General features: G+C 69.7%; 85 protein-coding genes. 48 read left to right on the forward strand and 37 right to left on the reverse strand.

Features of this window, described 5'->3' with window-relative positions; genetic code table 11:
* From FFK22_RS43050 to FFK22_RS17595, 6 genes are all read left to right on the forward strand, one after another.
* The coding region (locus FFK22_RS43050; RefSeq protein WP_221938664.1) for a hypothetical protein at positions 1 to 248 on the forward strand (248 nt) is incomplete at its 5' end.
* Positions 245 to 2,122 carry an ABC transporter ATP-binding protein gene (locus FFK22_RS17575; protein ID WP_306770124.1) on the forward strand — a complete coding sequence of 626 codons (1,878 nt, stop codon included), beginning with the start codon at positions 245 to 247 and terminating at the stop codon, positions 2,120 to 2,122. The genes FFK22_RS43050 and FFK22_RS17575, both read left to right, overlap by 4 nt.
* Before the next feature lie 29 nt (positions 2,123 to 2,151).
* Complete coding sequence (locus tag FFK22_RS17580) at positions 2,152 to 3,681, forward strand: ABC transporter substrate-binding protein (RefSeq protein WP_138888709.1); 1,530 nt, start codon at positions 2,152 to 2,154, stop codon at positions 3,679 to 3,681.
* Positions 3,682 to 3,901: 220 nt separating this feature from the next.
* Positions 3,902 to 4,825, forward strand: coding sequence for an ABC transporter permease (locus FFK22_RS17585; RefSeq protein WP_138888708.1), 924 nt, complete (start codon positions 3,902 to 3,904; stop codon positions 4,823 to 4,825).
* A 3-nt stretch (positions 4,826 to 4,828) separates the two neighbouring features.
* On the forward strand, positions 4,829 to 5,680 hold the full coding sequence (locus FFK22_RS17590; RefSeq protein ID WP_138888707.1) for an ABC transporter permease: 852 nt from the start codon (positions 4,829 to 4,831) through the stop codon (positions 5,678 to 5,680).
* Positions 5,681 to 5,682: 2 nt separating this feature from the next.
* A complete protein-coding gene (locus FFK22_RS17595; RefSeq protein ID WP_138888706.1) occupies positions 5,683 to 7,416 on the forward strand; it encodes a M14 family zinc carboxypeptidase in 1,734 nt (577 codons plus the stop codon).
* Between the two features lie 222 nt (positions 7,417 to 7,638).
* Here the strand turns inward: FFK22_RS17595 and FFK22_RS17600 are convergent, their stop codons facing one another.
* Positions 7,639 to 8,403, reverse strand: a complete 765-nt coding sequence (locus FFK22_RS17600) for an SDR family oxidoreductase (protein WP_138888705.1) — start codon at positions 8,401 to 8,403, stop codon at positions 7,639 to 7,641.
* Positions 8,404 to 8,535: 132 nt separating this feature from the next.
* On the opposite strand from FFK22_RS17600, the gene FFK22_RS17605 reads away from it, so the two are divergent.
* Complete coding sequence (locus FFK22_RS17605; protein ID WP_138888704.1) at positions 8,536 to 9,456, forward strand: S1/P1 nuclease; 921 nt, start codon at positions 8,536 to 8,538, stop codon at positions 9,454 to 9,456.
* A gap of 13 nt (positions 9,457 to 9,469) precedes the next feature.
* Here FFK22_RS17605 and FFK22_RS17610 read toward each other — a convergent pair whose 3' ends face one another.
* The gene (locus tag FFK22_RS17610; protein WP_138888703.1) at positions 9,470 to 10,039 is read right to left on the reverse strand and encodes a GNAT family N-acetyltransferase; all 570 of its coding nucleotides are present in this window, start codon (positions 10,037 to 10,039) and stop codon (positions 9,470 to 9,472) included.
* Between the two features lie 52 nt (positions 10,040 to 10,091).
* Positions 10,092 to 10,706: an NAD(P)H-dependent oxidoreductase gene (locus tag FFK22_RS17615; protein WP_138888702.1), complete on the reverse strand. Its 615-nt coding sequence runs from the start codon at positions 10,704 to 10,706 to the stop codon at positions 10,092 to 10,094.
* A gap of 156 nt (positions 10,707 to 10,862) precedes the next feature.
* Here FFK22_RS17615 and FFK22_RS17620 point away from each other — a divergent pair, with 156 nt between their 5' ends.
* The gene (locus FFK22_RS17620) at positions 10,863 to 11,399 is read left to right on the forward strand and encodes a TetR/AcrR family transcriptional regulator (RefSeq protein WP_306770125.1); all 537 of its coding nucleotides are present in this window, start codon (positions 10,863 to 10,865) and stop codon (positions 11,397 to 11,399) included.
* Between the two features lie 40 nt (positions 11,400 to 11,439).
* Entirely contained in the window at positions 11,440 to 12,603 is a 1,164-nt protein-coding gene (locus tag FFK22_RS17625) for a mandelate racemase/muconate lactonizing enzyme family protein (RefSeq protein ID WP_138888700.1), read from the forward strand.
* A 43-nt stretch (positions 12,604 to 12,646) separates the two neighbouring features.
* Here FFK22_RS17625 and FFK22_RS17630 read toward each other — a convergent pair whose 3' ends face one another.
* From FFK22_RS17630 to FFK22_RS17690, 13 genes are all read right to left on the reverse strand, one after another.
* On the reverse strand, positions 12,647 to 14,452 hold the full coding sequence (locus FFK22_RS17630) for a gamma-glutamyltransferase family protein (protein ID WP_138888699.1): 1,806 nt from the start codon (positions 14,450 to 14,452) through the stop codon (positions 12,647 to 12,649).
* 9 nt (positions 14,453 to 14,461) lie between these two features.
* Positions 14,462 to 15,334, reverse strand: a complete 873-nt coding sequence (locus FFK22_RS17635; RefSeq protein ID WP_138888698.1) for an ABC transporter permease — start codon at positions 15,332 to 15,334, stop codon at positions 14,462 to 14,464.
* Positions 15,331 to 16,278: an ABC transporter permease gene (locus FFK22_RS17640; protein WP_138888697.1), complete on the reverse strand. Its 948-nt coding sequence runs from the start codon at positions 16,276 to 16,278 to the stop codon at positions 15,331 to 15,333. Before FFK22_RS17640 ends, FFK22_RS17635 begins: the two co-directional genes overlap by 4 nt.
* 115 nt (positions 16,279 to 16,393) lie before the next feature.
* Entirely contained in the window at positions 16,394 to 17,896 is a 1,503-nt protein-coding gene (locus FFK22_RS17645) for an ABC transporter substrate-binding protein (protein WP_138888696.1), read from the reverse strand.
* 24 nt (positions 17,897 to 17,920) lie between these two features.
* Positions 17,921 to 18,994: an ABC transporter ATP-binding protein gene (locus tag FFK22_RS17650; protein WP_138888695.1), complete on the reverse strand. Its 1,074-nt coding sequence runs from the start codon at positions 18,992 to 18,994 to the stop codon at positions 17,921 to 17,923.
* The gene (locus FFK22_RS17655; protein ID WP_138888694.1) at positions 18,991 to 20,031 is read right to left on the reverse strand and encodes an ABC transporter ATP-binding protein; all 1,041 of its coding nucleotides are present in this window, start codon (positions 20,029 to 20,031) and stop codon (positions 18,991 to 18,993) included. The genes FFK22_RS17650 and FFK22_RS17655 overlap by 4 nt, the downstream gene beginning before the upstream one ends.
* A complete protein-coding gene (locus FFK22_RS17660) occupies positions 20,015 to 20,758 on the reverse strand; it encodes a FadR/GntR family transcriptional regulator (protein ID WP_221938665.1) in 744 nt (247 codons plus the stop codon). Before FFK22_RS17660 ends, FFK22_RS17655 begins: the two co-directional genes overlap by 17 nt.
* A gap of 266 nt (positions 20,759 to 21,024) precedes the next feature.
* Positions 21,025 to 21,447 carry a hypothetical protein gene (locus FFK22_RS17665; protein ID WP_138888692.1) on the reverse strand — a complete coding sequence of 141 codons (423 nt, stop codon included), beginning with the start codon at positions 21,445 to 21,447 and terminating at the stop codon, positions 21,025 to 21,027.
* A gap of 188 nt (positions 21,448 to 21,635) precedes the next feature.
* On the reverse strand, positions 21,636 to 22,562 hold the full coding sequence (locus tag FFK22_RS17670) for an aldo/keto reductase (protein WP_138888691.1): 927 nt from the start codon (positions 22,560 to 22,562) through the stop codon (positions 21,636 to 21,638).
* A 12-nt stretch (positions 22,563 to 22,574) separates the two neighbouring features.
* On the reverse strand, positions 22,575 to 24,515 hold the full coding sequence (locus FFK22_RS17675; protein WP_138888690.1) for a beta-galactosidase: 1,941 nt from the start codon (positions 24,513 to 24,515) through the stop codon (positions 22,575 to 22,577).
* A gap of 33 nt (positions 24,516 to 24,548) precedes the next feature.
* Positions 24,549 to 25,388, reverse strand: a complete 840-nt coding sequence (locus FFK22_RS17680) for a carbohydrate ABC transporter permease (RefSeq protein ID WP_221938666.1) — start codon at positions 25,386 to 25,388, stop codon at positions 24,549 to 24,551.
* A gap of 11 nt (positions 25,389 to 25,399) precedes the next feature.
* Positions 25,400 to 26,353: a carbohydrate ABC transporter permease gene (locus tag FFK22_RS17685; RefSeq protein ID WP_138888688.1), complete on the reverse strand. Its 954-nt coding sequence runs from the start codon at positions 26,351 to 26,353 to the stop codon at positions 25,400 to 25,402.
* The gene (locus tag FFK22_RS17690; protein WP_221938667.1) at positions 26,353 to 27,585 is read right to left on the reverse strand and encodes an ABC transporter substrate-binding protein; all 1,233 of its coding nucleotides are present in this window, start codon (positions 27,583 to 27,585) and stop codon (positions 26,353 to 26,355) included. Before FFK22_RS17690 ends, FFK22_RS17685 begins: the two co-directional genes overlap by 1 nt.
* Before the next feature lie 249 nt (positions 27,586 to 27,834).
* Between FFK22_RS17690 and FFK22_RS17695 the strand changes: the two genes are divergently transcribed.
* Entirely contained in the window at positions 27,835 to 28,695 is an 861-nt protein-coding gene (locus FFK22_RS17695) for a helix-turn-helix domain-containing protein (RefSeq protein WP_138888687.1), read from the forward strand.
* A 31-nt stretch (positions 28,696 to 28,726) separates the two neighbouring features.
* Here FFK22_RS17695 and FFK22_RS17700 read toward each other — a convergent pair whose 3' ends face one another.
* Positions 28,727 to 29,491 (reverse strand): SDR family oxidoreductase, encoded by a 765-nt coding sequence (locus FFK22_RS17700; RefSeq protein ID WP_138888686.1) that lies wholly within the window; start codon positions 29,489 to 29,491, stop codon positions 28,727 to 28,729.
* A 127-nt stretch (positions 29,492 to 29,618) separates the two neighbouring features.
* Between FFK22_RS17700 and FFK22_RS17705 the strand changes: the two genes are divergently transcribed.
* Complete coding sequence (locus tag FFK22_RS17705; protein ID WP_138888685.1) at positions 29,619 to 30,530, forward strand: LysR family transcriptional regulator; 912 nt, start codon at positions 29,619 to 29,621, stop codon at positions 30,528 to 30,530.
* On the opposite strand, the gene FFK22_RS17710 is transcribed toward FFK22_RS17705, so the two are convergent.
* On the reverse strand, positions 30,531 to 31,430 hold the full coding sequence (locus FFK22_RS17710; RefSeq protein WP_138888684.1) for a phytanoyl-CoA dioxygenase family protein: 900 nt from the start codon (positions 31,428 to 31,430) through the stop codon (positions 30,531 to 30,533).
* A gap of 189 nt (positions 31,431 to 31,619) precedes the next feature.
* Here FFK22_RS17710 and FFK22_RS17715 point away from each other — a divergent pair, with 189 nt between their 5' ends.
* A complete protein-coding gene (locus FFK22_RS17715; protein ID WP_138888683.1) occupies positions 31,620 to 32,513 on the forward strand; it encodes a cation diffusion facilitator family transporter in 894 nt (297 codons plus the stop codon).
* A 9-nt stretch (positions 32,514 to 32,522) separates the two neighbouring features.
* Here the strand turns inward: FFK22_RS17715 and FFK22_RS17720 are convergent, their stop codons facing one another.
* On the reverse strand, positions 32,523 to 33,317 hold the full coding sequence (locus tag FFK22_RS17720; protein ID WP_186002524.1) for a 2-keto-4-pentenoate hydratase: 795 nt from the start codon (positions 33,315 to 33,317) through the stop codon (positions 32,523 to 32,525).
* Between the two features lie 84 nt (positions 33,318 to 33,401).
* Here FFK22_RS17720 and FFK22_RS17725 point away from each other — a divergent pair, with 84 nt between their 5' ends.
* The 6 genes from FFK22_RS17725 to FFK22_RS17750 all read left to right on the forward strand — a co-directional run bounded on the left by FFK22_RS17725 (position 33,402) and on the right by FFK22_RS17750 (position 37,488).
* Entirely contained in the window at positions 33,402 to 34,103 is a 702-nt protein-coding gene (locus FFK22_RS17725) for a GntR family transcriptional regulator (protein WP_221938668.1), read from the forward strand.
* A 16-nt stretch (positions 34,104 to 34,119) separates the two neighbouring features.
* The gene (gene kduI, locus FFK22_RS17730; protein ID WP_138888680.1) at positions 34,120 to 34,974 is read left to right on the forward strand and encodes a 5-dehydro-4-deoxy-D-glucuronate isomerase; all 855 of its coding nucleotides are present in this window, start codon (positions 34,120 to 34,122) and stop codon (positions 34,972 to 34,974) included.
* Complete coding sequence (gene kduD, locus FFK22_RS17735) at positions 34,971 to 35,726, forward strand: 2-dehydro-3-deoxy-D-gluconate 5-dehydrogenase KduD (RefSeq protein WP_221938669.1); 756 nt, start codon at positions 34,971 to 34,973, stop codon at positions 35,724 to 35,726. The genes kduI and kduD overlap by 4 nt, the downstream gene beginning before the upstream one ends.
* A 180-nt stretch (positions 35,727 to 35,906) precedes the next feature.
* Positions 35,907 to 36,497, forward strand: coding sequence for a phage tail protein (locus tag FFK22_RS17740; protein ID WP_138888679.1), 591 nt, complete (start codon positions 35,907 to 35,909; stop codon positions 36,495 to 36,497).
* 67 nt (positions 36,498 to 36,564) lie between these two features.
* Positions 36,565 to 37,155, forward strand: a complete 591-nt coding sequence (locus FFK22_RS17745) for a phage tail protein (RefSeq protein ID WP_138888678.1) — start codon at positions 36,565 to 36,567, stop codon at positions 37,153 to 37,155.
* Positions 37,156 to 37,164: 9 nt separating this feature from the next.
* Positions 37,165 to 37,488 (forward strand): hypothetical protein, encoded by a 324-nt coding sequence (locus tag FFK22_RS17750; RefSeq protein WP_138888677.1) that lies wholly within the window; start codon positions 37,165 to 37,167, stop codon positions 37,486 to 37,488.
* A gap of 66 nt (positions 37,489 to 37,554) precedes the next feature.
* Here FFK22_RS17750 and FFK22_RS17755 read toward each other — a convergent pair whose 3' ends face one another.
* Positions 37,555 to 38,373 carry a 6-phosphogluconolactonase gene (locus tag FFK22_RS17755; RefSeq protein WP_221938670.1) on the reverse strand — a complete coding sequence of 273 codons (819 nt, stop codon included), beginning with the start codon at positions 38,371 to 38,373 and terminating at the stop codon, positions 37,555 to 37,557.
* Positions 38,374 to 38,546: 173 nt separating this feature from the next.
* Between FFK22_RS17755 and FFK22_RS17760 the strand changes: the two genes are divergently transcribed.
* On the forward strand, positions 38,547 to 39,596 hold the full coding sequence (locus FFK22_RS17760; protein ID WP_138888676.1) for an aldo/keto reductase: 1,050 nt from the start codon (positions 38,547 to 38,549) through the stop codon (positions 39,594 to 39,596).
* 61 nt (positions 39,597 to 39,657) lie between these two features.
* Here the strand turns inward: FFK22_RS17760 and FFK22_RS17765 are convergent, their stop codons facing one another.
* Entirely contained in the window at positions 39,658 to 40,869 is a 1,212-nt protein-coding gene (locus FFK22_RS17765) for an MFS transporter (protein WP_138888675.1), read from the reverse strand.
* A 112-nt stretch (positions 40,870 to 40,981) separates the two neighbouring features.
* On the opposite strand from FFK22_RS17765, the gene FFK22_RS17770 reads away from it, so the two are divergent.
* Both FFK22_RS17770 and FFK22_RS17775 read left to right on the forward strand, forming a co-directional pair.
* Complete coding sequence (locus FFK22_RS17770; RefSeq protein ID WP_221938671.1) at positions 40,982 to 41,572, forward strand: TetR/AcrR family transcriptional regulator; 591 nt, start codon at positions 40,982 to 40,984, stop codon at positions 41,570 to 41,572.
* A 68-nt stretch (positions 41,573 to 41,640) separates the two neighbouring features.
* Complete coding sequence (locus FFK22_RS17775; protein ID WP_221938672.1) at positions 41,641 to 42,072, forward strand: GFA family protein; 432 nt, start codon at positions 41,641 to 41,643, stop codon at positions 42,070 to 42,072.
* A 3-nt stretch (positions 42,073 to 42,075) separates the two neighbouring features.
* Here the strand turns inward: FFK22_RS17775 and FFK22_RS17780 are convergent, their stop codons facing one another.
* Both FFK22_RS17780 and FFK22_RS17785 read right to left on the reverse strand, forming a co-directional pair.
* Positions 42,076 to 42,429 carry a DUF1428 domain-containing protein gene (locus FFK22_RS17780; protein ID WP_138888674.1) on the reverse strand — a complete coding sequence of 118 codons (354 nt, stop codon included), beginning with the start codon at positions 42,427 to 42,429 and terminating at the stop codon, positions 42,076 to 42,078.
* An 86-nt stretch (positions 42,430 to 42,515) separates the two neighbouring features.
* Positions 42,516 to 43,463: a LysR family transcriptional regulator gene (locus FFK22_RS17785; RefSeq protein WP_138888673.1), complete on the reverse strand. Its 948-nt coding sequence runs from the start codon at positions 43,461 to 43,463 to the stop codon at positions 42,516 to 42,518.
* Positions 43,464 to 43,689: 226 nt separating this feature from the next.
* Here FFK22_RS17785 and FFK22_RS17790 point away from each other — a divergent pair, with 226 nt between their 5' ends.
* Positions 43,690 to 44,955: a VTT domain-containing protein gene (locus FFK22_RS17790; protein ID WP_186002525.1), complete on the forward strand. Its 1,266-nt coding sequence runs from the start codon at positions 43,690 to 43,692 to the stop codon at positions 44,953 to 44,955.
* On the opposite strand, the gene FFK22_RS17795 is transcribed toward FFK22_RS17790, so the two are convergent.
* The gene (locus FFK22_RS17795) at positions 44,924 to 45,514 is read right to left on the reverse strand and encodes a TetR/AcrR family transcriptional regulator (protein ID WP_306770126.1); all 591 of its coding nucleotides are present in this window, start codon (positions 45,512 to 45,514) and stop codon (positions 44,924 to 44,926) included. The genes FFK22_RS17790 and FFK22_RS17795 overlap by 32 nt on opposite strands.
* A gap of 147 nt (positions 45,515 to 45,661) precedes the next feature.
* Between FFK22_RS17795 and FFK22_RS17800 the strand changes: the two genes are divergently transcribed.
* Positions 45,662 to 46,402 carry an SDR family oxidoreductase gene (locus FFK22_RS17800; RefSeq protein WP_138888670.1) on the forward strand — a complete coding sequence of 247 codons (741 nt, stop codon included), beginning with the start codon at positions 45,662 to 45,664 and terminating at the stop codon, positions 46,400 to 46,402.
* A 17-nt stretch (positions 46,403 to 46,419) separates the two neighbouring features.
* Entirely contained in the window at positions 46,420 to 47,952 is a 1,533-nt protein-coding gene (locus FFK22_RS17805; protein ID WP_138888669.1) for an MFS transporter, read from the forward strand.
* Positions 47,953 to 48,122: 170 nt separating this feature from the next.
* Here FFK22_RS17805 and FFK22_RS17810 read toward each other — a convergent pair whose 3' ends face one another.
* Complete coding sequence (locus FFK22_RS17810) at positions 48,123 to 48,683, reverse strand: hypothetical protein (RefSeq protein ID WP_138892143.1); 561 nt, start codon at positions 48,681 to 48,683, stop codon at positions 48,123 to 48,125.
* A gap of 253 nt (positions 48,684 to 48,936) precedes the next feature.
* On the opposite strand from FFK22_RS17810, the gene FFK22_RS17815 reads away from it, so the two are divergent.
* The 14 genes from FFK22_RS17815 to FFK22_RS17880 all read left to right on the forward strand — a co-directional run bounded on the left by FFK22_RS17815 (position 48,937) and on the right by FFK22_RS17880 (position 61,050).
* A complete protein-coding gene (locus FFK22_RS17815) occupies positions 48,937 to 49,698 on the forward strand; it encodes a GntR family transcriptional regulator (protein ID WP_221938673.1) in 762 nt (253 codons plus the stop codon).
* Positions 49,699 to 49,742: 44 nt separating this feature from the next.
* Entirely contained in the window at positions 49,743 to 50,426 is a 684-nt protein-coding gene (locus FFK22_RS17820; RefSeq protein WP_138892142.1) for an amino acid ABC transporter permease, read from the forward strand.
* A 10-nt stretch (positions 50,427 to 50,436) separates the two neighbouring features.
* Positions 50,437 to 51,099, forward strand: a complete 663-nt coding sequence (locus FFK22_RS17825) for an amino acid ABC transporter permease (protein ID WP_138892141.1) — start codon at positions 50,437 to 50,439, stop codon at positions 51,097 to 51,099.
* Complete coding sequence (locus FFK22_RS17830) at positions 51,074 to 51,802, forward strand: amino acid ABC transporter ATP-binding protein (RefSeq protein ID WP_138892140.1); 729 nt, start codon at positions 51,074 to 51,076, stop codon at positions 51,800 to 51,802. Before FFK22_RS17825 ends, FFK22_RS17830 begins: the two co-directional genes overlap by 26 nt.
* A gap of 52 nt (positions 51,803 to 51,854) precedes the next feature.
* On the forward strand, positions 51,855 to 52,646 hold the full coding sequence (locus FFK22_RS17835; RefSeq protein WP_138892139.1) for a transporter substrate-binding domain-containing protein: 792 nt from the start codon (positions 51,855 to 51,857) through the stop codon (positions 52,644 to 52,646).
* Between the two features lie 195 nt (positions 52,647 to 52,841).
* Positions 52,842 to 53,615, forward strand: a complete 774-nt coding sequence (locus tag FFK22_RS17840; RefSeq protein ID WP_138892138.1) for an SDR family NAD(P)-dependent oxidoreductase — start codon at positions 52,842 to 52,844, stop codon at positions 53,613 to 53,615.
* 7 nt (positions 53,616 to 53,622) lie between these two features.
* Positions 53,623 to 54,453 (forward strand): enoyl-CoA hydratase family protein, encoded by an 831-nt coding sequence (locus tag FFK22_RS17845; RefSeq protein ID WP_138892137.1) that lies wholly within the window; start codon positions 53,623 to 53,625, stop codon positions 54,451 to 54,453.
* Between the two features lie 3 nt (positions 54,454 to 54,456).
* Positions 54,457 to 55,626: an acyl-CoA dehydrogenase family protein gene (locus FFK22_RS17850; RefSeq protein ID WP_138892136.1), complete on the forward strand. Its 1,170-nt coding sequence runs from the start codon at positions 54,457 to 54,459 to the stop codon at positions 55,624 to 55,626.
* A 158-nt stretch (positions 55,627 to 55,784) separates the two neighbouring features.
* The gene (locus tag FFK22_RS17855; protein ID WP_138892135.1) at positions 55,785 to 57,431 is read left to right on the forward strand and encodes a benzoate-CoA ligase family protein; all 1,647 of its coding nucleotides are present in this window, start codon (positions 55,785 to 55,787) and stop codon (positions 57,429 to 57,431) included.
* Positions 57,428 to 57,895 (forward strand): thioesterase family protein, encoded by a 468-nt coding sequence (locus FFK22_RS17860; protein WP_138892134.1) that lies wholly within the window; start codon positions 57,428 to 57,430, stop codon positions 57,893 to 57,895. Before FFK22_RS17855 ends, FFK22_RS17860 begins: the two co-directional genes overlap by 4 nt.
* 2 nt (positions 57,896 to 57,897) lie before the next feature.
* Positions 57,898 to 58,320 carry a RidA family protein gene (locus tag FFK22_RS17865; RefSeq protein ID WP_306770127.1) on the forward strand — a complete coding sequence of 141 codons (423 nt, stop codon included), beginning with the start codon at positions 57,898 to 57,900 and terminating at the stop codon, positions 58,318 to 58,320.
* 148 nt (positions 58,321 to 58,468) lie between these two features.
* Entirely contained in the window at positions 58,469 to 59,317 is an 849-nt protein-coding gene (locus tag FFK22_RS17870; RefSeq protein ID WP_186002526.1) for an alpha/beta hydrolase, read from the forward strand.
* On the forward strand, positions 59,314 to 60,546 hold the full coding sequence (kynU, locus tag FFK22_RS17875; protein ID WP_138892131.1) for a kynureninase: 1,233 nt from the start codon (positions 59,314 to 59,316) through the stop codon (positions 60,544 to 60,546). The genes FFK22_RS17870 and kynU overlap by 4 nt, the downstream gene beginning before the upstream one ends.
* Before the next feature lie 99 nt (positions 60,547 to 60,645).
* Entirely contained in the window at positions 60,646 to 61,050 is a 405-nt protein-coding gene (locus FFK22_RS17880; RefSeq protein ID WP_138892130.1) for a VOC family protein, read from the forward strand.
* Positions 61,051 to 61,088: 38 nt separating this feature from the next.
* Here FFK22_RS17880 and FFK22_RS17885 read toward each other — a convergent pair whose 3' ends face one another.
* Both FFK22_RS17885 and FFK22_RS17890 read right to left on the reverse strand, forming a co-directional pair.
* A complete protein-coding gene (locus FFK22_RS17885; RefSeq protein ID WP_138892129.1) occupies positions 61,089 to 62,768 on the reverse strand; it encodes an SDR family oxidoreductase in 1,680 nt (559 codons plus the stop codon).
* Positions 62,765 to 63,220 (reverse strand): thiol-disulfide oxidoreductase DCC family protein, encoded by a 456-nt coding sequence (locus FFK22_RS17890; RefSeq protein WP_138892128.1) that lies wholly within the window; start codon positions 63,218 to 63,220, stop codon positions 62,765 to 62,767. Before FFK22_RS17890 ends, FFK22_RS17885 begins: the two co-directional genes overlap by 4 nt.
* Positions 63,221 to 63,390: 170 nt before the next feature.
* Here FFK22_RS17890 and FFK22_RS17895 point away from each other — a divergent pair, with 170 nt between their 5' ends.
* Complete coding sequence (locus FFK22_RS17895; RefSeq protein ID WP_138892127.1) at positions 63,391 to 63,936, forward strand: DinB family protein; 546 nt, start codon at positions 63,391 to 63,393, stop codon at positions 63,934 to 63,936.
* Between the two features lie 6 nt (positions 63,937 to 63,942).
* On the opposite strand, the gene FFK22_RS17900 is transcribed toward FFK22_RS17895, so the two are convergent.
* The gene (locus FFK22_RS17900; protein WP_138892126.1) at positions 63,943 to 64,560 is read right to left on the reverse strand and encodes a TetR/AcrR family transcriptional regulator; all 618 of its coding nucleotides are present in this window, start codon (positions 64,558 to 64,560) and stop codon (positions 63,943 to 63,945) included.
* Between the two features lie 119 nt (positions 64,561 to 64,679).
* On the opposite strand from FFK22_RS17900, the gene FFK22_RS17905 reads away from it, so the two are divergent.
* From FFK22_RS17905 to FFK22_RS17915, 3 genes are all read left to right on the forward strand, one after another.
* Complete coding sequence (locus tag FFK22_RS17905) at positions 64,680 to 65,969, forward strand: MFS transporter (RefSeq protein WP_138892125.1); 1,290 nt, start codon at positions 64,680 to 64,682, stop codon at positions 65,967 to 65,969.
* Positions 65,970 to 66,080: 111 nt separating this feature from the next.
* Positions 66,081 to 67,655, forward strand: coding sequence for a 5-guanidino-2-oxopentanoate decarboxylase (locus tag FFK22_RS17910; protein WP_138892124.1), 1,575 nt, complete (start codon positions 66,081 to 66,083; stop codon positions 67,653 to 67,655).
* Positions 67,656 to 67,739: 84 nt separating this feature from the next.
* Entirely contained in the window at positions 67,740 to 68,306 is a 567-nt protein-coding gene (locus tag FFK22_RS17915; RefSeq protein WP_138892123.1) for a type 1 glutamine amidotransferase domain-containing protein, read from the forward strand.
* Positions 68,307 to 68,309: 3 nt separating this feature from the next.
* On the opposite strand, the gene malQ is transcribed toward FFK22_RS17915, so the two are convergent.
* The gene (gene malQ, locus FFK22_RS17920; protein WP_221938674.1) at positions 68,310 to 70,322 is read right to left on the reverse strand and encodes a 4-alpha-glucanotransferase; all 2,013 of its coding nucleotides are present in this window, start codon (positions 70,320 to 70,322) and stop codon (positions 68,310 to 68,312) included.
* A gap of 207 nt (positions 70,323 to 70,529) precedes the next feature.
* Entirely contained in the window at positions 70,530 to 70,832 is a 303-nt protein-coding gene (locus tag FFK22_RS17925) for a hypothetical protein (protein ID WP_138892121.1), read from the reverse strand.
* A 325-nt stretch (positions 70,833 to 71,157) separates the two neighbouring features.
* Between FFK22_RS17925 and FFK22_RS17930 the strand changes: the two genes are divergently transcribed.
* Entirely contained in the window at positions 71,158 to 72,069 is a 912-nt protein-coding gene (locus tag FFK22_RS17930) for a dihydrodipicolinate synthase family protein (RefSeq protein ID WP_138892120.1), read from the forward strand.
* Positions 72,070 to 72,170: 101 nt separating this feature from the next.
* Here FFK22_RS17930 and FFK22_RS17935 read toward each other — a convergent pair whose 3' ends face one another.
* From FFK22_RS17935 to FFK22_RS17950, 4 genes are all read right to left on the reverse strand, one after another.
* On the reverse strand, positions 72,171 to 73,259 hold the full coding sequence (locus tag FFK22_RS17935; RefSeq protein WP_138892119.1) for an ABC transporter ATP-binding protein: 1,089 nt from the start codon (positions 73,257 to 73,259) through the stop codon (positions 72,171 to 72,173).
* A 38-nt stretch (positions 73,260 to 73,297) separates the two neighbouring features.
* On the reverse strand, positions 73,298 to 74,089 hold the full coding sequence (locus FFK22_RS17940; RefSeq protein ID WP_138892118.1) for an ABC transporter permease: 792 nt from the start codon (positions 74,087 to 74,089) through the stop codon (positions 73,298 to 73,300).
* A complete protein-coding gene (locus tag FFK22_RS17945; RefSeq protein ID WP_138892117.1) occupies positions 74,086 to 74,991 on the reverse strand; it encodes an ABC transporter permease subunit in 906 nt (301 codons plus the stop codon). The genes FFK22_RS17940 and FFK22_RS17945 overlap by 4 nt, the downstream gene beginning before the upstream one ends.
* Before the next feature lie 113 nt (positions 74,992 to 75,104).
* Positions 75,105 to 76,199 (reverse strand): ABC transporter substrate-binding protein, encoded by a 1,095-nt coding sequence (locus tag FFK22_RS17950; RefSeq protein ID WP_138892116.1) that lies wholly within the window; start codon positions 76,197 to 76,199, stop codon positions 75,105 to 75,107.
* 422 nt (positions 76,200 to 76,621) lie between these two features.
* Between FFK22_RS17950 and FFK22_RS17955 the strand changes: the two genes are divergently transcribed.
* Positions 76,622 to 77,089, forward strand: a complete 468-nt coding sequence (locus tag FFK22_RS17955; protein ID WP_138892115.1) for a RidA family protein — start codon at positions 76,622 to 76,624, stop codon at positions 77,087 to 77,089.
* 24 nt (positions 77,090 to 77,113) lie between these two features.
* Entirely contained in the window at positions 77,114 to 77,878 is a 765-nt protein-coding gene (locus tag FFK22_RS17960) for an RNA methyltransferase (protein ID WP_138892114.1), read from the forward strand.
* A 168-nt stretch (positions 77,879 to 78,046) separates the two neighbouring features.
* Here FFK22_RS17960 and FFK22_RS17965 read toward each other — a convergent pair whose 3' ends face one another.
* Together FFK22_RS17965 and FFK22_RS17970 are read right to left on the reverse strand one after the other, a co-directional pair.
* Entirely contained in the window at positions 78,047 to 78,574 is a 528-nt protein-coding gene (locus FFK22_RS17965; RefSeq protein WP_138893555.1) for a GNAT family N-acetyltransferase, read from the reverse strand.
* Between the two features lie 26 nt (positions 78,575 to 78,600).
* A complete protein-coding gene (locus FFK22_RS17970; protein ID WP_138893556.1) occupies positions 78,601 to 79,731 on the reverse strand; it encodes a type III PLP-dependent enzyme in 1,131 nt (376 codons plus the stop codon).
* A gap of 634 nt (positions 79,732 to 80,365) precedes the next feature.
* Between FFK22_RS17970 and FFK22_RS17975 the strand changes: the two genes are divergently transcribed.
* Together FFK22_RS17975 and FFK22_RS17980 are read left to right on the forward strand one after the other, a co-directional pair.
* Entirely contained in the window at positions 80,366 to 82,345 is a 1,980-nt protein-coding gene (locus FFK22_RS17975; protein WP_186002527.1) for a transglycosylase domain-containing protein, read from the forward strand.
* 274 nt (positions 82,346 to 82,619) lie between these two features.
* On the forward strand, positions 82,620 to 83,399 hold the full coding sequence (locus tag FFK22_RS17980) for a universal stress protein (protein ID WP_186002528.1): 780 nt from the start codon (positions 82,620 to 82,622) through the stop codon (positions 83,397 to 83,399).
* Positions 83,400 to 83,527: 128 nt separating this feature from the next.
* Here the strand turns inward: FFK22_RS17980 and FFK22_RS17985 are convergent, their stop codons facing one another.
* On the reverse strand, positions 83,528 to 84,151 hold the full coding sequence (locus FFK22_RS17985; protein WP_138893645.1) for a hypothetical protein: 624 nt from the start codon (positions 84,149 to 84,151) through the stop codon (positions 83,528 to 83,530).
* A 297-nt stretch (positions 84,152 to 84,448) separates the two neighbouring features.
* On the opposite strand from FFK22_RS17985, the gene FFK22_RS17990 reads away from it, so the two are divergent.
* On the forward strand, positions 84,449 to 84,925 hold the full coding sequence (locus FFK22_RS17990) for a hypothetical protein (RefSeq protein WP_138893646.1): 477 nt from the start codon (positions 84,449 to 84,451) through the stop codon (positions 84,923 to 84,925).
* Positions 84,926 to 85,086: the final 161 nt, after the last annotated feature.

Consider the following 85,086-nt stretch of genomic DNA (forward strand, 5'->3'; position numbering starts at 1 on the left):
AAGCGCAGCGTGCCGACCAGCTCGCCGGCCTCGTCGCCACCGGCCGAGCGGGCAAGGAGAAGCTGATCCGCATCACCGATGCCGGCCGCGCCGCCTGCGACCGCTACGCCGAGATCCGCGAGCGGCTCCTGGTCCGCGCCACCACCTCGACCGGCCCGGCGGAGGAGCTGCTGTCGCAGATGGGGGCGCAACTGCGCGCCCTCTCGGGTTATTACGAGCAGGCCGCCCGCGCGGCGACCACCCTGTGACCGGCGTCGAAACCATCGACGCGCCGCACCCCGACGCGGCGGCCGACGGCGCCCTGCTGTCGGCACGCGATCTCAGCGTCAGCTTCGACACGCCCACAGGCCCCTTCGCCGCGGTGCAGTCGCTCGGCTTCGACCTCGCCCCCGGCCGGACGCTCGCCATCGTCGGCGAATCTGGCTCCGGCAAGTCGGTCACGGCGCTGTCGGTGATGCGGCTGGTGCGGCATGTCGGCGGCGCCATCACCGGCGGGTCGATCCGGTTCCGGCCGGAGGAGGGGGCACCGGTCGACCTGGTGCAGGCGCCGGAGGACCGGCTGCGCCAGATCCGCGGCAACGACATCGCGATGATCTTCCAGGAGCCGATGACGTCGCTGAACCCGGTCTTCACCATCGGCAACCAGATCGTCGAGGCGCTGGTGCTGCACCAGCGCCTCAGCCTGCGCGAGGCGCGGCGGGAGGCGGAGGCGCTGCTGCGCCGGGTGCGGCTGCCGGATGCCGGGGCGATGCTGGACCGCTACCCGCACCAGCTGTCGGGCGGCATGCGCCAGCGGGTAATGATCGCGATGGCGCTGTGCTGCCGGCCGCGCCTGCTGATCGCCGATGAGCCGACCACGGCGCTGGACGTCACCATCCAGGCCCAGATCCTGACCCTGATCCGCGAGCTGCAGCGCGACCTCGGCATGGCCGTGCTGTTCATCACCCACGACATGGGCGTGGTGGCGGAGATGGCGGACGAGGTGCTGGTGATGTGGCGCGGCCGCAAGGTCGAGCAGGCGCCGGTCCGCGACATCTTCCGGGCGCCACAGCACCCCTACACCAAGGCGCTGCTGTCGGCGGTGCCGCGGCTGGGCAGCCTCGCCGGCGAGGACCTGCCGAAGCGCACGCCGCTGATCGTGCTGGACGGCGACACGCCGCGCAGCATCGGCGAGACCCGGGTGCAGGACACCGCCGACACCTCCACGCCGCTGCTGTCGGTCGACCGGCTGACCACGCGTTTTGACGTGAAGAAGACCGTCTTCGGCCGCGTCACCCACCGCGTCCATGCGGTGGAGGAGGTCAGCTTCGAGCTCTATCCCGGCGAAACGCTGGCGCTGGTCGGCGAATCCGGCAGTGGCAAGTCGACCATCGGCAAGACCCTGCAGCAGCTGGTGAAACCGACCTCGGGCGCCATCCGCTTCGAGGGGCAGGACGTGCTGGCGATGGGCGCGGCGGAGCGGCGGCGACTGCGCCAGAAGATCCAGTACGTGTTCCAGGACCCCTTCGCCGCGCTCGACCCGCGCAAGAAGGTCGGGTTCTCGATCGCCGAGCCGATCGTCACCCACCGGCTGGCGACGGACCGCCCGGCGGTGACGCGGCGGGTGCATGAGCTGATGGAGAGGGTGGGCCTGCCGGCGGCCCGGGCCGGCCGCTATCCGCATGAGTTCTCGGGCGGCCAGCGCCAGCGCATCTGCATCGCCCGGGCGCTGGCCAGCGACCCGACGCTGATCATCGCCGATGAATCCGTCTCGGCTCTCGACGTCTCGATCCAGGCCCAGATCGTCGACCTGTTGATGGAGCTGCAGGCGCGGCAGCGCCTGTCCTACCTGTTCATCACCCATGACATGGCGGTGGTGGAGAAGATCAGCCATCGCGTCGCGGTGATGTATCTCGGCCAGATCGTCGAGATCGGGCCGCGCCGGGCGGTGTTCGAGGCACCGCGGCACCCCTACACCAAACGGCTGCTGGCGGCGGTGCCGGTGGCCGACCCCGGGCGGGCGGCGCAGCGCCCGGCGCTGGAGGGCGAGATCCCGAGCCCGGTGCGCGCGGTCGGCGACGAGCCGGCGATCCACCGGCTGCATCCGGTCGGGCCCCATCATTTCGCGGCGGTCGAGTCATGAGCCGCCATCACAACAGGACAGGGAAGGCGATGATGAGAAACACCGTCGGCAAGCATGCTCTCGGACTGGCCCTGGCGGCGGCTTTGCTGCCGGCCGCGGTCTCCCAGGCCCAGGCGGCGGGGACGCTGACCGTCGCGCTGCGGCAGGACCCCGGCAGCTGGGACCCGATCGACACCTTCCTGGTGGCCTGGGGGTCGGTCGGCAGCCAGATCTTCGACGGGCTGGTGATGCGCGGTCCGGACCTCAAGCTGGTGCCCGGCCTGGCGACGAGCTGGGAGTTCCTGGACGACGCCAACCGCATCCGCTTCCATCTGCGCGAGGGCGTGACCTTCCAGAACGGCGAGGCGTTCGACGCCGCGGCGGTGAAATTCACCTTCGATCGGCTGCTCGGTGCCGAGGGCGCCAAGGGGCCGCAGCAGTCGAACTACAACGCCATCGACCATGTCGCGGTGGTCGACGACCATACGGTCGATTTCGTGATGAAGCGGCCGGACCCGGTGCTGCTGACCAAGCTGGCCGGCTACGGCGCCATGATCGTGCCGCCGAAATACATCGCCGAGAAGGGCGACGACGCCTTCAACGCCGCGCCGATCGGCACCGGCCCGTTCAAGGTCGTGGCCTATGAGCCGAAGGTCAGCCTGACGCTGGAGGCCAACCCGAATTACTGGGGCGGGGCGCCGAAGATCGACAAGCTGGTCTACCGCTTCATCGCCGAATCCTCGACCCGGGTGGCCGAGCTGCAGGCCGGCCGCGTCGACGTCGCGACCCAGATCGAGGTCGCCCAGGTGCCGGTGATCGAGCAGGACCAGAAGCTGCAGATCGTCAGCGTGCCGGGCCCGACCGTCTACGCCATGCGCTTCAACCCCAAGGACCCGCTGACAGCGAAGGAGGACGTGCGCAAGGCGATCATCATGGCGGTGGACCGCGACACCATCGTCAAGACCGTGCTGGCCGGCCAGGCCGAGCCGATCGTCAGCTTCCAGAGCCGGCTGTCCTTCGGCTATCCGCCCGAGCTGAAGCCGCTGCCCTTCGACCCGGCCGGCGCCAAGGCGCTGCTGGCCCAGGCCGGGGTGAAGCCGGGCACGCCGCTGCAGCTCGACTTCCGCGGCGACAACGCCACCCTGCGCGAGGTGCTGCAGGCGGTGGCCGGCTATCTGCAGATGGTCGGCTTCAAGGCGACGCTGAAGCCCTATGAGAGCAATGTCTTCCTCAACGATATCGTGCCGAACGGCAAGACCGGCGCGCTGTTCCAGGAAGGCTGGGGCGGTTGGACCTTCGACTACGACAACACCGCCTATCTGATGTACCACACGGGTGAGAAGTGGAACCCGTATGACAGCATCCCGGAACTGGATGCGATGCTGGAGGTGCAGCGCAAGACCTACGACCCGGCCGAGCGCGAGAAGACCCTGCAGGCGATCGCCGGCTATGTCGCCGACAAGGCGATGGAGCTGCCGCTGTACAACCAGAACACCATCTACGGCGTCAGCAAGCGGGTGCAGAACGCCCAGCTGCCCTCCGACGAGCGGATGCGCTTCGTCGAGGCGACGGTCGAATGATGGCTTGGGCTTCCAGGAAGTGGCTCCCTCTCTTAGTCCCCCCTCCCCCTGCGGGAGGGGGGCAGGGGGAGGGGGTTCGCGCCGCAAGGGCGGTCGCCGCGAGTTACATGAGTGATGCGGCTTGTAGGACCGCGCGCCGGTTCCCTTCGATCGACAACCCCCTCCCCCTAACCCCCTCCCGCGAGGGGAGGGGGGACTCGGTTTTGCTGGTGCGTCGCCCATGATCGGCTTCGTCGCCAAGCGGGTGGCGCTCGCGGTGTTCGTGGTGCTGGTGGTGACGCTGCTGGTCTCCTGGGCGATCCGCCTGACCGGCGATCCGGCGATCATGCTGGCCCAGGGCGCCGGCAGCGTGACCGAGGAGGATCTGCAGCGGATCCGCATCGCCCTCGGCCTCGACCGGCCGTTCCTGGTCCAGTATCTCGGCTTCCTGCAGGGTCTGCTGACCGGGGATCTCGGCCGCAGCTTCCTCGGGGGCACCCCGGTCACCCTGCTGGTCGGCCGGGCGCTGCCGGCGACGCTGCTGCTGGCCTTCGTCTCGCTGCTGGCCTCGATCGTCCTGTCGATCCCGCTCGGCATCCACGCCGCCGTGCACAAGGGACGGGCGGTCGACCAGGGGATCCGCATCCTGTCGCTGGTCGGGCTGTCCTTCCCGAACTTCTGGCTCGCCATGATGATGGTGCTGGTCTTCTCCATCGCCCTGGGCTGGCTGCCGCCGAGCGGGATGGAAGGCGCCGCCAGCCTGGTGATGCCGGCCGCCACCATGGCGATCATCCTCACGGCCACCAATGTCCGGCTGGTGCGCACCGCGATGCTGGAGACGCTGTCGGCGCAATACGTCATGGTCGCCCGCAGCAAGGGCCTGCGCGAGCGGGTGGTGCTGTACAAGCACGCGCTGCGCAACTGCGCCATCCCGCTGATCACCTATATCGGGCTGCAGTTCGGCGGGCTGGTCGGCGGCATCGTGGTGGTCGAGCAGGTCTTCGCCTGGCCCGGCATGGGGTCGCTGGCCTTCGACGCCATCGCCGCCCGCGACTATCCGGTGCTGCAGGCGGTGATCACCGTGCTGGCGATCCTGATCGTCGTCATCAACCTCGCGGTCGACATCGCCTATGGGCTGGTCGATCCGCGCATCCGCACCGAGTGAGCGATGGCGATCGTCGAAGACAGCCGGCCCTGGTCACGCCGCCTGCGCAACCTCGAGTTCATCCTTGGTGCTGTGCTGACCGGCATCATGGTGCTGGCGGTGCTGTGCGCCGGCCTCCTGTTTCCGGACGGCGGCGAGGGCTTCGACCTGACCGCCCGGCTGCTGCCGCCGTTCCAGTCCTGGACGCATCCGCTCGGCACCGACCCGGTTGGCCGCGACGTGCTGGCCCGGGTGGTGACGGGCGGCGGCATCTCGCTGACCGTCGGCTTCGCCTCGGTCGCCGGCGCGGTGGTGCTGGGCACGCTGGCCGGCCTGGTCGCCGGCTACTATCGCGGCATCTGGGACTTGGTGCTGATGCGCTGCGCCGACGTGCAGCAGGCGCTGCCCTTCATCCTGATCGCGCTGACCTTCATCGCCATCCTCGGCGGCGGGCTCGATCGGGTGATCTTCTTCATGATCGTCTCGCAATGGGTGCAGTACGCCCGGCTCGTCCGCGGCTCGGTGCTGTCGCTGCGCGAACGCGAATTCGTGCAGGCCGCCGCGGCGATCGGCGTGCGCGACCACCGCATCATCCTCGACCACCTGCTGCCCAACGTGCTGGGCCCGATCGTCATCCTGATGACGCTGAACGTGGCCAACAACATCTTGCTGGAGAGCAGCCTGACCTTCCTCGGCCTCGGCGTCGACCCGCTGATCCCCAGCTGGGGCGGCATGCTGGCCGACGGCCGCACCTATGTGCAGACGGCCTGGTGGATCAGCGTCTTCCCCGGCCTCGCCATCATGCTCACCGTGCTCGGCCTGAACCTCCTGGGCGACTGGCTGCGCGACGTCCTCGACCCGACCGGAAAGCTCTGACCATGACCCTTCTCCTGGACCGCGAGGCGCCGCGGACCCTCGACGCCCTGCTGCGCGACCTGTCCGACGGCCACCACGGCGCGGCGGTGGAGGCCTGGCTGTTCGAGGACGAGGCGGCGCGCCGCGAGACCGAGACCACCCTGGCCTCGGCCGGCGTCTCGGCCCGGCTGCGCAGCGCCTACAAGCCGCTGCTGCATGCGTTCCTGGAGGAAATCGAGACCGAGGGGCTGGCCAAGGCCGTCATCTGCTACCCGGTGCATCCCGCGGCCGTGCCCGACCGCTTCCTGCTCGAGGCCTACCCGCTGAAGCCGCTGCTGGACGGGGTCGAGCTGCGCTTCAAGCCGGGCGACGAGAGGCTGTGCTACCGGGTGGCCCTGACCTATCGGGACGGGCGGAACTCGACGACGGAGGTCTTCGCCCCGAACCATCTGGACACCGACCATCTCGACGCCCCGTGCCTGTCGCCGACCGGCTGGCTGCGCGTCACCGGCCGGCCCGAGGGCGAGCCCGACCTCGACGAGCGGATGGAGACTGAGGTCGAAGGCCTGTTCCGTGCCGTGGTCGAGACCGTGAAGGCCCATCCCTGGGGCACGGACGAACCCTATTTCGAGCGGCTGGCGATCACGGTCGAGGCGCCGGCGATCGAGCGGGCGCTGCCCTTCCACGAGGAAGCCGTCAGCCTGCACGAGGCGCTGCACGAGGACCTGTACTTCACGCTGCTCGAGGTGTTCCAGCGCCACTCCGGCCGCCCGGCCGGCGACCGCCGGCTGCAGCCGGGCCAGATCGTGCCGGAGATCCGGGCCGGCGCGCCGCGGGTGCGGGTCGAGACCGTGCCGTTCGACGTGTCCGGCGAACCCGGCGACTGGCTGGCGCAGGCGGTGGAGACGGCGGAGGCGCCGCTGTCGATCGAGCAGGTGCATCGCGAACTGGCCGCGCTGGGTGGGCAGCCGATCCTGGCTCGGTCGCGGCAGGGGCGGGCGGTGCCGGGGCTGATCCGGCCGGGGTCGCGCCCGGCCGTCGTGGTCACCGGCGGCCAGCACGCCAACGAGACCACCGGCCCCGTGGGCGCCCTGCGCGCCGCGCAGCTGCTGCTGCAGGACCCGGAGCACCATCTCGCTTTGATCCCGCTGGAGAATCCGGACGGCTACGCCCTGCACCGGCGGCTGTGCCGGGACAATCCGCGGCACATGCATCACGCCGCGCGCTACACCGCGCTGGGCGACGATCTCGAATACCGCAGCGGTGACGGGCTCTTCGAGCGCGCGGCGCGCAGCGAGGCGATCGCGCGCACCGGGGCACAGCTGCATGTCAACCTGCACGGCTATCCGGCGCATGAATGGACCCGGCCCTTCACCGGCTACCTGCCGCGCGGCTTCGAGATGTGGACCATCCCGAAGGGCTTCTTCCTGGTGCTGCGCCACCATGCGGGCTGGGAGGAGCCGGGAATGGCGCTGATCGAGGCGGTGACCCGCCGCCTGGCCCGGATCGAGCCGCTGCTGGAGCTGAACCGGATGCAGCTCGCCGCCTATGGCGCCCATGCCGGGGCGGGGCCGTTCACCGTGATCAACGGCATCCCCTGCCTGATCGGCCCGGATGAGCGCCACGTGCCGCCGCTGACCCTGATCACCGAGTACCCTGACGAGACCATCTATGGCGACCGCTTCTCCCTGGGCCACCAGGTGCAGATGGAGACAGTGCTGGCCGCGGCGGAGCACCATGCGGGGGTGGTGGCCTAGGGCCAGCGGTCGGACGCCTCTCTTTGCGTTGCCTCTCCTGCCACGCGAGACTTTTCAGAATACCAAACACCGTCATTGCGAGCGCAGCGAAGCAATCCAGGGGCCAGTGCGAACCGGCCCCTGGATTGCTTCGTCGGCCTCGCCTCCTCGCAATGACGGCGAGGGATGAGCGTTGTGAAAAGGTCCGGTCAGCGGGAGAGGCGACGTGAAACGATGCGCTGCCTATGTCCTGGTGATCGACACCCCGCCATCGACCAGCAGCCCCGTCCCGGTGGTGAAGCTGGAGGCGTCGGAGGCGAGGTAGAGCGCCGACCGCGCCATCTCCTCCGGGCTGGCCAGGCGCTTCATCGGGTACAGGCCGGTGATGAAGTCGCGCTCCGCCTGGGTCTTGGCGAACTCCCGGTACATCGGCGTCTCGGTGCCGCCCGGCAGCAGCGCGTTGACGCGGATGCCGCGGCCGCCGAACTCGACCGCAAGCGCCTGCACCAGCCCGATCAGCCCGGACTTGCTGGCGGCATAGGCGGCCACGCCCGGGAAGCCGACCGTGTAGCCGACGAAGGTCGAGGTGAAGATCAGCGATCCGCCGCCGCGCCGCAGCATCGCCGGGATCTGGTGCCGCGCCGCCAGGAAGCCGCTGGTCAGGTTGGCCTCGACCGTCTCGCGCCAGGCCGCGGGCGTCACCTCCGGTGTCGGCGCCATCGGCCCGACCATGCCGGCATTGTTGAAGGCGATGTCGACGCCGCCGAACCGCTCCTCGGCCAGCGCCACCAGCGCCGGGGCATAGGCTTCGTCGGTGACGTCGCCCGCCAGCGCCGCGGCCCGGCCGCCGGCCTCCGCGATCTCCCCGACCAGCGCGTCGAGCTCCGCTTGCCGGCGGGCTCCCGCGACAACAGCCGCGCCTTCGCGTGCGAACAGCACCGCCGCGGCCCGGCCGATGCCGGAGCTGGCCCCGGCGACGATCGCCACCTTGCCTGCCAATGCACCCATCTCGTCTCTCCTTCCGTCATTCGCTGTAGGAGGAACATGGCGAGGGGCCGACCCGACCTCACTCCGGTTCTTGCCGTGCAATCGAGGCAGGCCAAATAGGTCGGGATAGGCTTCCCGATCCCGGAGGTGCGGATGCGAGCTCTCCATCTCACGCGCTGCTGGAGAACACTCGGCGCGGTGCTGATGCTGGTGCTGATCGTGCCGCACCAGGCGTCGGCCTGGGTGCGCGAAGGCCACATGGCCACTGGCGCGCTGGCCTATGACATCCTCGAGCAGCGCGACCCGGAGGCGATCGCGGCCATCCTCCGGCTGATGCAGGCGCATCCGGACCGGGCGCGCTTCGATTCCCAGCTCGGCGGCCTGACCGGCCGTGAGGGCGAGCGCCGGATGTTCGAGCTGATGGCGATCTGGCCGGATGCCGTGCGGGGCACCCCCTATGCTCATCCGGTCTGGCATACGAGCCAGCGGATCGTGTCCTCGGCCCGCAGCGCGATCCCCTTCGCCTTCGGCAGCGCCCAGTTCGAATTCGGGCGCAATCTCGCGGTCGCGCATGACGCCGCGGCATCCGACGCGGACCGGGCGGTCGCGCTGTGCTGGGTGATGCACATCGTCGGCGACATGCACCAGCCGCTGCACACGGCGATGTGGATGTCGTGGCGGTTCCCGATCACCGATGCCGGCGGGCAATGGGCCTGGGTCCGCCCCTCGCCGGATGCCGAGCCCGAGCGCCTGCACCGGTTCTGGGATTCGGCGGGCCATCCGGCCGGGCTCGTCCTCGCGCCGTCGGGATCGCTCGAGGCCAAGCTGGAGCAGGATCCGCCGGCCGAGACGCTGTCGCCGGACCCGGAGACCGCCTTTGCCCATTGGGTGGCCCATACGCGTGAGCTTGCCTATGAGGTCGCCTATGCGCGCGGGAGGCTGAGGGCAGGCAACTCGCCGGGCTCCGCCCGGGTTCTTTCGCCAGACTATGTCGAACAGGTGCGGGTGGTCAGCCGCGCCCAGCTCACCGCCGCCGGGCGCCGGATCGGGGCGCTGCTCTCGGGCCTGCGCTGACGAGCCAGGCGGCTCAGGTGAGGGTCTTCGCGACGATCCAGCGGTCCTTGCCGATGCGGCGGGTGCGCTCGAAGCCCGCGCGCTCGAACATCGACACCGTCCCGTTGTGCAGGAAGGACGAGGAGACCGACCGGCCGTCGGCATTCTCGGGATAGCTCTCGACCGTACCGCCGCCCAGCCGGGCGATCTCCTGCAGGGCGCCGGCGAGCGCGGCCGCGGCGACTCCCTTGCCGCGATAGGCTTTGTCGACGAAGAAGCAGGTGATCCGCCAATCCGGCAAGGCGGTCAGCCCGTCGCGATAGGCGCGCTGGTGCTTGATCCGCGGCAACTCCTCCGTCGGTCCGAACTGGCACCAGCCGACGCAGGTCGCGCCGTCATACACCAGGGCGGCATGGGCATGGCCGTCCCGGACCCGACGCTCCTTCTCCGACCGATTCTGCGCCGGCGGCTTGGAGCGGCTGACGCCTTCCGGGTGGAAGGACATGCACCAGCAGCCGCCCCAGACGCCGTTGTGCCGTTCGACCAAGCCGGCGAAATCCGGCCATGTGGTTTCGTCCAGAGGCTTTACGTCGAAACCGGCCATTGCCCTTCCAGTTCAGGAGCTGGTGTGTCGGACAAAGCTCAGTGTAGCGCGGTCAGGCGGCATCGGCCGCGTCACTTCGTTCGGCAGCCTGGAACAGCCGGCCGCCGATGGCATAGACGGTTTCCAGATGGGCGCCCGGATCCTGAATATCCGAGGGCAACAGAAACTCCGATGTGACGACGCGGGCGCCGCAATAGTCGAAGATGCCGTGGTCGATCTGCGTCTTCATGGCGCCGGAATAGCCGTGCCGCTCATAGGTCTGCTGGCCGGCGCCGCCGAGGGCGACGAGATGGACCGGCAGGCGGCCCAGCTTCTTCTCCAGCTTGCCGCCGGGGATCTCGTCATAGGCCCAGCCATTGATGAAGACCCGGTCGATCCAGCCCTTGAGCAGCCCGGGCATCGACCACCAATAGACCGGATAGACCAGCACCAGCGTGTCGGCGCGGTCGATCCGCGCCTGCTCGGCGAGGATTTCGGCGGAGGGCGCCGCCTGCTTGAGATGGACGGCGTGGTCGGTCGCGGTGAAGCGAGGGTCGAAGCCTTCCGCCATGAGATCGGCGATCTGGGCGGAATGGCCGGACTTGCTCACGCCCTCGGCGAGTCGGGCGGCGACGGCATGGGTCAGCGATCCGGGATCGGGATGCGCGACGACGATGAGCGCGTGCATGCCGGCAACTCCTGCAGGTGATTGCGGGGAAGGGGAAGAGGTTATATACTTTTAGTAAGTTACGTTTGGTATATAGCCATGTCAAGCATCGAACCGAGAGAAATCGACCCACGGCCGCGCCGCCGCCTGTCGCGGGAGGAGCGGCATCGCCAGCTCATGGACACTGCCTGGCGGCTGGTGCGGGAGGAGGGGACGGACGCTCTGACGCTCGGCCGGCTGGCCGAGCAGGCCGGCATCACCAAGCCGGTGGTCTACGACCATTTCGGCACGCGCACCGGGCTGCTGATCGCGTTGTACCGCGAGTTCGACGACCGCCAGACGGCCCTGCTGCAGGCCGCGCTGCAGACCGGCGAGCCGACCCTGGCCGGCCGGGCCGCGGTGATCGCCTCCGCCTATCTCGACTGCGTGCTGGCCCAGGGCCGTGAGATCCCCGGCGTGGTCGCGGCGCTGACCAGCTCGCCGGAACTGGAGAAGGTCAAGCGCGCGTGCGACGCGGCGTTCCGGGAAACCTGCCGCGGCGCGCTCGCTCCCTTCGCCAAGGCCGGCGCCATCGCCCCCGCCGGCCTCTGGGCAGTGCTCGGCGCCGCCGAAGCCCTGTCCGCCGCCGCAGCGAACGGCGAATTGACTGCCGCGGAGGCAGAGGCGGAATTGGCCGAGACCATCGTCGCGATGGTTGCTAGGATTCGGGGCTGACGCCGCGGCGTCTTCCGCACGAAAACACAGGCCAGCCAGCATGCGTATTGTCGATGTCGTGGAGGTGACGAAGCCGATCGCCTCCCCGATCCGCAACGCCTATATCGACTTCTCCAAGATGACCGCCAGCCTGGTGGCGGTGGTGACCGACGTGGTGCGCGACGGCCGCCGGGTCGTCGGCTACGGCTTCAACTCGAACGGGCGCTACGGCCAGGGCGGGCTGATCCGCGAGCGCTTCCGCGACCGGATCCTGGCGGCGGACCCGGCCAGCCTGCTCGACGATGAAGGCGCCAATCTCGACCCGCACCGGATCTGGGCGGCGATGATGGCGAATGAGAAGCCGGGCGGCCACGGCGAGCGCTCGGTCGCCGTCGGCACCATCGACATGGCGGTGTGGGACGCAGTCGCCAAGATCGCCGGCCAGCCGCTGTTCCGCCTGCTGGCGCAGCGGAAGGGGCGCGAGGCCAACCTGCGCGTCTTCGTCTACGCCGCGGGCGGTTATTACTACCCCGGCAAGGACAATTCGGCGCTGCGGGCGGAGATGCGCGGCCATCTCGACCGCGGCTACACCGTGGTGAAGATGAAGATCGGCGGCGCCCCGATCGCCGAGGACCGCGGCCGCATCGAGGCCGTGCTGGCGGAGATCGGCAGCGCGGCGCGGCTGGCGGTCGACGCCAATGGCCGCTTCGATCTCGAGACCGCCATCGCCTATGCCCGCATGCTGCGGGAGTACCCGCTGTTCTGGTACGAGGAGGCGGGCGACCCGCTGGACTACGCGCTGCAGGCGGCCCTGTCCGAGTTCTATCCCGGGCCGATGGCGACCGGCGAGAACCTGTTCTCGCACCAGGACGCGAGAAACCTGCTGCGCTATGGCGGGATGCGTCCGGACCGCGACTGGCTGCAATTCGACTGCGCCCTGTCCTACGGGCTGGTGGAGTATCTGCGCACCCTCGACGTCCTGGCGCAACTCGGCTGGTCGCCGTCGCGCTGCATCCCGCATGGCGGGCACCAGATGTCGCTGAACATCGCCGCCGGTCTCGGACTCGGCGGCAATGAGAGCTACCCGGACCTGTTCCAGCCCTATGGCGGCTTCCCGGACGGGGTGCGGGTCGAGGCCGGCCACATCGTCATGCCCGACCTGCCGGGCATCGGCTTCGAAGGCAAGTCCGACCTGATCAAGGTGATGCGCGAGCTGGCGGAGTAGGGCCGCCTCCTCCCCCGTCCTGCGGGGGAGGAGGGGCTGATCCTCAGCGCCCCGCCGCGTAGGCCTGCATCAGCCGCGGGGTGGCGGCGGCGTGCAGCAGGCCGTCGGGGTCGCGGGATGCGGCGACCAGGCGGCCGACGGTCCAGGCCGGCGCTTCCTCCAGCGCATGGCCGCGGCGGCGCAGCTCCGCCAGAACCTCGGGCCCGAAATTCTCCTCCGCCAGCAGATGGCCGGGCTTGCGCTCGCGCGGGTAGAAGGAGCTCGGGAAATGCGCCGTGTGGAACATCGGCTGCTCGATCGCTTCCTGCAGGGTCAGCCCGTGATGGACATGGCGCAGGAACAGCTGCAGCTGCCACTGCTCCTGCTGGTCGCCGCCGGGCGAGCCGAACACCATGTAGGGCCGGCCGTCACGCAGGGCGAGGGAGGGGGTCAAAGTGGTGCGCGGCCGTTTGCCCGGCGCCAGGCTGGCCGGCAGGCCCGGCTCCAGCCAGAACATCTGGGCCCGGGAGTTCAGCATGAAGCCGAGCCCCGGGACCACCGGCGAGGATTGCAGCCAGCCGCCCGACGGCATCGCCGCCACCATGTTGCCCCAGCGGTCGACCGCGTCGATATGCACCGTGTCGCCGCGCCGGGCCGACAGCATGTCGGCCATGGTCGGCTCGCTCGCCGCCAGCGTCTCCAGGCTGGTGCCGCTGACCTTGGACAGCCGCTCCAGCACCGCCATCACCCGGTCGACCTGGGCCTCGTAGCCCGGCACCCGGCCGGGCCGCAGCTCGCGCGAGGCGGTGGCGCCGATCAGGCCGCGGCGGGCGTCGCTGTAGCCGTCGGACAACAGCGCCTCGACCGGCACATCGCCGAAGCGGGGGTCGCCGTAATAGGCCTCGCGGTCGGCGAAGGCGAGCTTCATCGCCTCCGTCACGGTGTGCACGAAATCGGCGCTGGCCGGGCCCATCGACGCCAGGTCGATGTCCTTCAGCAGGGCCAGCGTCTGCAGGAACACCGGACCTTGGCCCCAAGGCCCGATCTTGGCCAGGGTGTGGCCGTGATAATCATAGGTCAGCGGCGCCTCGTAGCTTGGCCCCCAGCCGGCGAGGTCGTCGCCGGTGATGACGCCGCGATGGCGCTGGCCGCTCTCGTCCATCACCTCGGTGGTGCGGGCGAACCGGTGGATCGCCTCGGCCACGAAGCCGCGGTAGAAGGCGGCGTAGGCCGCGTCGGCCTGGCGCTCGCGATCGCCGCCCGCCGCCTCGGCCTCGCGGATGATCCGCTTCCAGGTCTCGGCCAGATCCGGGTTTCGGAACAGCTGCTTGGCCTTCGGCGCCGACCCGCCCGGCAGGAACACGGCGGCGGAGCTCGGCCACTCGGTCTCGAAGAAGTCCTTCAGGCCGGCGATGGTGTCGGCGACGCGCGGCAGCACCGGGTGGCCGCCCTCGAGATAGTGGATCGCCGGCTCCAGCACGTCGCGCACGGTCAGCGTGCCGTAGTCGCGCAGCAGCACCATCCAGGCGCCGAAGGAGCCGGGGATGACGGTGGCGAGCAGGCCGTTGCCGGGGATCAGCTCCAGCCCCTCGCTCTTGTAATGCGCGATGGTGGCGCCGGCCGGGGCCGGGCCCTGGCCGCACAGCACCTGGGTCTTGCCGGTGGCGGCCGAGTGGAACACCACCGGCACGTCGCCGCCGGGGCCGACCAGGTGCGGCTCCACCACCTGCAGCACGAAGGCGGTGGCGACGCAGGCGTCGAAGGCGTTGCCGCCGCGCTCCAGCATGGCCATGCCGGCGGCGCTGCCGAGCCAGTGGGTCGAGGTGACCATGCCGAAGGTGCCGAGCAGCTCGGGTCGGGTGGTGAACATGCTTGTCTCTCAGCTTTCGCGGGGGTCCAGGGCGTCGCGCAATCCGTCGCCCAGCAGGTTGAAGCCCAGCACGACCAGGAAGATCGCGCCGCCCGGGAAGACCGACATCCAGGGCGCCTGGCTCATGAAGTTCTTGGCGGTGTTCAGCATCGAGCCCCAGGACGGGCTCGGCGGCTGCTGGCCGAGGCCGAGGAAGGACAGGCTGGCCTCGGCGATGATGGCGGTGGCGATGGTCAGCGTCGCCTGCACGATCAACGGCGGCAGCACGTTCGGCAGGATGTAGCGGATGATGATCCAGCGATGGGGCAGGCCGATCGAATGGGCGCCCTCGACATAATCCTCGGTCTTCACGCTCAGCACCTGGCCGCGGGTCAGGCGGATGAAGATCGGCATCGCCGACAGGCCGATCGCGATCATCGCGTTGGACAGGCTGGGGCCGAGGAAGGCGGCCAGCGCGATCGCCAGGATCAGGAAGGGGATGGCCAGCATCGCCTCGGTGGCGCGCGAGATGGCGCCGTCGACCAGCCCGCCGTAATAGCCGGCCACGAGCCCGAAAGGCACGCCGACGGCCAGCGCGATGGCGACCGAGATCACCCCGGCCATCAACGAGGCGCGGGCGCCATAGGCGAGGCGGGTGTAGATGTCCCGGCCGAGATCGTCGGTGCCCAGCCAATGCGCGGCCGACGGTGCCTTGCGAATGGCCGTGAAGCTGGTCTGCAGCGGGTCCTGCGGCGTCACCAGCGGCGCCAGCACGGCGAGCAGCACGAAGGCCAGCACCAGCACGGCGCCGACCACCGCGCTCCTGTTGCGCAGGAATTTCTGCAGGCCGCGGCTGCGCCGATTCCGGGCGGGGGCTTCGGTGCCCAGGGCCGTCGCGGTCATGACGGGTACCTCAGCCGCGGGTTGATCAGGATGTACAGCACGTCGGCCAAGAGGTTCATGGCGATGAAGCCGATGGCGGTGCACAGCACCACGCCCTGGACCACGGCGTAGTCGCGGTTGAACACGGCGTCGACGATCAGCTTGCCGAAGCCCGGGATGGTGAAGACCTGCTCGGTCAGCACCGCGCCGGCCAGGAGCTCGCCGAACAGCAGCGTCACCAGGGTGACGATCGGCACCAGCGCGTTGCGGAAGGCGTGCTTCAGCACCACGGCGGGGCCCAGCAGGCCCTTGGCCCGGGCGGTGCGGATATAGTCCGACCGCAGCACGCCGAGCATGGCCGACCGGGTGTGCCGCATCAGCGTGGCCGCCAGCGCATTGCCCAGCACGAAGGACGGCATCAGCATGGTCTTGAAGCTGAGCCACAGGTCCTGCGACGGCGACACGTAGCCCGAGGCGGGCAGCAGCCGCCACTCCACCGAGACCAGCAGGATCAGCATGATGCCGAGCCAGAAGTTCGGGATCGACAGGCCGGACAGGGCGAAGACGTTGGCGGCGTAGTCGACCGTGGTGCCCTTGCGCACCGCGGCGATGATGCCGGCCGGGATGCCGATCAGGAGGGCGAAGACCATGGCCATGGCGGCCAGCTGGATGGTCACCGGCAGCTTCTGGGCGATCAGCTCGGTCACCGGCGCGTCGGTGCGCAGCGAGATGCCGAAATCGCCCTGCACCACCCGACCGATCCAGGCGAAGTACTGCACCGGGATCGGATCGTTCAGCCGGTACTTGTCGCGCAGGTATTCCAGGACCGCGGGGTCGCGCTCCTCCCCCGCCATGGCCAGTACCGGGTCGCCCGGCAGCAGCTTCTGCAGGGCGAAGACCAGCATCGACACCAGAATGATGGTCGGCACGGCCACCATCAGCCGGCGCAGGATGATCCGGGTCATGGGTGCAGGACCTCCACCACAAGCCCCTCAGAGTCCCCCCTCCCCCTGGCCCCCTCCCGCGAGGGGACGGGGGACTCGATTGGAAGCGGTCGGGCGGGAGCGAGCACCAGCATCCTCAGCCCTCGATGCTCATGCCCTTCAGGCGGATCATGCCGTCGGGATAGGCGGTGAAACCCTTCACCTTCTTCGACAGCACGAACGGCCAGGGCTGGTAGTAGGTGTAGATGATCGGCAGCTCGTCCTCGAGGATGGCCTGGGCCTGGTCGTACAGCTCCTTGCGCTTGGCCTGGTCTGGCGTCTGCCGGGCGGCGTTCAGCAGCTTGTCGACCTCCTCGTTGCAGTACTTGCCGTCGTTCAGGTTGCCCTTGCAGGTGACGAAGGCGTGGATGTTGCCGTCGGGGTCGACGCGGCCGGACCAGCCGACCTGCTCGGCCTCGAAATTGCCCGATGCCGCCTCCTTCATCATCGCCGCGAACTCGGTGGCGCGCAGCTTGATGTCGAAGCCGGCCTCCGACGCCATCGCCTGGATCAGCTCGGCGATCTGCTGCGCCGTGGTGCCGGTGCCGAACACCATCTCGAACGACACCCGCTCATGCCCGGCCTCCTTCAAGAGCTGCTTGGCCTTCTCCAGGTTGCGGGCGCGCACCGGGAACTTGTCGCTGAAATAGGGGCTGGCCTGGGGGAAGGGCTGCTGCGCCGGCGGGTAGATGCCGGCCCCGACCACCTGGTTGATCGCGTCGCGGTCGATCGCCAGCTCCAGCGCCTGGCGCACGCGCTTGTCCTGGCCCAGCGGGTTCTTGGCGCGGTCGCCATTGCCGGTGTTGATGGTGATGCCCTGGTAGCCGATGCCGGTGACCGGCGCGAACACCAGCTCCGGATCGGCCTTCACCGCCTCGACGTCGGACGGGGCTAGCCGCTCCAGCATGTCGAGGTCGCCGGCCTTGAGGTTGGCCAGGCGCACCGTGGTGTCCGGGATCGGCTGGAACACCACCTTGTCGATCTTGTAGTTCGCGGCGTCCCAGTAGCCCGCGTATTTCTGCAGCACGATGCGGTCGTTCTGCACCCGCTCGACGAAGCTGTAGGGGCCGGAGCAGACCGGCTTCTGGCCGAAATTGTCGCCGGCGAAGGCCTTCGGCGCCAGCATCATGCCGGCGCGGTCGGACAGCTGGGCCAGCAGGGTGGCGTCGGGGCGCGACAGCTTGATCGCCACCGTCTTCGGGTCGACCGCGACGACATCGGCGACCGAGGCCAGCTCGCTCTTGCGCAGGCTGTCGGGCAGGGTGCGGGCGCGGTCGAGATTGGCCTTCACCGCGGTGGCGTCGATCGGCTCGCCGTCCTGGAAGGTGGCGCCCTCGCGCAGGGTGAAGGTCAGGGTCAGGTTGTCGTCGCTCCAGGACCAGCTGGTCGCCAGCTTCGGCACGAAGCCGAGCTCGGGGTTGATGTCGATCAGCTTGTCGCAGAGCGAGGCGAAGACGATGCGGCCGACGAAGGTGCGGGCCCGGTGTGGATCCAGCACGTCGGGGTCCTCGTTCAGCCCGACCCTCAGCGTGGTCTGGCCATAGGCCGTGCCGCTGAGCAACAGGCCGGCGAGCATGAGGAGAATGGGGCGTGCGCGCATGAAATGAGCCTCCTGTTCGGTTTCTTATGGATGGGCCGCTGCCTGGCGGGCGCGGTAGAGCGACAGCCTCGCGGCGAGGCGGGGCGGCGTCGGCGGCGCGGCCAGGGCGCCGGCCCCGGCATCCTGGATCTCGCGCCAGAAATGGCAGGCGACGCTGCGCCCGGGCTCGGCCTCCTCGGCGGGCGGCCGGACCTCGGAGCAGATCGGCTTGGCGTGCGGGCAGCGGGTGTGGAAGCGGCAGCCGGGTGGCGGCGCGGTCGGGCTGGGCACGTCGCCCTGCAGCAGCGACTTCGCCTGTCGCCCGCTCGGGCTGGGCACCGGGATCGCCTTCATCAGCGCCTGGGTGTAGGGATGCAGCGGCGCGTCGAACAGCGCGTCGACCGGCGCCTGTTCGACGATCTCGCCGAGATACATCACCGCCACCCGGTCGCTCATATGCCGGATCACGGCCAGGTCGTGGGCGACGATCACCAGCGTCAGGCCGAAGCGCTCCTTCAACTCCTCCAGCAGGTTGATCACCTGCGCCTGGATCGAGACGTCTAGCGCCGAGACCGGCTCGTCGCCGACGATCAGCACCGGCTGGCCGGCCAGCGCCCGGGCGATGCCGATGCGCTGGCGCTGGCCGCCGGAGAATTCATGCGGATAGCGGCCGGCATGGTCCGGCAGCAGGCCGACGATGCGCAGCAGCTCCGCCACCCGGTCGCGCCGCTCCGCCCCGCCGCCCAGGCCGTGCAGCCAGATCGGCTCGCCGATGATGTCGCCGACGGTCATGCGCGGGTTGAGCGAGGCATAGGGGTCCTGGAAGATGATCTGCAGCTCGCGCCGCAGCGCCCGCATCTCCTTCGGCGGCAGGGCGGTCAGCTCGCGGCCGCGATAGATCACCTGGCCGGCGGTCGGTTCGATCAGCCGCAGCAGCAGACGGCCGAGGGTCGACTTGCCGCAGCCGGATTCGCCGACCACGGCGAAGGTCTCGCCCGGCTGGATCGCGAGCGATACGCCGTCGACCGCATGCACCAGCGGCGAGCCGCCGAACAGGCTGCGGCCGCCGCCGAAGCGCTTGACCAGGCCCTTGCCTTCGAGAAGCGCGGCGTCGCTCATGCGGCGCCTCCGGCATGCTGTTCCAGCGGCGCGAACCAGCAGGCGGCGTGGTGGTCCGGGCCGACCAGCCTGGCCGGCGGTGCCTCGGCGGTGCAGCGCGGCTCGGCGAAGGGGCAGCGCGGGGCGAAGCGGCAGCCCGACGGCATGCGGTCGGCCGGCGGCACCGTGCCCGGGATGGTGGCCAGGCGCCCCTCGCGCCGGCCCAGCGACGGCACCGACCCCATCAGCCCGATGGTGTAGGGGTGCTGCGGATCCTCGAAGATGGCGTCGACCGGGCCGGATTCGACGATGCGGCCGGCGTACATCACCGCGACATGGTCGGCGACCTCCGCCACCACGCCGAGGTCGTGGGTGATCAGGATCATGGCGGTGCCGGTCTCGTCCTGCAGCCGCCGCACCAGCGCCAGGATCTGGGCCTGGATGGTGACGTCCAGTGCCGTGGTCGGCTCGTCGGCGATCAGCAGCTGCGGGTCGTTGGCCAGGGCCATGGCGATCATGGCGCGCTGGCGCATGCCGCCCGACAGCTGGTGCGGATAGGCGTCCAGCCGCTTCTCCGGCGCCGGGATGCGCACCCGGCGCAGCATCTCCAGCGCCCGGCCGCGCGCCTCGGCCTTGCCCATCGCCTTGTGCCGGCGGATGCCCTCGGCGATCTGGTCGCCGATGGTGAAGGCAGGGTTCAGGCTGGTCATCGGCTCCTGGAAGATCATCGCCATCCGGCTGCCGCGCAGGTCGGCGCGCTGCCGGTCGGTCAGCTGGAACAGGTCGCGGCCCTCGAACCGGGCGGTGCCGGAGGTGATGCTCGCCACCGGCGGCAGCAGGCCCATCAGCCCCAGCGCGGTGATGCTCTTGCCGCAGCCGGATTCGCCGACGATGCACAAAGTCTCGCCGCGGGCGACGGAGAAGGAGACGCCCTCCACCAGGTTGTTGCCGAGCGACAGCGACAGGGCGAAATCCTGCACTTCCAGCACCGTCTCGCGCGCCGGCTCCGGTGCAGTGGTGGGGGCGCGGGCGATGCGGGCGTCAGAGACCGAGGCCATCGGCCGCCTCCGTGCTGTCGCCAAGGCGGGCGGTGCGGTCCTGCGGCGCCGGCTCGCCATGCATCGCCGCCTCGAGATTGGCCTGCAGCGCCAGCAGGTGGCGGCGCATCGCCGCCTCGGCCCCGGCGCCATCGTGCCGGGCGATGGCGGCGACGATCTCGCCATGCTGGCTGGTATAGGCGCGCAGGCGGATGCGGTTGCGTGCCGTCTCGCGCAGCCGGCGCCAGGACGGCGACTGGCGGATCCGGTCGATGCAGTCGAACAGGGCCAGCAGCAGGCCGTTGCCGGCGGTCTCGGCGATGTGGCGGTGGAAGGCGCTGTCCCACAGCTCGTGGCCATCGCTGTCCGTGCTGGCCGCGGTCTTGCGCTCGATCCGGCGCAGCGCGGCCACACTCTCGGGCGACGCTTTCAGGGCGGCCAGCCGGGCCAGCGCCGGCTCGATGTTCAGCCGCGCCTCCATCACCTCCAGCGGGCTGGTGCGGTCGGCCAGGGACGCGATCAGATGCGGCTGCACCGGCGGCTGTTGGCCGGCGAAGGTGCCCTTGCCCTGGCGGCGCCAGATCCGGCCCTCGGCCTCCAGCACCTCCAGCGCCCGCCTGACGGCGCGGCGACCGACGCCGATCCGGGCGGCCAAGTCGCGCTCGGTCGGCAGCTGCCATTCGGCACGGTCGCCCTCGGCGTCCAAGAGCGCGCGCAGCCGCTCCAGCGCCACGCTGGAGTTCGACACGCCTGTCGACGTGGATATGGGGGATTCGGATGAAACCACTTCAGCCATTGGTCTCTCAAAGGCTGCGTCCGCCGGTCCGGCTCCGAGCCATCTGCCATTCCCTGTTGGGCTTGAGAACGCCCGGCCAGCCGACCCTGAGGATCGATCATGGCGCGCGGCGCCGCTTTGTCTTGCCGAACAGCCAAGCGCAAAGGGAACCAATTTGCAAATGGTTTCCTGGGTGGTCGCGTCGGTTGATGACGAGGATGCTACGACTCGCCGCAGGCTTAGTCCCGGCCGTCCAGGTAGTCCGCCAATGGGCGGTCGTGGTCCACGATGTGATCGCTCAGATCGAAGACGTCCTTGAGTCGGGGGTGACGCAGAGCCTCTTCCCTGGCGAGAATGCGGCCCAGGACTCCCGAGGACCAAATCGTCTGCTCCGACCCGACGATGCCGACATTGTATTGGCTATCATCGGACCAGAGCTGGAATGCGAAAGCGACACGATCCTCGGGGGATGCGGCTTCGTTCCAGTCTCCCAAGCCGACGATCATCTCCGCTCGTGGGTGCCGTGGGCCGCGCGTCAGCATCGCGCGATAGATCGCGAAGGCTTCGCCATCGCGGGACACGAGGCGGACCAGTCGGGTGCTGGGCAGGCCGCAGCAATCGCAAGAGGTGAGAATCGGTTCGGCGAATTCGATCTCGTACACGACGTCCCCCGCGCCATCGGCCAAACATCGCTCGTTGCGGCCGATGGCGCGAGTCCCATCGTGTAGTGCTGTTGCCCTCCGCTAGACCTCCCAAAATGTCATGCCCGGGCGTGACCCGGGCATCCGGTAGGTCTCGACGTTTTCTGGATTGCCGGGTCGCGCCCGGCAATGACAGGTGGGGCAGGGGGCTACGGCGTGTCCCGCTTCAGGTCCAGCCAGTCGCGCTCGGTCTCGGTCAGGGTGACCGACAGGCCTTCGATGTTGCGGCGGCTCTCGTCGAGCGTGCGCGGGCCGGAGAGAGCGAAGGTGGCGAAGGGCTGCGACAGCACCCAGGCCATGGCGATCTGCACCGGGCTGGTGCTCTTGGCCTCGGCCAAAGCGATGGCGCGGCGGCGCCGCTCGAAATTGTCCTCGGCGTGCCAGGACTTCGCGATCTCCGCCTCCTCGGCCGCCCGGGACGGGTCGCCGCGCTCGGTGAAGAAGCCGCGCGCGGTCGAGGACCAGGCGAACAGCGCCGTGCCGCTCTCCTCCAGGTGGCGCAGCCACTCCGGGTCGCGGGCCGAGACGCAGCCGGCCCAGACCGGCTCGACCATCCGGGCCAGGGCCAGGTTGTTGCTCAGCACCGTGAAGCCGGTCTTGCCGGTGCGCCTGGCGTAGTCGTTGGCCGCCCGGAACCGCTCCAGGCTCCAGTTCGAGCCGCCGAACACGCCGATCCGGCCCTCGCGGTGCAGCGCGTCGAGCACGTCGACGAACTCGCCGACCGGCACTTGCGGGTTGTCGCGGTGCAGGAAGTAGATGTCGACGCGGTCGGTGCGCAGCGCCTCCAGGCTCTGCTCCAGCTGGCCGCGCGCCGCCTCCGGCGTGCAGTTCGGGGTGTGCGCGCCCTTGCCGATCAGGACGATGCTGTCGCGGACACCGCTGTTCGCCAGGTATTCGCCGAACAGCGCCTCGCAACCGCCGCGCATATAGATCCGGGCGGTGTCGAAGCAGTTGCCGCCGCGCTCGACATAGTCGTCGAACAGCGGCGCCGCCTTCGCCAGGTCGTCCTGGTTGTCGACGCCCATCACCATCCGGGCCACCGGCTTCGCGACGCCGGGGATCGTGCCGTAGATCATCTCTCGCTTCCCTTATTCCGTCCGCCAGCAGGCCACGCCCTGCGGCGGCACCACGGGCCCACCCAGCAGGTAGCGGCCGGCATCCTTCACCGGCGCAGCCCAGTCGGCCTCGCCATAGTTGAAGGCGAAGGTCAGCCCGCCGCGGCGGCGCAGCCGCACCGCCTCCGGCAGCTCGATCAGGTCCAGCCCGGCGCGGCCCAAGAGGTCGGCGATGACGCCGCGCAGCAGCGCCGGGTCCGGCCAGCCGGCCAGGTAGGAGCGGCGGCCGTCGCCGACCAGGGCCGGGGCGCCGTCGGCGAAGCTGGCCTGCGCCGGCAGGTCGGTCTCCAGCCATTCGCGCCAACGGCGGATGGATCCCTTCAGGCCGGCGCCCTCGACCGGCTCCACCAGGTTCGGGCGCAGCGACGCGACCTGGGTGACCTTCAGCGGCAGCAGCTCCTGCAGCAGGCCCGGCGGCAGCTCATCCGGAATGGAGAAGTCGCGGGTCTTCGACCCGGTGCGCGGGCCGAACAGGATGACGGCGTCGGTGGCGGCGAAGGCCTGCCGCGCCGCCTCCGACACGGTCGCCAGGCTCGGCACCACCACCGCCTTGTAGCCGGCCAGCGACGCGCCCGGGCGGACCATGTCGACATCCAGGCCGAAGCGGCGGATCGCCTCGTACCAGCGGAACACCAGATCGGTGTAGCGGAAGTCGCGGCCCTGCGGCTGGATCCGGGTGATCCAGGAGGTCTCGTAGTCGAACACCAGCGCCACCGGGGCCTGGCCGGAGGCGGGCAGGGCGCCGAGCTTCGCCAGCTCCTGCCCGACCTGCGTCGCCTCCTGGCCGCCCACCGAGAGCTTGCGGTCCGGCCGGTTCAGCCCGGCATGCATCTGCTCCTGCGCGAAGGGGCATTGCCGCCAGCGGAAATAGCTGACGACCTCGGCGCCGTGGGCCAGGGCCTCCCAGCTCCACAGCCGGACCATGCCGGGCTTCGGCACCGGGTTCCAGGCGGCCCAGTTCACCGGCCCGGGCTGCTGCTCCATCACCCACCAGCGGCCGCGGCCGACGGCGCGGTAGAGGTCGTGGTTGAACGGCGCCAGGTCGGGGTGCGAGGTGCGGGCCCAGCGCGCCCGCTCGTCATCGTCGCAGGCGATCTTCTCCAGCGTGCCCAGCGGGTAGCTGTCCCAGGACGCGATGTCGAGGTCCTCGCCGACCGGCCAGTGGTCGAACTCCTGGAAGAAGCCCATGAAGTTGTGGGTGACGAAACGGCCGGGCGAATGCTCGCGGATGATCTCGACCTGCATCCGGTTGTAGGCGGCGACCTGATCCGAGGCGAAGCGCCAATAGTCCAGTCGCGCCGCCGGGTTGGTCTCGGTCACCGCGCCGACCGGGGCGATGATCTCGTCGAAAGCGCCGGCCTCCATCGACCAGAACACGTTGCCCCAGGCCTGGTTCAGCGCATCCGGCGTCTGGTAGCGGTGGCGCAGCCAGGTGCGGAAGGCGGCGACGTCCTCCGGCCCGTAGGACAGCACGGTGTCGTGGCAGCCGAATTCGTTGTCGGTCTGCCAGCCGGCGACCGCGTCATGGCTGCCGTAGCGCCGCGCCACTTCCTCGGTGATCCGCGCGCTCTCCTTGAGCCAGGTGCGGCTGGAGAAGCTGGTGTGCCGGCGCGAGCCGAAGCCGCGGACGCGGCCGTTCTCATCCACCGGCAGAATGTCCGGATGGCGGTCGATCAGCCATTTCGGCGGCGTCGCCGTCGGCGTGCACATCACCACCTTCAGCCCGGCGGCGCCCAGCGTGTCGATGGCGCGGTCGAGCCAGGCCCAGTCGAAGCGCCCCGGCTCCGGCTCGATCCGCGACCAGGCGAATTCGGCGATGCGGACGAAGGTGATGCCGACCTCGCGCATCCGGCGGGCATCGTCCTCCCACCACGCTTCGGGCCAGTGTTCCGGGTAATAGCAGACGCCGAGCATTCGGAAGCCTCGTCGGAAACGGAAGGTGGGGCGCTATTTCACGGCGCCGGCGGTGATGCCGGCGACGAAATAGCGCTGCAGGAAGATGAAGACGACCAGCATGGGCAGGGTCAGCAGCATGGCCCCGACCATCAGCGCGCCCCAGGGCACGACGTTGAGGCCGATCAGGCTGCCCAGCGCCACCGGCGCGGTCCGGGCCGCGGACTCGGTCGCGACCAGCAGCGGCCACAGATAGTTGTTCCAGGAGGCGAGGAACAGGATGATCGCCAGCGCCGCCATGCTGGGCCGGACCAGCGGCAGGGCGATGGTGAAGAAGATCCGGCCCTCACGCGCGCCGTCGATGCGGGCGGCGTCCAACAGCTCCTGCGGCAGCGACAGGAAGGTCTGGCGCATGAACAGCACGCCAATCGAGTTGAACAGCGGCGGCACGATCACCGCGATCCAGGTGTTCGACAGGCCCAGGTCACGCGCCACCAGCACGTATTGGGGAATGATCACCACGGCATAGGGCACGGTCAGCGTCGCCACCAGCAGGCTGAAGGTCGCCTGCTTGCCGACGAACTGGAAGCGGGCGAAGGCGTAGCCGGCCATGCTGGTCAACATCAGCGACAGCGCCGCCGAGACGATGGCGATGCCGATCGAGTTCAGCATCGCCCGGCCGAAGCTGGCCGTGTCGTCGAGGAAGGCGAGGTTCGTGAAGAAGTTGTCGCCGGGGGTCAGCGGCAGCTCCGGCGAGAAGATGGCGTAGTCCGGCAGGGTGGAGAAGATCACCATGAGATAGAGCGGCGCCAGCCACAGCAGCGCCACGGGTGCCATGCCCCCGGTCAGGAGCAGGGTTCCCCAGCGCCGGCGCGATCCGATCGAGCGGGGCATCGCCATCCTCCTCAGGCCTTCCGGCCGCGGGTGAGCACGAGGTTGAGCGCCGCCATCACCGCCGCCATGCCGGCGATGGTGTAGGCGATCGCCGCGGCGTAGCCGAAGTTCAGGCTGACGAAGCCCTGCTTGTAGAGATAGGTGCCGAGCGTCTCGGTGGCGCCGCCCGGGCCGCCGCGGTCGGTGATCAGCCAGGGCTCGGTGAACAGCTGCATGGTGCCGATGATCGACAGCACCAGGCAGAAGATCACGATCGGCTTCAACAGCGGCAGGGTGATGCGGAAGAAGCGGTCAGCCGGCGATGCACCGTCGATCGCCGCCGCCTCGTACAGGTCGCGCGGGATCGACTGCAGCCCGGCCAGCAGGATGATGGCGTTGTAGCCGGTCCAGCGCCAGGTCACCGCCACCATGATCGTGGCCATGGCGGCGTTCGGGTCCTTCAGCCAGTCGATCGGGGCCAGGCCCAGCGCCGCCAGGCCGTGGTTGACGGCGCCGAACTGGCCGTTGAACAGCAGCCGGAACACCACCGAATAGGCGACATCGCTGACCACCACCGGCGCGAAGAAGGCGAAGCGGTAGATCGGCCGCAGCTTCAACAGCGGCGAGTTCAAGGCCACGGCCAGCAGCGTGGCCAGGGTCAGCATCACCGGCACCTGGATCACCAGGATGATCAGCGTGTTCTTCAGCGCCTCCTGAAAGGCGCGGTCGACCAGCAGGCGCCGCCAGTTGATCGCCATGTTCCAGGCCCAGGGATTGACCCGCGTGTTCTGCAGCGACAGCAGCGCCGAATCGATGATCGGCCAGCACCAGAACACGGCGAAGACGAGCAGATAGGGCAGCAGGAACCAGTATGGCGCCAGCGCATGGCGCCGGCGCCGCCACCCGACGCTGGCCTCCGAGGGGGCGGCGGCTGGGGCCCCGCGTGTCCGCGGGGCCTGGAGGCCGGCTCGGGTGGCGGTTCCCATTACTCGGCGACCGGCAGGCCGGTGGCGGCGGAGATCTGCTCGGCTGCCTCGTCCAGGGTCTCCTTGGCGGATTTCGAGCCGCCCTTCAGATAGGCCAGCAGGATGCCGTCAGCGATGTTGTCGGCCTCGGCGAAATACTGGGTGCCGCGGGCCGGCTTGATCTGCGACAGGGTGTTCAGCACCACCTCCCAGATCTTCTGGCCGCCCCAATAGGGCTGCGCCTGCTGGACATAGGGATCATTGACCGCGTCGGGCAGGGTCGGCACCAGGCCCGAGGCCTTGAGCTGGGTGATCTGGCTGTCCGGCCGGCCGAGCGCGAAGTTGATGAAGGCCAGCGCCGCCTGCGGGTTCTTCGAGGATGCCGGGATGGCCAGCGACGAGCCGCCGATATTGGCGGCACGGTTGCCGCCGGACTCGAAGGCCGGCAACTGGAAGATGCCCCACTTCCCGCTCAGCTCCGGCGCATTGCCGCGGACCGAGCCCTCGTACCAGGCGCCGTAGACCGAGCTGGCCAGCCGGTTGGCCTTGATCGCCTGCAGGCTGCCGTCCCAGTCGCCATCCATGAACAGCCCGGCATCGGAAATCTTCTTCACCGTCTCCAGCGCCTGGACGCAGCCGGGCTGGCTGACCGTGACGTTTTCGCCCGTCTCGTCGAAATAGGCGCAGCCGGCCTGGTTGGCGAGGATCCGGAACCAGGTTGTGCTGGTGCCGCCGCTGTTGAAGGACAGGAACTTGACGTCGGCCCCGGCCTTGGCCTGCACGGCCTTGCCGGCGGCGACGAAATCGTCCCAGGTCGCGATCTTGGCCGGGTCGACGCCGGCGGCCTCATACATGTCGCGGCGATAAAACACCACGGCCGGCCCGGAATCCCAGGGCATGGCGTAGATCTTGTCGCCGACGGTCAGCTCCGCCAGCTTGAATTTCGGGAATTTGGCGAGGAGGTCGGCCTCCTTGGCGTCGAGCGACTTCAGGTCCAGGAAGCAGTCCGGGAAGCGGGCCCAGAACACCTCGGACTCATGGTTCTCGACCGAATAGACGTCCGGCATGTTGATGCCGCCGGCCGAGCAGCCGGCGAGGCCGCGGTCATAGACCGGCTGGTTGCCCAGGTCCTCGACCGTCACCTTGACGTTCGGATAGGCCTTGTTGAAGTCGGGCACCACGGCCTTCAGGGCCGTCGCCGCTACGTTCCAGCTCCAGACGGTGATCTCGCCCTTCACATCCGACTGCGCCATCGCCGGTGCCGTCAGGGCTAAGACGGCCGCTCCGGCCAAGCCGGACATCATGCCGGCGATCCTGCCTAGTCCACTCATCAGGGTCCTCCCTCGGTTTGGCCTCGTGTTCCGACGGACGGGTCCGGCCTGCCAGAGGTGGGACCCCTCGTCTCGGAGCTTATCGTCGCCTTGTGCCGGGAGTATGAATCCGATGGTTTCCGCATGTCGTCCCGATCAGGGACGAATTCTTCCGGGATCCTAAGGTGAGCAATGAGCCGAGCCTCGACTGCGCGCATACCGAGACTGCCGGGCCTGTCTGAGCGGATCGTCAGCGCCGACACGCGGCGCGAGGTTCTGGTGATGCGGCGGGCGCACCAGCACAGCCAGATCGAGCTGAACCTGATGCTGGAGGGTGCGGCGACCTATCTGTTCAACGGAAAGCGGGTGACCATCGGCGCCGGCGACTTCGTGTTCTTCTGGGGCGCGATCCCGCACCAGACCATCGAGGCGTCGAGCCCGGCCAGCTTCGTCTGCCTGTACCTGCCGATCGAGATGTTCCTCAGCGCGGCGCTGGGGCCGCGGCTGAAAAGCGCTGTGCTGGGCGGCGGCATGATCGGCGACCGGGCGCCGCTGCCCTTCGACGCCGCCCAGTTCGAGCATTGGCATGCCGAGCTGAACCGCGGCGACGACCGGATCACCGCCCTGGTGCGGCAGGAGATCGAGCAGCGGCTGCGGCGCAGCGACCTGTGCGGCTGGGAGGTGCTGAGCGACACCGGCGACGGCGCCGCCGCCTCCGAGGGCCGGCACGCCAAGGTCTGGGCCATGGCCGGGTTCATCGCCGCCCATGCCAGCGAGCCGATCTCGGTGTCCGACGTGGCGGCGTCAGTGTGCCTGCATCCGAACTATGCCATGGCCATCTTCCGCGAGGCGCTGGGCCTGAGCATCGGCGGCTATCTCACCCGCCAGCGCCTGTACGTGGCGCAGGCGCTGCTACTGTCGACCGACACCGACATCGTCACCATCGCCTTCGAGGCTGGCTTCGGCTCGGTGTCGCGCTTCTATGAGGCGTTCAGCCGCCACTTCGCCATGCCGCCCCGCCAGTTCCGCATCCTCTACCGCGGCGGCGGGTGAGGGGGCGGGAACCCGTCCCGCCCCTGGGCAATCACCCCCGCGCGATCGAGATGCCGCCATCGACCAGCGAGGCGGTGCCGGTGACGAAGGAGGCATCGTCCGACGCCAGGTACAGGACGGAGCGGGCGATCTCCTCCGGCGTGCCGGCGCGCTTCAGCGCGTGCAGGCTGCTCAGATGGTCCCGCGCCTCCGGCGTGGCGTTCGCCGTGCGATACATGGCGGTGTCGACGGCGCCGGGCAGCACCGCGTTGACGCGGATGCCCTGTGGCCCGAACTCGGCGGCCAGCGCCTGGGTCAGGCCGATCAGGCCGGACTTGCTGGCGGCATAAGCGGCGACACCGGGGAAAGAGAAGGTGTGGCCGACGAAGGTCGAGGTGAAGATCACCGACCCACCGCCGTGCTTCGCCATCTCGGCGACCTGATGCTTGGCGCCCAGGAAGGCGCCGGTCAGGTTGATGGCGATCGTGTCGTTCCACCCGGCCTCGGAGACGCCGATGCTGGCCCCGGTCTCGCCGAGCGTGCCGGCGTTGTTGAAGGCGATGTCCAGCCGGCCGAAGCGCTCGGCCGCGAGCGCAACCAGTGCCTTGGCATAGTCCTCCGAGCGGACATCGCCGGCCAGCGCCACGGCTTGGCCGCCCGTTGCCTCGATCTCGGCGACGAGGTTCGCAAGCTCGGCCTCGCGACGGGCGCCGAGCACCAGCTTTGCGCCTTCCGCGGCGAACAGAAGGGCGGTGGCCCGGCCGATGCCGGCACTGGCGCCGGTGATGATCGCGACCTTGGTTTCCAAACGACGCATCTTGGGATCTCCTGGATCGAGGCGGGCCCGACGCCCGCCGTCGACTTCGAAGATATGTCGCAGGAAAGCTGGGAAGAAGGGAACGATCCTGATAGGATTATTCAGCTTTGCTGAATGATTGGCGTCGATGGACCGGCTGCGCGCCTATGAGATCTTCGCCGCGGTGGTGGCCAAGGGCAGCTTCACCCGTGCCGCCGATGCGCTCGACACCTCGCCGGCCAATGTCACCCGCTATGTCAACGAGCTGGAGGCGCATCTCGCCGTCCGCCTGCTCAACCGCAGCTCGCGCCGGCTGTCGCTGACCGAGGCGGGGCAGGCGCTGGCCGAGCGGGCGCGGGCGATCCTGGACGAGGTGGCGGAGACCGAGGCGATCGCCTCCTCCGCCGCGCTCAGCCCGCGAGGGCGGCTGCGCGTCAACGTGCCGGTCAGCTTCGGCATCCTGCATCTGGCGCCGCTGTGGCCGCGCTTCCTGGCGCGGCATCCGGAGATCGAACTCGATGTCGATTTGGTCGACCGCGTCGTCGACCTGGTGGGCGAGGGATACGATCTGGCGGTCCGGATCTCCCGCACTGGCTCCCAGGCGCTGGTCGCGCGCCGGTTCGCCACCTCGCGCAACATCGTCTGCGCCTCGCCCGACTACATCGCCCGCCGCGGCGTGCCGGCGGTGCCGGCCGACCTGCTGAATCACGACTGCATCGGCTACAGCGGCGCCGCGACCCTCGACGAATGGCATCTGGCCGACGATTCCGGCCGGCCGCATGCGGTGAAGGTGCCCTGCGTCATGCACAGCAGCAACGGCGACACCGTTCGCGCCGCGGCGCTGGCGGGGCTCGGCATCATCTGGCAGCCGACCTTCCTGATCGGCGGCGACCTGCGGCAGGGCCGGCTGGTGCCGCTGCTGCCCGGCTACCGGATGGCCGACATCGACGTTCTGGCGGTGTATCCCAGCCGGCGCTATCTCAGCGCCAAGGTTCGCGTCATGGTCGACTTCCTGGCCGAGTCCTTCCGCGGTGTCCCACCCTGGGACCGCGGCTCATGACTATAGCCCGTCGCCCAGGCCCCAGTGGCTCCCCCAGCGCGGGTCGGCTTCGTCGCGGACGTCCTGGAAGCGGATGTCGGCCGACAGGCGCAGGATCCCGTCCGGGTCGTCGTTGCGGGTCGCGGCGTGGATCATGTAGGGGCTGTGCAGCACCACATCGCCGGCGGCGTAATCCGCGGCCAGCCAGCGGGTGCCGAAGCGCTCCGCCATCGCCGGCAGGTCCTTCGAGATCCAGCCGGTCTCCGTCATGTTGCGGTTGTAGGCGCTGATCCGCTCCTCCGGCGACAGCCCGGCATTTTTGCGGCCGAACTCCGCCTCCATCTCGCGGCCCAGGCGATGCGACCCTTCGAGGTAGAGGAGGCCGCCCATCCGCACCGGCACGTCGCCGATCGGGATCCAGGCGGTGACCAGCCGGTCGGTGCCGGCGCGCAGATAGATCAGGTCGTAATGCGCCCCGGTCGCGCCCGGGTCGCCGGGCCGGGTGAAGCGCAGGATCTTGCGCCGGTGCAGCGTGGAGTTGCCGCCGATCAGTCGGTCGATGAAGCGCCACAGCTCCGGCATCAGGCAGAAGGATTCGAAGGCCGAGGACCGCACCAGCTCCATCAGCCGGCCACGCGAGGCGGCATCGGCCGGGCGGTCGGAGGTCCTGCCCTCGACCGGGTCGGAGCCTTCGGCCAGCAGGCCGAATTCGGCGAATTGCGCGAAGACATGGCGGCGGAACTCCAGCACCGCCGCCCGCGGCAGCAGCGACCGCAGCCAAAGATAGCCTTCGGAGTCGTAGCGCGACCGCAGAGCGGCGAGACCCTCCGCCGGATCGCTCGGCGCCAGCCAGCCCAGCCGCGCCGGGCTGCAATCCAGCGCATAGCCGTTCGACGACAGAGCGGACGGCAGAACGCCCATCCCTTCCTCCCATGACGCATACGCCTTGCGGCGCTTGGCGGCTATGATGCACTCCATGGCGTGGAGTGTCGTCACGTCGCGGCAGCTTTTCCTCCGGAATCCTCAGGTCGAGGCTCAGAGAGACATGTCCTGGTCCGAGACGAAGCCGACGGCTCTCCGCCTTTGCCCTGGAACAGGAAGCGGCCGCTGATGGACCGCGCCTCCCAGGCCGCGCTGGCCAGCATCTTCGTCGGGGCGCTGGTGCTGGGACTCAAATTCCTGGCCTATTGGGTCACCGGCTCGATCGCGCTGTACTCCGACGCGCTCGAGAGCATCATCAATGTGCTCGCGGCCGGCGCCGCCTTCATCGCATTGCGGGTCTCGTCGCAGCCGGCGGATGCCAACCACTCCTACGGCCACACCAAGGCCGAGTACTTCTCCGCGGTCTTCGGGGGGCTGCTGGTGGTGCTGGCCGCGCTGTCGATCCTGCGCGAGGCGTATGCAGGCCTGCTCGACCCCCAGCCGCTCGATGCGCCGGCGCTGGGCCTGGCGATCAGCGGGGTGGCGTCGGCCATCAACGGTGCCTGGGGCTGGGCCTTGCTGCGCTGGGGTCGCAGCCTCCGCGCCCCGGCGCTGGTCGCGGACGGCCGGCACGTCCTGACCGACGTCTACACCTCCGGCGGGGTGTTGGTCGGGGTCGGCCTGGTGGCCCTGACCGGCTGGCAGATCCTCGATCCGATCCTCGCCGCGATCGTGGCGCTGAACATCCTCTGGTCCGGCTACGTCATGGTCCGGGATTCGGTCGGCGGCCTGATGGACGAGGCGGTGCCGCCGGAGACCCTGGTGCGCATCCGCGAGGCGATCGCGCGCACCGGCGGCGGCGCTCTCGAAGCCCATGACGTGCGCACCCGGCACGCCGGGCGGATGACCTTCATCGACTTCCACTTGGTCGTGCCGGGCACGATGAGCGTCTCCAGGGCGCACGACATCTGCGACCGGATCGAAGCGACGCTGAAACAGGACATCGGCGCCGACACGATCATCAGCATCCATGTCGAGCCGGAGGAGAAGGCCAAGCACGCCGGCGTGGCCATCGCCCGATGACGGGGAGGCTCAGCCGACGGCGGCGGTGATCAGCACGTCGACAGCGCCGACGCCGTCGAACTCGGCCTCGGCCCGGTCGCCCGGCTTCACCACATGGACGCCGGTGGTCATGCCGGTCAGCACCCAGCTGCCGGCGGGCAGGTCCCGGCCGCGGCGGCCGAGATGCTCGGCCAGGAAGGCGAGGGAGGCGATCGGCCCGCCGCCAGCGACGCGGGCGGCACTGCCCTCGCCGACCACCTCGCCGTCGACCCGCATCCGCACGGTCCAGTCGGACGGCGCCCGGCTGTCCCACGCCGGGATCTCGGGGCCGAGCACGAGGCCGGCATTGTTGCCGAAATCGCTGGCCACGGCGCCGGGGCCGAGGTCGTTCAGCGTCGCCAGCGGGCTGCCGGCGATCTCCATCCCGGCATGCACCGCGGCCACGAAGGGCCGCATCTCGTCGAGGGTGCGCGGCCGTGCCTCGGCGGGGATGTCGCGGCCGATCCGCAGCACGAATTCGGCCTCGACCGCGCCGAAGCCGCCGCGGATCACCGGCGTTTCCACCCGGCGCTCGCGGGCGTCGCGGAAATTGCGGGCGAAGACCGGCCCGGCCAGGCGCGGCGCGTCGTAGCGCGGCCGCCAGGTCTCGGCGATGCCGGCCACCTTCCAGCCGACCAGCGCATCGGTCCACAGGCCCAGCGCTTCCTCCTGCACCGCATAGGCGGTGGGCAGGTCCGGCGGCAGCGTGCCGGGATAATCCGGCAGGGCGCGGGCGGCGCGGCGCGCCTCGGTGAAAGCGATGGCCAGGTCGCGGCTCGAACTCATGGCGGGCTCCATCGGCTGATCTGGATTCTTGTGTATGGTAGTATGGGCTGTTATGCAAGGCGGCAACGGCATGCAGGATCCGGCGTGAAGATCGACCCCGCCCACAGCTTCGAATCCGCCGCGCATCGGCTGGAGCGCGAGCTGCGCCGCGCCATCGTGGCGCTGGAGCTGCCGCCCGGCGCCCGGCTGTCGGAGCAGGAGATCGCCCAGCGCTACGGCGTGTCGCGCCAGCCGGTGCGCGAGGCGCTGATCGCGCTGGCGAAGACCCGGCTGGTCGAGGTGCAGCCGCAGCGCGGTACGGTCGTGGTCAAGCTGTCGGTGCGGCGCATGGCCGAGGCTCGCTTCGTCCGCGAGACGGTCGAGGTGGCGCTGGTGCGGCGCGCCTGCGAGGGCTTCGACCGGTCGAGCCGCGAGCGCATCGATGACCTGCTCGACGCCCAGGCCAAGGCCGCGTCGCGCGGCAACCATCACGACTTCCAGCGCGCCGACGAGCTGTTCCACATCGCCATTGCCGAGGGCGCCGGCTGCGGCCTGGCCTGGATGGCGGTGGAGGACCTCAAGGCGCATATGGACCGGATCTGCACCCTGACGCTGCCGGGCGCCGAGGCGATGCTGCCGCTGGTCGACCAGCACCGCGCCATCATGGCGGCGATCGACGCCCGCGACCCCGACGCGGCGGAGCGGGCGATGCGCCACCACCTGACCGAGATCCTGCGCGCCCTGCCGCGGATCGAGGCTGAACACCCCGAATTGTTCGACGAGCCCGCCCCGGGCCGCATCCGATAGACGCGAAGAGGACAGCATGACTGCGAGCGACGCCGCGACCACCCGCCAGGCGGTGCATTACGAGCAGGCCGAGATGCTCGACGGCGAGGATCTGCGCCGGCATTTCCTGATCGAGCAGCTGATGGCGCCGGGCGGGCTGAGCGCGACCTACACCCATTACGACCGCATGCTGGTGATGGGCGCGGTACCGACCGATGCGCCGCTGGTGGTCGGCGAGGATCTGGCGAAGCTGGTCGGCAGCGCCACGCTGCTGGAGCGGCGCGAGCTCGGCCTGATCAATGTCGGCGGGCCCGGCCGGGTGACCGCCGACAGCGCGGTGTACGAGGTCGGGCCGCAGGACGCGCTCTATCTCGGCAAGGGCATCGCCTCGGTCGCCTTCGCCAGCGTCGACCCGGCCAACCCGGCGAAGTTTTACATCAACTCGACCCCGGCCCATGCCGGCCTGCCGTCGCGGGTGGTCGCCCGGAACCAGGCGATCGTCAAGGAGCTCGGCGCGCCCGAGACCAGCAACCGCCGCACCCTGCACCAGTACCTGCACCCCGAGGTGCTGCCGACCTGCCAGCTGCTGATGGGCCTGACCCGGCTGCACAGCGGCAGCGTCTGGAACACCATGCCGGCGCACACCCATGACCGGCGGATGGAGGCCTATTTCTACTTCGAGCTGCCCGCCGATGCGGTGGTGATGCATTTCATGGGCCGGCCCGCGGCCACCCGCCACCTGGTGGTGCGCAACGAGCAGGCGGTGCTGTCGCCGCCCTGGTCGATCCATTGCGGCGCCGGCACCGCCGCGTATGCCTTCATCTGGAGCATGGCCGGCGACAACCAGGCCTTCACCGACATGGACTTCGTCGCCATGGGGGACCTGCTGTGAGCCTGTTCGACCTGTCCGGCCAGGTGGCGTTGGTCACCGGCGCGCGCACCGGCCTCGGCCAGGGCATCGCCCTGGCGCTGGCCGAGGCCGGGGCCGACATCGCCGGGCTCGGCTCGCGCCCGATGCCGGACACCGCGGCGGCGGTCGCCGGCACCGGCCGCCGCTTCGTCGAGGTGGTGCGCGACCTGGGGGATTCCTCCGGGCTCGAAGCGGTGGTGGCCGACATCGTCGCCCGGATCGGCGGCATCGACATCCTGGTCAACAATGCCGGCATCATCCGCCGCGCCGACCTCCTGGAGTTCAGCGAGGCGGACTGGGACGCGGTGATGGCGGTCAACCTGAAGAGCGCCTTCTTCCTCAGCCAGGCCGTCGCCCGCCACATGGTGGGGCAGGGCATCCGGGGCCGGATCATCCACATCGCCTCGGTGCTGTCCTTCCAGGGCGGCATCCGGGTGCCGTCCTACACCGCTGCCAAGCACGGCATCGCCGGGCTGACCCGGGCGATGGCGAACGAGCTGGCGCCGAAGGGCATCACCGTCAACGCCATCGCCCCCGGCTATATGGAGACCGACAACACCGAGGCGCTGCGCGCCGACCCGGTGCGCACCCGCCAGATCCTCGACCGCATCCCGGCCGGCCGCTGGGGCGTGCCGCAGGATCTGGCGACGGCGACGCTGTTCCTGGCCTCGCCGCACAGCGGCTATGTGACCGGCACGCTGCTGCCGGTCGATGGCGGCTGGCTGGCGCGATAATATTTCGATTGAATTTGTATCGAATTCGTGCCATAAAGACATATTCAATCGATTAAGATTGAAGCTATATTTCTCTTCGTTTTATTCTCGCTGATGCCGGCTCCGGGCCATCCTGTCGATGGCGAGGAGCCGGCATCGTGCGTTTGTTGCATTCTCGATCCATTTTCAGGAGCATTTCAGATGGAACCTTTCCTCGCGACGATCATGGGCTGGGCTCCGAACTTCGCGCCGCGCGGCTGGGCCTATTGCGGGGGGCAGATCCTGGCCATCGCGCAGAACACGGCGCTGTTCAGCCTGCTCGGCACCACTTACGGCGGCAATGGCCAGACCACCTTCGCTCTGCCCAACCTGTTTAGCCGGCTGCCGATCGGTGCCGGCCAGGGGCCGGGGCTGAGCTCTTATGACCTCGGCCAGCTGGGCGGCACCGAGAGCACGACCCTGACCACCAACAACCTGCCGGCGCACGCCCATCCCGCAGGGACTTTGGCCGGGCAACAGACGGTGACCACCAACACCGGCAGCACCTCCCAGACGACGGCTGCCGCCGGCTCGATCCTGGGGGCGCCGAACTTCCTGGACAGCGCCTCCGGCTCGACCGTCAACGTCAACACCTTCGCCGCCGGCGGCTCCACCCCGGCGGTCGCCCTGGCGGTCCCGGTCACCGGCGCGACCGGCCCGGCCGGCGGCACCCAGCCCTTCTCGATCATGCCGCCCTATCTGGCGATCAACTGGATCATCGCGCTCGAAGGCATCTTCCCGTCGCGCAACTGAGGACGCGCCGCAATCCTCGCCGTGCTCGTTTTCGACGATTATTGACCCTTGTCAGGAGCATTTCGGAATGGAAGCTTTTCTTGCCACGATCATGGGCTGGGCCCCGAACTTCGCGCCGCGCGGCTGGGCGTTCTGCGGCGGCCAGATCATGTCGATCGCGCAGAACCAGGCGCTGTTCAGCCTGCTCGGCACCACCTATGGCGGCGACGGCGTGACCACCTTCGCCCTGCCCAACCTGTTCAGCCGGCTGCCGATCGGTGCCGGCCAGGGGCCGGGGCTGAGCAACTATGTTCTCGGCCAGATGGGCGGCACCGAGAACACGACCCTGACCACCAACAACATGCCGGCGCACGCCCATCCTGCAGGGACTTTGGCCGGGCAACAGACGGTGACCACCAACACCGGCAGCACCTCCCAGACGACGGCCGACAACGGCTCGATCCTGGGGGCACCGAACTTCCTGGACAGCGCTTCCGGCTCGACCGTCAACGTCAACACCTTCGCGCCCGGCGGCTCCACCCCGGCGGTCGCCCTGGCGGTCCCGGTCACCGGCGCGACCGGCCCGGCCGGCGGCACCCAGCCTTTCTCGATCACGCCGCCCTATCTGGCGATCAACTGGATCATCGCGCTGGAAGGCATCTATCCATCGCGCAACTGAGGAAGCGCCATGTTGCTCGCCGAGCTCAGCTTCGACGACTTCAAGGACCACACGGGCCGGACCTTCGTGGTCGAGGGGCCGGGCGGGCGGGTGGAGGCGACGCTGGTCGCTGCCCGCCTCTCGCCATATGGGTCGCCGGGCCTGCTGCGGCGCCACCCCTTCGCGATCCTGTTCACGGCGCCGCCGGTGCCGGAGCTCGGTGCGCAGGTCTACAACATCCGGCACCCGGCCAAGGGGCTGATGGAGGGCGTCTTCATCAACCCTGTGGCGCCGGCACCGGCGGACGTGCTCAAAGCCCAGGGGCTCCGCTTCTACGAGGCGGTGTTCAGCTGAGCCGGGCGCGGTCGATCGCGGCCGGAACCCGGCTCCGTGCCGCGATCGATAACGCCTTCTTCCCGGTCACGCCGCCTCCCGCGCGGCCGCGGCGTCGAGATGGATCTCCGGATGCCGGCAGCGATGCAGGATGGTGGCCGGCCAGTCGGGCTCGAAGTCGCGGCTCTCCAGCAGCCGCCGCACCGCCTGCCGCTTGTGGGCGCCGTGCAGGATCATCAGCGCCGCCCGCGACAGCCCGGCGATGGTGCCCAGGCCGACGGACACGCCCCGGCGCGGCACCTCGGCGATGGCGGCGAAGCCCGGGAAGGTTGCCATGTTGTCGCGCCGCGTCTCCTCCGCCAGCGCGACGATGCTTGTGCCGCTCTCGGCCGGGCTGCCCGGCGGGTTGAAGGCGACATGGCCGTCGCTGGCGCCGCTGGCCAGCAGGAACAGGTCGATGCCGCCGGCATCGCGGATCCGCCGGTCATAGGCGTCGGGCCGCGCCGGGTCGGCGCACCAGATCCCCGCGGCCGGCAGCTGCCGCGGCGTCGGCAGCCTGGCGTTCACGACCGCGCGGATCTCCTGCTCGGCGAAGCGGCGGCAGCTGTAATGCGCCCGCGGGTCGCACAGCACCGGATGTCCAAGCTCCTTGGCCGGCCCCTCGACCAGATACTCGTCCATCAGCACCAGCACCAGCCGCGACAGGTCGAACCGGGTCATCCCGGCCAGCGTCCCGAGCGCGGCATAGACCGGCGCGGCCGAGCGGCCGGCCGGGCAGCCCAGCAGGTAGGGCCGGTTCTCCTCCGCCGCGCGCTCGATCCCGCCCAGGATGCGCTGGGCGACGGCGCGGCCCAGCGCGTCCGGCGTCGGATGGACGGTGACCGGGATGGCGATGGTGGATCGCATGAGCGGGTCCTGGCGGCCGGCCGGAAACAGGGAGTGTGCAGAGCCCCGCCCCGCGGCGCAATCGCGGCCGGCCATTCAGCACCGCTGGCGCTGAAAGTGATCTGATCTTTCCATTGGAACGCTGAAACCGGCGGGTCTAGGACTGGTCGACCCCAATACAGAGAGGCGCCGTCATGGAATACCGTCTGCTCGGCCGCTCCGGCCTCAAGGTCTCCGCCATCACCCTCGGCACCATGACCATGGGCGGGAAGGGCAATTTCGCCAAGGTCGGCAATGCCGGCGTCGACGAGGCGCGGCGCCAGATCGACCTGTGCCTGGACGCCGGCGTGAACCTGATCGACACGGCCGATGTCTATTCGACCGGCGGGTCGGAGGAGATCATCGGCGAGGTGCTGGGCGGCAGGCGCAAGGCCGGCGTGCTGATCGCCACCAAGGCGCGCTTCCCGATGGGCAATGGCCCGAACGACCGCGGCCTGTCGCGCCACCATTTGATCGAGGCCTGCGAGGCCAGCCTCAAGCGCCTGCGGACTGACGTGATCGACCTGTACCAGGTCCATCAATGGGACGGGCAGACCCCGCTGGAGGAGACGATCGACGCGCTCGACAGCCTCGTCCGCCAGGGCAAGGTCCGCTACATCGGCGCCTCGAACTATTCCGGCTGGCACCTGATGAAGGCGCTCGGTGTCAGCGACCGCACGCACCGCCAGCGCTTCGTCAGCCAGCAGATCCACTACACGCTGGAGGCGCGCGAAGCGGAGTACGAGCTGGTGCCGGTGTCGATCGACCAGGGCCTCGGCATCCTGGTGTGGAGCCCGCTGGCCGGCGGCCTCCTGTCCGGCAAGCATCGCCGCAACGTGACGCCGGAGGGCACCCGCCAGCTCGCCGGCTGGGACGAGCCGCCGATCCGCGACGAGGATCGGCTGTGGGCCATCGTCGACGCGCTGGTCGGCATCGCCGAGGCCCGCGGCGTCTCCGGCGCCCAGGTGGCGCTGGCCTGGCTGCTGGGCCGGCCGGCGGTCACCTCGGTGATCATCGGCGGCCGCACCGAGGCCCAGCTGAAGGACAACCTCGCCGCCGCCGACCTGGTGCTGACAGCGGAAGAGCGGGCGCGGCTGGACCAGGTCAGCGCGCCGCCGGTGCTGTATCCCTATTGGCACCAGCTGCGCACCGCCAAGGACCGGCTCGGCCCCGCCGACCTGTCGCTGCTCGGGCCGCATCTCTGAGAGGCAACGCGTAGGGTGGTCTCGCATCGCGAATCCAACCTACGATTGACCGAACGGCCGGTCAGGCTTCTACGGGCAAAGCCGCACCGGCCGGCGCCCGGCCGCGCAGCCAGCGCTGGCCCAGCAGAGCGATCGCCAGCGCCGTGGTCCCGGCCGCGACCGAGACTGAGAATCCGGCCGACGCTCCGAACTCGTCGATGATCCGGCCGGAGGCGGAGGAGCCGACGGCCATGCCGATGCCGATCCCGGTCATCACCCAGGTGATGCCCTCGGTCAGCTGCGACGGCGGCACCAGCCGCTCGATCAGCCCCATGGCGGTGATGATGGTGGGCGACACCGCGGCGCCGGCCAGGAACAGCACCAGCGCCAGCGCCGGGATGCTGTCGACGATCAGCAGCGGCAGGGTGGTCAGCGCCGCCAGGCCGATCGCCAGGGCGAACTGGGTGGCCAGCGAGATCCGCGGCTTGATTGCCCCGAACACCAGCCCGACGATCAGCGAGCCGAGGGCATAGGCGGCCAGCATCAGGCTGGCGGCGGCGGTGGCGCCATGCGCCTCGGCGAAGGCGACGGCGGTGACCTCGGCGGTGCCGAAGATGGCGCCGACCGCGACCATGGTCAGCGCGATCACCCGCACCGACCCCAGCCGGACGACGGAGCGGCCGCGGCCGGCCTCCGCCGCATGCACCGGCGGCTCGGTTGCCTTCAGCCCGCTGAACAGCGCCACGCCGGCGGCCAGCAGCAGGGTCGCGACCAGCGGCCCGGCCTCCGGGAAGACGGCGACGCTCAGCCCGATCGCGACGATCGGGCCGGTCATGAAGATTACCTCGTCGACCACGGATTCGAAGGCGAAGGCGGTGCGCAGCTGCGGCGTGTCGCGATACAGCTCGGTCCAGCGCGCCCGCACGAAGGCGCTCAGGCTCGGCATGGCGCCGGCGCCGATGGCGAACAGGAACAGGGTCCAGTCGGGCGCGCCGAACCGGGTGGCCAGCATCAGCCCGGCCATCGCCGCAACGGTGACGAGCGTGGCCGGGATCGCCACCCGGCCCTGGCCGCGCCGGTCGACCAGCCGCGAGATCTGCGGCGCGATCAGCGCGTTGGCCAGGGCGAAGGTGGCGGAGACGGCGCCGGCCAGCGCGTATTCGCCGCGCGCCTGCGACAGCATGGTGACAATGCCCAGCGTCATCATCGCCAGCGGCAGCCGGGCGATGAAGCCGGCGGCCGAGAAGGCCTTGGCGCCGGGGGCGCGAAAGATCTCGGCATAGGGGTTGGTCATGGCGCTCTCCCGCTGTGGGCAGCATCACTTGCATACGCCTCGTATGTGAAGCAGATAATTGCGTACGAGGCGTATGTCAATTACCATACGCTGCGTATGTGAAGGGAGGATCATGGCCACCCGCAGCGAAATGATCGCCGAGACTCGCGCCAAGCTGCTGCGTGCGGCCCGCCATGCCTTCGGCACCAAGGGGTATGCCGAGGCATCGATGGACGACTTCACCGCCGAGGCCGGGCTCACCCGCGGCGCCCTCTACCATCATTTCGGCGACAAGAAGGGCCTGCTGCGGGCGGTGATCGCCCAGATCGACGCCGAGATGAACGTCCGGCTGCGCGAGGTCTCGGGCCGCGCCGGTTCGCCCTGGCAGGCCTTCGCCGACGAATGCATCGCTTTTCTCGAGATGGCGCTGGAGCCGGAGATCCGGCGCATCGTCCTGCGCGATGGCCCCTCGGTGCTCGGCGATCCGTCGACCTGGGACGGCCAGTCCGAATGCATCGCCTCGATGAGCGGCAGCCTGCGCCGCCTGGCCGAGGACGGGGTGATCGTGCCGGTCGACCCGGAGACCACGGCGCGGCTGCTCAACGGCGCGATGCTGCATGCCGCCCAGTGGATCGCCAACGCCCCCGATCCGGAGGCCGCGGCCCGGCATGCGGTCAAGGCCTTCGGTGCGCTGCTGTCCGGCCTGCTGACGGACCGGGGCTAGCGCCTCGCGGGTGACGAAGCGTCCGATCCGCCGTTGTTCCTCGCAGCAGTCAGGAGAAGGAGGGCCGGATGAGCGACTATCCCGTGTTGCGGCCGGAGCCGCGGGCCGATGCCGGAGGCATGCGCCTGCGCCAGGGCGGCTGCAACTGCGGCGCGGTGCGCTTCACCCTGCGCGGCGAGCCGCTGGTGGTCGGCATCTGCCACTGCACCGAATGCCGCAAAGCCACCGGCGCGGTCGCCATGGCCTATGCCGACTGGCCGCGCGACGCCTTCACCACGACCGGCGAGGTGCGCACCTATCGCGGCCGCAGCTTCTGTCCGGTCTGCGGCTCGCGCCTGTTCCACCCGGCCGAGGGCGAGGACATGGTCGAGATTCTGCTCGGCGCGCTGGACGAGGCCCCGGGCGACCTGCGCCCGACCCGCGAAGGCTGGATCATCCGCCGCGAGCCCTGGCTGGCGCCGGTCGCCGGCGCCGGCCAGTTCGACCGGGACCCGGCGTAACCGCTACAGCTCCACGAACACCTCGAACCCGCCATAGATCATGCGCTTGCCGTCGAACGGCATGCCCGCGGGGGGCATCGTCAGGCGCGGGTCGGCCATCACCTTCTTCACGATCTCGTCGCGGGCGGCGCGCGACTCGTAGACGATCCAGGAGAAGATCACGACCTCGTCCTCCTTCGCCTGCACCGCGCGTGGGAAGGAGGTCAGCTCGCCATAGGGTACGTCGTCGCCGGTGCATTCGACATAGGCCAGCGCGCCGTGGTCCTTCCACACCGCGCCGGCATTCCGCGCCATCTCCTTGTACTCCTCCAGCCTGGCCTTCGGCACCGCCAGCACGAAACCGTCTGCATAGGACATCCCGGGCTCCTCCGTTAGTTGGGACCGAACATAGGACGATCGAGGAGGCGGGGAACCGACAAGGCCGGGCGGATTTTTCCGATCGCTCACCGCCGCGCCCCGATATATGCCGTCGTCCCCGGACGCAGCGTGTCGTGCACGAACTGGATGAAGGCGTGCAGCTTGGGCAGGGCCTGGGCCCGGCTGGGGTAGTACAGGAACAGGCCCGGGGTGCCGGCGCAGAATTCCTCCAGCACCGGCTCCAGCACTCCGGCGGCGACCTGCTCCTGCACCGCCGGCGCCGCAGTGTAGGCCAGGCCGACGCCCATCTCGGCCGCCATCACGTTCATCTCGCCGGTGTTGACGATCACCGGCCCGGCCACCGCCATGTCGAAGGCGCGGCTGCCGTCGACGAACTCCCAGCGATAGATCGGCCCCTGCGGCGTCCGCCTGGTGCCGATGCAGGCGTGGCGGTGCAGATCCTCCGGCCGCTGCGGCCGGCCGTGCCGGGCGAAATAGGCGGGCGATCCGACCACGCTGAACCGGAAGGGCGGGGTCAGCCGCACCGCCACCATGTCGGCCTCCACCAACTCGCCGAGGCGGATGCCGGCGTCGAAGCCCTCGGCGATGATGTTGGTCAGCCCATCCTCGGCGAAGATCTCGACCTGCAGCGCCGGATGGGCGGCGCGGAAGTCGATCAGGATCGGCTCGACCAGAAACGGCACTAGCGACCGCGGCATGTTCAGCCGCAGCAGGCCGGTCACCTCCTCGCCAAGGCTTCGGGCCGCGTCGAAGGCGGCCAACACCTCCGCAACCCCCGGCCGGGCGCGGTCGACGAAGCGTTGCCCGGCCTCGGTCAGCCCGACCTTGCGGGTGGTGCGGGTCAGGAGCGCCACGCCCAGCCGCGCCTCCAGCCCGCGGATGGTCTGGCTGATCGCCGAGGGCGACACCCCCAGCTCCTCCGCCGCGGCGCGGAAGCTGCGACGCTCGGCGACGCGCAGCACGGCGATCACGCCATCCAGCTGGTCGCGCTCGATTGTGAAGGGTTTCTTCATGGCCACTGCAGATTATTCCAGATGGCGAGACAAAGCGAAGCGCCATAGCCTTCCGTCGTCGCCGCGGCCGAGACTTGGGGCAATGGGGTGGCCGCGACGCAACGCCGCTGCCGCAACCTGCCGCCGACCCTCATATAAGCGGAGCGCGCCGCTAACGCGTTCCTCTGACCTTCTCGTTGCCGGTATGATAACAGGAGAGTCGGTCTTGGACCCGCTGGGAGACCTCATGCCCTGGATCGCCGTCTGCAGCGTCGCCGGTCTGTTCGGCATCATGCTGGTCGAGCGCCTGCTGCCGATCCTGCCGTCCTACGGCCTGCTGGTCGCTGTCGGGGTGGCGGTGGGTGAGGGCTATTGGTCGCTGCCGCTGGCCCTGGTGATGACGGTGATCGGTGGCACCGCCGGCTGCGCCCTGTTCTACGGGCTGGGCTGGGGCCTGGGCGAGGCACGGGCCGGGGCGTTGCTGCGCCGCACGGCCGGCTTCTTCGGCATGGCGCCGGCGCGGGTCGACCGCTGCATCGCCTGGGTCCGCGACCGCGGGGCGGTCTTCGCCCTGGTGGCGCAGCTGGTCCCGACCGTGCGGCTGGTGGTGCCCGGCATCGCCGGGCTGCTGCGGGCCCGCCCCATGATGTTCTTCACTGCGACCGCCCTCGGGATCGGGCTGTGGAACGGGCTGTTCATCGGCACCGGCTATGCCGCCGCGTCGCTGATCGAACCGAATCCGAACGCGTCTTCGATCGCGCTGATGGTGCTGGTCGCGCTGCTGTCTCTCGAGCTGATGGGCACGATGATGTGGCGTAGCTTCTCCCGCCGGCGGCAGGCCGTCGCCGTCTCCTCCGCCGGCGCGCCGCCGGTCCTGATGTCGGGCGCCGCGATGGCGCCGCGGCCCGGGACCGGCCCGACGCGACGCCAGGACGCGGCCGACGACTTCGCCTTTTTTCGCGCCTGGCTGAAGGCGCCGCTGCGGGTTGCCGCGGTGGTGCCCTCAGGGCGGGCCCTGGCCGCCGCGATCACCGCCGAGATCGGACCGGAGACCGGGCCGGTGATCGAGCTCGGGCCCGGCACCGGCGCCTTCACCCGAGCGCTGCTCGGCCGCGGCGTGCCGGAATCGCGGCTGGCGCTGGTCGAGGCCGGGCCGGATTTCGCGGCGCTGCTGCAGCGGCGCTTCCCGGCGGCTCAGGTGCTGTGCATGGACGCCGCCCGGCTCGGCACCGCCGACCCGTTCGACGGCGAGAAGGCCGGCGCCGTGGTCAGCGGCCTGCCGGTGCTGTCGATGCCGCCCAAGACGGTGATCGGCATCCTCGACGGCGCCTTCCGCCATCTGCGGCCGGACGGCGCCTTCTACCAGTTCACCTATGGGCCGCGCTGCCCGATCCCGCGCGCTATCCTGGACCGGCTCGGGCTCAAGGCGGTGAAGACCGGCCGGGCGGTGGCGAATGTCCCGCCGGCCTCGGTCTACCGCATCACCCGCCGCTGGCAGCGTCCGCCGGCGTAGCCGTCGCCACCATCGCATCCCACGCCGCCATGGCGTGGTCGATGATGGCGTGCATGTCGCGGCGGCCGGTGCCGTCGCGGGCCTTGATCGACAGGCCGGCCAGCACGGTCGAATAGAAGCCGGCCACCGGGCCCAGATCCACGCCCCGCGGCAGTTCGCCGGCCGCGGCGCCCTGTTCCAGCCGGCGCAGGATCAGGCCGCAGGCTTCCTTGTGCAGGTCCAAGAGATGGGCGCGCACGCCTTCGTGCCCGGGCGCCGTGTTGATGGCGCCGAGGATGACGAAGCAGCCATGCGGCAAGGCCGGGTCGGTGAAGGCGTCGGCATTGTCGCGCAGCATCGCCTCGATCGCCCCGCGCGCCGTGCGCTGGCAGTCCAGCGCCCGGCGGGTGGCCGAGCCGTTGGTGTCGCGGTAGAGATCGACCGCCTCGCGGAACAGTGCCTCCTTGCTGCCGAAGGCGGCGTAGAGGCTGGGCGCCGCGATGCCCATCGCCGCGGTCAGGTCGGCTATCGACACGCCCTCATAGCCGTGCCGCCAGAACAGCTCCATCGCCCGAAGCAAGGCGACATCCCGATCGAAACCGCGGGGTCGGCCGCGCTCCGCCATCTCCGTTTCCTTTCTTTAGCGATCCATAAATAATTCCCTTGACCGTCGGATGCAACTGCGCCAGCTATTTGTTTATCGATCATTAAAGATATGGACCATCCCATGGCCGACTTGTCCGGAACGGTGGCGCTGGTCACCGGCGCCAGCCGCGGCATCGGCGCCGCCATTGCCCGCCGCCTGGCGCGCCAGGGCGCCGACGTGGCTCTCACCTACAGTTCCTCGCCCGACAAGGTGGCGGAGGTGGCGCGCGACATCGAGTCGGCGGGCCGGCGTGCCCTGCTGATCCAGGCCGACAGCGCCGATCCGGTCGCGGCCGCCGCGGCGGTGGACCGGGCGGCGGCGGAACTCGGCCGGCTCGACATCCTGGTCGCCAATGCCGGCATCGCCCTCCACGGGCCGTTCGCCGAGATCCCGGTCGAGGCGTTCGACCGCACCATGGCGATCAATGTCCGCGGCGTCTTCGTCGCCGCCCAGGCCGCCGCCCGCCACCTGCCGGAGGGCGGGCGGATCATCGTCATCGGCAGCAACCTGGCCGAACGCGTGCCGGGCGCCGGGATCACGCTCTATACCCTGTCGAAGACGGCGCTGACCGGCCTGGTCAAGGGCGCGGCGCGGGACCTCGGGCCCCAGGGCATCACCGTCAACCTGGTGCAGCCGGGCCCGACCGACACCGACATGAACCCGGCCGACGGGCCGCGCGCCGACGTCCTGCGGTCGCTGATGGCGATCCCGCGCTACGGCAGCGGCGACGACATCGCCGGGCTGGTCGCCTGGGTGGCCTCGGCCGAGAGCCGCTTCGTCACCGGCGCCGCCCTGACCATCGATGGCGGCATGTCGATCTGACGCGAGGGAGAGCCGATATGACCGCACGCGCCGTTCCCGACGACAGCGCCAACGGGCTCTGGGTGCTGGGCGCCGTCTGCCTGGCCGGGCTGATGATGCCGCTCAGCTTCACCGGCCCGGCCGTGGCGCTGCCGGCGATCGGGCGCGAGCTCGGCGGCAGCCCGGTGGCCCTGGCCTGGGTGGTGAACGCCTTCGTGCTCAGCTTCGGCAGCTTCGTCATGGCCGCCGGCGCGCTGGCCGACCAGATCGGCCGCAAGCGCATGTTCGCGATCGGCGTGGCCGGCTTCGCGCTGCTGTCGCTGGTGCTGGGTTTCGCCCCGTCGGTGGTGGCGCTCGACCTGCTGCGCGGCGCCCAGGGCATCGCCGCCTCGATCGCCATGGCCGGCGGCGCCGCCTCGCTGGCGCAGGAGTTCGAAGGCCCGGCCCGCACCCGCGCCTTCAGCCTGCTCGGCACCAGCTTCGGCATCGGCCTGGCCTTCGGCCCGATCCTGGCCGGCGTGCTGGTCGAGACGCTGGGCTGGCGCGCCATCTTCCTGACCGGCACCGCGATCGGCGCTCTGGTCCTGCTGTTCGGCCTGCCGCGGATGCGGGAATCGCGCGACCCCGGCGCCACCGGCGTCGACTGGCCGGGACTGTTCAGCTTCACCGCCGCCCTCGGCCTGCTGACCTTCGGCATCATGCAGGGGCCGCAGGACGGCTGGGGCAGCCCCGTCGTGCTGGCCCTGCTGCTCGGCGCCGCGGCGATGCTGACGCTGTTCGTCGCGGTCGAGACCCGGGTGCGGCGGCCGATGCTGGACCTGTCGCTGTTCCGCTATCCGCGCTTCGTCGGGGCGCAGTTCCTGCCGATCGCCACGGCCGTCTGCTTCGTGGTGCCGCTGGTGCTGCTGCCGGTGCGCTTCATCGGCGCCGAGGGGATGAGCGAGATCGAGGCCGGTGGGCTGATGATCGCGCTGTCGGCGCCGATGGCGATGGTGCCGTTCCTGGCCGGGCTGCTGGCCCGCCGGATCCCGGCGGCGGTGCTGTCGGCGGTCGGCCTGGTGATCGCCGCGCTCGGCCTCGGCTGGCTCGCCGCCGTTCCGGTCGGCGCCGAGGTCATGACCTTGGCCCTGCCGATGCTGGTGATCGGCATCGGCACCGGCCTGCCCTGGGGGCTGATGGACGACCTGTCGGTCAGCGTGGTGCCGCGCGAGCGCGCCGGCATGGCCACCGGCATCTTCTCGACGATGCGGGTGGCGGGGGAGGCGGTGGCGATCGCCGCCGCCGGCGCCCTGGTGGTGGCGCTCGGCCAGTCCGGCCTGCACCGGGCCGCCGGCGGCGAGGCCGGGGGGGCGGACGCGGTCAACGCCCTGGCCGGCGGCGATATGGGCCGGGCCGAGGCGCTGCTGCCCGGCCTCGGCCGGGCGGCGCTGGCCCAGGCCTATGGCGCGGCCTTCCAGGCGATGCTGGCCGTACTGGTCGTCGCCACCCTGGCGGCGGCGCTGGTCGCCTACATCCTGCTGCGGCGGCGCGAGCGCGTGCTCAAGCCGGCCGAGGCTTGCGAGGCTCGATAGCGGACTGGTCTTTTTGCGTTGCCTCTCCCGCCTGGCGGGAGAGGTCGGGCTCGCGCAGCGAGACCGGGTGAGGGTTGGTCGCGGCCTCGACAAAATCCCCTCACCCGGAGCCGCTTCGCGTCTCCGACCTCTCCCGTAAACGGGAGAGGCAACACAATCGATTCAGTGGGTTACGACGCGTCCGGGATCAGCTTGGCGCGGAGTGACCGGCGCGCCTCGTGGTCCAGGCGCTGCAGCGCCTCACGAATCTGCTGGGTGATGGCGCCGGCCTCGGCGTCCGGGTTGCGGAAATAGGCCTGCGCCTCGGCGATCATGATCGGCAGCGCCGCGGCGGCGGCCTTGGCGGCAGCGGCCGGCGACGACGCCTTCGCCGCCATGCCGCGGATGCTGGTGGCCAACTCGGCGGCCGAGTTCTTCCAGCCGGCGGGGCCGGTGTCGGACAGGTCGGTCACCGCCTCCTCGACGATCTGGTCGATCAGCACGCCCGAATCCCGAGCCCCGGACCAGGAGGCGGCAAGGCGCCCGTCGCGGTCGCGCACTTCGGTCCAGCGGAAAGTCTGGCGTTCCTCGTCGGTCAGGATGCGTTCGACCCGCGCGAACATGCCGCTGACCGGCCGGGACCAGCCCGCCGGCAGGGCCGCAAGCTGCTCGCGCACCCTGGCATCCACGCGTGCGCCGCAACTCTTGAGCAACTGCTTCAACCGCTGGGGGCCCCGCTGCTTGATCGCCATCTCTCTTTGCTCTCCCTCGTCTCTACGCCCCGCCGCATTGCTCCCATCGTTCCGGGGCGCCACGACCTTCGGTGTTCCATTCAAATGGTCTTTACGCCACGGAATCAAGGCATAGGCGGCCAGGGATGGCGAGTCATTCCTTGGGGCAATCCGGACATCGGCGGAATCCCTGGGACGCACCGGCGAAAGCCGCGCACTTGAACAACTGATATTTTAGTATACGGTGAATATCAGTGCCATACGGGATATGCGGATGCGCGGTGCGACGGCGGAGGACGGACCGGCAGGGCGGCGGCGGATGCCGCGATCGCCGCGGCTCGACGCGTTGTCGCAGGGGCAGCCAACCACCGCCTCGGCCCTGATTCGGCGGGCGCTGCGCGGCGATATCGTCGCCTTGCGCCTCAAGCCGGGCATGCCGCTGGTGGAGAAGGAGATCGCCGAGCGCTACGGCGTCAGCCGCACCCCGGTGCGCGAGGCCGTGCTGCGCCTGGCCGATGAGGGGCTGGTCGACATCTTCCCGCAATCCGGCACCTTCGTGTCGCGCATCCCGGTCCACGCTCTGCCCGAAGCGATCATCATCCGCAAATCGCTGGAGGAGACGACGGCGCGGATGGCGGCCGAGCGGGCCAAGGCCAGCCAGGTTGCGGCGCTGCGGGCGGTGATGGAGCGGCTGCGCGAGACCGAAGAGGCGGGCGACCGCGAAGGCTTCCACCAGGCCGACGAGGCCTTCCATGCCGGCATCGCCGACGCGGCCGGATATCCCGGCATCTGGTCGCTGGTGCAGCAGGTCAAGCTGCAGGTCGACCGCTACCGTCGCCTCACCCTGCCCGAGGAGGGACGTCTGGCGCGGATCATTGCCGAGCACGGCGCCGTCCTCGACGGCATCGAGGCGCGTGACCCGGACCGCGCCGCGGCGGCGATGGGCGCCCATCTCGGGGCGCTGCTGGCCGATATCGGCAGCATCAAGGACCACAATCCGGACTATTTCGTCGACGCGCCGCCGCCGGGCTACTGAGCGGCGTCAGGACAGGCGAGAGCAGGGGAGGGGACGCGGGCCCGATGCGGTACGAGTTCGATTTCGACAGCCTGCGCGACTACTGGCCGTCCTTCCTGCACGGCGCGCTGATGACGCTGGAGATGACGGCGGTGGCGACCGTGCTGGGCCTCGCCATCGGCGTGGTCCTGGCGATCGGCCGGCGCGGCCGGTCGCGCTGGATCGCCGGGCTGTGCGGCGCCTATGTCGAGATCGTCCGCAACACCCCCTATCTGATCCAGATCTTCTTCCTATTCTTCGGCCTGTCCAGCATCGGTCTCAGGCTGCCGATCTTCGCCGCCGCGGTGCTGACCATGGTGATCAATGTCGGCGCCTACACGGCCGAGATCGTGCGCGCCGGCATGGACACGGTGCCGCCCGGCCAGGTCGAGGCGGCCCAGGCGCTGGGCCTGTCGACGCCGCAGATCTACTGGGACGTGATCCTGCGCCCGGCGCTGGAGCGAGTGTACCCCGCTTTGACCAGCCAGTTTGTGCTGATGATGCTGTCCTCCTCCGTCACCTCGCAGATCTCGGCGGAGGAGCTGACGGCGATCGCCAACAACATCCAGTCCGACACGTTCCGGCCGTTCGAGACCTACATCGTCGTGGCGCTCCTGTACCTGGCCATGGCGCTGCTGCTGAAGTTCGGCTTCCACCTGTTCGGCCAGGCGATCTTCCCGCGCCGCCGCCGGCTCGGCACCCCGCTCTGAGGAGGCCGGCATGGGCGGCGCCTTCACCCTTAACCACCTGGTCTACCTGCTGCAGGGCACGGCCTGGACCGTGGTGCTCTCGCTGCTGGCCTTCGCCCTGGGCGGCGTCGCCGGCTTCGGCGTCATGCTGCTGCGCATCGCGCGCGGCCGGATCCTGCGCCGCGCCGCCTTCGTCTATGTCCAGATCATCCAGGGCACGCCGCTGCTGATCCTGCTGTTCCTGGTCTATTTCGGCCTCGGCATCGTCGGCATCGAGGTGCCGCCGCTGCTCGCCGCCGGCGTGTCGCTGATGATCTATTGCAGCGCCTTCCTCGGCGAGATCTGGCGCGGCTGCGTCGAGGCGGTGCCGAAGACCCAGAGCGAGGCGGCAGAATGCCTGGCGCTGAACCGCTGGCAGGTGCTGACCGACGTCATCCTGCCCCAGGCGGCGCGCATCGCCACGCCGCCGACCGTGGGCTTCCTGGTGCAGGTGCTGAAGAGCACCTCGCTGGCCTCGGTGGTCGGCTTCATCGAGCTGACCCGTGCCGCCCAGGTCATCAACAACTCGCTGTTCCAGCCATTCCTCGTCTTCGGCATCGCCGGGCTGATCTATTTCGCCCTCTGCTACCCGCTGTCGCGCTGGAGCCGTTCCCTCGAAAGGAAGATGAATGTCGGCCGTCGTCACGCTGCGTGATGTCCACAAGCGCTTCGGCGAGCTCGAGGTGCTCAAGGGCGTGTCCTTCGAGGTCGAGAAGGGCGAGGTCGTGGCCGTCATCGGCCGCAGCGGCTCGGGCAAGAGCACGGCGCTGCGCTGCGTCAACCGGCTGGAGACGATCCAGTCGGGCAGCATCGAGGTCTGCGGCCACACGGTCGACGCCGCGAACCTGAACCTGCGCGCCCTGCGCCAGGACGTCGGCATGGTGTTCCAGAGCTACAACCTGTTCCCGCATCTGACGGTGGAGCAGAACATCACCCTGGCGCCGCGCCGGGTGCGCAAGATGCGCGGCGCCGAGGTCCGCGACCTGGCCCGCAGCGCGCTGGAACGGGTCGGCCTGGCCGACAAGATCGACGCCTATCCCGAACAGCTCTCGGGCGGCCAGCAGCAGCGGGTGGCGATCGCCCGGTCGCTGGCGATGACCCCGCAGGTGATGCTGTTCGACGAGGTCACCTCGGCGCTCGACCCGCATCTGACGGGCGAGGTGCTGAAGGTGATGGAGAGCCTGGCCCGCGGCGGCATGACCATGCTGGTGGTGACGCATGAGATGGCGTTCGCCCGCCGCGTCGCCGACCGGATCATCTTCATGCATCTCGGCAAGGTCTGGGAGACGGGGTCGGGCGACATGCTCGCAGCCCCGCAGACGGGGGAACTCCGCGACTTCCTGTCCAACGGGCTCTGACACGGAACGGCAGCCGGTCCTGCCGCAATCGAACCAAGGGTGGAGGAACGTTATGAGAGTGACAGGAGTGCTGAAGGTCGCGGCTGCCGCGGCGGTGCTGTGGATCGCGGCCGCGCCGCTGGCGCAGGCGGAATCGCTGGACGACATCCAGTCGACCAAGAAGGTGCGCATCGCCGTGGCCATGGGCGTGCCGCTGTTCGCTTTCGTCGACGACAAGCTGCAGCCCACCGGCTCGGACGTCGAGACGGCGAAGATGATCGCCAAGGCCCTCGGTGCCGAGCTCGAGCTGGTGCAGATCACCAACGCCGCCCGGGTGCCGACGATCCAGACCGGCAAGGCCGACCTGCTGGTCGCCGACCTGGCGATCACCGAGGAGCGCAAGAAGGCGGTCGACTTCACCATCCCCTACGCCACGCTGAACATCGAGGTCGCGGCCCCGGCCGGCGTCGCGGTCAAGGACTATGCCGACCTCGCCGGTAAGCGCGTCGGCGTGACCCGGGCGACGGTCAACGACACGCTGGTGACCAAGAACACCAAGGATGCCGAGATCGTCCGCTTCGAGGACGACGCGACGCTGATCACGGCCGCCGTCTCGGGCCAGGTCGACATCGTCTCGACCCAGAGCGCCGTGGTGGCGGAGATGAACAAGGGCCGGTCGGACAAACTGGAGACCAAGTTCGTGCAGCAGGAGCTGAACCTCGGTATCGCCCTGCCGAAAGGAGAGCCGAAGCTGAAGGCCTGGCTCGACGACTGGATCAAGGCGCATTTCGCCGATGGCAGCCTGAACGCCACCTTCAAGCAGTTCCACAACCGCGACCTGCCGGCGGACCTGATCACCCGCTAACCAGGCTTTTGGGACACTCATCCCTCGCTGTCATTGCGAGGCGAAGCCAACGAAGCAATCCGGGGGTCAGGCCGAGCGGCCCCGGATCGCTTCGCGGCGCTCGCAACGACGGTGCCAGATTCAAAGGATCTCTGAGTTCCGACGTCCTTGCCTGCGAGATGCTTCAAGCTTAAAGTATCTCGCAGGAGGGACGGCATGACGGTAGCTTCATCCCTGGGAGGGCGCCACGCCCTGGTCACCGGCGGCGGCAGCGGTATCGGAGCGGCGGTCGCGGCCGCCCTGACGGCGCGGGGCGCGGCGGTGACCGTGCTGGGCCGGACCGAATCCCGCCTCGTCGAGACCGTTGCCGCCGGCAAGGCCGGCGCCTACGCCGTCGCCGACGTGACCCAGCCGGAGCAGCTGGAGGCCGCCATCGCCCGGCTGGCCGCCGAGCGCGGCCCGGTCGACATCCTGGTCAACAATGCCGGCGCGGCGGAAAGCGCTCCCTTCGCCCGCACTGACCGGGCGCTGTGGGACCGGATGATCGGCCTCAATCTCGGCGCGGTGTACGAGGCCACGCGGCTGGTGCTGCCGGGCATGGCCGAGCGCGGCTGGGGGCGGGTGGTCAACATCGCCAGCATCGCCGGGTTGACCGGTTTCCCCTATGTCGCCGCCTATTGCGCCGCCAAGCACGGCGTCATCGGGCTGACCCGGGCGCTGGCCCGCGAATTCGCGACCAAGGGCGTCACCGTCAACGCCGTCTGCCCCGGCTACACCGACACAGACCTGGTGCAGGGCGCGGTTGCCCGGATCGAGGGCAAGACCGGCCGCAGCCCGGACGAGATCCGGGCCGAGCTGATCCGAGGCAATCCGCAGGGCCGCCTGATCCAACCGGAGGAGGTGGCGGCCGCCGTCGCCTGGCTGGCGGGGCCCGAGGCGGCGAGCGTCAACGGCATCGCGCTGCCGGTCGCCGGCGGTGAGGTCATGTGAGGCCGGAATGACCCAGACCCCTATCGCCCTGCCGCTCTCCGCCTACCAAGCCCAGCACGTCCTGTGGTCGGTCGAGGGCAAGGTGGCGACCATCACCCTGAACCGGCCGGAGCGGAAGAACCCGCTGACCTTCGACAGCTATGCCGAGCTGGTGGCGATCTTCCGGGCACTGGCCGCGGATGCCGGGATCAAGACGGTGCTGGTCACCGGGGCGGGCGGCAATTTCTGCTCCGGCGGCGATGTGTTCGAGATCATCGGCCCGCTGCTGGACCGCGACATGGCCGGCCTCCTGGAATTCACCCGCATGACCGGCGACCTGGTCAAGGCGATGCGCGCCTGCCCGCAGCCGATCGTGGCGGCGGTGGACGGCGTCTGCGCCGGGGCTGGGGCGATCCTGGCCATGGCGTCGGACCTGCGCCTCGGCACCGCGCGCAGCCGCACCGCCTTCCTGTTCACCCGCGTCGGCCTGGCGGGCTGCGACATGGGGGCCTGCGCGATCCTGCCCCGCATCATCGGCCAGGGCCGGGCGTCGGAACTGCTGTTCACCGGCCGCAGCATGGACGGGGCGGAGGCCGAGCGCTGGGGCTTCCTGAACCGGCTGGTCGAGCCCGAGGCGCTGCTGCCGGAGGCCATGGCGCTGGCCAAGTCGCTGGCCGACGGCCCGACCTTCGCCCATGCCATGACCAAGCGGATGCTGCACCAGGAATGGGACATGGGCGTCGACCAGGCGATCGAGGCCGAGGCCCAGGCCCAGGCGGTGTGCATGCAGACCCGCGACTTCCGCCGCGCCTATGAGGCCTTCGCCGCCAAGTCCCGGCCGGTGTTCGAGGGGAACTAGGCGATGCCCGACCGCAGCTTCCTCGACTGGCCCTTCTTCGAAGACCGCCATCGCGCCCTGGCGGCGGAGCTCGACGCCTGGGCCGGCGCCATCCTGCCCGGCCTGGTCGACCATCACGATGTCGACGGCTCCTGCCGCCGGTTGGTCGCGACTCTGGGCCGCGACGGCTGGCTGCGCCACGCGGTGCCGGCCAACCATGGCGGCGCGTCCGACCGGCTGGACGTCCGCAGCCTGTGTCTGATCCGCGAGACCCTGGCCCGGCATGACGGGCTGGCCGATTTTGCCTTCGCCATGCAGGGGCTGGGCACCGGTCCGGTCACTCTGTTCGGGTCGGACGCGCTGAAGGATCGGATCCTGCCGCCGGTGCGCGACGGCCGCGCCATCGCCGCCTTCGCCCTGTCGGAGCCCGAGGCCGGCTCCGATGTCGCCGCGACCGGCACCACGGCGGTGCCGGACGGGCCCGATGCGGTGCGGATCGACGGCGTGAAGACCTTCATCTCCAATGGCGGCATCGCCGACCATTACGTCGTCTTCGCCCGCACCGGCGAGGCGCCGGGCGCCCGTGGCCTGTCCGCCTTCCTGGTGCCGGCCACAGCACCTGGGCTGACGGTGGCGGAGCGGATCGAGGTGATCGCGCCGCATCCCCTGGCGACGCTGCGCTTCGAGGGCTGCCGGGTGCCGCTGGCCGACCGCATCGGCGGGGCGGGGGAGGGGTTCAAGGTGGCGATGGCCACGCTGGACGTGTTCCGTTCCACCGTCGGTGCCGCGGCGCTGGGCTTCGCCCGCCGGGCTCTGGACGAGGCGCTGGGCCGCGCCCGCGGCCGCCGGATGTTCGGCGGGGCGCTGGGCGACCTGCAGCTCAGCCAGGCGGCCCTGGCCGAGATGGCGACCGAGATCGACGCCAGCGCCCTCTTGGTCTATCGCGCTGCCTGGGCCAAGGACCGCGGCGCCGCGCGGGTCACGCGCGAGGCGGCGATGGCCAAGATGCACGCCACCGAGGCGGCGCAGCGCGTGATCGACCGGGCGGTGCAGCTGTTCGGCGGCCTCGGCGTCACCCGCGGCGTCAAGGTCGAGGAGCTGTATCGCGAGATCCGCGCCCTGCGCATCTATGAGGGCGCCACCGAGGTCCAGAAGATCGTCATCGCCCGCCAGCTGCTGGCGGAGTCGGAGTGACCGTCATGGTGCGAACCGTTTGCAATCCCAAACTATCATTGCCGGGCTTGACCCGGCAATCCAGGGGCAGCCAGAGCGGCTCTTCGCGGCCCCTGGATGCCCGGGCCAAGCCCGGGCATGACAATAAAAGCCGATAAGAAACGGACGGGAGAGGCGAGATGGCGACGAACAGCGCGCATGTCGACAGCTTCGCCGGCGACAACCTGCCGCCGCGGGAGCAGTGGCCGGAGTTCCGCTTCACCCTGCCGGCGCTGCAATATCCGGCGCGGCTGAACTGCGTCGCGGAACTCCTGGACCGCCACGTCGCCGACGGGCATGGCGACCGGCCCTGCCTGATCGCGCCGGGCATCGAATGGACCTATGCCGACCTGCTGGACCGGGTGGACCGCATCGCGCAGGTGCTGGTGCGCGATTTCGGGCTGGTGCCGGGCGACCGGGTGCTGCTGCGCTCGGCCAACAACCCGATGATGGTCGCCAGCTACTTGGCGGCGCTGAAGGCCGGGGCCGTGGTGGTGGCCACCATGCCGCTGCTGCGCGCCAAGGAGTTGGCCTTCATGATCGAGAAGGCCCGGGTTCGCCTCGCCATCTGCGACGCCCGGCTGCTGCCGGATTTGGAAACGGCGCAGGCCCAGGCCCCGGCCCCGGGGCTGCAGCATATCCTGACCTTCGGCGGCGGCACCGAGGCCGACCTCGATGCCCGCATGGCTACCGTGCCGGGCGGCTTCGCGGCGGTCGACACGGCGGCGGAGGACATCTGCCTGATCGGCTTCACCTCAGGCACCACCGGGGTGCCGAAGGGCACCATGCACAATCACCGCGACCTGCTGGCGATCTGTGACGCCTATTCCCGCCAGGTGCTGCAGCCGAACGAGTCCGACCGGTTCATCGGCAGCCCGCCCCTGGCCTTCACCTTCGGACTGGGCGGGCTGGTGCTGTTCCCGATGCGGGTCGGCGCCTCCACCGTGCTGCTGGAGCGCGCGTCGCCGGCGGAGCTGCTGGACGGCATCGAGCGCTTCCGCCCGACCATCTGCTTCACCGCCCCCACCGCCTACCGCGCCATGCTGGCGCAGAAGCCGGGGCGGGATCTCTCCAGCTTGCGTCGCTGCGTCTCGGCCGGCGAGGCGCTGCCCGCCGCCACCTACGAGGCCTGGCGCGACGCCACCGGCATCGAGATCACCGAGGGCATCGGCGCCACCGAGATGCTGCACATCTTCATCGCCTCCCGCCCCGGCGCGGTGCGGCCGGGATCGACCGGCACGGTGGTGCCGGGCTATGAGGCGAAGATCGTCGACGACGATTTCAACGAGCTGCCGGCAGGGGAGGCCGGGCGCCTCGCCGTGCGCGGCCCGACCGGCTGCCGCTACCTCGCCGATGACCGCCAGCGCGCCTATGTCCAGGACGGCTGGAACCTGACCGGCGACACCTACCGTCGCGACGCCGACGGCTATTTCTGGTACCAGGCGCGGTCGGACGACATGATCGTCTCCTCCGGCTACAACATCGCCGGGCCGGAGGTGGAAAACGCGCTGCTGACCCATCCGGCGGTGCAGGAATGCGGGGTGGTCGGCGTTCCCGACCCGGACCGCGGCCAGATCGTGAAGGCCTATGTCGTGCTGAAGCCGGGCCACGCGCCGGACGTTGCGACCCGCAAGGCGCTGCAGGACCATGTGAAGGCCGAGATCGCGCCCTACAAATACCCCCGCGCGGTCGAGTTCCTGGAGCGGCTGCCGCGCACCGAGACCGGCAAGCTGCAGCGCTTCCAGCTGCGCCGCATGGCGACCGAAGCTCCGGCGAAGGCCTCATGAACGGGACCCGCCTTGCGCCGCTGCCCGCCGCCGAACTGCCGGCCGCCGCCTTCGCCGCCCGGCAGCAGATCCGGTTCGAGCATTGCGATCCCGCCGGCATCGTCTTCTTCGCCCGCTACTTCACCATGATGCAGGGCGCGGTGGAGGCGTGGTTCGAGGCGGAGCTGGGCCTCGACTATGCCGACATCATCCAGCGCCGCCGGGTCGGGCTCGGCTATGTCCGGGCCGAATGCGATTACCTGACGCCGGGGCGGCTGGGCGAGGTGCTCAGCCTGACCCTGCTGGTCGAGCGGGTCGGCCGCAGCTCGATCGGCCTGGCCTTTCACGGCCATCGCGACGGCGCCCCGGCCCTGATCGGCCGGCTGGTGCTGGTGACCACGGATATCAACGAGATGGCGTCGATCCCGATCCCGGAGGACGTCCGGGACGCGGTGGAGTCCTATCAGCGGAGATGCGCGACGTGACGATGATCGATCAGCTCCCGGTGGCCGAAGGCGGCTTGGTGACGCTGCAGCCGGAAGGCTGGCCGGCGCCGAAGGGCTACGCCAACGGCATGATGGGGCGCGGCCGCGTGGTCTTCGTCGGCGGCCAGATCGGCTGGGACGCCGAAGGCCGCTTCGCCGATGGCATGGTCGGCCAGATCGCCCAGGCGCTGCGCAACATCCTGGCGGTGCTGGCTGCGGCCGGGGGTGGGCCGCAGCACATCGCCCGGCTGACCTGGTACGTCACCGACATGGAGGCCTACCGCTCCAACCTCAAGCCGCTCGGCCGCGCCTATCGCGAGGTGATGGGCGCGCATTACCCGGCCATGGCGGTGATGCGGGTGGTCGAGCTGGTGGAGCGCGAGGCGCTGGTCGAGATCGAAGCCACCGCCATGCTGCCGGAGTGATGGGGATGCTTGCCTCCCCCGCTTTCTCCTTCCTGTCATTGCCGGGCTCGACCCGGCAATCCAGGGGCAGCCAGAGCGGCTCTTCGTGGCCCCTGGATGCCCGGGTCAAGCCCGGGCATGACAGCAAAAAATGCGGGATGGCCGCCCCATGACCGCCCTCCGCTACGACGACCCGGACTGGTGCGAGCGCGAGTACAATCCGCGGGTCACGGTGCCGGACATGGCCGCCACCTTCGGCCGCTGGCTCGAAACCGCGGCGGCCACCCGGGCGCGGTTGCCGCACCGGGCCGGCATCGCCTATGGCGCCGATCCGCGCGAGACGCTGGACCTGTTCCGCGCCGACCGGCCGCGTGGCGCCGTGGTGTTCATCCATGGCGGCTACTGGCGCGCCTCCTCCAAAGACGAGGTGTCCTGGGCCGCCGCTTCGCTGGTGCCGGCCGGCTTCACCACCTTGGTGCTGAACTATCCGCTGTGCCCGCAGACCACCGTCTGCGGCATCGCCGGCAGCTGCCGCCGCGCCATCGCTTTCGCCTGGACGGAACTGCTGGGCGAGGCCGAGCGGCGCTGCCTGATCGTCAGCGGCCATTCCGCCGGCGGCTATCTGACCGTGGCGATGCTGGCGACCGACTGGGCTGCGCGCGGCCTGCCGGCGAACCCCTTCGCCGGCGGCCTGTCGATCTCCGGCGTGTTCGACCTGCGGCCGCTGTTGCGCACCAGCATGAACGAGCTGATCCGCCTGACGCCGGAGCAGGCCTCGGGCTGGAGCCTGCACGAGGCGCCGCAGCCGGCGCCGGGCGCGCCGCTGGAGCTGCTGGTCGGCGGCGACGAGCCGGCGGAGTTCCACCGCCAGTCGGCGCTGATGGCGACGGCCTGGCCGCACCTCGCCCGTGCCCCGGTCGCGGTGCCGGGTAAGCACCATTTCGACGTGGTCGAACAGATCGGCCACCACGGCACCCCGGTCTTCGACGCCGTGCTGCGGCTGGCGCAGACCCGATGACCATCGACCGCGCCCAGTGCGAGGCCCTGGACCGGGACGACCCGCTGCGCCACTGCCGCGACCGCTTCGCTCTGCCGGACGGCGTGCTCTATCTCGACGGCAACTCGCTCGGCGCCCTGCCGCGCGGCGTGGCCGAGCGGGTCGGGGCAACGGTGGCGGAGGAGTGGGGCCGGGGGCTGATCCGGTCGTGGAACAGCGCCGGCTGGTACGCCTCGCCGCAGCGCGCCGGGGCGAAGACGGCGCGCCTGATCGGCGCCGAAGCGCATGAGGTCACGGTCACCGACGCGATCTCGATCAACCTGTTCAAGCTGCTGGTCGCCGCCTGCCGGATGCGGCCGGGCCGCAGGGTGATCGTGGCCGAGGCCGGCAACTTCCCCTCAGACCTCTATGTCGTCGACAGCGTCGCCCGGCTGATGGGCTGCACGGTCCGTCGCGTCCGCGCCGGGCAGGTGGCCGGAGCGGTCGATGGCGACACCGCGGTCGCGACCCTGTCCGAGGTCAACTTCAAGAGCGCCGAGCGCCAGGACATGGCGGCGGTAACCGCGGCCGCTCATGCCCGCGGCGCGCTGATCCTGTGGGACCTGGCGCATTCCAGCGGCGCGGTCGACGTCCAGTTGAACCGGGCCGGTGCCGATTTCGCCGTCGGCTGCGGCTACAAGTTCCTCAATGGCGGTCCCGGCGCGCCCGGCCACCTCTTCGTCGCCGAGCGTCACCTGGCGGCGGTCGACCAGCCGCTGACCGGCTGGTTCGGCCATGCCGAGCCCTTCGCCTTCACTGAGGAGTTCGCCCGGGCCGAGGGCATCCGCCGGATGCTGTGCTCGACCCCGCCGATGCTGTCGATGGCGGCCTATGAGGCGGCGCTCGACGCCTATGATGGCGTCACGATGGACGCTGTCGAGGCCAAGGCGTGGGCGATGGGCGACCTGCTGATCGCGCTGTTCGACGAAAGGCTGCAGCGGCTCGGCTGCCGGCTGGAGAGCCCTCGCGACGGCGCCCGCCGCGGCAGCCATGTCTCGATCGGCCACGACCAGGGCTATGCGGTGACGCAGGCGCTGATCGCCCGCGGCGTGATCGGCGACTTCCGGGCGCCGGACGTGATGCGCTTCGGCCTGACCCCGCTCTATCTCGGCTATGCCGATGTGTTCGACGCGGTGGGGGCGGTCGAGCAGGTGATCGCGGACCGGATCTACGAGGCCCCGGAGTTCCAGCGGCGCCACGCAGTGACGTGAGCTGACACACCATGCTGACCCTGCTGCCATAACGGTGGCAGCAGGACCATGCGACAAGCTCCTGGCGGCCTGCGAGGCCGTCCATACAAGGAGACTGCGGTGAAGTTCGCATCGGTCAGGATCATTGCCGCCGACATCGGCTCGATGGTTGCCTTCTATGAGATGGTCACGGGGATCAAGGCGCAATGGCTTGCGCCGGTCTTTGCCGAGATCGTCATGCCCGGAGCAACCCTGGCCATCGGCGCTGCCGAGACCGTTGCGCTTTGGCAGGAAGGCAGTGCCGCACCGGCCGCCAATCGCAACCTTGTCATCGAGCTGCAGGTCGAGGACATCCAGTCCGAATATGCCCGCCTCAAAGACAGGGTCGTCCTTGTGCATGAGCTGAAGACCATGCCGTGGGGCAATACGACATTCCAGGTCCGGGATCCGGAGGGCAATGCCGTGTCCCTCTATATGCCGGCATTGGAGGAGGCAAAGCGCCGCTTCGCGTCACGGTCGGCGTAGGTTCGGGTGAGGGGGAGAACCGGCCCCTCCGCAAGAGCCTACTCCTCCGCCTCCAGCCAGCCGCGGTAGCGGACGATCAGGCCGGTCCAGGGATGGCGGATCTCGACATGGAAGCGGAACCGCCCATCCACCGCGCTCTCCCAGGCCTCGCCGCCGGGCGCCAGGCCCAGCGGCAGCGGCAGACCGAACAGGCTCCAGCGGCGCACGACCAGGCGCAGCCGGTCGCCGTCCAGCACCAGTGCCAGCCCGACCCGAATTGGGCCGAAGCGCTCCTCCAGCAGCCCGTCGGACCGGCCGCGACCGGCCTGCTGCGTGCTGGAGAAGGACCGGCCGGCGAAGCGGCGCCGCCAGGTCTCGACGCCATCCTGTACCCGGAAGGTCACCTCGACCGGTACGTCGTGCCCGGCCGCGGGGAAACCGATCACCGCCGCGACCAGCCGGGCGATAAGCCCGGTGCCGCGCTCAACCTCGGCCTGTCCGGCGACGCGCCTGTCGCCGGACAGGTCATGCATCGCCCGTACCGGCTCGGGCAGCTCGGTCCACGCCTCGCCCAGCATATGGCGGTACAGCGGCTGCTGCGCCGTCCCGGCCGTGATCTCACGGCAGCCATGGACGATCGCTCGCCCGGCGAACAGCGGCTGGTAATCCGCCAGCTCCAGCGCCTCGGTCGCGGCCCGGGCCCCGGGCTCGGGGCGCAGCCCCTGCAGCCGGCGCAGGATCACGGCGGCCGCGGCCATCGACGGGATCAGCGGCCCATCATCGCCCTCGGCCAGCATGTGCCAGGACCGCTCCACCGGCTGTCCCGCCGCGTCGCGGCCGCGGATGACGACGATCATGCCGCCGCGATGTTCGCCCCAGCGCAGCCGGTTGATGGCGGCGTGGAACAGCGGCGCCAGCGGCCGCAAGGTCGGGATAAGCTCGATCCGCACCAGCCCGGCCAGGGCGTTCAGGCCGCGATGCAGCACCGCCGGCACCGGGCCGGCGCCGATCCAGATGTCGCGCAGCCCCGGCCATAGCGCCGGCAGCAGCCGCAGGTCGGGCACGTCGACCAGCGAGAAGCGGGTGCTGCGCAACGGCAGCCGGCCCGGCGGCGCGACCGTCCAGCGCCGGGCCTCGACCAGCGCCCGGCCGGTGGCAGGCGCGCCGTCGCGCGTCAGCCGCACCTCCCGCCCGGCATATGAGGCGATGGCGCGGATCACGTTCAGCCCGACCCCGGCATAGGGCGATGGCGCGATGCCGCCCTCGATGCTCTCGACCCGGGCGAGGCCGCGGGCGAGGTGCCGCACCACCGCCGCGGTCAGCACCGGAAAGCTGCTGACGCCGGCCAGCGCGGCGACGCCGCGGGCCCGGGCAGCCTCGTCGAATCGGCCGATGCCTTCGACGAAATCGGCGCCGTCGGCCAGGTCCAGATAGTCGGCGCCGGCGGCGATGCAGGCCTCGACCACGCTGTAGGGCGCCTCGCCATAGGCCTGGAACGGGCCGGTGGCGTCGACCACGATATCGGCGGCGGCGATCCCTGAGTCCCTGTCGCGGTCGAAGGCCAGCGGCGCCGCCTCGGCCGCCCCGCCCAGCGCCCGGCAGAACGCCTCAGTCTTCACCTGCGACCGGCCGGCGATCAGCAGGGTCAGCCGCGGTTCATGGGCCAGCAGCCGCGCCAGCCGGCCGCCGAAGGTGCCGTAGCCGCCCAGGATCAGCACGCGCAGGCGGCCGTCGCTCATGTCAGGAAGCGGTCCTCCTGCCCCGGCACCGGCAGCATGCAGCTGTCGCTCCGGCCGAACAGGCGCAGGCGGTTGCGGGCCAGCAGCCCGTACAGCCGCTCGCGCCAGCCGAAGGGCAGCACCAGCAGCGCCGCCACCAGCGACCAGGGGAAGCCGAGGCCGAGCGCGGTTCGGATCACGCTTTCCGACTTCAGCCAGGCGACGCCGCCGGCCAGCAGGATGTTGGTCTCGTAATCCTCGGGGTCGAGCCCGTAATGCGCATACAGCGCGCGGCCGGTCCGGGATTGCGCCGGCAGCAGCCGGAACCGCTTCGCCGTATCGTGCTTCAGGATGAACCGGGCCCAGCCGGAGCACAGGACGCAATGGCCGTCGAAGACGATCACCGGCCGGTCGTCGGCGAAGGCGGGCACCGCCGGATCCTGCCGCCAGCTATAGGGTTCCCGCTCGATCATGCCGCTCCGGCCCGCCTGGTTGCTGCCGGATGCAAAGCCTAGGGCATCGGCCGGGCGGGCGCGCTGCGGCGGATTGTCGGCGGCTCGAAGCAGGACGCCCGGGACGGTATTTCCTTGATCCGAAGCGTCAGGCCGGGTCGACTGTCGGCAAAGCCGATCGGGAGGACCGCATGGCGACGTCGCTGGCCGATCATTTCCGCCAGATGGCCCGCAACAATGCCTGGGCCAATGCCCGGCTGCACGGCGCGTGCCTGCGGCTGACGCCGGAGGAATTCGCGGCGCCGCGCACCGGCTTCTTTCCGTCGCTGCGCCGTACGCTGAACCACATCCTGATCGTCGACCGTTCCTACCTGGCCGATCTCAAGGGCACCGGCCGGACGTATCCGATCGACCCGATCCCCTGTCCCGACGCGGTCGACCTGGCCGCGGCGCAGGCCGAGACCGACCGCGGCCTGGTCCGGTTCTGCGACGAGCTGGACGACGCCGGTGTCGACCGGGTGGTGCCGATCGACCGCCGCGACGGCGTCGCCTATCGCGAGACCGTCGCGGACATCCTGGCCCATCTGTTCCAGCACCAGATCCACCATCGCGGCCAGGCCCACGCCATGCTGTCCGGCACCCGGGTGGCGCCGCCGCAGCTCGACGAGTTCTTCCTCGCCTCCGACGCGCCGCGGCGGGATGCGGAGCTGAAGCGGCTGAAGCTGGAGCGGCGATAGGCCAGGTCAGGCGCTCCTGTCGCGCCCCAGCTGCGCCTCGACCAGCGCCTCGGCGGCCCAGACGATAGCGCGGCCGGGGCCGTCGCGGCCGGGCAGGGTCTGGCTGATCGCATAGGCGCCCTCGACCAGCAGCACCAGCCCGTCGGCCAGCGCCTTCGGGTCGGGGGCGCCCAGCGCCTCGGCCAGGCGCAGCAGGCGCTGCCGCAGCTCGCGCTTGTTCGCCTCGGCCACCCGGCGGCCGGGGTGGTTCGGATCCGGGAACTCGGTGGCGTCGTTGGTGAAAGGACAGCCGCGATAATCCGGCGCGGTGGTGCGGTCGGCCAGATACTCCATCATCACCCGCAGCTGAGCCCGCGGGTCGTCCTCGTGCCTGGCGAAGGCCCGGTCCCAGCGCCGCCAGTAATCGGCGTTGCGGTCCTCGAGATAGGCCACCACCAGGTCGTCCTTCGACGGGAAGGCGCGGTACAGGCTGATCTTGGCCACCCCCGCCTCCTTGGCGATGGCGTCGACCCCGACCGCGCGGATGCCCTGGCGATAGAACAGCTCGTCGGCCGCAGCGAAGATCCGGTCGCGCGCCCGCTTCGGCGCGGTCTCCTGGATCGGGGGGATGCTCGTCTCCGTCATCGCGGAACCCTTGACATGTAACCGATCGGTTCGTACCTCTTCACGATCAACGAACCGATCGGTTACATTTGGGCCGGAGCGCGGCCTTTGTCCACCCCGGATCCGGAAAGGGATCGTTCATGACAGCCCTTGTCGCCCGCCTGGTGTCGGGCCGCACGCATTACGGCTGGATCGCCGCCGCGGTCGCCTTCTTCGTCCTGCTCGCCGCCGCGGGTGTCCGGGCGACGCCCAGCGTGCTGATCGTGCCGCTGGAGCAGTCCTTCGGCTGGAGCCGCGAGACCATCTCCTTCGCCATCGGCGTGAACATCTTCCTTTACGGTCTGATGGGGCCCTTCGCCGCGGCGGCGATGCAGCGCTTCGGCATCCGGCCGGTGATCATCTTCGCCCTGGCGCTGCTGGCCGCGGCCGTCTCCGCCTCGACCCTGGTCACCCAGGAATGGCAGCTGGTGCTGACCTGGGGCATCCTGGTCGGCTTCGGCAGCGGCATCGCCGCGATGGTGTTCGGCGCCACCATCGTCAACCGCTGGTTCCAGGAGCGGCGCGGCCTGGTCATGGGCCTCCTGACCGCCAGCACCGCCACCGGGTCGCTGGTGTTCCTGCCGATCCTGGCCGCGGTGGCGGAGAACTACGGCTGGCAGCCGGTGGCCTGGGTGGTCGCCATCGCCGTGGCCGCGATGATCCCGGTGGTGTTCCTGCTGCTGCCCGAGCGGCCACAGGATGTCGGCCTGTCGCGTTTGGGCGAAGCGCCGGGTGCCGCGCCGGCCGTGGCCACCGGCAACCCGATCCTCACCGCTTTCCGCATCCTCGGCCGCGCCTCGAAGAAGCGCGACTTCTGGCTGCTGGCCGGCAGCTTCTTCGTCTGCGGCCTGACCACCAACGGGCTGATCGGCACCCATCTGATCGCCGCCTGTATGGACCAGGGCATCCCGGCCACCACCGGCGCCGCGCTCCTGGCCGCCATGGGCATCTTCGACCTGATCGGCACCACCGCCTCGGGCTGGCTGTCCGACCGCTACTCCAGCCGCAAGCTGTTGTTCTGGTATTACGGGCTGCGCGGCCTGTCGTTGATCTACCTGCCCTTCTCCGGCTTCAGCTTCTACGGCCTGTCGGTCTTCGCCGTGTTCTACGGGCTCGACTGGATCGCCACCGTGCCGCCGACGCTGAAGCTGACCAACGACGCCTTCGACAAGGACGATGCGCCGGTGGTGTTCGGCTGGATCGCCGCGTCGCACCAGGTGGGCGCCGCCACCGCCGCCTTCGGCGCCGGGGTGGTCCGCACCGCCATGGATGGCTATCTCCTGGCCTTCCTGGTCGCCGGGGTGATCTGCGTCGCCACCGCCTTCATGGTGCTGGCGATCGGCCGCGGCCAGCGCCCCGCCGCCGGCCGGCTGGTCGAAGCCGCCGCCTGACCCTGAACGCCGGGGCGGGGGAAGCCCTGCCCCGGCGGTTCCGGGGGTGGTCATCGGCGCAACCGCGCGGCAGTCTCTCCGGCAACGAATCGAGTTCGGGGAGAAGGTCTCATGGCGGACAACTGCGCCCAGGCGATCATCGACGCCTTCACCCGCAGCGGTGTCGACACCGCCTTCGGCATCCCCGGTGTGCACACGCTCGAACTGTACCGCGCTCTCGGACGCAACGGGCTGCGCCATGTCGCCGTGCGGCACGAGCAGGGCGCCGCCTTCATGGCGGACGGCTACGCCCGGGCCAGCGGCCGGCCGGCGATCTGCGTCCTGATCACCGGTCCCGGCCTGCTCAACGCCGCCACCGGCATCGGCCAGGCCTATTCCGACAGCGTGCCGATGGTGGTGCTGTCCACCGTCAACGCCCGCCCCGATCTCGGCCTCGGCCGCGGCGAGCTGCACGAGATGCGCAACCAGCGCCTGGCGATGGAGGGGCTGGTCGCCTCCGCCCTCACCGTGGTCGACCCGTCCCAGGCCCGCGCCGCGGCCGATCTCAGCTTGGCTCGGATGATCCTGGGCCGGCCGCGCCCGGTCTATATCGAGCTGCCGCTCGACATCGCCACCGCCGAGGCCCCGTCCGATGCCGGCGCGCTGCCGCCGCTGCCGCTGCCGGCCCCGAACCCGGCGGCGCTGGCGCAGGCGGCCGGGCTGCTGCGCGGGGCGAAGCGGCCGATGATCCTGCTGGGCGGCGGTGCCGTCGGAGCCTCCGCCGCCGCCCGGCGCCTGGCCGAGAGCCTGGGCGCGGTCGTCGCCTGCTCGATCGCCGGCAAGGGCATCGTGCCGGATGACGGGCCGCATTCGATCGGCTCCCGCATCGGTATGGCGGAGGGGCAGCGCCTGGTCGGCGAGGCCGATGTCGTGCTGGCCGTCGGCACCGAACTGGCGCTGAACGATCGCTGGTCGCCGCTGCGCCTGCCGCCAGCGCTCATCCGGGTCGACCTCGATCCCGACGTGCTGGTACGCGATCACCGGCCGGCGGTGCCGCTGCTCTGCGACGCCGGGTTGGCGCTGGAGGGGTTGGCCGCCGCCCTGTCCGTCCTCACCGGCCGCACGGTCTGGGCCGGCGACCTGGCGCCGGTGCGACAGGCCGCCGACGCGGCGGAGTTCGGCGACAAGCCCGGCCATCTGGCGTTCCTGGCCACGCTGCGTGATGCCCTGCCGGATGATGCCGTGGTGGTCACCGACATGACCCAGATCGCCTATACCGGCAATGTCGTGTTTGCGGCGCGGCAGCCGCGCGGCTGGCTGCACCCGGTCGGCTTCGGCACGCTCGGCTACGCCCTGCCGGCGGCGGTCGGGGCCAAGCTGGCGCGGCCGCAGGCGCAGGTGGTGGCGCTGGCCGGCGACTACGGGCTCGGCTTCACCTGCCAGGAGCTGGGCACGGCCGCCGATCTCGGCCTCGGCCTGCCGGTCGTGGTCTGGAACAACCGCGGCCTCGGCCAGATCGCCTACGGCATGGACAAGGCGGGGATCGACCGGCTCGGGGTCGACATCGACCCGCCGGCCTTTGACGCCATGGCCGCGACCTATGGCTGCGGCTACGCCGCGGTCGACGACCCGCGCCATCTGCCGCAGCGCCTGGCCGCCGCCTTCGAGGACAAGAAGCCGACCCTGATCGAGGTCGCGGCTGCATAAAACCGGAACCACCCCCCGTCGGGGGCCATTGCTCGGGAAGGCGGTCCGCGTCCTGGCGGCCGTCCTCTGACGAGGGAGAATGGCATGCCGGAACGTCTCGACGGACGCAGGATCGCCGTGCTCGTCGCCAACGGCTTCGAGCAGGTGGAGATGACCGAACCGGTCGAGGCTTTGAAGCGGGCCGGCGCCAAGGTCGAGATCGTCAGCCCGGAATCCGCGCAGGTGACCGGGCACAAGCATTTCGACAAGGGCGACAGCTTCGCGGTCGACGTGCCACTCGATCGCGCCAGGCCGGACGGCTATGACGGCCTCCTGATCCCGGGCGGACTGCACAGCCCGGACCGGTTGCGCACCGACCGAAAGGCGCTCGACTTCGTCCGCAGCTTCTTCGAAGCCGGCAAGCCGGTGGCCGCGATCTGCCACGGGCCGCAGCTGCTGATCAGCGCCGGGGTGGTCGAGGGCTGCGAGATGACCGGCTACAAGGCGATCCAGATCGATCTGCGCAACGCCGGCGCCACGGTCTATGACCGCGAGGTGGTGGTCGACCAGGGCGTGGTCACCAGCCGGTCGCCGGACGACATCCCGGCCTTCAACGAGAGGATGCTCGAGGAATTCGCCGAGGGCCAGCACAGCGACCGGCTGGCCAGCTGACCCTCAGCGCTGCCGCTCCCGGCGTATCGCGGCGAGGCGCGTGGCCACTTCGGGTTCGGCCAGCGCCGTGCCGGCCGGCCGGACCAGCCGCCGGCGCCAGTTCGGATATTCGTCGATCGTGCCGGGCAGGTTCGGCTGCTGCTCCAGCCCCAGCGCGTCCTCCAGCGGCACCAGCGCCAGCCGCGCCGGGCTCCGGGCGACGAAGCGCAGCGCGGCGTCGACCACCGGACCGGTCTCCTCCGGCACCGGGCCGGCGCCGACCGCCTGCCACAGCCGGCCGCGATCGGCCTCGCGTTGCGCCATCTCCCCGCTGCCGCCATCGGCGCATTGGCCCAGCTCCGCACGCGCCGCGATGTCGGTGCCGCGCCACCAGCCGGCCACCGGCGGCAGGTCGTGGGTCGAGCTCATCGCCACCGCGCCGGCATCCCAGCGCTCGGCCGGCTTGAAGCCGTCGCCCTCGCGCTCGAACCATAGCACCCGCATGCCGGCCACGGCGTGGTCGGCCAGCCGGCCGGCGAAGCCCCAGGGCAGGGTGCCCAGGTCCTCGCCGATCACCACGGCGCGGTGGCGATGCGATTCCAGCGCCACCAGCCGCAGCAGATCCTCCGCCGGATAGGACAGGTAGGCGCCCTCCGTCGGCGCCATCCCGTCCGGCACCAGCCATAGCCGGGCCAGCCCCATGACATGGTCGATGCGGATGCCGCCGGCATGGCGCAGCGTCGCCCGCAGCGTGTCCAGGAACGGGGCGAATCCGGTCTCGACCATCGCCCGCGGCGAGATGGCGGCCAGCGTCCAGTTCTGGCCGTCGGCGTTGAAGGCGTCGGGCGGCGACCCGATGCTGGCCCCGCCCAGCACGTCGGTCGGGCGGCTCCAGGCGTGGCTGCCGGTGGCGTCCATGCCGACCGCGAGATCGGCGATCAGGCCGATCCGCAGCCCGGCCGAGCGGGCCTCGGCCTGGGCGGCGGCGAAGGCGCGGTCGGCCAGCCATTGCAGGAACAGGTGGAAGCGGACCTCGCGCTCCTGCGCCGCCGCGAACTCCGCCACCGCGGCGCCGGCGGGGTCGCGCAGCGCCGCCGGCCAGCGTCGCCAGTCGCGGTCGGCAGGTTCGGCGGCCAGGCGGGCGGCCTGCAGCGCCTCGAACCGGGCGTGGTCCTGCAGCAGCGCCCCGCCGGCGCGGACGAAGCCGGCAAAGTCCTCCGCCAGGTCGCCGCCGGCCCCGGTCGCGGCGTCGAAGCCGTCGAACAGGGCGCGGAACAGCGCCAGCTTGGCCCGCGCCGCCTCCGGCCAGTCGATCAGCGCCACGCTCTCGCCCTGCCGCATCGCCTCGGTCACGCCTGCCGTCCGGATCGCGGCGGCGACGCGGCCCTGGCCGAACAGTGCGGCGGGGTCGGCCAGCAGCGGGTTCAGGAACAGCCGGCTGGACGGGGAATAAGGACCGAAGCGCTCCGGCTCCGCCGTGAACAGGGCGTGGGTCGGGCTCAGCGCCAGCGCGTCGGCGCCGGCGCGGCCGGCCGCCCGGGCCAGCTCGGCGATGCCGCGGCTGTCGCCGATGCCGCAGTCACCGGGGCGGCGCAGGCTGTAGATCTGCGCGGCCAGGCCCCACATCCGGCCGCCTCGCGCCACCTCGTCCAGGCTGAAGCAGCGCGGCGGCGCCACCGCCAGGGTGATCTCGCGGTCGCGCAGCTGCAGCCGGTAATAGCCGGGCCGGTCGATCGGCGGCACCCAGCAGCGCCCGTCATCGCCCGGATGCACGGTGATGTCGGCCCGCTCGCCCGATTCCAGTACCAGGATCGCGGCGCCGGTGCCGGCCTCGGGCGGCAGCGGGATCGCCTGGTGGACCACACCGGTGACCAGCGGCGGCACGGACGCGGTCGGCTCGTCGGCGCCGATCAGCGCCAGCAGCCGCTCCAGCGTCTCCGGCGCCACGCTGCGGGCCTGGCCGGTGACGTCGGTCCAGTCGGGCACGATGCCGGCCCGGCGGGTCCGGTCGCGCAGGGCGTCGTCCGCGAAATCCAATGCAAAGCCTTCCGCTCGGTCCCGCCGGTCCGGCGGCACGGCTGTGATCATATGGAGCCGGATCTCGGATGGGAAAGGCTATGCCGGTGGAAAGGGTCCGCCGGAATCAAAATCCCGCGCCCACAGCGGCGCTCGGCGCCGTGCAGGACACGGGATCGAAACTGTCGCCCGCCGCCGGACAGCGGCATGGGCGCCTGGTCGGTCGGATCAGGCCAGGGTCAGCGAGCGCGGCATCGCCACGCTGCGGGTGCGGCGGCGCTCCACCACCACGGCGCTGCCGGTGTTCGACCGGATGGTCGAGGTGATGCGCAGGGTCGACTTCTTCGCCATCTCCGCCGCCTGGGCGTCGGCCGCAGCGCGAACCTCGTCCAGCGACTGGCCGCTCAGCTCAGCGGCGATCTGCAGCCGCTCCTCGTAGTCGGCGGTCAGGCCTTCGGCGGCGTACAGCGCGTCTTCCATCGTCGGCAGTTCGCGCTTGGTGACGTAGCGGACATTCTTGGCTGCAGGCATTGGATCGCTCCCGTGGACCTTCACCTGTTGATCCGGATCATTCGATCACGGCCTTGTGTCGGAAGGCCGGACAAATGCCCGTAAAATGTGGTGCAAAGTGGGCGAGGACGCGTCCCCGATGGGGCTTCCCCGTCTCCCTGCACGCGATAAGTATGACCGTATCATTTTGCGCTGCAACATAGATTTGCAGGAAATGCTGCGGTGCAATGCAGTTCGCGAAGGGCTCGCCTCGTTCCGTCGGAATGTGTCGACAAATTAAATACAGACGGTATTCTGGACCGGCCGCAAGCGGTTCGGGCGGCGGAAACACAAGGGATGCAGGGCGATGGCGGGGCAGCGCTGGGCCGGGGTCTACACGGCGATCACCACCAAGATGGATGCGCGGCAGGAGGTCGACCTGGCCGCGGTGCGCGCGGATGTCGCGTTCCAGATCGAGAACGGGGTCGACGGCATCATCTGCTGCGGTTCGATCGGCGAGGCCAGCACCCTGACCGCGGACGAGAAGATGGCGATCGCCGGCGCGGTCAAGGAGGCGGCGGGCGGCCGCCCGGTGCTGCTGACCGTGGCCGAGGATTCGACCCGGGCCGCGGCGGCGCTGGCGGAACGGGCCGCGGCCGCCGGGATGGACGGGCTGATGCTGCTGCCGGCGATGCGCTACGTCTCCGACCGACGCGAGACCATCCAGCATTTCCGCACCGTGGCGCGCTCGTCCGGCCTGCCGATCATGGTCTACAACAACCCGCTCGCCTATTCGGTCGACGTCACGCCGGAGATGTTCGCCGAGATGGCGGATGAGCCGAACTTCGTCGCCATCAAGGAATCCTCGGGTGACGTCCGCCGCATCACCGACATCCTGAACACGGTCGGCAACCGCTACGCCATCTTTACCGGCGTCGACGACCTGGCGCTGGAAAGCCTGATGCTGGGCGCCGTCGGCTGGGTCGCCGGCCTGGTCTGTGCCTTCCCGCGTGAGACCGTGGCGATCCACAAGCTGGTCGCGGCCGGCCGGATCCCCGAGGCGCTCGAGATCTACCGCTGGTTCATGCCACTCCTGCATCTCGACGTGTCGCTGCGCTTCGTCCAGAACGTCAAGCTGGCCGAGGCGATCGTGCGCGGCACCTCGACCATGGTGCGCCAGCCGCGGCTGGAGCTGCAGGGGGCCGAGCGCGACCGGGTCGAGACCATCGTCCGCACCGCCCTGGCGAAGCGGCCGGATTTGGCGAAGTACGGGCTTTGAGCGTCACGTCGTAGGCTGGGTTCGCCTCTCGGCGAACCCAACAATCGTTCTCGCGGATGGATGTTGGGTTCGCGCCGCGAACCCAAACTACGCCGGCGGCCTCAGTGAGGCTCGCCCTCCAGCACCAGCACATCCTCCCGGCCGAAGGTGACGGTGACCGGCTGGCCGCGCTCGGGCGGGGCCAGGCTGGGGCTGTTGAAGGTGTCGAGCGAGACCGCGTTCTCCTGGAAGCGGACGCGCACCCGCACAACGGCGCCGAGGAAGTTCACATCCTCGATCGTGCCCTGCATGCGGTTGCGGTCGGCGCCGCGGTCCTCGGTCGACCCGGCCAGGGCGATGGCCTCCGGCCGCAGCGCCACCGAGCGGACCTCACCGTCCTTCGCGTCGGCGACGCCGCGCGCGGCGATGATGTCCTGCCCGTCGATGCGGATCCGCCCGCCGGCGGCGTCGACCACCTGCGCGCGCAGGATGTTCAGCGTACCGACGAAGGAGGCGACGAAGCGGGTGCGCGGATAGTTGTAGATCTCGAACGGCGTGCCGACCTGCTCGGCATAGCCCTCGTTCATCACCACGATCCGGTCCGACATCGACAGGGCTTCTTCCTGGTCGTGGGTGACGAAGATGGTGGTGATGCCCAGGTCGCGCTGCAGCGCCTTGATCTCGCTGCGCAATGACACCCGGATCTTGGCGTCGAGCGCCGACAGCGGTTCGTCCAGCAGCAGCACCTTCGGCTTGTTGGCCAGGGCCCGGGCCAGGGCGACGCGCTGCTGCTGTCCGCCGGACAGCTGGTAGGGGTAGCGCTCGGCCAGATGCGGCAGCTTGATCAGCTCCAGCATCTCCTTGACCCGCTGGGCGATCTCGGCGGCCGGCTTCTTCGCCACCTTCAGGCCGAAGGCGACGTTGTCCGCCACCGTCATGTTCGGGAACAGCGCATAGGCCTGGAACACCATGCCGACATTGCGCTGGTTGGGCCTGAGGCGGGTGACGTCGCGGCCGTCGACGCGGATCGACCCGCCGGTCGGGATCTCGAAGCCCGCCACCATGCGCAAGGTCGTGGTCTTGCCGCAGCCTGAGGGGCCGAGGAAGGAGATGAATTCGCCGCGCTTCACCGCCAGGTCGAAATTGTGGACCACGGTGTTCTGGCCGTAGCTCTTGCGCAGGCCGCTGATCTCGAGGAAGTCCGTGTCCATCACTTCACCTGCCTGCGGCGCGAAAGCGGTCGAATGGTTCATCGTGTGGCCGCCGAGGAGCCGCGGCGGCCGCGGCCGAAGATCTGCAGCAGGCCCATGCAGGCCCAGGTGACGACGAAGGCGATGATCGCCAGCGCCGCCGGCTCATAGGCGCGGTTGGCGCCGACCAGCTGCAGATAGGGGCCGAAGGCCGGCCGGTTCAGCAGGCTGGCGAAGGTGAACTCGCCGATGACGATGGCGAAGGTCAGGAAGGCGCCGCTCAGCACCGCCGAGCGGACATTCGGCAGGATCACCCGGAACAGGATCCGGGCCCGGCCGGCGCCCAGGCACTCCGCCGCCTCGGTCAGGGTGCGGACGTCGATCGCCTGCAGCCCGGTGTCGACCGCCCGGTACATGTAGGGCAGCGCCAGGGTGACGTAGCCGAAGGTCAACAGCAGGTCGGTGCCGCGCTCGCTGCCCAGCAGCGGCAGGATCGAGGAGGTGTTGAACAGCTGGATGTAGCCGAACACCAGCACGATCGCCGGGATCACCAGCGGCAGCAGGGTGATGAATTCGATGACCGGGCGCAGCCGTGGCAGGCGCAGCCGCACCCAGTAGGCGGTCGGCACCACCAGCAGCACCCCGACCGCGATGGTCGCCAGCGCCAGCACGCAGGAATACAGGAAGCTGGCCTGGAAGCCGGGGTCGGCCAGCACGATGCGATAGGCGTCGAAGCTGTATTCGCCGCGCCGCATGCGCAGCGAGAACTCCAGCGTGCCGATCAGCGGCACGATGAAGTACAGCGCGCCGATGATCAGGGCGATCCAGGCGCCGATGCGGTTCTGCTTCATCGCAGCCACCGTTCGCTGCGGGCGCGGAGGATCATGTAGAGGCCGTTGGACAGGCCGGTGATCAGGATCATGCCGAGCGCCAGGGCGTAGCCGAGATTGGGGTTGTGCAGCACGTCGCCGCGGATCTGGGCGTAGAGCAGGATCGGCACGATGTTCAGTGAGCTGCCGGTCAGCGCATAGGCGGTGGCGATGGCGCCGAAGGCGTTGGCGAACAGCAGCAGCGTGGTGCCGACGATGCTGGGCCACAGGATCGGCAGCGCCACCATGCGCCAGTATTGCGCGGTGGAGGCGCCGAGGATGGCCGAGGCCTCGCGCCATTCCTTCTTCAGCCCGTCCAGCGCCGGCGCCAGGATCAGCACCATCAGCGGGATCTGGAAGTACAGATAGGTCAGCGTCAGGCCCCAGAAGCTGAGCAGGTTGAAGCCGGTCTGGTACAGCCGGAAGCCCAGCACGGGGCTGACGAAGGTGTCGAACAGGATCGTCACCAGGCCGAGCCGCCCGAGGGTGGAGATGAAGGCGAAGGCCAGCGGCACGCCGGCGAAGTTCGAGGCGACGCCGCAGAAGGTCATCAGCGTCGGCCGGATCCAGCCCGGCAGCCCGCCCATCACCACGGCATAGGCCAGGAAGAAGCCGATCAGCGCGCCGAGCAGGGCGGAGGCGAGGCTGACCCGAATCGAGATCCAGTAGGCGTCGACGATCGACTGCTGGAACAGGTTGGCGATGTTGTCGAAGGTGAATGACCCGTCCGGCGTCTGGAAGCTGCCGACCAGCAGATAGACGGTCGGCAGGACCAGGAACAGAAGGGCGAACAGGAAGAAGGGCGCCACCCCGAGCCAGGCCCAGGAGAGCTTGCCGGGCTTGGTCGGCGCGGCGAGGGGGGCTGCGATCGTGGCCTGGGTCATCGGCGCCTGCTGACGGAAACCTGCCGCGGGGACGGAAGACGCGAGAGGCCGCGCCCTCCTCCGGCCCTAGCGTAGGGCAGGGGGCGGTGCGGCCTCAAGCGCATCGCTCGGCGTTACTTGACGTTGGCGCCGACCACGGAGTCCCACTGCTTGGTGATGATCTCCTTGGCCTTGTTCTGGTCATCGAGGCTCGGGAACACCGCCGTGGCATAGGCCGCCGCCGGTGGCAGGGCCTTCAGCAGGTCCTCGGGGATCTTCTTGGTGTCGGCCAGGTTCTGGAACCGGATCGGATGGCAGTAGCCCTTCAGGTAGCCGATCTGGCCCTCATCCGAATACAGGTGCTCCATCCACAGCTTGGCGGCGTTCGGATGGGGCGCGAAGGCGCTGATGGCCTGGACATAGACGCCGGCGACGACGCCCGACTTCGGCACCACCACCTCGATCTCCGGGTTGCCCTTCAGCGTGTCGCGGTCGCCGAGCGCGTTGTAGTCCCAGCGGATCACGATCGGGGTGGCGCCCTGAGCCACCGAGGCGGCCTTGCCGATGGTCGGCACGAAGTTGCCGGCCTTGTTCAGGTCGCCGAAGAACTTCAGCCCGGCCTCGGCGGCCTTGGTGGCGTCCTTCTCGGTCGACAGGCCGGCGGCCAGCACGGCCAGGATCGCCTGGTTCGAGGTCCGCGGGTCGCCGGCGAGGGCGACGGAGTTGGCGTAGTCGGAGGCCAGCAGGTCCTTCCAGTCGGTCGGGATCTTGCTGACGATGTCCTTGTTCACCTCGAAGGCCAGCACGCCGTAATAGTCGCCGTACCAGTAGCCCTCCGGGTCCTTGGCGCTGTCCGGGATCGAATCCCAGGTCGACACCTTGTACGGCGCGATCAGGCCCTCGGCCTTGGCCGACGGTCCGAAGGACAGGCCGACATCGATTACGTCGGGGGCCTGGGGGCCTTTGTTTCCCTTATTGGCCTTGATCGCCTCGACCTCGTCGCCCGAGCCGGCGTCCGGGTTCAGCTCGTTGACCTTCAGGCCGTATTTGGCCTTGAAGCTGTCGATGATGCCGCCGTAGCCGCACCAGTCATGGGGCAGGGCGATGGTGGTCAGCTCGCCCTCCGCCTTCGCCGCGGCGATCAGCTCGGCCGACGGCTCGGCCCGGGCGGCGGAGGCGGCAAGCGCCAGGGCCGAGATCGACAGCACGGAAGTCCACGTCGCCTTCATGTCACAAACCCCCGATGTTCAGCATTCTGTTTGACGGATTTTAGACAAATCCACGCATCCGAAGTCGAGCGCTCGGTCAAATCCGGGCTCAAGTGCGGATGCGGCGGGACTTTGTTGTGCGGCGCAGTCCTTGTCAAGGTGAATACAGAGCGATAGCCCGGCCACGACATGGCAGCTGCCACACTATTGTAGTTCAATTGTAATAATAACGTCATGAAATCACGACGCCGTCAACGACTCCCTGCACGGGCCTGTGTCCGGCCTTAGGATACAGAGTGACTCAAGGGCCGGCGGGAATCTGTTCCGGCTGCGGCATGATCCGTCGCGCTTCGGCCGAAGCGGGTCGGGGCCGGGCTTTCGCGGCCGGGCGGTGCTGGCTATGGTGCGGCCTTCGAGTCACCAGAGTGAACGGGAACCGACCCATGGCAGGAAGCATCGAGGCGCGGCTGCAGGAGAAGGGCGTCACCCTTCCGAACGTCGCGGCGCCGGCGGCGAACTACGTCCCCTCCGTGATCTCGGGGACCATGCTCTACATCTCCGGCCAGGTGCCGTTCGTCGACGGCAAGATCAGCCACACCGGCAAGCTCGGCGCCGAGTTCAAGGTCGAGGACGGCTATGCCTGCGCCCGGATCTGCGCCATCAACATCCTGGCGGCGGCCAAGGCGGCGCTGGGCGGCGACCTCGACCGGGTGGTCCGGGTGGTGAAGCTGGGCGGCTTCGTCAACTCGACGCCGGACTTCACCGACCAGCCGAAGGTGGTCAACGGTGCCTCCGACCTGATGGCCGAGGCCTTCGGCGAAGCCGGCAAGCACGCCCGCGCCGCGGTCGGCGTCGCCCAGTTGCCGCTCGGCTGTGCCGTCGAGGTCGAGGCGATCTTCGAGATCAGGTAGGCACCTCTTCCGGCAGGAGGGGCGATGGCCGAGCGCAGTATCGAGAGCCTGGACAATCCGCGCGCCAAGCTGTGGACGGCGCTGCTGGAGAGCCGCGGGCTGCGCAAGCATCGCCGTTTCCTGCTGGCCGGCCGCAAGACCGTGCGCGAGGCGCTGGCGCAGCACCCCGACCGCTTCGAGTCGCTGCTGCTGCCGCCCGGCGTCGGCGAGGATGATCTGGCGGCGCCGTCGGAGCTGGAGCGCATCCGCCTCGGCCGGGCCCTGTTCGACCGGCTCGACATCTCCGGCACCGGCCTGCCGATCCTGGTCGGGGTGGTGCCGGAGATGGCGGCGATCGACCTGGCCCGGCCGCCCGAGGGGCTGGAGCTGGTCTGCGCCCTCGGCGATCCGAGCAATCTCGGCGCCCTGCTGCGCAGTGCTGCCGCCTTCGCCGTGTCCCGCGTCATCCTGCTGGCCGACGCGGCCCACCCGTTCCACCCGAAATGCCTGCGCGCGGCGTCGAACGCGCAATTCGCGCTGGAGCTGCGGCGCGGCCCGGCCTGGGCCGGGCTGGCGCAGGCGGCGGGGCCGCTCTTGGCGCTGGACGGGCAGGGCGAGGATTTGTCGGGCTTCGCCTGGCCGCGCGACCTGCGCCTGGTGCTGGGCGAGGAAGGGCTGGGGTTGCCGCCCGGGCTGGAGCTGCGCCGCCTGGCGATCCCGACCACCGGCGCGGTCGAATCGCTCAACGCCACCGTCGCCGCCAGCCTGGCGCTGTACGGGCATTTTGTGGCGATGCGGACGGAGAGATAACGAGAGGCCGGGGCCACCCCCTCACCCGAAATCGCTGCGCGATTTCGACCTCTCCCCAAGGAGAGGTGAAGAAAGTGCTGCTCCGAAATCCCCTCTCCTCGGGGAGAGGGAGGGGCCCGGCCCGCTTGGGCCGGGAGGGTGAGGGGGGAGAGCCGCCGTCGAAGGAGGTCAGGCGACCGTGGCCGCGACCTCGTAGCGCACTGGGATTCTGTCGGCGCGGCCGATCATGCCGCGGGCGTTGGCCAGGGCGCCCGGCACCAGCTCGAGGCCGAGCAGACGGTCGTAGTCGACCGGCCCCGGCAGCATCAGGCCGAGGGTCAGGTCGCGGCGGAAGCCGAAGCGGCGGTAATAGGGCTCGTCGCCGACCAGGATGACGCTGCGATAGCCGAAGGCCGCCGCGCGCGACAGGCCGGCCCGCATCAGCCGCGAGCCGATGCCGCTCGAGCGCAGCCCCTCGGTCACCGCGAGCGGGCCCAAGAGGATGGTCTCGCCGACGCCGTCGACATGGATCGGCCAGAAGCGCAGCGTGCCGACCAGCTCGCCGTCCTCGAGCGCCACCAGGCCGAGCTCGTTGTTCGGCCGCACCCCGTCGCGCAGCCGGTAGACGGTCTTGCCGAAGCGCCCCTCGCCGAAGCAATCGACGACAAGGCTCTCGATGGCGGCCGCGTGGCGCGGCCGCTCCCGCATGATGTCCATGAACCCGATCCCCACCCGTATGAGGTTCAGATGTAATAGGCCTTGAGGGGGGCGAAGCCGTTGAAGGCGACCGCCGAATAGGTCGTCGTGTAGGCGCCGGTGCCGTGGATCAGCACCTTGTCGCCGATCGCGAGCGAAACCGGCATCGGGTAGGGCGTCTTCTCGTACAGCACGTCGGCGCTGTCGCAGGTCGGGCCGGCCAGGATCGCCGGCTCGGCCGCATCGCCGTCATGCACCGTGCTGATCGGGTAGCGGATCGCCTCGTCCATCGTCTCGGCCAGGCCGCCGAACTTGCCGATGTCGAGATAGACCCAGCGGGTGTTGTCGTTCGCCGACTTGTTCGAGATCAGCACCACCTCGGTCTGGATCACGCCGGCATTGCCGACCATGCCGCGGCCCGGCTCGATGATGGTCTCGGGCAGGCGGTTGCCGAAATGATTGCGCAGGCTGGCGTCGATGGCACGGCCATAGGCCTCCGCCGTCGGCACCTCCTTCAGGTACTTGGTCGGGAAGCCGCCGCCGAGATTGACCATCTTCAGCTCGATGCCCTGGGCCGCCAGGTCGCGGAAGATCGACGCGGCCGATTCCAGCGCCTGGTCCCAGGCGCCGGTGTCGCGCTGCTGCGACCCGACATGGAACGACACGCCATAGGCGTCGAGGCCGAGGCCCGGCGCCATCGCCAGCAGCTCGCGCGCCATGCTCGGCTCGCAGCCGAACTTGCGCGACAGCGGCCATTCGGCGCCCTCGCCCGAGGTCAGGATGCGGCAGAAGACGCGGGCGCCCGGCGCGACCTCGGCGATCTTGCGCAGCTCCGCCTCGCTGTCGAAGGCGAACAGGCGCACGCCCAGCGCATAGGCGGTGGCGATGTCGACCCGCTTCTTGATGGTGTTGCCGAAGGAGACGCGGTCCGGGGTGGCGCCGGCGGCCAGCGCGTCGCGGATCTCGACCACGCTGGCGGTGTCGAAGCACGAGCCCAGCGCGGCCAGCAGCGACAGGATCTCCGGCGCCGGGTTGGCCTTCACCGCGTAGAAGATGCGGCTGTCGGGCATGGCGGCGGCCAGCGCCTGGTAGTTGCCGGCCACGACGTCGAGGTCGAGCACCAGGCAAGGCGTCTCCGGACGTCGCTCTTCCAGGAAGGAGGCAATCTTGGTGTTCATGGGGACTGATCCCTCACGGCAAGCCAGTTCAAACCAAACCGTTGCCTGAGGCGCCCGCCTCTGCTCACCGGCGACGAAACCCGGCGGCACATGCGGATCCGGATCGCAGAGACGGGATCGCGGGACGACGCCAAGGGCGCCACCCGTCAACACCATCCAGACAATCACGGAAGAGGAACCCTCTCCGCACCTGCAACCGAAAAACTTCTCTTCAACCCAGCCGGCCGAAGCCGGACAGACCGAGGAGACGCGTGACGTCGTTGCTGTGCCCTCCGGGTTCAAACCGGCGGGCCGGGGCACGTGCGAATACGTTCCGAGAGGTCAAATACGGTCGGTGTCCCCGTGATGCAAGTGAAATTTTGTTGTCGAGAAATTTACTCCGTCACCGCGGCGCCACAGCCTCAGCCTATCTCTAAATTCCGCCTCATTCCGGCTTGATATTGCGGGATTCTCGCGAGATAAAGTTTACATTATGACGACCCGCTCTTCCGGCAAGCCTGCCTTGCGTGCCACCGGTGGCCGCTCCCGGACGAGCACGTCCGCCGGCAAGTCCCCGCCGCGCCGACCCAAATCGACGTCCAAATCGACTCAGAGGCCCCGCAAGTCCTCGGGCCGCCGGCACTGGCTGTGGGGCGTGGCGAAATGGGGCGCGGTGCTGTCGATCTGGGGCGTGATCGCGCTCGGCGTGGTCGTCGCCTATTTCGCCTATGACCTGCCCGACATCCGCCAGGTGGCGATGCCGGAGCGGCGGACGGCGATCACCGTGGTCGCCGACGATGGCGGCCAGATCGCCCGCTATGGCGACATGACCGGCGACATGGTCCAGGCCTCGGCCCTGCCGAAGCACCTGACCGAGGCGGTGCTGGCGATCGAGGACCGCCGCTACTACCACCATTACGGCATCGACCCGATCGGCGTGGCCCGGGCGCTGTGGGTGAACTACCGGGCCGGCCGCGCGGTGCAGGGCGGCTCCACCATCACCCAGCAGGCGGCCAAGAACCTGTTCCTGACGCCGGAGCGCACGGTCCGCCGCAAGATCCAAGAGGCGATCCTGGCGGTGTGGCTGGAGATGAACTTCTCCAAGGACCAGATCCTCACCGCCTATCTCAACCGGGTCTATTTCGGCTCCGGCACCTACGGCATCGACGCCGCCGCCCGCGCCTATTTCGGCGTGCCGGCCCAGGATGTGAACCTGGAGCAGGCGGCGATGCTGGCCGGCCTGCTGAAGGCGCCGTCGCGCTACGCGCCGGACCGCAACCCCGAGGCGGCGCGGCAGCGTGCCGATGTGGTGCTGGGGGCGATGGTCGATGCCGACTTCATCACCGACAAGGAGCGGGCGGCCGCCGCCGACCAGCCGCCGGTGCCGCCGCGCCGGCCGGGGGGCGGCTCGGGCAGCCGCTACTTCGCCGACTGGGTCGCCGACCAGGTGCCGGATTTCGTCAACACCGCCGCCCCGGCCCTCAGGGTCGAGACCACGCTGGTGCCGTCGCTGCAGCGCGCGGCCGAGAGCATCGTCGACGCCCGCATGGCGGAGGATGGCGGCAAGGTCGGCGCCAGCCAGGCGGCGCTGGTGGCGATGCGGCCGGACGGCGCAGTGGTCGCCATGGTCGGCGGCCGCGGCTACAGCCAGAGCCAGTTCAACCGCGCGGTGACGGCGCAGCGCCAGCCCGGCTCGTCGTTCAAGATGTTTGCCTATCTGTCGGCGGTGGAGCAGGGGCTGACGCCGGACAGCCTGGTGCTGGACGCGCCGATCACGATCAAGAATTGGTCGCCGGGCAACTATGACGGCAAGTTCCATGGCGAGGTGACGGCGCGCGAGGCGCTGGCGAAGTCCTACAACACCGCCGCGGTGCGCATGCTGCAGCGGGCCGGCATCAACCGGACGATCGAGCTGGCCCGCCGGCTCGGCATCGCCTCGCCGCTGCGGCCGGAGCTGTCGCTGGCGCTGGGCACCAGCGAGGTCAACCTCTTGGAGCTGACCGCGGCCTATGCCGCGCTGGCCAACCAGGGCAACGGCGTCTGGCCCTATGGCGTCGAGCGCATCGGCCCGCCGGGCGAGGCGGCGCTGTACACCCGCTTCGGCGGCGGCCCGGGCGAGGCGGTGCTGCCCTGGCATGTCGAGGCGATGAACCGGATGCTGGGGGCGACCATGACCATCGGCACCGGCCGCAGCGCCCGGCTGGACGACCGGCCCTCGGCGGGCAAGAGCGGCACGAGTCAAGGTTACCGCGACGCCTGGTTCATCGGCTTTACCGCCGATTACGTGGTCGGCGTCTGGGTCGGCAACGATGACGGCACGCCGATGGACAAGGTGACCGGCGGCAGCCTGCCGGCGAAGATCTGGCACGATTTCATGGTCGAGGCCGAGCGCGGCAAGCCGGCCCGGCCGCTCTTGGGCGTCGACGGGTCGCTGCCGGCCGCAGTGGCCACGGTGGGAGGGGGCGGCGGGGCCGCCGCGCCGGCCGCCATCGCGCCGACGGTCACGGTTACTCCGGGCGCGCCGAAGGTGCTGGTGCCGCCCACGGCGGTCACCGCTCCGACGGTGCAGCCGGCGAAGCAGGAACTCGACCAGGGCGGACTGGAGGGCCTGCTGGGGCGACTGGGGAACGGGTGAGGGGTTCGGCGCGGCTTGGCGGACGGAGCCGGGCGCGTTCTTTTTGACGACGGGCCGCCCGGTTCTGGGCAGCGCCTTATCGACCAGCAGTGTTCCGCAAAGGGTGAGATTCCGGACATTGCCCAATCGTCTCCGAAGCGGACGTCCAATGGCCCCGATGTATGCATCCGGCACCAATGCCATATATCAATCCTGGAGTGCGGTTTCGTCCGCTCTCCGCCAAGAGGCGCATGCCTCGAAATAGATGCCGGCACTGGCCGGCCAAGGAGGCCCGATGCCTTACAAGGATATCGTGGTATTCCTCGATGCAACGAGCGACACCCCGGCCCGGCTCGACCTCGCGATCTCCCTCGCCCAGGAACACGGGGCAAGACTGCTCGGCGTCGACGTTAGCACGTCGGCGGCGTTCGAGGGGCGATGGAAGGATCAGGCGACTGGCCTTCAGGCTCTGTTCCAATCCCGGCTGGACAGCGCCGATCTCGATGGCGAGTTCCGGGCTGCTGATCGCTCTGCCGACAGCTGGAAATCGCTCTATGCTCATTTCGCCGACCTGGTCATCGCCACCCAGCGTCACGAGACCAACGCGGAAGTCGTCTTGCCCGCGGTTCCTCAGGATGTCCTGCTCTCGGCGGGGGTGCCGCTCATCGTGCTCCCGCCCGACTGGCAACCAGAGCCCGTGGGCCGGAATATCGTTCTCGCCTGGAATGCAAGCCGCGAGGCAACTCGCGCCGTTCACGACGCGCTGCCGCTTTTGTCTCGTGCCGAAAAGGTGACACTGTTCGAGTTTGCGCCGCCAGCCGACCAGACAGAATCGGCGCCAGGTCTGATGGCGGACCATCTTCGCCGGCACGGTATCGATGCCGAGTTGTTCACTTGGCCGGATACAGGCGACAATTCCCTGCTCGACGCCCTATTTTCCTGCCTTGACCGGCAGCGGGCGGACCTCATCGTTGCCGGCGCCTACGGCCATTCCCCATTGTTTGAGCGCCTGCTCGGCGGCGTGAGCCAGGATCTGATCCACAATGTGTCGATGCCGGTTCTGATGTCGCATTAGCGGCGACTCGACCGTCCGGAAGCGGAAGTGTGTGGAGCGAACTCCGCTCTGGAAAGCGGACAAGGCTCGAATCGGCCCGGAGCGGTCACGAGGCTTGATCTTAATGGTCTTTCTTGCTCACACAACAACTATATCGTTCCGCCAAGATCTCCATAGAGACGAAATACGGGCCAATACTCCACATTCCTGCCGGGTTCGTAGTCTAAAAGTAGGAACGTGCTCGCGATGTTGGGATGCGGACCCATTTGGATATCGGCGAGCCAGTCGCGCACTTGGCCCGAACTCAACCAAGGTTCGGCGCAATGGATAAGAAGCACATCGATCGATTTTCCGTTCTTTTCATATTTGTTGCCCTTCTTCTGTATGACCTCGTTCAGTTTCGAGGCCAACCGGGGCTTCGACCACTGCATGTCATGGAAGAGCTGGCCGGCGTGAGGCGTTTCGTTCTTTGCAGCCCGCCTCTTGTGCTCAGATTCAATGAGTTGGACAAGCTCGACACCGAGGCGTTGCCCCCCAACGGAAACGTAGCAATCAGGCGGATCATCGTGATTGCGTTCAGGGTCGCCAACCGTCAGGCCGAATTCGGCCACGATTGACCTACACCACTCTCTGGCCGTGTTCAGTTCTACTGTGACCTTGTCATCCGCGTTCTCATAGTTAAAGACACCGGCGTAGCCGTGCGCTCTGTTCCCGATCTTAATCCAACGGTTGATCCATTGTCTGAGTTGATCCACTTCGTCAGAATCGATCACGCTCTGAACTCCCTAAGAAACGCCGTTTGATTCAAGTATAAGCGTTTTAGCTACTGGCGAACAAACGCCCCGTATCTCCGCGCCTGCGACCGCATTGGGCTCGGTCCTCCTTGGGCCGCCCTTCTCGGTCAGCCAAGCCCACGGCCGGCTGCCCCAGAGCCGACATCAACCTCCGCTCTGGAAAGCGGACAAGGCTCGAATCGACCCAAAGCGGTCACGGCTAGCGAATGCAACCCTGGTCGACAAGCTACGGATTGGAACGACCCTATTACTGCCATTTTCTTGGAGATCCAGAAGATGAAAGCCATATTTTTTGGCGCAATTATCCATCTCTGGATTAGCCATACGGCAGCCTTTGCCGAGCAAGGCGAGCCTTCGATCGTCATCCCGTCGAGCGACTTAAAGGTCAAGGCCGATATATTTATGGACCGGGAAAACAAAGAATTCGACATCTATCTTACGTCTCAAGACAGCAATGACCTATGCATCGATGAAACGCTATGGCCAGCGAATGGAACGGTCGATAACTGTGTGCCGATGGGAAAGGTGCGGTTGTTCCTACTTCAGGATGGCCGCGTCATTCCGTACGGCATCAATTTATGTTCTGAATGTAGCCCTTCCGTAGGGGTGCCAGGAGAGTGCAAGATTCGGATAGCTCCGGGGGAGACTATTTCTGGCTTTCTCCGATTCAAGGATTTCGCAGGAAGTATTGCAGAGGATGGTGCGGCGCGGCAGACCCTAGTGTTTCCAAATAGGGCATATTACTGCAAATGATTTCTAGATAGTCATTCGGGAAGATCGAGTCGCATTTTGCAGCGCAGCAACTCAGGAGCGAATTTCCCCTTTCCGCCCTTCTCGGCCGGCCAGGCCCAATCGAGGCCGTCCGAAAGCGGCCGTCGCGCCCGACGCCGGAGAGCGGACATGACCGCACGCGA

The sequence above is a fragment of the Mycobacterium sp. KBS0706 genome (assembly GCF_005938675.2).
In the GTDB taxonomy this organism is placed as follows: Bacteria; Pseudomonadota; Alphaproteobacteria; order DSM-16000; family Inquilinaceae; genus Inquilinus.

What these genes read in the sequence shown, in the direction of transcription:
- FFK22_RS17580 (WP_138888709.1), top strand. Translation starts at nt 2,152, where the DNA reads ATGATGAGAAACACCGTCGGCAAGCATGCTCTCGGACTGGCCCTGGCG.
- FFK22_RS17585 (WP_138888708.1), top strand. Translation starts at nt 3,902, where the DNA reads ATGATCGGCTTCGTCGCCAAGCGGGTGGCGCTCGCGGTGTTCGTGGTG.
- FFK22_RS17590 (WP_138888707.1), top strand. Translation starts at nt 4,829, where the DNA reads ATGGCGATCGTCGAAGACAGCCGGCCCTGGTCACGCCGCCTGCGCAAC.
- FFK22_RS17595 (WP_138888706.1), top strand. Translation starts at nt 5,683, where the DNA reads ATGACCCTTCTCCTGGACCGCGAGGCGCCGCGGACCCTCGACGCCCTG.
- FFK22_RS17600 (WP_138888705.1), bottom strand. Translation starts at nt 8,403, where the DNA reads ATGGGTGCATTGGCAGGCAAGGTGGCGATCGTCGCCGGGGCCAGCTCC.
- FFK22_RS17605 (WP_138888704.1), top strand. Translation starts at nt 8,536, where the DNA reads ATGCGAGCTCTCCATCTCACGCGCTGCTGGAGAACACTCGGCGCGGTG.
- FFK22_RS17610 (WP_138888703.1), bottom strand. Translation starts at nt 10,039, where the DNA reads ATGGCCGGTTTCGACGTAAAGCCTCTGGACGAAACCACATGGCCGGAT.
- FFK22_RS17615 (WP_138888702.1), bottom strand. Translation starts at nt 10,706, where the DNA reads ATGCACGCGCTCATCGTCGTCGCGCATCCCGATCCCGGATCGCTGACC.
- FFK22_RS17620 (WP_306770125.1), top strand. Translation starts at nt 10,863, where the DNA reads ATGGACACTGCCTGGCGGCTGGTGCGGGAGGAGGGGACGGACGCTCTG.
- FFK22_RS17625 (WP_138888700.1), top strand. Translation starts at nt 11,440, where the DNA reads ATGCGTATTGTCGATGTCGTGGAGGTGACGAAGCCGATCGCCTCCCCG.
- FFK22_RS17630 (WP_138888699.1), bottom strand. Translation starts at nt 14,452, where the DNA reads ATGTTCACCACCCGACCCGAGCTGCTCGGCACCTTCGGCATGGTCACC.
- FFK22_RS17635 (WP_138888698.1), bottom strand. Translation starts at nt 15,334, where the DNA reads ATGACCGCGACGGCCCTGGGCACCGAAGCCCCCGCCCGGAATCGGCGC.
- FFK22_RS17640 (WP_138888697.1), bottom strand. Translation starts at nt 16,278, where the DNA reads ATGACCCGGATCATCCTGCGCCGGCTGATGGTGGCCGTGCCGACCATC.
- FFK22_RS17645 (WP_138888696.1), bottom strand. Translation starts at nt 17,896, where the DNA reads ATGCGCGCACGCCCCATTCTCCTCATGCTCGCCGGCCTGTTGCTCAGC.
- FFK22_RS17650 (WP_138888695.1), bottom strand. Translation starts at nt 18,994, where the DNA reads ATGAGCGACGCCGCGCTTCTCGAAGGCAAGGGCCTGGTCAAGCGCTTC.
- FFK22_RS17655 (WP_138888694.1), bottom strand. Translation starts at nt 20,031, where the DNA reads ATGGCCTCGGTCTCTGACGCCCGCATCGCCCGCGCCCCCACCACTGCA.
- FFK22_RS17670 (WP_138888691.1), bottom strand. Translation starts at nt 22,562, where the DNA reads ATGATCTACGGCACGATCCCCGGCGTCGCGAAGCCGGTGGCCCGGATG.
- FFK22_RS17675 (WP_138888690.1), bottom strand. Translation starts at nt 24,515, where the DNA reads ATGCTCGGCGTCTGCTATTACCCGGAACACTGGCCCGAAGCGTGGTGG.
- FFK22_RS17680 (WP_221938666.1), bottom strand. Translation starts at nt 25,388, where the DNA reads ATGCCCCGCTCGATCGGATCGCGCCGGCGCTGGGGAACCCTGCTCCTG.
- FFK22_RS17685 (WP_138888688.1), bottom strand. Translation starts at nt 26,353, where the DNA reads ATGGGAACCGCCACCCGAGCCGGCCTCCAGGCCCCGCGGACACGCGGG.
- FFK22_RS17690 (WP_221938667.1), bottom strand. Translation starts at nt 27,585, where the DNA reads ATGGCGCAGTCGGATGTGAAGGGCGAGATCACCGTCTGGAGCTGGAAC.
- FFK22_RS17695 (WP_138888687.1), top strand. Translation starts at nt 27,835, where the DNA reads ATGAGCCGAGCCTCGACTGCGCGCATACCGAGACTGCCGGGCCTGTCT.
- FFK22_RS17700 (WP_138888686.1), bottom strand. Translation starts at nt 29,491, where the DNA reads ATGCGTCGTTTGGAAACCAAGGTCGCGATCATCACCGGCGCCAGTGCC.
- FFK22_RS17705 (WP_138888685.1), top strand. Translation starts at nt 29,619, where the DNA reads ATGGACCGGCTGCGCGCCTATGAGATCTTCGCCGCGGTGGTGGCCAAG.
- FFK22_RS17710 (WP_138888684.1), bottom strand. Translation starts at nt 31,430, where the DNA reads ATGGGCGTTCTGCCGTCCGCTCTGTCGTCGAACGGCTATGCGCTGGAT.
- FFK22_RS17715 (WP_138888683.1), top strand. Translation starts at nt 31,620, where the DNA reads ATGGACCGCGCCTCCCAGGCCGCGCTGGCCAGCATCTTCGTCGGGGCG.
- FFK22_RS17720 (WP_186002524.1), bottom strand. Translation starts at nt 33,317, where the DNA reads ATGAGTTCGAGCCGCGACCTGGCCATCGCTTTCACCGAGGCGCGCCGC.
- kduI (WP_138888680.1), top strand. Translation starts at nt 34,120, where the DNA reads ATGACTGCGAGCGACGCCGCGACCACCCGCCAGGCGGTGCATTACGAG.
- FFK22_RS17740 (WP_138888679.1), top strand. Translation starts at nt 35,907, where the DNA reads ATGGAACCTTTCCTCGCGACGATCATGGGCTGGGCTCCGAACTTCGCG.
- FFK22_RS17745 (WP_138888678.1), top strand. Translation starts at nt 36,565, where the DNA reads ATGGAAGCTTTTCTTGCCACGATCATGGGCTGGGCCCCGAACTTCGCG.
- FFK22_RS17750 (WP_138888677.1), top strand. Translation starts at nt 37,165, where the DNA reads ATGTTGCTCGCCGAGCTCAGCTTCGACGACTTCAAGGACCACACGGGC.
- FFK22_RS17755 (WP_221938670.1), bottom strand. Translation starts at nt 38,373, where the DNA reads ATGCGATCCACCATCGCCATCCCGGTCACCGTCCATCCGACGCCGGAC.
- FFK22_RS17760 (WP_138888676.1), top strand. Translation starts at nt 38,547, where the DNA reads ATGGAATACCGTCTGCTCGGCCGCTCCGGCCTCAAGGTCTCCGCCATC.
- FFK22_RS17765 (WP_138888675.1), bottom strand. Translation starts at nt 40,869, where the DNA reads ATGACCAACCCCTATGCCGAGATCTTTCGCGCCCCCGGCGCCAAGGCC.
- FFK22_RS17770 (WP_221938671.1), top strand. Translation starts at nt 40,982, where the DNA reads ATGGCCACCCGCAGCGAAATGATCGCCGAGACTCGCGCCAAGCTGCTG.
- FFK22_RS17775 (WP_221938672.1), top strand. Translation starts at nt 41,641, where the DNA reads ATGAGCGACTATCCCGTGTTGCGGCCGGAGCCGCGGGCCGATGCCGGA.
- FFK22_RS17780 (WP_138888674.1), bottom strand. Translation starts at nt 42,429, where the DNA reads ATGTCCTATGCAGACGGTTTCGTGCTGGCGGTGCCGAAGGCCAGGCTG.
- FFK22_RS17785 (WP_138888673.1), bottom strand. Translation starts at nt 43,463, where the DNA reads ATGAAGAAACCCTTCACAATCGAGCGCGACCAGCTGGATGGCGTGATC.
- FFK22_RS17790 (WP_186002525.1), top strand. Translation starts at nt 43,690, where the DNA reads ATGCCCTGGATCGCCGTCTGCAGCGTCGCCGGTCTGTTCGGCATCATG.
- FFK22_RS17800 (WP_138888670.1), top strand. Translation starts at nt 45,662, where the DNA reads ATGGCCGACTTGTCCGGAACGGTGGCGCTGGTCACCGGCGCCAGCCGC.
- FFK22_RS17805 (WP_138888669.1), top strand. Translation starts at nt 46,420, where the DNA reads ATGACCGCACGCGCCGTTCCCGACGACAGCGCCAACGGGCTCTGGGTG.
- FFK22_RS17810 (WP_138892143.1), bottom strand. Translation starts at nt 48,683, where the DNA reads ATGGCGATCAAGCAGCGGGGCCCCCAGCGGTTGAAGCAGTTGCTCAAG.
- FFK22_RS17815 (WP_221938673.1), top strand. Translation starts at nt 48,937, where the DNA reads ATGCGCGGTGCGACGGCGGAGGACGGACCGGCAGGGCGGCGGCGGATG.
- FFK22_RS17820 (WP_138892142.1), top strand. Translation starts at nt 49,743, where the DNA reads ATGCGGTACGAGTTCGATTTCGACAGCCTGCGCGACTACTGGCCGTCC.
- FFK22_RS17825 (WP_138892141.1), top strand. Translation starts at nt 50,437, where the DNA reads ATGGGCGGCGCCTTCACCCTTAACCACCTGGTCTACCTGCTGCAGGGC.
- FFK22_RS17830 (WP_138892140.1), top strand. Translation starts at nt 51,074, where the DNA reads ATGTCGGCCGTCGTCACGCTGCGTGATGTCCACAAGCGCTTCGGCGAG.
- FFK22_RS17835 (WP_138892139.1), top strand. Translation starts at nt 51,855, where the DNA reads ATGAGAGTGACAGGAGTGCTGAAGGTCGCGGCTGCCGCGGCGGTGCTG.
- FFK22_RS17840 (WP_138892138.1), top strand. Translation starts at nt 52,842, where the DNA reads ATGACGGTAGCTTCATCCCTGGGAGGGCGCCACGCCCTGGTCACCGGC.
- FFK22_RS17845 (WP_138892137.1), top strand. Translation starts at nt 53,623, where the DNA reads ATGACCCAGACCCCTATCGCCCTGCCGCTCTCCGCCTACCAAGCCCAG.
- FFK22_RS17850 (WP_138892136.1), top strand. Translation starts at nt 54,457, where the DNA reads ATGCCCGACCGCAGCTTCCTCGACTGGCCCTTCTTCGAAGACCGCCAT.
- FFK22_RS17855 (WP_138892135.1), top strand. Translation starts at nt 55,785, where the DNA reads ATGGCGACGAACAGCGCGCATGTCGACAGCTTCGCCGGCGACAACCTG.
- FFK22_RS17860 (WP_138892134.1), top strand. Translation starts at nt 57,428, where the DNA reads ATGAACGGGACCCGCCTTGCGCCGCTGCCCGCCGCCGAACTGCCGGCC.
- FFK22_RS17865 (WP_306770127.1), top strand. Translation starts at nt 57,898, where the DNA reads ATGATCGATCAGCTCCCGGTGGCCGAAGGCGGCTTGGTGACGCTGCAG.
- FFK22_RS17870 (WP_186002526.1), top strand. Translation starts at nt 58,469, where the DNA reads ATGACCGCCCTCCGCTACGACGACCCGGACTGGTGCGAGCGCGAGTAC.
- kynU (WP_138892131.1), top strand. Translation starts at nt 59,314, where the DNA reads ATGACCATCGACCGCGCCCAGTGCGAGGCCCTGGACCGGGACGACCCG.
- FFK22_RS17885 (WP_138892129.1), bottom strand. Translation starts at nt 62,768, where the DNA reads ATGAGCGACGGCCGCCTGCGCGTGCTGATCCTGGGCGGCTACGGCACC.
- FFK22_RS17890 (WP_138892128.1), bottom strand. Translation starts at nt 63,220, where the DNA reads ATGATCGAGCGGGAACCCTATAGCTGGCGGCAGGATCCGGCGGTGCCC.
- FFK22_RS17895 (WP_138892127.1), top strand. Translation starts at nt 63,391, where the DNA reads ATGGCGACGTCGCTGGCCGATCATTTCCGCCAGATGGCCCGCAACAAT.
- FFK22_RS17900 (WP_138892126.1), bottom strand. Translation starts at nt 64,560, where the DNA reads ATGACGGAGACGAGCATCCCCCCGATCCAGGAGACCGCGCCGAAGCGG.
- FFK22_RS17905 (WP_138892125.1), top strand. Translation starts at nt 64,680, where the DNA reads ATGACAGCCCTTGTCGCCCGCCTGGTGTCGGGCCGCACGCATTACGGC.
- FFK22_RS17910 (WP_138892124.1), top strand. Translation starts at nt 66,081, where the DNA reads ATGGCGGACAACTGCGCCCAGGCGATCATCGACGCCTTCACCCGCAGC.
- FFK22_RS17915 (WP_138892123.1), top strand. Translation starts at nt 67,740, where the DNA reads ATGCCGGAACGTCTCGACGGACGCAGGATCGCCGTGCTCGTCGCCAAC.
- FFK22_RS17925 (WP_138892121.1), bottom strand. Translation starts at nt 70,832, where the DNA reads ATGCCTGCAGCCAAGAATGTCCGCTACGTCACCAAGCGCGAACTGCCG.
- FFK22_RS17930 (WP_138892120.1), top strand. Translation starts at nt 71,158, where the DNA reads ATGGCGGGGCAGCGCTGGGCCGGGGTCTACACGGCGATCACCACCAAG.
- FFK22_RS17935 (WP_138892119.1), bottom strand. Translation starts at nt 73,259, where the DNA reads ATGGACACGGACTTCCTCGAGATCAGCGGCCTGCGCAAGAGCTACGGC.
- FFK22_RS17940 (WP_138892118.1), bottom strand. Translation starts at nt 74,089, where the DNA reads ATGAAGCAGAACCGCATCGGCGCCTGGATCGCCCTGATCATCGGCGCG.
- FFK22_RS17945 (WP_138892117.1), bottom strand. Translation starts at nt 74,991, where the DNA reads ATGACCCAGGCCACGATCGCAGCCCCCCTCGCCGCGCCGACCAAGCCC.
- FFK22_RS17950 (WP_138892116.1), bottom strand. Translation starts at nt 76,199, where the DNA reads ATGAAGGCGACGTGGACTTCCGTGCTGTCGATCTCGGCCCTGGCGCTT.
- FFK22_RS17955 (WP_138892115.1), top strand. Translation starts at nt 76,622, where the DNA reads ATGGCAGGAAGCATCGAGGCGCGGCTGCAGGAGAAGGGCGTCACCCTT.
- FFK22_RS17960 (WP_138892114.1), top strand. Translation starts at nt 77,114, where the DNA reads ATGGCCGAGCGCAGTATCGAGAGCCTGGACAATCCGCGCGCCAAGCTG.
- FFK22_RS17965 (WP_138893555.1), bottom strand. Translation starts at nt 78,574, where the DNA reads ATGGACATCATGCGGGAGCGGCCGCGCCACGCGGCCGCCATCGAGAGC.
- FFK22_RS17970 (WP_138893556.1), bottom strand. Translation starts at nt 79,731, where the DNA reads ATGAACACCAAGATTGCCTCCTTCCTGGAAGAGCGACGTCCGGAGACG.
- FFK22_RS17980 (WP_186002528.1), top strand. Translation starts at nt 82,620, where the DNA reads ATGCCTTACAAGGATATCGTGGTATTCCTCGATGCAACGAGCGACACC.
- FFK22_RS17990 (WP_138893646.1), top strand. Translation starts at nt 84,449, where the DNA reads ATGAAAGCCATATTTTTTGGCGCAATTATCCATCTCTGGATTAGCCAT.